Raw genomic sequence first — 115343 nt, forward strand, 5'->3', positions numbered from 1 at the left:
CGGTCCCCTTGTTTGTTCTGGCCGCCCCCGCCGCGGGGCTGCCCGCCGTCCGGGTGTATCATTCGGGTGGGGGGGGGGGGCCGGGGGGCCCCGCCCCCCCCCCGCCCCCACGTGCACGAGCTGCCGGGCCCCGAGTGCGGCAACTGCCCCGGACAGCGCAGGGCCCCGGAACCGGCGCAGGGGTCCCGGGGCCCGGTCAAGGGGGTGGGCCCGCTGGGCCCACCCGACGCGGTGCGCGCTGTCAGACGCGGCGGAGCACGGCCACCACCTTGCCGAGAATGGTCGCATCATCGCCGGGGATCGGCTCGTAGGACGCGTTGTGCGGCAGGAGCCAGACATGGCCGTCCTCGCGCTTGAAGCGCTTGACGGTGGCTTCGCCGTCGAGCATCGCGGCCACGATGTCGCCGTTCTCGGCGACCGGCTGACGGCGCACTGTGACCCAGTCGCCGTCGCAGATCGCGGCCTCGATCATCGAGTCACCGACGACCTTGAGGACGAACAGCTCACCGTCGCCGACAAGCTGGCGGGGGAGAGGGAAGACGTCCTCGACGGACTCCTCGGCGAGGATCGGGCCACCGGCGGCGATCCGGCCGACCAGGGGCACGTACGACGCGGCGGGCTTGCCCGCGGTGTCCGTGGGCTGCACCGAGGCGGCCTGGTCGGAGCCGCGCACCTCGTAGGCGCGCGGGCGGTGCGGGTCGCGGCGCAGGAAGCCCTTGCGCTCCAGCGCCATCAGCTGGTGCGCGACGGAGGAGGTACTGGACAGGCCGACGGCCTGACCGATCTCCCGCATCGACGGCGGGTAACCCCGACGCTGGACGGAGTCCCTGATGACCTCGATCACCCGGCGCTGGCGATCGGTGAGTCCCGAGCTGTCCGCCCGGATGCCGGGAGGTCGGCCCGGCAGGGAGCGCTTGTGCCCCTCAGGGTTCGTGGCTTCGTTCATCGCATGCACCGGCTCCAGTCGGCCCTGGGAGCGGTCCTGGGCAGCGATGGCGGCACTGTCTGCGGTGGTGGTCACGTCGGCCCCTCTCGATGGTCTCCCTGCTGGACAACGGTAGTTGCTTTCGAAAGGTTGCGCCAAACACACGTTCGAGTGAAAAAACGCGAATCACCGGACGCGATCATGTGTCCGGGTGTATTGGCGGCCGCGCCACCTGGCAGGCAAAAGGGCCCATTGCTGTACTCTTCACCGCCGGGGTGATCGCCTCGTGGACTGTGCCCCAGTCTGCCATCCGGCATTCCATCGCCCGGGGGCCATCCCTCATCTGCGCGGGAGTCCCACGCCCCCTCCTCGCGGCGCCCACGGTATCTCCGCATGTGCCGAGGCGATACGGCCGTGCAGGAACGGATGCGGCCGCGGCTCCGGGCCAGCCGCCGGAGGTGGCGCCTCCGGGGTGGAACGGGCTCGTGCGGCAGGGGTCGTCGCATGTCACCTGCGCCTTCGCGCGCGACACGCGAGATGGGGCTGGATGTATGAGCCAATCCCCACATCTAGTGGTTGGATTGCATCAGCAGCCCAGAAGTTGTGGTCCCCCGGGTCTCGAGGCTCATGGTCATCGCCTATGCTTGGGGCTGCTTCGTGGGGCGCAAGATGCCCGGCGAGGCTATTGAGTCTGCTGTGAGGAGGGTTGGGAGTTCATGCACTGCCCCTTCTGCAGGCACCCCGACAGCCGTGTCGTCGACAGTCGTACGACCGACGACGGCACATCGATCCGCAGGCGCCGTCAGTGCCCTGACTGCTCCCGTCGTTTCACGACCGTGGAGACGTGCTCGCTCATGGTGGTGAAGCGGTCCGGAGTCACCGAGCCCTTCAGTCGCACGAAGATCATCAATGGTGTGCGCAAGGCGTGCCAGGGGCGGCCCGTCACCGAGGACGCGCTCGCCCAGCTCGGCCAGCGGGTCGAGGAAGCGGTGCGGGCCACCGGAAGTGCCGAGCTGACCACCCATGACGTGGGGCTGGCCATACTCGGCCCGCTGCAGGAACTCGATCTCGTCGCCTACCTGCGGTTCGCCTCCGTCTACCGGGCGTTCGACTCGCTCGACGACTTCGAGGCGGCCATCGAGGAACTCAGGGCGCAGACGGGACGCACCGGCACGGACGGCCCGGACCGCGAGGAGGCGGCTGCGGGGAGCCAGGAAGACGACCGCGGGCCCGGAGGGACCAAGCAGGTCCCCGAGCCCGCAGGCGCCGCCGACTGACCGGCGGGCCGGATCCGGGAGGCAGCTCCGGGACCCGGCCGGGCGGCGGCGTGAGAAGACCTGTTGCGGGCGTGTGAGTGGGTGCCCGCAACACCAGACAGAACATCGTGCACCGGGAACAACGGGGCACTTCAGGGCGTTTGCGCCCGTACAGGGAGGCGGCATGACAGAGACGGCGAGCGGTCCGGCACGGAGTTCCCGCGCCAAGAGCGCCAAGGCGAGCAAGGGCCTGCGTGTCGAGCGCGTCCACACCACCCCTGGGGTCCACCCCTATGACGAGGTGGCCTGGGAGAGCCGTGACGTCGTCATGACCAACTGGCGCGACGGCTCGGTCAACTTCGAGCAGCGCGGCGTGGAGTTCCCCGACTTCTGGTCGGTGAACGCGGTCAACATCGTCACCAGCAAGTACTTCCGGGGTGCCGTGGGGACCCCGCAGCGCGAGACCAGCCTGAAGCAGCTGATCGACCGCATCGTGCAGACGTACCGGAAGGCCGGAGAGGACCACAAGTACTTCGCCTCGCCCGCCGACGCCGAGATCTTCGAGCATGAGCTGGCGTATGCCCTCCTGCACCAGATCTTCAGCTTCAACAGCCCTGTCTGGTTCAACGTCGGCACCAAGCAGCCCCAGCAGGTGTCCGCCTGCTTCATCCTGTCCGTCGACGACTCCATGGAGTCGATCCTCGACTGGTACAAGGAAGAGGGCATGATCTTCAAGGGCGGCTCCGGCGCCGGCCTGAACCTCTCCCGGATCCGCTCCTCCAAGGAACTGCTCTCCTCCGGCGGCAACGCCTCCGGTCCGGTCTCCTTCATGCGGGGCGCCGACGCCTCCGCAGGAACGATCAAGTCCGGTGGCGCCACCCGCCGCGCCGCCAAGATGGTCGTCCTCGATGTGGACCACCCGGACATCGAGGACTTCATCGAGACCAAGGTCAAGGAAGAAGAGAAGATCCGCGTTCTGCGTGACGCGGGCTACGACATGGACCTGGGCGGCGACGACATCACGTCCGTCCAGTACCAGAACGCCAACAACTCGGTCCGTGTCAACGACGAGTTCATGAAGGCGGTCGACCAGGGCGGCCAGTTCGGGCTGCGCGGCCGGATGAGCGGCGAGGTCATCGAAGAGGTCGACGCCAAGGCACTCTTCCGCAAGATCGCCGAGGCGGCCTGGGCCTGCGCCGACCCCGGCATCCAGTACGACGACACGATCAACGCCTGGCACACCTGCCCCGAGTCCGGCCGGATCACCGCGTCGAACCCGTGCAGCGAGTACATGCACCTGGACAACACGTCCTGCAACCTGGCCTCGCTGAACCTGATGAAGTTCCTGAAGGACGACGGCAAGGGCAACCAGTCCTTCGAGGCCGAGCGCTTCCAGAAGGTCGTCGAGCTGGTCATCACCGCGATGGACATCTCGATCTGCTTCGCGGACTTCCCGACGCAGAAGATCGGGGAGAACACGCGCGCGTTCCGCCAGCTCGGCATCGGGTACGCCAACCTCGGCGCCCTGCTGATGGCCACCGGTCACGCGTACGACTCCGACGGCGGCCGTGCCCTCGCCGGAGCCATCACCTCCCTGATGACGGGTACGGCGTACCGGCGCTCCGCCGAACTCGCCTCGGTCGTCGGCCCGTACGACGGGTACGCCCGTAACGCCGACGCCCACCAGCGCGTCATGAAGCAGCACTCGGACGCCAACGACAAGGCCGTTCGCATGGACGACCTGGACACCCCGGTGTGGGCCGCCGCCAGCGAGGCCTGGGTCGACGTCCTGCGCATCGGTGAGAAGAACGGTTTCCGTAACTCCCAGGCGTCCGTGCTCGCCCCGACCGGCACCATCGGCCTGGCGATGTCCTGCGACACCACCGGTGTCGAGCCCGACCTCGCGCTGGTCAAGTTCAAGAAGCTGGTCGGCGGCGGCTCGATGCAGATCGTCAACGGCACCGTCCCGCAGGCCCTGCGCCGCCTGGGCTACCTGGAAGAGCAGATCGAGGCGATCGTCGCCCACATCGCCGACAACGGCAACGTGATCGACGCCCCCGGTCTCAAGCCCGAGCACTACGAGGTGTTCGACTGCGCCATGGGCGAGCGGGCCATCTCCCCGATGGGCCACGTCCGCATGATGGCCGCGATCCAGCCGTGGATCTCCGGCGCCATCTCCAAGACGGTCAACATGCCGGAGTCGGCGACCGTCGAAGAGGTCGAGGAGATCTACTTCGAGGCCTGGAAGCTCGGCGTCAAGGCGCTCGCGATCTACCGCGACAACTGCAAGGTCGGCCAGCCGCTCTCCGCCAAGACCAAGGAGAAGGAGAAGGCGGAGATCACCGAGAAGGCCGAGGAGACGATCCGCACCGCGGTCGAGAAGGTCGTCGAGTACCGCCCGGTCCGCAAGCGCCTGCCGAAGGGACGTCCCGGCATCACCACGTCCTTCACCGTCGGCGGTGCCGAGGGCTACATGACCGCCAACTCCTACCCGGACGACGGTCTCGGTGAGGTCTTCCTCAAGATGTCCAAGCAGGGCTCGACCCTCGCGGGCATGATGGACGCCTTCTCCATCGCTGTCTCCGTCGGCCTCCAGTACGGCGTGCCGCTGGAGACGTACGTCTCGAAGTTCACCAACATGCGCTTCGAGCCGGCCGGTATGACGGACGACCCGGACGTGCGGATGGCGCAGTCGATCGTCGACTACATCTTCCGCCGCCTGGCGCTGGACTTCCTGCCCTTCGAGACGCGTTCCGCGCTCGGCATCCACTCGGCCGAGGAGCGTCAGCGTCACCTCGAGACCGGTTCGTACGAGCCGAGCGAGGACGAGGTCGACGTCGAGGGTCTGGCCCAGTCGGCGCCGCGCGCCCAGGAGCTGAAGGCCGTTTCCGCGCCCAAGGCAGAGGAGGCGGTCAAGCCCGCCCCGCAGCAGGCCCACACGAGTGCGGAACTGGTGGAGATGCAGCTGGGCATCCAGGCCGATGCCCCGCTGTGCTTCTCCTGCGGTACGAAGATGCAGCGCGCCGGTTCGTGCTACATCTGCGAGGGCTGCGGCTCGACCAGCGGCTGCAGCTGACGCCGAGCGCCTGAGCCGATGACGGAGGGGCACCGCCTGTGGGCGGTGCCCCTCCCGTCGTAGGCGGCTCGTCGGTGGCTTCGTCAGGGACGGTGTGCCGAACCCATCGTCCCGGTGAAGTCCACGGGGTCGCCCTCGAAGCCTCGGAGGCCGGCGCGGAATTCCCACGGCCCCGAGCCGTCCCGGACGAACTCCGCGACTGTCGCGGCGGTCGCACCCAGGACACCGCCGAAGTCATCCTCGGCGAGGACGGTGTAACCCTCACGGATACGCAGTCCGGGACTGCGCACACTGACGAAAGTGCGCTCCGCCGGGCGCTGCTGGATGACGACACCGACGACCACGCGCGCGTACCGGACGTCGAGCCGGTCCAGTTCCAACGTCATGACTTCGTCGTAGCCGAAGCCCTGGCCGTCCTTGCTGTCCCGGTTGAGGGTGATGGTGCCGTCCGGGGAACGACTGTCGAAGTGCACCACGTATGCGGGATCGCCGTGCGGGGCGTCCGCCAGGTAGGTCGCGGCGACCAGGTCCAGGTCGGTGGACGGCTGCCCGGCCGGGCTGGGATCCCACCGCACCGCGATCTCGACCTTGCGAAGCCCCTTGCTGAGCCCGTCCACCAGAGTCCCCTTCCCCGTACCGACCCGTCCGCCGGCCCAACTGCCGGGCGCGCATGACTGTTTGTCCATCCTGCCACGCACGCGGGTACGTGCGGGGAGGAGCGGTCCAGCCGAGAGTGACCGACGCCACGCCCGGTGGCCTTACCATGGCGCGGTGCTGGTCAAGTGGATTCGCTGCACCGTGGTGGACCGCCGCGGTTTCGAGCGGGGGCAGCGGAAGTGGGCGGGGCTTCTGGGGGAGCCGGGGTTTCGCGGGCAGGGGGGTGGCTGGAGCCGGGGGCGGCCGGATGTGGCGCACATCTTCGCGTTCTGGGAGAGCCGCGCGTTCTACGACTCGTTCATGGCACGGTCCCACGACCGGCTCGCATCGTCCCAGGCGGGCACGTTCAAGGACGCCCAGGTCAGACTCTTCGACTACCGCTTCGACGTGAAGACCGGCTTCGAACCGCGCTTCACGGACGCCGACCTGCTCCGGGTCGCGCTCTGCCGTATCCACGAGGCGCGGGCGGAGCACTTCGTGCTGATGCAGGAGAAGGTCTGGAACCCGGCGATGGCCGGCTCGCCCGGCATGGTGCGCGGGCTGTTCGGCGAGGCACCGGGGAACGAGTTCATGGTGCTGTCGATGTGGCGCTCGGCCGCAGAGCACGGCAAGTACCGCACGGAACGCGTGGAGCGGCTCGCCCTGAGGGCCCAGACGGAGGCGGACGTGGCGGCGCTCACCGGGGCCGTCGTGGACATGGAGTCGAGCTGGACGGTGTGACCCCGTGGTCACCACTCCGGTCGTATGACCCCGGGAGTACCACTCCGGTGGTGTGACCCCAGGGGTAAGGCTTCGGTGGTGTGCTCCCGCGGGTACGGCTTCGAGGGGTGCGGCTTCGGGGGTACGACTCCGGTGGTGTGACTTCGAGAGCCGGACACAGCCGTTCCGATCGGACAAGCGTGCGACCGAAGTGATCTGTGGTGCACGAATCGTGTGACCTACGCGGTATGGGTGCGGTGTAGGTGCTCCCCGGGCCCTCACTCGATCTAGGGTCTTGGCATGGCACGACCACGGCGCATCGTCCTTGTCCGGCACGGCGAGTCAACGGGCAATGTTGATGACTCCGTCTACGAGCGTGAACCCGACCACGCCCTGGCACTGACCGGGCGCGGCCGACGGCAGGCGGAGGCGACGGGCGGGCAGCTGCGCGAGCTCTTCGGCGACGAGCGCGTCAGTGTCTACGTCTCCCCGTACCGCCGTACGCACGAGACGTTGCGCGCGTTCCGCCTGGACACCGGTCTCATACGGGTGCGCGAGGAACCCAGGCTGCGCGAGCAGGACTGGGGCAACTGGCAGGACCGCGACGAGGTCCGCCTCCAGAAGGCCTACCGGGACGCGTACGGCCACTTCTTCTACCGCTTCGCCCAGGGCGAGTCCGGCGCCGACGTCTACGACCGGGTCGGGGGCTTCCTGGAGAGCCTCTTCCGCAGCTTCGAGGACCCGGAGCACCCGCCGAACGTCCTCATCGTCACGCACGGCCTGGCCATGCGGCTGTTCTGCATGCGGTGGTTCCACTGGACCGTCGCGGAGTTCGAGTCGCTGTCGAACCCGGGGAACGGCGAGGTGCGGATGCTCGTTCTGGGGGACGACGGCAAGTACACGCTCGACCGGCCCTTCGACCGCTGGCGAGATCCCGAGCCGTACGAGATCACCGGATAGAGTGGCAGGGCGATGACCGCTGATTCCTCCCCCGACGCGCGCCTGGACCGCGCCCTGGCCTGCCTGCGCGGACTGTCCGTCGGGGACGCCCTGGGCTCCCAGTACTTCGTCCCGGTGAACTACCCGCTGCTGAAGCGCCGCGAGGTGCCGTCCGGGACCTGGCAGTGGACGGACGACACGGAGATGGCCGGCTCGGTCGTCGCCGTCCTGGCCGCCCACCACCGCATCGACCAGGACGCCCTGGCCCTCTCCTTCGCCGAGCACCACGACTTCGACCGTGGCTACGGCCCCGCCGTCAATCGCCTCTTGCGCCTCGTCCGGGAGGGTGGCGACTGGCGGGAACTCGCCGCCGCGCTCTTCAACGGGCAGGGGTCGTGGGGCAACGGCGCGGCCATGCGGATCGCCCCGCTGGGCGCCTGGTACGCCGGCGATCCCGAGCAGGCGACGCACCAGGCGGAGATCTCGGCCTACACCACCCATCAGCACCGCGAGGCGGTCGTCGGGGCCATGGCCGTCGCCGCGGCGGCCGCGTTCGCCGCCGCCCCCGACGGACCCCCCGGCGCCGAAGCACTCCTCGACGGGGTCATCGCTCTGGTGCCGAAGAGCGCCGTGGGTGCGGGACTCCGCCGGGCCCGGGACATGCTCGACTACGACGACCCGGGTACGGTCGCGGCGGTGCTGGGGTGCGGGCGGCGTACGACCGCCCACGACACCGTGCCCTTCGCCCTCTGGTCGGCCGCGAGAAGCCTCGGCGACTACGAGCGGGCGTTCTGGACGACTGCCCAGGTGGGCGGGGACGTCGACACCACGTGCGCCATCGTCGGCGGCGTGGTCGCCTCGGGGAAGGCGGGGACGCCGCCCGCCGAGTGGGTCGAGCGGACGGAGCCGCTTCCGGACTGGGTGCCCCTGTCGACCTGAGGGCCGGGACTCTCACCCATCGGAACTCTCCGTACATCCCGGGAACTCTCCGTAACCAGCCGCCCGTTGTCGCGCCTCGTACGGGAGGCATGCGGGGTGATTCACGAGTGCGACACAGCGCAGGCCGAGCGCTTCCATGCCGTGATCTTCGAGGGGGTTGTGGAACCCACCATGAAGATGTTGCGCGAGGCTGTCGACCGAGGTGTCAAGCGAGGTGAGGTACGCCCGGAAGCTGCGAACGGTTACGTCTACGACGCCATACCGGCGATGATGATGTATCGCTCCAAGATGTGCGGAAGTGAATGGCAGGACCGTGAAGTCGAGGAGATGATCGACCAGTTGATGGTTCCGCTGTTGCGGCCGCACGGTTCCTGACGCCCCGCTCGAGGAGCTCTTGCTGTTGCGGGACTGTGCGGCACAGCCGCGTTGAACGGGTGCGCCATGTTCGCGTCGAACAGTGCGCCGCGCTCGTGTGGAACGGCGCCCGACGGGGGCTCGCGACGGTGGCGAGCCCGCTGCGGCGGACCGGGGTGTCGCGGACGCTCGAGGGCGGCGTAATCTAGGTGCGCCATGCCGTACGAACCGCCTACTCACACCGTCGAGCGCTCCCTTCGAGCCACGACCGGAGCGAAGATCGTTGCAGGTGTCGACGAGGTGGGGCGCGGCGCGTGGGCCGGTCCCGTCACCGTCTGCGCGGCGATCACCGGACTGCGCCGTCCACCCGAGGGGCTCACGGACTCAAAGCTGCTCACCATCAAGCGACGCACTGCCCTCGCCGAGGAGCTGCGGACCTGGGTGACGTCGTACGCACTGGGTCATGCCTCTCCGGAGGAGATAGACGCCCTGGGTATGACAGCGGCACTGCGGCTGGCGGCGGGGCGTGCGTTGGACGCACTGCCGGTCCGTCCCGACGCGGTCATCCTCGATGGCAAGCACGACTATCTCGGTACCCCCTGGCGGGTCCGCACGGTGATCAAGGGTGACCAATCCTGTGTGGCGGTCGCGGCGGCCTCGGTGATCGCCAAGGTCCAGCGCGACAAAATGATGGCCGAACTGGGTATCGACCATGCAGACTTCGGTTTTGCGGACAACGCCGGGTATCCCTCACCCGTGCACAAGGCCGCACTGGCGGAGCGGGGCCCCACCCCCTACCACCGCTTGTCGTGGGCGTATCTTGATGCGTTGCCCCAGTGGCGGCACCTCAAGAAGGTCCGCAGTTGGGCGGACGGAAGCGTTCCGGAGATCGAGGGTCAGCTCGGCTTCGATTTCTGACGGTTTCGTTCGCGCACATGCGCCACCCGCCGAAGCGGGCCGTACTAGCGTTTGATAAATATCAACTCATGCCTCTCATTCCCGAGGAGCCTCAGATTCACGAGAGTGCCCAGGGTCCCCGCGCCACTCCGGCCAGCGGCCGAATCGCGCCGACCCCCCGTCCCGTCCCAGGCCCCCGTCCCGCGGCCCCGTCGCGTCCCGGTCGCCCCGGCCCTCTCCGGCCGGCGCCGCCGGTGCAACGTACGCCGCGCGACGTGGCCGCCAAGCCCGCTCCGTCGGGCCCTGCCGCCGGTGCCGCCGGTGCCGCCGCTCCGGTCGCCCCGCAGATCCAGCTGATCCCGGCTTCCGTGGAGGGGGCGCTCGACGCCGCCGAGGAGGCCGTGGACCTGCTCCTGGACTCCGGTCGTACCCCCGGTGACATCCTGCTGATCACGACAGGGGAGCAGCACCCGTGGGCCGCCCACGAGCTGTCCTTCGGTGAAACCTCCTACTGGGCCCAGCACGACGCAGGCGATGACGTCTTCTACACGGACGCCACCATCGCGGAACGCGCCGCGTCGCGTCCGGTGGTCGTGGTCGCCGTCAACGGCGGTTCCGAGGCCGTGGCCGTGAGCGCCCTGTCCTTGGCCCACTCCCGGGCCGGCACCCTGCTGATCGTCTGTGGTGACCCGCAGCGGATCAACTCGGTGCTGGGCGCGGGCGTCTGAGCCGGTCCGGCAGCGCCCCGGTAGGGCGCTGGGGCGACTCCGGGCGCCGCTCCTGCGGCGCCGCACGGCAGGCGGTTCACCCTGCCCGGCGGTTGGGAGACCGTAACTGCGTACCGGCCTCGGCGGGTTCGGGGAGCCCCTCTGCGGCTGCGGCGGACGACTGTGCGTGCGGCTCGGGCAGAGCAGGGTCCACAGTGCTCGTTCCTGCTGACCGGCGTCGCGATCGCGGTGTGCCGGCGGCGAGGTGCCAGTGACACCGTGAGTGAGGCACTTCTCGCCGCTGGTTGCCGGGGCCGTGGCGAGCGGCCGCCGGGACTCAGCGTGCCGCCGCCGCGCGGCGCAGTACCTCGGAGGCGCCACCGGTGCGCGGTATGGGCGGCGGTGCCTCCGATGTGGCGAACGGCTCCGGTGCCGAGGCCGAGTGAGGGCGGCGTCCACCGCGGCCCTCGCCCAGGACCTGCCAGCCGTCACGGGTCAGCGTGATGTACGCCCCGCAGCGCAGCCCGTGCAGGGTGCACGCGTCACGCAGCCCCCACATCCAAGCGCCGTCCTCCTCCGTCCAACGCGCGTCGCCCTCACGGCAGTAGAGCAGCACCGCGGTGCGTACCGGTGTCCGGCGGCGCAGGTCGTGCGGGATGACCCGACGCAGTTGCGCGAGCAGCGCATTGCGGAACATCCAGCCGTCGGCCGGAGCCGAACGGCGCACGAACGAGGCGCTCGCCCGCAGCCGCTCGTCCGCGTCGAGCACGGCGACGACAGCGGTCGCCGGCTGCGGGTGGTGCCGGGCGTGCAGTCCGCTGACGATCTCGCGGGGGTTGCCCAGGAGTGGGATCCCGGCGGCGGCCCACTCCGCGGGTTCGAGCAGGCGGTTGGCGGAAGCGACGGACGTCGACGCCGCTGCCGAGGCCGGAGCGAATCCGAAGGTCACGGTCCTCCCTTCGGCTACGCGCCCACACTGCGGGCGGGGTCGGATTCTGGGAGCGCGCACCGCGGCAAAGCCCTACCGGAGCGGCGGGCGAGCCGTGCGGGGAGCGGACCTCAATTCTTCCTGTCGAACTTGAATGCGGCAACGAGCAATTGAGGCAGCCGACCGTTATCAGATGATGCGCGGCTAATATCCCCGCGGTGTGTGTCGCCGGACCACCCCCGGGGGCGTTCGAGCACGACACGTTCGTACGGCATGAGGATGGACGGCGTCCAGAGGGTGCGCCGGGACAACCGCCCCGAACCCGGGCCCGTCGTCAGCCTTGCACGGCCAGCACCAGCGGCAACACCCCCTGCGCGCCGGAGCGTCGGAGCATGCGGGTCGCGACCGCGAGGGTCCAGCCGGTCTCCGTGAAATCGTCCACCAGGAGTACCGGTCCCTGGGCCCCGGCGAGGGCCGTGGCGAGGGCGGGCGGCACGGCCAGCGCTCCGTCGAGCGCCTTGAGGCGCTGGGCGCTGTTGCTCCGGGAGCCCGGGTAGGCGTCGCCGGTGTACTCGACGGTGCCCAGCAGCGGCAGGCGACCGATCTCCGCGATGTGCGCCGCCAGGGAGCTGATCAGCTGCGGTCGCGTTCGCGAGGCGACGGTGACGACGCCGGCCGGCCGCGGTCGGCCCTCCGGTGCGCCCGGCGCCCAGCCGCCGGGTCCCTTGGCCCAGTCGGCCAGGACGTCCACCACTGCCCTGGCCACGTCGTCGGGCACGGGGAGGTCGGGGGCCTGGGGCGCGAGCATGGGGCGCAGCCGGTTGCCCCAGCCGATGTCGGAGAGGCGTCCCAGCGCGCGTCCCGGCGCGGCCTGTTCGCCGGCGGGGATGCGTCCCTTGAGCTCCACTCCGATCGCCGGCAGCCCGGTGGGCCACATCCGCCGGGGCTCCACTTCTACACCTGCCCGGCCCAGGTCCACACGCGCGGCGTCGAGCGCCTCCTCGGACGTGTCGGCGGTGAAGCGCGGACCGGCGCAGTTGTCGCAGCGACCGCACGGCTTGGCCGCCTCGTCGTCCAGCTGACGCTGCAGGAACTCCATGCGGCAATCCGTTGTCGAGGTGTACGCGCGCATGGCCTGCTGCTCGGCCTCGCGCTGACGCGCCACCCAGGCGTATCGCTCGGTGTCGTAGGCCCAGGGTTGCCCGGTGGCGATCCAGCCGCCCTTGACCCGCTTGACCGCCCCGTCCACGTCGAGGACTTTGAGCATGGTCTCGAGACGGGAGCGGCGCAGCTCCACCAAGGGCTCCAGGGCCGGCAACGACAGGGGCCTCTCCGCCTGCGCGAGGAGGCCGAGCGTACGGCGCACCAAGTCTTCCGGGGGAAAGGCGAGCGACGCGAAATACTTCCAGATCGCCTCGTCCTCCTTGCCCGGGAGCAGGAGCACCTCGGCATGCTCCACGCCGCGTCCCGCGCGGCCCACCTGCTGGTAGTAGGCAATGGGGGAGGACGGGGAGCCCAGGTGCACCACGAAGCCCAAGTCGGGCTTGTCGAAGCCCATACCGAGCGCCGAAGTGGCGACCAGCGCCTTCACCTTGTTGCCGAGGAGATCCTCCTCCGCCTGCTGACGATCGGCGTTCTCCGTCTTGCCCGTGTACGACGAGACCGTGTGTCCGCGCTGCCGGAGAAAGGCGGTGACCTCTTCGGCGGCGGCCACGGTGAGGGTGTAGATGATTCCGGATCCCGGCAGTTCGTCCAGGTGCTCGGCGAGCCAGGCCATCCGGTGCGCGGAGTCCGGCAGGCTCAGCACGTTCAGGCTCAGGCTGTCCCGGTCCAGCGGGCCCCTCAGGACGAGGGCGTCCGAGCTGCCGCCGGTGCCGAGTTGTTCCGCCACGTCGGCGGTCACGCGCGCATTGGCCGTGGCGGTGGTCGCGAGCACCGGCACACCGGGTGGGAGATCGGCCAGCATGGTGCGCAGCCTGCGGTAGTCCGGGCGGAAGTCGTGACCCCAGTCGGAGACGCAGTGGGCCTCGTCCACCACCAGCAGCCCGGTGGCGGCCGCGAGCCGAGGGAGCACCTGGTCACGGAAGTCCGGGTTGTTGAGCCGCTCGGGACTCACCAGCAGGACGTCCACTTGGCCCGCGGCGATCTCGTCCTGAACGGCATCCCATTCCTCGGTATTGGAGGAGTTGATGGTCCGGGCGTGGATGCCGGCCCGAGCCGCCGCCTCGACCTGGTTGCGCATGAGCGCCAGCAGAGGGGACACGATCACGGTGGGGCCGCTGCCCCGCGCCCGCAGCAGCGAGGTCGCCACGAAGTACACCGCGGACTTGCCCCAGCCCGTGCGCTGGACGACGAGGGCACGGCGTCTGTCGGCGACCAGCGCCTCGATCGCCAGCCACTGGTCCTCACGCAGCCGGGCCTGCCCCGAGACGTCCCCGACGAGACGGGTGAGGACGGCGTCGGCGGCCGCCCGCAGTTCCGCGTTGTTCGTGTGCTCCATGCGTTCCATACAACAGGACGGCACTGACATCCGTAGCCCCGCACCGAGACCTGTGGACGCAACGCCTGTGGTGACGCGTCCCTGATCAGACTTATCCACAGGCTCAAGCGGAGGTTCAGATTCCGCGAGATCGTCTTCGCATGACGAACCACAGCGAAGCCACCGGATCCCCTGAGAACGGTGACATCACCGGGCCCGAGGCGCAGGGCGGGCACAAGAACAGCAGGCAGAAGGAGAAGAAGGGGAACGCCCCGTCCGGGCTGCACGCCACCAGCCCGCCGTACTCCGGTCACGGAGGCGAGCACCAGGTCACCCTGCGTACACCGGCCGAGCTGGCCGACGCCCTGCCGTACCTTCTCGGATACCGACCCGAGGACAGCATCGTCCTGGTCGCGCTCCACGACAGCGACGGACGCGGGCGGTTCGGAGGCCGGGCCCGGCTCGGCATCCCCGCGAACGCTGACGACTGGCCGTCAGCGGTCCGGCAGCTGTCCCACGGTCTCGTGACGGGCAGCGAGCGCCGAGGGGCCCGGCCCGAGTCGATGGTCGCCTTCCTGTGCCAGGAACCGGAGAAGGGACAGACCGGCCGCCAGGTGATGGAGCGGCTGCGGCCCCTGGCCCAGAGGTTGCGCGTCGAGTGCGGTTCCCTGGACGTGGTGGTCGTCGAGGCACTGTGCATCTCGGAGGGCCGCTACTGGTCGTACTGCTGTGACAACGAGGCCTGCTGCTCCTCCGAGGGAGCCCCCATGGGACTCCCCGGCACCTCCGTGCTGGCCGCAGCCGCCACCTACGCCGGCATCCAGGTGCGCGGCACCCTGAGGGAACTCCGGGCGCGGCTGCTGCCCTGGGAAAGCGCCGCGGCCCTCGAACAGGAGGCTGCACTGGACATCGCCAGCATGGCGCTGGTCCCGAGGATTCTGGACGACGAGGGTCGCGCCGCCGTGGCCGACGAGACGCTGGAACTGGCCGGCGGGATCCTGGACCGCTTCGCCGAGGCACAGCCGGTTTCCGGCACGCTCCTGGCGGATCTTCGCGACGACGAACTGCTCGGCCACGACGAGGCCGCCCGGCTGATCCTCGGCCTCCAGGACCGAGCGACCCGCGACCGCGCTGCCGCGTGGATGGAGGGCGACGAAGCCGCACGCGCCCTTCGCCTCTGGCGGACCCTGGCCCGCCGCTGTGTCGGGCCCTACGGTGAACACGCCGCGGCGCCGCTCACCCTCGCCGGTTGGGTCGCCTGGTCCACCGGCGACGAACTGGAGGCCCGCGAAGCCCTCGCCATGGCCTTGGGCGCCGACCCCGACTACCTGTTCGCCCGCCTCCTGCACCAGGCCTGCAACGAAGGACTCGACCCGGAGTCGATCCGCAGTTGCCTGCGGGCGGAGCGCGACGACCGGGGACGCGCGGCCGCCGACGCGCAAACGCGGGCGGACACTGCCGGGTCCGCCGGACGCGACACCACGCCGACGACCGAGATGGAGCCCCACGGCAATCGCTCACAAGCAGCGGCGTCCCGGCTCGGAGCATCCGGCAACTTCTCACAGCCAACCGGGTCGCCCGAGTCCGGGCCGCACGAGCAGCCCTCTCGACCGGCGGCGCCGTCCCGCCGTCGCCGCCGCACTCGTCCGTCCGGTACCACCGGCGCAGCATCCGGCGGTACCCGCGCAGACGACCATGAGGGCCGAGCCCGCACCCCCGGCCGACGTACCCCGGCGGGCACCACACACCCCGCCGGCACCACACGTTCTGCGGCCACCACACGCCCCGTTGGCGCCACCGAATCCGGTGCTCGCACGGGCCGTGCGACAAAGGCGGGTACCGCCCGGCCCGGCAGTGGACGAACGGGCGGAGCGGGTGCACTTGCGCCGAAGAAGGCGGCCACGCCCTGCCGGGACGGAGGTGAGGAAGGTGTGCGGGACGGCGACGGCGTGAGCGGTGAGGAGTGACCTTGCGGCGGACGGCCTCAAGGCGCACGGGACTGGCCGGGGGCGTGACCCGGAGGACGCTCGCAGCGTTCACCTGAGTGGCGGAACGGCCGGACGGGCCGTGAGGCCGCACCGTCCCTGCTCCGTGGGAGTCCGCCGGCCCCCGCGCCGCCCCCGATTCTGGCGCACCGAGCGCAGAGGAAGCCGTCCCATGCATCAGCCGACTCCGCCCGCCGCCGACGACCGACGCCCGCAGGGCGGCCCCCCGCTGCCCCTCGGGTCGGGCCTCGGCCCGCCCGGGGCCCGGGTGCCGCGAGCAGGGGAACAGGTCGGTCCTTCCCGACCGGCTGCACATGTCGACGGTTACGGACCGAGGTTCCCCGGCAGCGCGTCCTACTCCTCTGCACCTCCCGGTGGAGACCCGCGTCCGCCCTCGTCGTCGGGCCCGGGCCCGCCCTCCTCACGGTGGGCGGGCCAGAGCCGTCGCCCCGGCACGGGTCCGGGATGTGGCCCAGCCTCATCGTCCTTCGCTCAAGGGCGGACACCATCACCCTTGGGGCACTCGTCCGCACCCCCGCCCCGGGGCGCCACGATCCCCGGACTGCGCTGGTCCGCCGACCTGCCCCCCGCCCACACCGCGATGATCTGTGTCGCCCTTCCCGGCCTGGCCATCTCAACAGAGGAAGGGCAGCTGACCGGCCGGGGACTGGAGGGCTTCTACCGTGCCGGTCGCCGCATGCTCTCCCGGTGCGAGATCCGCGTCGCCGGACGAGAGCCGCTCGCGGTACAGGCCCGCATGGCCTCGGCCGACCGCGCCCGCTTCGTGGGCACGCTCCGGACGTCACCGCAGACGGGCCCGGATCCTGACGTGATCGTGGAACGTAACCGCTTCGCCGACGGCACGGAGCGGGTCACCCTGCACAGCGCCGCTGCGCGCACCCTGCGGCTGCCGCTCGAGATCGTGCTGGGCACCGACCTGGCCGACCTCGGCGCGATCGCCTCCGGCAGCGCGGGTCCCGAACTTCCCGCAAGCGTCCATGGCTCCGGCCTGCGCTGGTCCTGCGCCACCGGCAACGCCACTGTCACGGCCGAACCGCCCCCCTCGGACGCCCTGGCCTCGGCCAGACTGCTGCGGTGGGAGCTCGACCTGCCGCCAGGGGGCAGCAGAACCGTCGAACTGCGGGTGCGGCCGGACGGCGCGGGACCCCTCCGAGCCGTGGGACGAGCGGCGACCAGCCCGCTGTCCGCCGCATGTGCGGAGGGCGACGATCCGAGAGTCCCCACCCTCTTGCGGACGAGTATCGAGGACCTCCAGGCCCTCCTCCTGCGTGACTCCGCACACCCCGCTGACACCCACCTCGCGGCCGGGGCACCCTGGCGCTGCGGTCTGGCTCCCGCCGACGCGCTGGTCGCCGCCCGGATGGTGCTGCCGCTGGGCACCGGCCTTGCCGCGGGGACGCTGCGGATCCTCGCGCGGACCCAACTCACCGCCCCTGGAGCGCAGTCCGGAATGATCCCCGGCCCCAGGCGGGACGCCGGGCCGCACCTTCCGCCGCAGTGCACCGGAACAGAGGCCACGCTGCTCTTCCCCGCCGTGCTGGCAGAAGCGCGCCGCTGGGGCCTCCCCGACCGGGAAACGGAAGCGCTGCTGCCCGCGGCCGAGCGCTGCCTGACCTGGCTGCGAGACACGGTGGGCGACGGCATCTACCTGCGCGACCCCAACCCGGGCGGACCTGTCCGCTGTGAGACACAGGCCCACGCCCATCGTGCCGCGCTGCTCGGAGCCGACCTGCTCGACGCTTGTGGCCGGACGGGGGGCGCGGCGCTCCGGGAATGGGCGCAGACCCTGCGGACCGCCTTCCGGGAACACTTCTGGATCGAGGATCGGGGAGGCGGCCGGCCCGCGGCGGCACGTGCGCCGGACGGCAGTCCGGTGCCCCACCTGGGTGCCGCCGCCGTGCACCTCCTCGATACGGGCCTGCTGGGCGGTGGCCAGTTGGCGCCGGGGCTGCTCGACAAGATCCGGACCGAGCACCTCGCCCGGCTGCTCGGCAGCCCCGTTATGGACTCGGGTTGGGGCCTGCGCGGACTGGGCTCGAAGGAAGCGGGATTCAATCCGTTCGGCCACCGCGCAGGAGCCGTACGGACGCAGGAAACGGCTCTCGCCGCTGCGGGACTCGCCGCCGCGGGCTACGAGAAGGAGGCCGGCTCACTGGTGAGCGGCGTGCTCTCGGCCGCCGAGACCTTCGCCTACCGGCTGCCCGAGATGTACGCGGGGGAGCAGCGCACGGAAGGAAGCGCTCCGCTCCCACACCCGGCAGCCTGCCGACCTGCGGCCACAGCGGCGGCAGCCGGAGTCATGCTGCTGACCACCCTCGCCGGCATCCGTCCCGATGCCCCGGCAGGCACGGTCACCCTGCGCCCCGTGCGCAGCGCACCGCTCGGGGAGATCGGTTTCACGGGACTGCGCGTGGCGGGTGCCCGGTTCTCCGTGCGGGTCGGCCGACTGGGCCTGGCCATGGTCGAGGAGGCGGCCGACGGACTGCAACTGGGGGTGTGACGTGCAGCGACATGCCATTTCATGACCAGGTGCAGTCGGCCGAGTCCATAAGCGGACGGAAGTGGATCACTGGGCGGACGGACCGGCGAAGGAGGTGTTTATCGTCAGGCAGACGACTATGATCGCCGCATGCCCTACGACCCGTCAGCGTTTCCGCCCTTCGCCGTCACCGTGGACCTGGTCGTGCTGACCGTGCGCCGTCATGCTCTGTGTGCGCTGGCGGTGCGCAGGGGCGAGCCGCCGTTCCAGGGGCGCTGGGCGCTGCCCGGCGGCTTCGTGCGGGCCGACGAAGACCTGGCGCAGGCCGCGGCGCGCGAGCTGGCCGAGGAGACGGGACTGCGCGTCCACGACCCCTCCGTCCCGGCTCAGGACAACGGGGCGCATCTGGAGCAGCTGGCCACCTATGGAGACCCCAAGCGGGACCCCAGGATGCGGGTCGTCAGCGTCGCCCACCTCGCCCTCGCCCCCGATCTGCCCCCGCCCAGAGCGGGCGGAGACGCCAGCAACGCGCGCTGGGCCCCGGTCGAGGAACTGTTGCAGCAGGGCGGTTACGGGCGTGAGGCCGAACCGGTCGCGCCGCTCGCCTTCGACCACGCCCAGATCTTGGCGGACGGAGTGGAGCGCGCCCGCTCCAAGATCGAGTACTCGTCACTGGCCACCGCCTTCTGCCCACCCGAGTTCACCGTCGGGGAACTGCGTCGTGTCTACGAGGCGGTGTGGGGCGTGGCGCTCGACCCGCGCAACTTCCACCGCAAGGTCACGGGCACGCCCGGTTTCCTGGTTCCCACCGGTGGGACGACGACCCGCCAGGGGGGACGCCCGGCTCAGCTCTTCCGTGCCGGCGGCGCGACACTGCTCAACCCCCCGATGCTGCGTCCCGAGGTGTGAGCGGCCGGCAGGGTGCGGGCGGCGCCCTGACAGGAACGCGACCCGTCGGCAATCCCGTCACGGTGTGGGGGCTTCCCGAGGCGGATCTCGGTAAGGCGCTGAGGTGCCCGGAAAAACGGACATAGCACGCTATCTTGCTGTGAGTGATCGAGGCCTTCGGACTGACCAGCAACCCCCGCAAAGAGCTTCCGCCCGCAGCCGACGACGTCTCGTTCGAGGCGCGGGCGGGCCGCATCACCGCGCTGCTCGGAGCACCGGGCGCGGGCAAGACGACGGTTCTCAGACTGATGCTCGAACTCCAACAGGGGCGCGGCATCACCCACTTCCGGGGGCGTCCGCTGCACCGCATCGCCCACCCCGCGCGTGAGGTCGGCGTGTTGCTGGGCGACGTTCCCGGGCATCCCGCCCGCACGGTGCGAAGTCATCTGCGCATGCTGTGCGCAGCCGCGGGGGTTCCGGTTCGGCGTGCCGACGAAGTGCTCGAGGCGGTCGGGCTCGTGAGCCTGCGCGAGGAACGCCTCGGTACTCTCTCCCGTGGCCTGGACCGGCGCCTCGGGCTGGCCTGCGTCCTTCTGGCCGACCCGCACACCCTCGTCCTAGACGACCCGGCCGACGGACTCTCCACCCGTGAGAGCGCCTGGCTGCACGGCATGTTGCGCGCCCACGCCGCCCAGGGCGGCACGGTCCTGCTCACCACGGCCGACCCCAAGGGCGCCGCGCGCACCGCCGATCGGGTCGTCACCCTGGAACAGGGCAGGCTCGTGGCCGACCAGGAGGCCGCGGAGTTCGCGCGTACGCGCCTCCGCCCCCGTGTCGCGGTGCGCAGTCCGCACGCGGCCCGTCTGGCGGTTCTCCTGGCCAAAGAAGCCCGCACTTCGCAGCGCTCCGTCGAAGTCGTCCGAGAGGGCGGTAACCGCCTTTCGGTGTACGGCGGTACCTGCGCGGACATCGGCGAGGTCGCGTTTCGTCACGGCATCGTCGTTCACCAACTGGCCGACGAGGTCGGAGACATGGGGCCCGGTGCGGGTGTCGCTCACGCGAGCGGGGTGCGCGACCGGATCCCGGCCGGGTCGGTGCGCGTCACGGACACGCACGGGACGCCCCTTGCGCCCAGGCCCGAAGAGTCGCCATCGTCTGCCGACCCGTCGAGTCCCTTCGCGACGGACGCCCCGGCCCCCGCAACCGAGCCACGCCCCGTGCTCGAGCCGGGCTCCCTCTCCCACGGGAGGGAGCCGGGCACCAGCGAGCCGTCCTTGTCCTTCGGGCAACCGCAACTGCCCGACACCGAGCCGCACGAGCTCCCGGATCTCTCCCCGGCCGGCCGGGCGGACGACGACTCCCTGACAGCGACCGCGCCGTCCCGGCCGGGGGCGCCGCACCCGACCGGAGCCCTGACCGGTCGCACGCTCGACGCGCTGCCTCCGCTGCCGCCCCCCATCTCCGTCCGTCCCGCCCCCAGCCCGCTCCGCCCCCTCCGCTACGAGATCCGCCGCGCCACCGGGATCGGCACCGGGTTCCTCACCGGGGCCGCCGTACTGGCCGTGTCCGCCGTGACCGCCGTAGTGCTCGCACGCATCGGGCACACCCCGCAGCCGCGTCTGCTGGCCGCGTGGCCGCAGGAGCTGCCCCTGCCGCCCGCGGCGCTCGGTGCGGGGCTGCTCGGCGCGCTGGCCTTCGGCGACGAGTTCCGCCACCCCGCCCTGGCCGCGGACCGCGGCACCGTGCCCCGCCGGCTGGGGCTGCTGGCCGCCAAGCTGCTCGTCTCCTCGACCGCCGCGCTGGTCCTGGCCGTCCTCACCGTGGGATGCGACGCCGAAGTGCTCTATCTCGTCTACGGACGGGAGCTCGCACAGGTTCCCGCCGATTGGTTCCCGCTGATGACGAGTTGGTTCGGGCTCGTCGTCGGTTGCGCCTGGGCCGGTGTACTCGCCGCAGGCGTCTTCCGGTCCACCACGGCCGGGCTCGCCGCCGTGGCCGCCGTCCCCCTCCTTGTCGTACCCGTCGTGCACAGGCTCGTGAACGGTCCGTCTGTGCGAACGGCGGCCGGACTCCCCGTGCGGCTGCGAGAGACGCTCCTGCCGCGGTGGCCCTTCGGTGGAGAGCGCTACCTGGAGACCGCGCTCAAGGTGATGTCCCAACCCGTGGGCGGCGCACTGATGTTGTCGCTGACCGCGCTGCTATTCGCCTATCTGCTCACCACCCTGCGTGGCAGGTTCCGGTGACGACTGTCCGTAACCCTTAGTCCGGCCATGCGCACAACTCCCCGCAGAACGCACATTTCTTTCCGATAAGGCGTCAATTGCGACGGGGTGAGCGATCACCCTTTCGTGTGCTTTTCACCAAAGACCTCAAGGGAGTTGGAAGCGGCGCCGACAAATGATGCGTGAGTACCGTTGCGCACACCATGATGACCGCCGCCCGCTCCGCCGACTCCGGCCTCACGAGCCCGGGCGAACTCGACCGCTACCCGTACGCCGAGGCGCCCGCCGTCGACCGCGTCGGGATCCCTGCCTGGGACGGCGGAGACCCCGAGCTGGGCCGTGTGGGCCGCCGCGCCGCCGGCAGCCGCGGACGCGGGCTGCACGGCCAACTCGTTCAACAGCTGGGTCAGATGATCGTCTCCGGCGACCTGGGCGCCGACCGGCCGCTGGTGCCCGAGGAGATCGGCCAGCGATTCGAGGTCTCCCGCACCGTCGTCCGCGAGTCGCTCCGCGTCCTGGAGGCCAAGGGTCTGGTGAGCGCCCGCCCCAACGTCGGCACGCGCGTGCGCCCCGTCAGCGACTGGAACCTCCTCGACCCGGACATCATCGAGTGGCGGGCCTTCGGGCCCCAGCGCGACAACCAGCGTCGCGAGCTGAGCGAGCTGCGGTGGACGATCGAGCCGCTCGCCGCCCGCCTCGCCGCCGGGCACGGTCGGGAGGACGTCCAGCAGCGCCTTGCGGACATGGTCGAGATCATGGGGCACGCGATGGCTCAGGGCGATGCGCTCACGTTCTCCCGCGCCGACTCCGAGTTTCACTCGCTGCTCATCCAGGTCGCGGGCAACCGCATGCTGGAGCACCTGTCCGGCATCGTGTCCGCGGCCCTCCAGGTCTCGGGCGGCCCGGTCACGGGCTGTGACCGCCCGAACGAGGCCTCCCTGGCACACCACGGCCGCATCTGCGACGCCCTCGCCGCCGGTGACGGAGCGGCGGCCGAGGCGGCCATGCGTCAACTGCTCACGGTCCACCCCGAGGTGGAACGGGTGGTGCCCGCCCCGCGCGAGCACTGACCGCGTTCCGCGGGCGGCGCGGCCGGGTGTGCCACCCCCCTCCTGTGGCAGTGCCTGATCGGTGATCCGCCTCCCGTCGGACCCCGTGGGATCCTTGTGATCCTGCGGGGTCCGACGGCGCGAAGGGGCCAGTACCCGGTGGCGTGGTCGGGTCGATTCCGCGTGTGACCCGTTCTGTCTGAGTTCGACCGCTTCTGTTCGCTTACGGGGTGTGACTCGGGCCACGCAGATTCGGCGTAACGCTCGCGGGAAGAACGCGATGACCTAAGAGGTGACAGCCGCGGAGGGAATACGGACGCCGTTCACGGCGCTGTGCATCTTCCCGGCCCCGCCCGCGCCGTCGGCCCATCCCCAAGCCGGCGGTCGGCTCCTGTCCACACCGGACGGGGCCGGAAGCCGTTTTCCAACGTTCCGAGAGGTTGTTCGTGTCGGCCAGCACATCCCGTACGCTCCCGCCGGAGATCGCCGAGTCCGTCTCTGTCATGGCGCTCATTGAGCGGGGAAAGGCTGAGGGGCAGATCGCCGGCGATGACGTGCGTCGGGCCTTCGAAGCTGACCAGATTCCGGCCACTCAGTGGAAGAACGTACTGCGCAGCCTCAACCAGATCCTCGAGGAAGAGGGTGTGACGCTGATGGTCAGTGCCGCAGAGCCCAAGCGCACCCGAAAGAGCGTCGCAGCGAAGAGTCCCGCCAAGCGCACCGCCACCAAGACGGTCGCGGCCAAGGCGGTGACCACCCGGAAGGCCACCGCCACCGCCACGCCGGCGGCTCCCGCCGCCGAACCCGCCGTCGAGGAGGAGGCAGCCGCCAAGAAGGCGGCTGCCAAGAAGACGACCGCCAAGAAGGCGGCCGCGAAGAAGACCGTCGCCAAGAAGACCGCGGCCAAGAAGACCAGCGCCAAGAAGGACGACGCCGAGGTCCTCGAGGAAGAAGTGCTCGAGGAGGCGGCCCCCGGCAAGGCCGGCGAGGAGCCCGAGGCCACCCCCGAGAACGCGGGCTTCGTACTCTCCGACGAGGACGAGGACGACGCGCCCGCCCAGCAGGTCGCCGCCGCCGGTGCCACCGCCGACCCGGTCAAGGACTACCTCAAGCAGATCGGCAAGGTTCCCCTGCTCAACGCCGAGCAGGAGGTCGAGCTCGCCAAGCGCATCGAGGCCGGTCTGTTCGCCGAGGACAAACTGGCGAACGCCGACAAGCTGGCCCCGAAGCTCAAGCGCGAGCTGGAGATCATCGCCGAGGACGGCCGCCGCGCCAAGAACCACCTCCTGGAGGCCAACCTCCGTCTGGTGGTCTCCCTGGCCAAGCGCTACACCGGCCGCGGCATGCTGTTCCTGGACCTCATCCAGGAGGGCAACCTCGGTCTGATCCGCGCGGTCGAGAAATTCGACTACACCAAGGGCTACAAGTTCTCCACGTACGCCACCTGGTGGATTCGTCAGGCGATCACCCGCGCCATGGCCGACCAGGCCCGCACCATCCGTATCCCGGTGCACATGGTCGAGGTCATCAACAAGCTCGCCCGCGTGCAGCGCCAGATGCTCCAGGACCTGGGCCGCGAGCCCACCCCGGAGGAGCTGGCCAAGGAGCTCGACATGACCCCCGAGAAGGTCATCGAGGTCCAGAAGTACGGCCGCGAGCCGATCTCGCTGCACACCCCGCTCGGCGAGGACGGCGACAGCGAGTTCGGTGACCTCATCGAGGACTCCGAGGCAGTCGTCCCGGCCGACGCGGTCAGCTTCACGCTCCTGCAGGAGCAGCTGCACTCCGTCCTGGACACCCTGTCGGAGCGCGAGGCGGGTGTCGTCTCGATGCGCTTCGGCCTCACCGACGGTCAGCCGAAGACCCTCGACGAGATCGGCAAGGTCTACGGCGTCACGCGTGAGCGGATCCGCCAGATCGAGTCGAAGACCATGTCGAAGCTGCGCCACCCGTCCCGTTCTCAGGTGCTGCGCGACTACCTCGACTGAGCGAGGCCGTAGCCACGGAAGGCCCGGTTCCCCGAGGGGGGACCGGGCCTTCGCCGTGCTGCCTCGCCGCGGGTGCGGGGAGGGGCACGGTGAATCACTCTGGGTGTCTCATCGACACCACGGAGTGAGGAGCGCGCATGCGTCGTCTGGCACGAGCTCTGTTCCTGCCGCTGGCCCTGGCGGCCTCGGTACCCGCCCTGTCAATGGGCTCCAGCGCCCCTGTGGCCGCCGACAGCGTGGTCATAGGCGGATTCCCCGTCCAGATATCCCAGAGCCCGTGGACGGTGGCGCTGTCCAGTCGTGACCGGTTCGGGGGTACGCGAGCGGGTCAGTTCTGCGGCGGTGTGGCGGTCGGGCGCACTACCGTCCTCACCGCGGCCCACTGCCTGGACGAGAGCAATTTGGGAGTGCCGCTAGAGCGCGTACGGGACCTCAAAGTCATAGCCGGGCGCACGAACCTGCTTGCGGGCCGCGTCGGCCAAGAGGTCGCTGTGCGCCGCGCATGGGTGAACCCGGCCTACGACGAGGACAGCAACGACGGGGACTTCGCCGTGCTCACTCTCGCCGAACCTCTGCAAGGAGGATCAGCCGTCACCATGGCGGCCGACGGTGACCCTGCGTACACGCCAGGCGGGACAGCGACGGTCTACGGATGGGGTGACACCTCGGGTGCCGGCGACTACTCGGACAGTCTGCGGGCCGCACGTGTGCGTGTGCTTCCCGATGCGCTGTGCGAGGAGGCATATCCGGGCGGCTCCGAAGGCACCTACGACGGCACGAGCATGCTGTGTGCCGGGGAGGCGAAAGGAGGGCGGGACGCCTGCCAGGGCGACAGCGGAGGGCCGCTGGTGGCCAAGGGGCGGTTGATCGGACTTGTGTCCTGGGGGACCGGCTGTGGTGAGGAGGGCAACCCCGGGGTGTACATGCGTGTGTCCGACATCATGCGGACGCTCGGCTGGACGCGGTCGACTTCCGCACAGGTCTGAGGCGCCCGGCGGAGCCTGGGCCGGGTGGGCGGACGAGGACGGGCGGCTGCCTCTGATGGTCAGAGGCAGCCGCCCGTCCACCGGCCTGTGCCGGGCTGGCTCGTCGTCGGACGCGAGGTGTCAGCGCTCTTCTTCGGCGGTGTTCGCGGGAACGGACGTGAGCCGCTCCGTCTCGTCCTGTATCTCAGCGGCGATCTTCTTGAGTTCCGGCTCGAACTTGCGACCGTGGTGGGCGCAGAAGAGCAGTTCTCCGCCGCTCAGCAGGACGACGCGCAGGTACGCCTGGGCGCCGCAGCGGTCGCAGCGATCAGCGGCCGTCAGCGGGCTCGCGGGGGTCAGAACAGTAGTCACGTCGCCTCTTCTCTAGCTCGACGAGCTGTCGTACCAGGGTCAACATCCAACCAGCCCCAAAACGTTCCCGCTCGTGGCTTTTCCTCGAAAGAATCTTTGCGAGGCGGCTGTCTGCTGCCGGTTGGCGGCGAATGTGCCGTATTGCGTGTCTATGTGTCTTACGGGGCTTCGCGTTGTATCGGTGGTCGGTCCTCCCGGCTGGGTTGCCGGTTGTTCATGAGGACGTGCCCGGAGCCTAAATGGTTCATGCCTGGAAGGGAACGTGATGTGTACTTCACTCCATCGAGGGATCGAACACTCATGCGAGTGTGGACTAGTGTGAGTTTTCGACGAGGGTGGCGTTACAACGGCTCTACCAGGCCTCGGTACCCTCTCACCGGTGACTGAAGCCGCGCCCTTACCCACGAGGGCCCCATCCGAAATTCAGCGAGGAGCGAACCGCGTGACCGCCGAGACGTCCGTGCCGTCCACAGCTCTGCTGGCAGGAGCAGACCGGGACGGATCCAACTACACCGCGCGGCACCTGCTCGTCCTCGAGGGGCTCGAGGCCGTGCGCAAGCGCCCGGGCATGTACATCGGGTCGACCGACAGCCGTGGCCTGATGCACTGCGTCTGGGAGATCATCGACAACTCCGTCGACGAGGCCCTCGGCGGGTACTGCGACCACATCGAGGTGATCCTCCAGGACGACGGATCGGTCGAGGTCCGGGACAATGGCCGGGGCATCCCGATCGACGTCGAGCCCAAGACCGGCCTCTCCGGTGTCGAGGTCGTCTTGACCAAGCTGCACGCCGGCGGCAAGTTCGGAGGCGGCTCCTACGCCGCCTCCGGCGGTCTGCACGGCGTCGGCGCCTCCGTCGTGAACGCCCTGTCCGCACGGCTGGACGTCGAGGTGGACCGCGGTGGGCACACCCACGCGATCAGCTTCCGGCGCGGTGTGCCCGGTGCGTTCGCCGGGAGCGGCCCGGACGCCAAGTTCGAGGCCAAGGGAGGCCTGCGCAAGGCCAAGAAGATCCCGAAGACCCGCACCGGTACACGCGTGCGGTACTGGGCCGATCGCCAGATCTTCCTCAAGGACGCCAAGCTCAACCTGGAGACGCTGCACCAGCGCGCCCGCCAGACCGCGTTCCTGGTGCCCGGCCTGACCATCGTCGTGCGTGACGAATACGGGCTCGGCGAGGGCGGCAGCAAGGGCGAGGAGTCCTTCCGCTTCGACGGTGGCATCAGCGAGTTCTGCGAGTACCTGGCCAACGACAAGCCGGTCTGCGACGTGCTCCGTTTCTCCGGGCAGGGCACCTTCAAGGAGACCGTCCCCGTCCTGGACGACCACGGTCAGATGACGCCCACCGAGGTCACCCGGGAGCTGGGCGTCGACATCGCGCTGCGCTGGGGGACGGGCTACGACACGACGCTTCGGTCGTTCGTCAACATCATCGCCACGCCCAAGGGCGGCACCCACGTCGCCGGCTTCGAGCAGGCCGTCGCCAAGACGATGAACGAGGTGCTGCGCGCCAAGAAGCTCCTTCGCGTCGCCGAGGACGACATCGTCAAGGACGACGCCCTGGAGGGCCTGACCGCGGTCGTCACCGTGCGCCTCGCCGAGCCGCAGTTCGAGGGCCAGACCAAGGAGGTCCTCGGGACCTCGGCGGCCCGCCGCATCGTGAACAACGTGGTCACGAAGGAACTCAAGGCGTTCCTGACGTCCACGAAGCGGGACGCCGCACAGCAGGCCCGCGTCGTGATGGAGAAGGCCGTCGCCGCGGCCCGTACGCGCATCGCCGCCCGGCAGCACAAGGACGCGCAGCGTCGCAAGACGGCCCTGGAGTCGTCCTCGCTGCCGGCCAAGCTGGCCGACTGCCGCAGCGACGACGTCGACCGCAGCGAGTTGTTCATCGTCGAGGGCGATTCCGCGCTCGGCACGGCGAAGCTCGCCCGGAACTCCGAGTTCCAGGCGCTGCTGCCGATCCGCGGCAAGATCCTCAACGTCCAGAAGTCGTCTGTGACGGACATGCTGAAGAATGCCGAGTGCGGTGCGATCATCCAGGTCATAGGAGCCGGCTCGGGTCGGACGTTCGACATCGACACCGCGCGCTACGGCAAGATCATCATGATGACCGACGCCGACGTCGACGGCTCGCACATCCGCACCCTGCTGCTGACGCTGTTCCACCGCTACATGCGGCCCATGGTCGAGGCCGGCCGGGTCTTCGCGGCGGTGCCGCCGCTGCACCGCATCGAGATCGTCCAGCCGAAGAAGGGCCAGGACAAGTACGTCTACACGTACTCGGACCGCGAACTGCGCGACAAGCTGATGGAGTTCCAGAGCAAGGGCATCCGCTACAAGGACTCGATCCAGCGCTACAAGGGCCTCGGCGAGATGGACGCCGACCAGCTGGCCGAGACGACGATGGACCCGCGCCACCGCACCCTGCGCCGGATCAACCTTTCGGACCTGGAGGCGGCCGAGCAGGTCTTCGATCTGCTGATGGGCAACGACGTGGCGCCGCGCAAGGAGTTCATCTCCAACTCGGCGGCCACGCTGGACCGGTCACGGATCGACGCGTAGCCGCGGCGTCGGGGAGCGGTCGGAGTACGGGCCGGGTGAGCGAGACGACCAGGTCGGTGCCGGAGTCCGGCCTGCGTGAGGCGACAGGTCACGGCCTGAGTGCCAGGTCACCGTCCTGAGCACGCCGTCACTGTCCTGATCGCCTGGCCACCGTCCTGAACCTCCGCGTGCGTCTGGCCGCCAATGGCGTCTCTCCACCCTCGGGTGGAGAGACGCACGGCCGGGAATCAACCGGATCGTGCTTGTCGCCCTCGTGGTGATAGCCCGACAGTTCCGTGCGCGCCGGATCGACAGCGAGCGCCGGCGCCGAAGTGCTCGTCGGCCTGGCCACGGGCGCCGGCTGGGCCCGGACCACCCGTATATGGGCGGAGCCGGACGGCACGGTCTGGAGCAGGAGCAGCACGGCGAGCGTCGGTGTATGGGCCGTCGGTATCGGGCTGAGGGGCGGACTGTACGCGCTGGGCATGGTGACGGGCGTTCACCAGGACAGCTCTGCTCCGCTGTGGGGCTCGCCGGCACGCTGCTCGTCCGGGCCGGCCGTGAAGACCCACATCGACAACCTCTTCACCAAGACCGGACTCAAGGACCGTGCACAGGCGGTGCGTTACGCCTTCGGGAAGGGACTCGTGCGGCCACCAGCGGGTTTGTCACCTGATGGGGTGAAGAGCGAAGGGAAGAAGAGTCGGGGAACTTCCCGTTCTGTCCATCCTTGGGCATGCAGCAAAGCAAGGGCCGTCCCCGCGGCGGCGGAGCGGGCCAGGAGAGTTGGGCCGAGCCTCTCCACGGTCGTGATCCGGTTCCGCCCGAGGAGGCCGGACAGCTCAGGTACAACGATCCCTGGTACGACGCCCTCGCCTCCGGCTGGGGCGAGTCGGCCGGGGACGGGGCGCAGGCCCATGGGCTGGTTCCGCCTGTACGGGGAGAGGGCGTGGCTGAGGCCGCTGCGGCCGATGTGTACCGGGAAGTCCAGCGCAGTGCCGCCTTTCAGGAGGTGAGGCGGCGGTACCGGAGGTTCGTGGTGCCGGCGTTCGTGGCCTTCTTCGCCTGGTACGTGGCCTATGTCGTGGCCGCCACGACAGTGCCGGAGCTGATGGCGCGGCCCGTCGCGGGAGCGGTGAACGTGGCGATGGTGGCGGGGCTGGGGCAGTTCCTGTCCACGTTTCTGCTCACCTGGGCGTACGCACGGCACGCGCGGCTGCGCAGGGACCGCGCCGCGCTCGAACTGCGCTGGGACACACAGGAACTGACGCGTGGTGTGAACGGTGGTAGGTCGTGACGGAGGAACACCAGACGCTGGCGTTGCTGCTCTTCAGCGCGTTCGTCGCGGTCACACTGGGGATCACCACCTGGGTCAGCCGCAACAGGCGCGGCTCGGCGGAGGAGTTCTACGCCGGCGGGCGGCTCTTCTCGCCCATGGAAAATGGTTTTGCCATCGCGGGCGACTACATGTCGGCCGCCTCTTTCCTGGGGGTCACCGGACTTATCGCGCTGTTCGGTTACGACGGGCTGCTGTATGTCGTCGGGTTCCTGGTGGCGTGGCTTGTCGTGTTGTTCCTGGTCGCCGAACTGGTTCGCAACTGCGGTCGGTTCACGCTCGCCGACGTCGTGGCGTCGCGGATGAGGGAGCGGCCGGTCAGGATCGCGGCGGGCGCCTCCTCGGTGACGGTGTCCGTTCTGTATCTGGTGGCGCAGATGGTCGGCGCGGGCAGCCTGGTGGCGCTGCTGCTCGGCGGCACGAGTGACGCGGCGCGGTCCTGGACCGTCATCGGGGTGGGCGCGCTCATGGTCGTCTACGTGTCGCTGGGAGGGATGCGGGCGACTACTTGGATCCAGATCGTCAAGGCCGTTCTGCTGCTGGGTGGCACCGTCGTGCTGACGGTGCTCGTCCTGGTGCGCTTCCACGGCGACGTGGACCGGCTGCTGATCACGGCGGCCGGGCGCAGCGGACACGGAGCGGCGTTTCTGGCGCCGGGGCTGAAGTACGGCGGGGACTGGACCGCCCGCTTCGACTTCATCAGCCTGGGGCTGGCGTTGGTGCTGGGTACCGCGGGGCTGCCGCACATCCTGTCGCGCTTCTACACCGTGCCCACGGCGCGCGCGGCCCGCCGCTCGGTCGTCTGGGCCGTCGGGCTCATCGGCGGCTTCTATCTCATGACCATCGTGCTCGGGTTCGGCGCGGCCGCCATCCTGGGGCCGGAAGCGGTGCGCGGGTCGAACGCGGCCGGGAACACGGCGGTTCCGTTGCTGGCGCTCGATCTGGGCGGTGGGGCGGGATCCACCGGGGGGACGGTTCTCTTCGCGATCGTCGCCGCGGTCGCCTTCGCGACGATCCTCGCCGTGGTCGCCGGTATCACGCTCGCGTCCTCGGCGTCCGTGGCCCACGACCTGTACGCCTCCCTGCGGCGACGGGGCGGAAAGGCGCGCAGTGAGGTGGCCGTGGCCCGTGTCGCGGCCGTCGGCGTCGGAGCGGTGGCGATCGCACTCGGCCTGCTGGCGCGGGATCTCAACGTGGCGTTCCTCGTGGGCCTGGCGTTCGCCGTCGCCGCCTCGGCGAACCTGCCGGTGCTGCTCTACTCCCTCTTCTGGCCGGGCTTCACCACACGGGGCGCCGTCTGGGCCGTCTATGGCGGTCTGATCCCGGCGGTGGTGCTCGTGGTGCTGTCCCCGGTGGTCTCCGGCAGCCCCGACTCCCTCTTCCCGGGCGTCGACCTGCAGTACTTCCCGCTGCAGAACCCGGGCCTGGTCTCGATCCCCCTCGGTTTCCTCGCGGGCTGGCTGGGCACGGCCACCTCGGCGGAGGTTCCCGACGAGGCCAAACACGCGGAGACCGAGGTGCGGTCGCTGACGGGTGCGGGAGCGGCGTAGGGGCGGTGCCTGCGGTGCCGTGACCAGGACGGCGAGCGTCGTCGAACCTTCGGCAGACCAGGCGGCTGACGGCCTAACCGCGGGTCGCCCACACGTAACGGTGTTCCGGGCGGCCCGCGTCGCCGTACTTGAGGGTGAGCCTGGCCCGTCCCGTGCGCTCCAGGAGCTTCAGATAGCGCTGGGCGGTCTGGCGGCTCACCCCGGTCCGCTCGGCGATCTCCTGGGCGGACAGGGGCCCGTCCGCGTGCATCAGGGACTGGCGGACCAGCTCGGCGGTGGTGGGGGAGTGCCCCTTGGGCAAGTCGGGCTCCGACGGCGCCGACAGGGCCCCGAAGATCCGGTCCACCTCGGCTTGTTCCGCCTCCCCGCCGCCGTCCAGGGTGCGGCGCAGTTCCGCGTAGGCCTCCAGCTTGGCGCGCAGGCCGGCGAAGGCGAACGGCTTGACCAGGTACTGCAGCGCCCCGTGCCGCATCGCCGCCTGCACGGTGGAGACGTCCCGGGCCGCCGTCACCATGATCACGTCCGTCTGGTCGCCGCGCCGCCGCATCTCCTGGACCACGGCGAGCCCCGTGGCGTCCGGCAGGTAGTGGTCCAGGAGCACCAGGTCCAGCCGGGGCGGTGTCTCCAGCTGATGCAGTGCGTCGGCCGCGCTGTGGGCCACACCGGCGACATGGAAGCCCGGCACTTTCTCGACGTAGGCGGCGTTGACCTTCGCGACTCTCATGTCGTCGTCCACGACCAGGACCTCGATCATCACGACTCCCTCTCGGCGGTCTGCGGAGCTGACGGCATGGCCGGCACGGCCGGTTCGGGACCCGGCTCGGCCAGTGCCTCGGGCAGGACGACGGTGAACTCCGCACCCCCGCCGTGTGCCTCGCCGACGGTCGCGCTGCCACCCTGCCGTTCGGCCAGCCGGCGCACCAGGGAAAGTCCTATCCCCCGCTCGCGGTGAGCCGGCGGCTTCTTCGTAGACCATCCCGAGGTGAAGATCAACTCGCGGTGTTCCGGTGGGACGCCCGGGCCCGTGTCACGCACCCGGAGGATCGCCGTACGCCCCTCGGCGCGCAGTTCGACCTCCACGCGCGCGTGCGGCTTGCCGGCGACGGCGTCGAGGGCATTGTCCACCAGGTTTCCCACGACCGTGACGAGACCCTGTGGGTCGACCAGGCGGTCGGGAAGCCGGGTCCGGTCCGACACCCACAGGGCGACGCCCCGCTCGGCCGCGACGGTCGCCTTGCCGACGAGCAGGGCGGCGAGCAGCGGATCCTCGATCCGCTCGGTGACCTGTTCCGCGGTGGCCCGGTGGTCGCCGACCACCTCGCCGACGAACTCGACGGCGTCGTCGTACATCTCCAGTTCGAGCAGCCCGAGAAGCGTGTGCATACGGTTGGCGTGCTCGTGGTCCTGGGCGCGCAGGGCGTCGATCAGACCGCGGGTGGAGTCCAGCTCGCGGCCCAGCTGCTCCAGCTCGGTGCGGTCGCGCAGGGTGGCCACGGCGCCGCCGTCGTCGGTGGGCATGCGGTTGGCGACCAGCACCCGCTGGCCGCGCACGGTGAGCAGGTCCGTGCCGGTGACGCGTCCGGCCAGCACGTCGGCCGTACGGCCGGTGCCGAGCGCCTCGTCCGGGGAGCGGCCCACGACCGTCTCCCCGAGCCCCAGCAGGCGCTGTGCCTCGTCGTTCACGAGGCGAATGCGGCCGGCGCGGTCCAGGGCCACTACGCCCTCCCGGATGCCGTGCAGCATCGCCTCACGTTCGGACAGGAGCGCCGCGATGTCCGAGAAGGCCAGGTCCCTGGTCTGCCGCTGGACTCGCCGTGAGATGACCCACGCGGCCAGCGCGCCCACGGCCAGGGCGCCCCCGGCGTACGCGAGCAGCCCCGGGATCGCGTGGATCAGACGGGCCCGGACGCTGTCGTAGGCGATGCCGACCGATACCGCACCGATGACATGGCCGTCGCTGTCGCGCAGCGGCACCTTGCCGCGGGCGGAGCGGCCCAGGGTGCCGCTGTCGATCTCCATGACCTCCCTGCCGGCCAGGGCCTGGCCGGGGTCGGTGGAGACCGTGCCGCCGATCTGCTCCGGGTCCGTGTGCGACCAGCGCACGCCCCGCCAGTCCATCACGACGACGTACTCGGCCTTGGTGGCCTTCCGGATCCGCTCCGCCTCCCGCTGCACCGGGCCGTTCGGCGTCGGGGGAGTGTCCCGCAGGTCCTTCGCGAGGTCGGGCAGTTGCGCGGTCGTCTGCGCGATCGCGAGCGCACGGCGCATCGCCTGGTCGTCCAGCTGATCGCCGAGGGGAGCGAGGAACAGGCCGGTCGCGAGCACCGCGACTCCCGCGGCTATCGCGACCTGCATCAGCAGCACCTGCGAGAACACCCGCCGGGGCAGGCCGAGGCGCAGGCGGCGTGCGGGGGGAGTGGGGCTCATACCGAAGACCGTACGTGCGGACGGCCACCCGCCCCAGACGGGTGTGGCGTGGATCTCCAGATTGATGTGAGAGCGAGTCGCCCCCGCCTGGTGCGGAGGCCGCCTCATGACCCGAAGCGATGACATCCGTGCTGTCGGGCCGGCGCAGCCCGAAGGTGATCCTGGCGCTCAGCCGGCCAGGGCCGTCGCGACCCGCACCTCGCGCACCGCCACCACGTCCATCCGCGCGGGTGAACCGAGGACGGACGCCCCGCAGCTCTCCGGGCGAGGCGGCAGGCCCGCGGCCTGGGCCACGCCGACCTGCCAGCGGCGTCCGTCGGTGTGGGCGACGGTCACCTCCCAGCGCGGTGCCGCGCCGACCGTCCGGACGACGCTCAGAGCCTCCGCCGTGTGTTCCCCGGTCCTGGTGCGCACGGCGAGCTCGGCAGCCTGACCTGGCCGTTCCCAGGCCGAGCTGCCCCGGCATCCCTCCATGACGATCCGGCCCTCCCGCGCGCTGTGCAGGACCTCCTTGAGGGAGTGGGCCTCGGCCCGGCCGTACGCGTAGCCGTACGGCAGCACGAGCACGGTGGGGGAGAAGCGGTGGCCACCCAGATGGGTGACCTCCCAGACGCCCTCGACCCCGGACGTCGCCAGCTCGGCCGCGAGAGGACGGCCGAGGAGGGCGCAGCAGCGGTCACGCTTGCCGTTGGTGCAGACGAGGGCCAGCGGGTCGCCGTCGTGGGGCCGGCCGCCGAGCAGTACGTCGAACGTGCGGTGGTCACCCCGGCCGAGTGCCGCGAAGTCGAGATCGAGCAGCTGCCCGGGGTCCGGGGTCGAGGCGCTGTGCAGCCACACGTTCCCCGGGACGACGTGCGCCGCGTACACCCGGCGCGTGGCGGGCATGCGGCGGTCCGCGTGGCGGCCGGGGCGGCGGATGAGCGCGATCCGTACGCCGGTGTCCTTCGCGGCCGACTCCAGGGCACGCCCCAGGACGGGGTCCAGGTGGCTCGAAGTGAGCGCCTTGGCACCCCACGGACCGGGCTGTTCCAGCAACAGCCAGGTCCTCGCGGTGGCCGCGGTTCCCGAAACGGGCTCGTCGAAGTCCCGGGAGACGCTAGAGCACGTACTCACAGAGGTGAGCCTAACCTGACTTGCTCCGCGCGGCTTTCGGCCCCCTCCGTTTTACTCCGGCAGGGGCTGAGGAGGTTTCGGGCCCGCGTAGAGACCGCTGGGCCGCATCCGCAGCGGGCGTTCGCCGTACTCCTCCAGAGCGTGGGCGATCCAGCCCGCCGTCCGGGCCACGGCGAAGATCGTCTCGCCCGCGGTCGGGTCCATGCCGCTCGACGCGGTGAGCACGGCCAGGGCCAGGTCCACGTTGGCGTGCAGGGGGGCGTGGCGGGCGGTGGTCTCCACGATGTCGCGGGCGGCGAGGAGAGCGGGCTCGGCACGCGGGACCTGTTCCAGGAGGCCGAACAGGGCACGCGCGCGTGGGTCCTCACCCGGATACAGCCGATGGCCGAGACCCGGGATGCGGCGTCCGGCGCGCAGTTCGCCCGCGATCACGGGGGCCGCGTCGCCCTGTTCGAGCACGTCCCGCAGCAGCCGGTGGGCGAGTCCGCCGGCCGCACCGTGCAGCGGGCCCTCGATCACGCCCAGCCCCGCGGAGACCGCCGCGTAGGCGTGGGCGCGGGCCGACGCGGCGACACGTACGGCGAGGGTGGAGGCGGCCAGGTCGTGATCGACGAGGAGGGCGAGGGCGGCGTCCAGGGCGCGCAGGGATGCCTCGTCGGGGTCCTCGCGCACCGACAGCCTGCTCCACAGGCGGCGGGCCAGGGGGCCCTCGTCGCGGCGGTGGTGACCCGCGGGAGGCAGCGCGTCGACGAGGGTGGGGATGAGGGTGCGCGCGGTGCCGAGCACGGCCTCCTCGGACAGGTCGAACCTCAGCGGGTCGGCGGTCGCGGCGGCGATCGTCGCCACCCGCAAGCGGTCGGCGGGAGCGGCGTGTTCGGGCAGGGCTTCGACGGCCCGGCGGGCGACGGCGACGGAGGCGGCGGGCGCGGTGAAGGTGCGGCCAGGGAGCATCCGGCCCGTCCACAGCCACTCGGCGACCTCCTCGTAGGTGTGCCGTGTGGCCAGGTCGACGGCGTCGACACCGCGGAAGAAGTAGCGGTCGTTCTCGATGAGCGTGATCCGGGTGCGTACGGACAGCTCGCCGCCGGAATTGGAACCGCCCGGGCTCTCCCGCCTGTTGCGGCGGGCGAGGGCCTCGACCTCCCGGGCGTCGAAGGTGCTGCCGCGCCCGCCGCTCACCCGCCGGCTGCTGAGCTGGCCGCGGCTCACATACGCGTACACGGTCTCCGGCTTCACACCGAGCAGCTCGGCGGCCTCCTTGGTGCTCAGCCGTCGTTCCGAGCCGAGGGGGGCGGGTTCTTGATCGCGCATGAGCTTCACCGTATCCGTGTGGCGGACCATTGACTCAAATATTGATTCAATCAATATTGACACGCACTGAATCAATCATGGACAGTCAAATCAACTTCAGGGAGGAAGTCATGTCCGTCACCAGGTCAGCAGCCACTCTTCTCGAAGCGCCCCGGGGGCTCGCCGGGGTCGTCGTCACCGACACCCGGATCGGCGACGTCCGCGGCCGGGAGGGCTTCTACCACTACCGGCAGTACTCGGCCGTCGACCTCGCGCGGACCCGCGGCTTCGAGGACGTCTGGCATCTGCTCGTACACGGAGAACTGCCGGACGCCGGGCAGAGCGCGGTCTTCGCGGCCGAGACCGCCGCGCTGCGGCGGCTGCCCGACGAGGTGCGAGCGGCACTGCCCGCCATCGCGGCGGCCGGCGGCCGCTCCGGGCCGCTCGCCGGGATGCGTACGGCCCTGTCGCTGCTGGGCGCGGCGAAGGGATTCCGCCCCGTGTACGACATCGACGCCGACCGGCGCAGGCAGGACACGATCGAGGCGGCCGCGGCCGTGCCCACGCTGCTCACGGCGCTGCACCGGCTGGGCAACGGGCTGGAACCGGTGGAGCCGCGCGCGGACCTGTCCTACGCGGCGAACTACCTCTACATGCTGACCGGTTCGGTGCCGGCCGAGCCGCACGCGCGGGCGATCGAGCAGTACCTGATCTCAACCATTGATCACGGATTCAATGCGTCGACCTTCACGGCCCGGGTCATCGCCTCGACGGGCGCGGACGTGGCGGCGTGCCTGGCCGGGGCGGTGGCCGCGCTGTCGGGCCCGTTGCACGGAGGTGCGCCCAGCCGGGCGCTGGACACCCTGGACGCGATCGGCACCCCGGACCGGATCGAGCCCTGGGTGCGTCAACGGGTGCTCGCGGGTGAGCGCATCATGGGCTTCGGGCATGCCATCTACCGCACGGAGGACCCACGGTCCCGGATGCTGCGCGAGGTCGCCCAGGGGTTCGGTGGCCCGCGGGTGGACTTCGCCGTCGAAGTCGAGCGCCACATCGAGGCGATCTTGGCGGAGCTGAAGCCCGGCCGGGAACTCCACACCAACGTCGAGTACTACGCGGGCGTGGTCATGGAACTCTGCGGCCTGCCCCGCGAGATGTTCACCCCGACCTTCGCCGCCGCGCGGGCGGTGGGCTGGAGCGCCAACATCCTGGAACAGGCGGAGGACACGAAGATCATCAGGCCGGTGGCCCGGTACGTGGGGCCGCAGGCGCCGGCGCCTGTACCCGCCTGAGCGTTCGTGTCCGGTGAGGGTGCCGCGACCCGGGGGTGGCGAGGTGCGCAGCCGACCCGTTCGCTTCGGCGTGGATCTCGCGGCTCGTATTCTGGGGCGGCATCCCCATCCCCCACGTGTGCCGGGAACGCGAGCCGGTGCACGCGTCGGCGCGAGAGAGGTCGCACGGTGAGCCAGCCGAGCCCGAAACCGCAGCAGATCCCGGTCGTCGTCCTGGCCGGATTCCTCGGCTCGGGGAAGACCACCCTGCTCAATCACCTCCTGCACCGCAGCGGCGGAAGCCGTATCGGCGCCCTCGTCAACGACTTCGGGGCGATCGAGATCGACGCGATGGCGGTCGCCGGAGCGCTCGGCGACTCGACGGTCTCCCTCGGCAACGGATGTCTGTGCTGTGCCGTCGACGCGAGTGAACTGGACCAGTACCTCGAGCGGCTCGCGGAGCCCTCCGTCGGCATCGACGTCATCGTCATCGAGGCCAGCGGTCTCGCCGAGCCGCAGGAGCTCGTGCGGATGCTGCTGGCCAGCGAGCACCCGGGGGTCGTCTACGGCGGGCTCGTCGAGGTCGTCGACGCGGCCGAGTTCGACGACACCCGGGCCAGGCATCCCGAGATCGACCGGCATCTCGCGCTGGCCGACCTCGTCGTGGTCAACAAGCTCGACCGGGCCGCGGACGGTGAACGCGTCCTCGGGCTGGTCCGGTCCCTCGTCGACCGCGCAGCCGTCGTCCCGGCCACCTACGGCCGGATCGACCCCGAGTTCCTCTTCGACTGCCGGCCGAGCGAGGAACGCATCGGGCAGCTGTCCTTCGACGACCTGCACGAAGACGACCCCCACGACCACCAGCACGGCCACGATCCGCACCACGTCGACCCGCACCCGCACAGCCCGGACGCCCACGCCGGCCATCTGCACGCCGCCTACGACAGCCTGTCGTTCGTCTCCGAGACGCCCGTCGATCCCCGCCGGCTGATGACATTCCTCGACAGCCGGCCCGAGGGGCTGTACCGGATCAAGGGCTACGTCGACTTCGGGCCGTACGACATCCGCAACCGCTACGCCGTCCATGCCGTCGGGCGCTTCCTGCGCTTCTACCCGGAACCCTGGCCGGTCGACTCCGAACGCCTCACCCAGCTCGTCCTCATCGGCTCGGGCATCGACGCCGCGGCTCTCGAGAAGGAACTCCAGGCGTGCCGGAGCGAGGCCCCACACGCCGACGAGCACGGCATGTGGGGCGTCCTGCGGTACGTGCGCGACCCCGAGGAGGACGGCGCCGACCCGGCCTGAACCGCCCCGGCCTCCCTTGCCTGGACCGGCCCGGCCATCACCGCCTGGGCCGGCCCCGCCACCACCGCCTAGACCGGCCCCGCCACCACCGCCACCGTCTTCGCCAGGGACACCCCGGAACCGTCCCGGCGCGGGTCGATGTCCGGGAGCTCGGCCGGAGTGCCGTTCTTCTGCGCCGCCAGGGCCGGGACCGGGCCCGCCCAGGCGAGGGACAGACAGTCCTCGCCCTTCAGGAACCGCTGGCAGCGGACTCCGCCGGTGGCGCGGCCCTTGCGGGGGTACTGGTCGAACGGGGTCAGCTTCGCCGTCGTCTGGACGGAGTCGTCCAGCGTGCCCCGTGAGCCCGCGACGGTGAAGACGACGGCGTCCACGGCCGGGTCCACCGCCGTGAACGAGATGACCTTCGCGCCCTCGGCGAGCTTGATGCCCGCCACACCGCCGGCCGGGCGGCCCTGCGGGCGGACCTGGGACGCCTGGAAGCGCAGCAGCTGTGCGTCGTCGGTGACGAAGACCAGATCCTCCTCACCGGTGCGCAGCTCGATCGCGCCGACGATCCGGTCGCCCTCCTTGAGGCCGATCACCTCGAGCTCTTCCTTGTTGGCCGGGTAGTCCGGCACCACGCGCTTGACGACGCCCTGTGCCGTCCCGAGCGCCAGACCCGGCGACGACTCGTCGAGCGTGGTCAGGCAGACCACCGTCTCGTCGTCCTCCAGGGAGACGAACTCCGCCAGCGGGGCACCCCCCGCGAGGTTCGGCGCCGACAGCGACTCCGGAAGCTGCGGCAGGTCGATCACGTTCAGCCGGAGCAGCCGGCCCGACGAGGTGACCACACCCACCTCGCCACGAGCGGTGGCCGGCACCGCCGAGACGATCACGTCGTGCTTCACGCGCTGGGCGGCGGCGTCCTCCGCGAACGGCTCGCCGTTCGCCGTGCGGGCCAGCAGCCCCGTGGAGGACAGCAGCACCCGGCACGGGTCGTCGGCCACCTGCAGCGGCACGGCCGCCACCGGGGCACCACCCGACTCCAGCAGGACCGTACGCCGGTCCGTGCCGAACTTCTTCGCGACCGTGGCCAGTTCCGAGGAGACGAGCTTGCGCAGCTCCGCGTCCGAGTCGAGGATCCGGGTCAGCTCCTCGATCTCCGCGGTGAGCCGGTCCTTCTCCGTCTCCAGCTCGATGCGGTCGTACCTGGTCAGACGGCGCAGCGGCGTGTCCAGGATGTACTGCGTCTGCACCTCGCTCAGCGAGAACTGCTCCATCAGGCGCTGCTTGGCCTGCGCGGAGTTCTCGCTGGAGCGGATCAGGCGGATGACCTCGTCGATGTCCAGCAGGGCCGTCAGCAGGCCCTCCACCAGGTGCAGCCGGTCGCGCTTCTTGCCGCGGCGGAACTCCGAGCGCCGCCGTACGACGTTGAAGCGGTGGTCGAGGTAGACCTCCAGGAGCTCCTTGAGGCCCAGCGTGAGCGGCTGGCCGTCGACCAGGGCCACGTTGTTGATGCCGAAGGACTCCTCCATCGGCGTCAGCTTGTAGAGCTGCTCCAGGACGGCCTCCGGCACGAAGCCGTTCTTGATCTCGATGACCAGGCGCAGGCCGTGCGCACGGTCGGTGAGGTCCTTGACGTCGGCGATGCCCTGGATCTTCTTCGAACCGACCAGGTCCTTGATCTTGGCGATGACCTTCTCGGGGCCGACCGTGAAGGGCAGCTCCGTGACGACGAGGCCCTTGCGGCGGGCCGTCACGGGCTCCACCGACACCGTCGCCCGGATCTTGAAGCTGCCGCGGCCGGACTCGTAGGCGTCCCGGATGCCGGACAGGCCGACGATGCGGCCGCCCGTGGGCAGGTCGGGGCCCGGGACGTGCTTCATCAGGGCGTCGAGATCCGCGTTGGGGTGCCGGATCAGATGGCGGGCGGCGGCGATGACCTCGCGCAGGTTGTGCGGCGCCATGTTCGTGGCCATGCCGACCGCGATGCCCGAGGCGCCGTTGACCAGGAGGTTCGGGAAGGCGGCGGGCAGGGCCACCGGTTCCCGCTCCTGGCCGTCGTAGTTGGGGTTGAAGTCGACGGTGTCCTCGTCGATGGACTCCGTCATCAGGCTCGTGGCCTCGGCCATCCGGCACTCGGTGTACCGCATGGCGGCCGGCGGGTCGTCGTTGCCCAGGGAACCGAAGTTGCCGTGGCCGTCGACCAGGGGGACCCGCATCGAGAAGGGCTGGGCCATGCGCACGAGGGCGTCGTAGATCGACGCGTCGCCGTGCGGGTGCAGCTTGCCCATCACCTCGCCGACGACCCGGGCGCACTTGACGTACCCGCGCTCGGGGCGCAGGCCCATCTCGCTCATCTGGTAGACGATGCGGCGGTGCACCGGCTTGAGGCCGTCGCGTGCGTCCGGCAGGGCGCGGGAGTAGATGACCGAGTACGCGTACTCGAGGAAGGAGCCCTGCATCTCGTCGACGACGTCGATGTCGAGGATCCGCTCCTCGTACGAGTCGTCGGGCGGCGGGGTCTTCGTGCTGCGGCGGGCCATCGCTGCCGGCTCCTCCTGTTACTGGTCGCTCGCCTACAAGGCGTTCGTGCGCTGACGAGACACCGACCGTACTCAGCCCTGCGGGCCTGCGCGCGCTCGCCCTCTCGTCACCGACCGCCCCTGCGGCTCGCTCATGCTGCTGCGATCCGGATCTGACGCCGACCATTGTGGACCGCCGCACTGACAACCGGGACCAGGGCCCGGTCCGGGCCGCATCCCGCGCTCTCGGTCCCAGGTCGCCGCCGGGAACTTCACCAGGGCTCCGCACGCTTGCATACAGTGGCAGGACCGGCAGGAACACGCGGTCTCAACAACCGCTCGCGAGTGAAGGGATGTACATGCCCATGGGTCACACGGCCACAGCCCAGGCAGGCTCCGGGGGCCTGACAGCGACCGAGCACCGCCTGGCCAACGGCCTGCGCGTGGTGCTCTCCGAGGACCACCTGACCCCGGTCGCGGCGGTGTGCCTCTGGTACGACGTCGGCTCACGCCACGAAGTCAAGGGGCGTACCGGCCTGGCTCACCTTTTCGAGCACCTGATGTTCCAGGGTTCCGCGCAGGTCAAGGGCAACGGTCATTTCGAGCTCGTCCAGGGTGCCGGCGGCTCGCTGAACGGCACCACCAGCTTCGAGCGGACCAACTACTTCGAGACCATGCCCGCCCACGAGCTGGAGCTCGCCCTCTGGCTGGAGGCCGACCGCATGGGCTCGCTGCTGGCCGCGCTCGACGACGAGTCGATGGAGAACCAGCGCGACGTCGTCAAGAACGAGCGCCGCCAGCGCTACGACAACGTCCCCTACGGCACCGCCTTCGAGAAGCTGACCGCCCTCGCCTACCCGGAGGGCCACCCCTACCACCACACCCCGATCGGCTCGATGGCCGACCTGGACGCGGCGACCCTGGAGGACGCGCGCGCCTTCTTCCGCACCTACTACGCGCCGAACAACGCCGTGCTCTCCGTGGTCGGCGACATCGACCCGGAGCAGACCCTCGCCTGGGTCGAGAAGTACTTCGGTTCCATCCCCGGCCACGACGGCAAGCCCGCCCCGCGCGACGGCTCGCTGCCGGAGACCATCGGCGACCAGCTGCGCGAGGTCGTCGAGGAGGAGGTCCCGGCCCGTGCCCTGATGGCCGCCTACCGGCTGCCGCACGACGGCACGCGCGCGTGCGACGCGGCCGACCTGGCCCTCACCGTCCTCGGCGGCGGCGAGTCCTCCCGCCTGTACAACCGGCTCGTGCGCCGCGACCGTACGGCCGTGGCGGCCGGCTTCGGCCTGCTGCGGCTCGCCGGGGCACCCTCCCTGGGGTGGCTGGACGTGAAGACGTCCGGTGACGTGGAGGTCCCGGTCATCGAGACCGCCATCGACGAGGAGCTCGCCCGGTTCGCCGAGGAGGGCCCCACGGCCGAGGAGATGGAGCGCGCCCAGGCCCAGTTGGAGCGCGAGTGGCTGGACCGGCTCGGTACGGTCGCGGGCCGCGCCGACGAACTGTGCCGGTACGCCGTGCTGTTCGGTGACCCGCAGCTCGCCCTGACCGCCGTCCAGCGCGTGCTGGAGATCACGCCGGAGGAGGTCCAGGAGGTCGCCAAGGCCCGCCTGCGGCCCGACAACCGCGCGGTGCTCGTCTACGAGCCGACCGCCCCCGAAGCCCCCGCCGACCAGGACGAGAACGAGGAGGCGGCCCGGTGACCGAGCTCGCCACGATGGACTTCCACCCCCGGCCGCAGGCGGGCGACGCCAAGCCGTGGGCCTTCCCGGCCCCCGAGCGCGGCTCGCTCGACAACGGCCTCACGGTGCTGCGCTGCCACCGCCCCGGCCAGCAGGTCGTCGCTGTGGAGGTGCTGCTCGACGCCCCCCTGGACGCCGAGCCCGCCGGCCTCGACGGTGTGGCCACGATCATGGCCCGGGCCTTCTCCGAGGGCACCGACAAGCACTCCGCCGAGGACTTCGCCGCCGAGCTGGAGCGCGCGGGCGCCACCCTCGACGCGCACGCCGACCACCCCGGCGTCCGGCTCAGTCTGGAGGTGCCGGCCTCCCGGCTCACCAAGGGACTGGGACTGGTCGCCGACGCCCTGAGGGCCCCCGCGTTCGCCGACAGCGAGGTCGAGCGGCTGGTCGCCAACCGTCTCGACGAGATCCCGCACGAGCTGGCCAACCCGTCCCGCCGGGGCGCCAAGGAGCTCTCCAAGGAGCTGTTCCCGGCGGACGCGCGCATGTCGCGGCCGCGGCAGGGCACCGAGGAGACCGTCGCCGCCATCGACTCCGCGGCCGTACGCGCCTTCTACGAGAAGCACGTCCGCCCGGCCACGGCCACCGCCGTGGTCGTCGGGGACCTCACCGGCATCGACCTCGACGCCCTGCTCGGGGACACGCTGGGCGCCTGGACGGGCTCCCCGGCCGAGCCGCGGCCCGTGCCGCCGGTGACCGCCGACGACACCGGCCGGGTCGTCATCGTGGACCGCCCGGGCGCGGTCCAGACGCAGCTGCTGATCGGCCGGATCGGCCCGGACCGGCACGACCGCGTGTGGCCCGCGCAGGTGCTCGGCACGTACTGCCTCGGCGGCACGCTCACCTCGCGCCTGGACCGCGTCCTGCGCGAGGAGAAGGGCTACACCTACGGCGTACGGGCGTTCGGCCAGGTCCTCAGGTCCGCCCCCGACGGAACGGGTGCGGCGATGCTCGCCATCAGCGGCTCCGTGGACACGCCCAACACCGGCCCCGCTCTGGAGGACCTCTGGACGGTGCTGCGTACCCTCGCCGCTGAGGGGCTGACCGACGCCGAGCGGGACGTCGCCGTGCAGAACCTGGTCGGCGTCGCGCCGCTGAAGTACGAGACGGCAGCGGCCGTCGCGAGCACGCTGGCCGACCAGGTCGAGCAGCATCTGCCCGACGACTACCAGGCCACGCTGTACCGGCAGCTCGCCGCGACCGGCACGGTGGAGGCCACCGCGGCGGCCGTCAGCGCCTTCCCGGTGGACCGGCTGGTGACCGTCCTCGTCGGTGACGCGGCGCAGATCAAGGCGCCTGTCGAGGCCCTCGGCATCGGCGAAGTCAGCGTCGTCGCCGCCGAGTAGCGGCACGCGCGCTGAGGGGCCCTGGATGTCTTCGAAGGCACCAGGGCCCCTTTATGCCCGAATTGGGATGGGAGTTGCCTGTCTGCCCTGTGGGATGCGCTACAAAAGCTGGGATCCGTTTGGGAATTGAAAGTGGCGCCGCTTAGCGTCGTCCGGGCTGTTCGTCAGGCAGTGCGCCGCACCCGCGGCACCGGACAGTCATCGCCGAGTCCCCGTACGGCGCGAGCCAGGGGAGCCGGGGACCCATCGCAGTCCCTGGGGTGAATCGGACGCCCGCGCGTGCCGCGAGGGAGTCCGTAGGAGACCTTCCTGCTCCGAACCCGTCAGCTAACCCGGTAGGCGAGAGGGAAGGAAAGGACCAGCCACCACATGGCGTTCACTCGCGCCACCGGGAAGCACCGTCGTCCCAGCAGGATCCAGCGCCGTACCGCCCGCGCGGCGGGTGTCGCGGCCCTCGCCACCACCGGCGTGATCGGCACCGTGGCGGCCCCCGCGGCCTTCGCCGCCGAGCCCAGCGCCGAGCAGACCGGCCTCACCCCGGTCGTCACCATGGGTGACACCGTGGCCCAGCAGATCGACGCCCAGGCCGTCGCGCAGCGGCAGGCCGCCGAAGAGGCCGCCGCCAAGCGGAAGGCCGAGGAGGCCGCCCGCAAGCGGGCCGCCGAGGTGGCGGAGAAGGCCAAGGCGGAGGCCGAGAAGGCCCGCGAGGTCAAGGAGCGCGCCGCCCGCGAGGCCGAGCGCAAGCGCCTCAACGCCTACGTGGCCCCGATCTCCGGCTCGTACGTCTCCACCGGCTACAAGGCCAGCAGCGGCCTGTGGTCCTCCGGCAGCCACACCGGCGTGGACTTCCACGCCGCCACCGGCACCTCCGTCCACGCGGTCGGCATGGGCGAGGTCGTCGAGGCCGGCTGGGGCGGCTCCTACGGCAACAACATCGTGATCAAGATGAACGACGGGACGTACACCCAGTACGGCCACCTGTCCTCCATCGGCGTCTCGGTGGGTCAGAAGGTCACCCCCGGTCAGCAGATCGGCCTGTCCGGCGCGACCGGCAACGTCACCGGCCCGCACCTGCACTTCGAGGCGCGTACGAGCCCCGAGTACGGCTCGGACATCGACCCGGTCGCCTACCTCCGCTCGCACGGCGTCGGCGTCTGACCCGGACCCTCCACCGTTTCCGAAGCCCCGGCTCCCCGAGCCGGGGCTTTCGGTGTTTTCCGGACGCCCGCCGGATGACCCGTGAGGTGCCGCCGGATGCCCGCTGTCCAAAAAATATCCCTGGATTCCCGCCTGCCGTCGGAAATTCCGGCTCATTGCAATAGAGTCACAGAATCACGCGCCGCTCGCCGGCGTTTCACGGGGATTAAGCGGAGGTCGGTCATGCGTATTCCCGCGCACTCGGTGTGCACCGCCATCCGGGACGACATCGTCGCGGGTGTCCACGCACGCGGCAGCCGGCTCACCGAGGAACTCCTCGCCCGCCGCTACGGCGTCTCGCGGGTGCCCGTCCGGGAGGCGCTGCGCACGCTGGAGGCCGAGGGCTTCGTGGTGACCCGCCGGCACGCGGGCGCGTGCGTGGCCGAACCCACCGAGCAGGAGGCCGGCGACCTGCTGGAGATGCGGATGCTCCTGGAGCCGCTCGGTGCGGCCCGCGCCGCCCAGCGCCGCACCGAGGCGCATCTGAAGGTCCTGCGCGGACTGGTCCGGCTGGGCCAGGACCGGGCCCGTCGCGGCAACAGCGACGACCTGCGCTCCCTCGGCGCCTGGTTCCACGAGACGCTCGCCCAGGCCTCCGGCAGCCCCGCCCTGACCTCGATGCTCACCCAGCTCCGCCACAAGATCACGTGGATGTACGCCGTGCAGGCGCCGCTCAGCCCGGTGGAGTCCTGGGCGGAGCACGGAGCGATCGTGGACGCGGTGGCGCGCGGGGACGGCGAGCGCGCCCGGGCGGTCACGGCGCTGCACACCGAGCGCGCGACCGGCGCGCACCGTCTGCGCCTCGGCTCCGCGGAGGAACGCGCCGACCGTGTGAGGAACTCGCAACATCCCGTAAACACGGCGAGCCTGCGGCATTAACACGACAGCCGTATACAAAGAGAGATGAATTCTCGGGGGCCTATTTCTGCTGCCCGGACACGGGAATTCCTGCCCGGAATGGCCCGGAAATGGCGAAGGGCCCGCCCGGTGAATTCGGACGAGCCCTTCGCTGTGCGCCGCATCGGGCGCTCGGGACATCAGACGGTCTCGGGCAGTTCCTCGAGACCCTCGGAGACCAGCTTCGCCAGCCGGTCGAGGGCGGCGTCCGCGCCCTCGGCGTCGGAGGCGAGGACGATCTCCTCGCCCCCCTGGGCGCCGAGGCCCAGGACGGCCAGCATGGAGGCCGCGTTGACGGGGTTGCCGTCAGCCTTGGCAATCGTCACCGGGACGCCTGCGGCCGTGGCGGCTCGGACGAAGATGGAGGCGGGGCGGGCGTGGAGACCCTCGGCCCAGCCGACGTTGACGCGGCGCTCAGCCATGTGTTGCTGCCCTTCGGTTTTCAGGGTTGTCTAGACCAGTTTCCCATATCGTGAAGCCCTCCCGGAGCGGTCCTCGCGTTCCACTCCCGGGGTGCCGTCGGATCGCGGCCTCGACCCGACTGACGCCCTCCACAGACTGCCTCGCGCCGCTGTCAGGCGCTAGCCGTACTCTGGGGCCCATGCAGACCTCGCCGGACCGGCACGAGTATCCCGCCCACTGGGAAGCCGACGTGGTGCTGCGCGACGGGGGTACCGCGCGCATCCGGCCCATCACCGTTGATGACGCCGATCGCCTGGTCAGCTTCTATGAGCAGGTCTCCGACGAGTCGAAGTACTACCGCTTCTTCGCGCCGTACCCTCGCCTGTCCGCCAAGGACGTCCACCGCTTCACGCACCACGACTTTGTGGACCGGGTGGGACTCGCGGCCACAGTGGGCGGCGAGTTCATCGCCACCGTACGCTACGACCGGATCGGCGCGGACGGAACGCCCGCGTCCGCACCCGCCGACGAGGCCGAGGTCGCCTTCCTCGTGCAGGACGCCCACCAGGGCCGCGGGGTCGCCTCCGCGCTGCTCGAACACATCGGCGCCGTCGCCCGCGAGCGCGGCATCCGCCGCTTCGCCGCCGAGGTGCTGCCCGCCAACACCAAGATGATCAAGGTGTTCACGGACGCCGGCTACACCCAGAAGCGCAGCTTCGAGGACGGTGTCGTCCGTCTCGAGTTCGACCTCGAACCCACCGACCGCTCCCTGGCCGTGCAGTACGCCCGCGAACACCGCGCCGAGGCACGGTCCGTGCAGCGGCTGCTCGCCCCCGGCTCGGTCGCCGTGATCGGCGCCGGCCGCACACCGGGCGGCGTGGGCCGCAGCGTCCTCGGGAACATCAGGGACGCCGGGTACACCGGCCGCCTCTACGCGGTGAACAAGGCCCTTCCCGAGGAGCAGAAGGAGCTCGACGGGGTGCGCGCCCACCGCTCGGTGCGGGACATCGACGGCCCCGTGGACCTCGCCGTCGTCGCCGTCCCGGCCGAGCACGTCCCCGAGGTCGTCACCGAGTGCGGCGAACACGGCGTGCAGGGCCTGGTCGTGGTCTCCGCCGGGTACGCCGAGAGTGGCCCCGAGGGGCGCGAACGCCAGCGCGCACTCGTGCGGCACGCGCGCACGTACGGCATGCGGATCATCGGCCCGAACGCCTTCGGCATCATCAACACCTCCCCACGGGTACGGCTCAACGCCTCCCTCGCCCCCGAGGTGCCGCGCCCCGGCCGGATCGGCCTGTTCGCCCAGTCCGGCGCCATCGGCATCGCCCTGCTCTCCCGGCTGCACCGGCGCGGCGGCGGCGTCACGGGCGTGACCGGCGTCTCCACCTTCGTCTCCTCCGGCAACCGCGCCGACGTCTCCGGCAACGATGTCCTGCAGTACTGGTACGAGGACCCCGACACCGACGTCGTCCTCATGTACCTGGAGTCCATCGGCAATCCCCGCAAGTTCACCCGCCTCGCCCGCCGGACCGCCGCGGCCAAGCCCCTGGTCGTCGTCCAGGGCGCGCGGCACGGCGCCGCCCCCCAGGGGCACGCCGTACGGGCGACCCGGCTCCCGCACGCGACGGTGTCGGCGCTGCTGAGGCAGGCCGGAGTCATCCGCGTCGACACGATCACCGAGCTGGTGGACGCGGGCCTGCTGCTCGACCGCCAGCCCCTGCCCGCAGGACCCAGAGTGGCGATCCTCGGCAACTCCGAGTCGCTCGGCCTGCTCACCTACGACGCGTGCCTCGCCGAGGGCCTGCGGCCGCACCCTCCGCAGGACCTGACCACGGCGGCGTCCGCGGCCGACTTCCACGCGGCCCTGTCCCGCGCGCTGGCCGACGACCGGTGCGACGCCGTCGTCGTCACCGCCATACCGGCGGTGGGGGAGGGCTCGGTCGGCGACGCGGCTCTCGCGCAGGCCCTGCGCTCGGCATCGGCGGCGGCCCCGGCCAAGCCGGTCCTCGTGGTCCACGTGGAGCTCGGCGGTCTGGCGGAAGCCCTGTCGGCGGCGGCGAGTACGGCACCACAGGCCGGGGTGGACAATCCACCGCAAAGTGCCCCCGGTCCGGCTCGCGCCGCGGCGCAGCCCCCTGCCGCGGCGCAGCCCCCCGCCGCGACCCAGCCCCCCGCCGCCGAGGCTCCCGAGGACACCCACCTCATCCCCGCCTACCCCGCCGCGGAGCGCGCCGTCCGCGCCCTCGGCCAGGCCGTCACCTACGCGCAGTGGCGACGCGACGCCGCCGACCCCGGCAAGGTGCCCGAGTACGAGGACATCAACGAGAGGGGCGCCGCCGCGCTGATCGACGGCCTGCTGGCGCGCGGGCAGGGGCTCACCCTCGGCACGGACGAGACCTGCGACCTCCTCGGCCACTACGGCGTCCAGGTCCACCGTGCCCTGCCCGCCCCGACCCCCGACGCCGCCGCCGAGGCCGCCCGCACCCTCGGCTACCCGGTCGCCCTCAAGGCCACCGCCCCGCACCTGCGGCACCGCGCCGACCTGGGCGGCGTCCGCCTCGACCTCGCGGACGAGGACCAACTGCGCCGGTCCTACGCCGAGTTGACCGAGCTGTTCGGTGCGCCGGAGGAGCTGCGGCCGGTGGTGCAGCGGATGGCACCGCGCGGCGTGGACGTCGTCGTACGGGCCGTCATCGACCCCGCGGCCGGAGCCGTGCTCTCCTTCGGGCTCGCCGGGGCCGCCTCGCAACTGCTCGGGGACACCGCGCACCGGCTGATCCCGGTCACCGACCGGGAGGCGACCTCGCTGGTGCGCTCGATCCGCACCGCCCCGCTGCTGTTCGGCTGGCGCGGCTCCGCACCGGCCGACACCCGCGCCCTGGAGGAGCTGCTCCTGCGGGTGTCCCGGCTGGTCGACGACCACCCCGAGGTCGTCGCGGTCACCCTGGAGCCGGTCGTCGTCGCCTCGCACGGCCTGAGCGTCCTCGGCGCCTCCGTCCGCCTCGCGCCCCCTCCCGCCCGCGACGACCTCGGCCCGCGCACGCTCCCCGCGTACTGACCGGGGGCGAGCGGTCCCTCGCAGTCAGTGGTCCCCCGTAGGATGGGCGTCATGGCCAAGACCAGTACGACGACCCAGGGGCTGCGGGCGGCGATCGAGCGCAGCGGCTACTACCCGGCCCTCGTGGCCGAGGCGGTGGAGGCCGCCGTGGGCGGTGAGCCCATGCGGTCGTACCTGGTCCACCAGGAGACGACGTTCGACCAGAACGAGGTACGGCGGCACGTGACGGTGCTCGTCCTCACGGACACCCGCTTCATCGTCAGCCACACCGACGAGCAGGCCGCCGACAGCACCTCTCCGACGCCGTACGCCACGACGTCGACGGAGTCCGTGAAGATCGGCCGCATCTCGTCGGTCGTGGTCAGTCGCGTGGTCGCCAACCCCGAGTCGTACAAGCCGGGAACGCTGCCCCGCGAAGTGGTCCTCACCATCGGCTGGGGCGCCGTCTCGCGCATCGACCTGGAGCCGGCCGCCTGCGGCGACCCCAACTGCGAGGCGGACCACGGCTACACCGGCAACTCGACGGCGGACGACCTCAGCCTGCGTGTCAGCGAGGCCGGGGACGGACCGGAGACCGTGCGGGAGGCGCTCGCCTTCGCGCAGGCCCTCTCCGAGGCGACCGCGGACACGACCCGCTGATGGCGCAGCTCGACACGGCTTGGGACCAGCACCCCGAACCGCTCACCGTCGCCTCCGCACCGGCCCCCCAGTACGGCAGCGGATCACTCGCCGACCTCCTGCCCACCCTGGCCGCCGGCCTGGGCGTACCGGACATGAGCGCCTCGATCACCGAGCTGACCCCCGCCGACCGGAACTGCGTTTTCCTGATCGACGGCCTCGGCTGGGAGCAGCTCAGGGCGCATCCCGAGGACGCCCCCTTCATGACGTCCCTGCTGGCCACCTCCCGCGGTGGCACGGGGCGTCCGCTCACCGCCGGCTACCCGGCGACCACCGCGACCTCCCTCGCCTCCGTCGGCACCGGACTGCCACCCGGCGCGCACGGCCTGCCCGGCTACACCGTCCGCAACCCTGACACCGGCGAGCTGATGAACCAGCTGCGCTGGCAGCCGTGGTCCCCGCCCGGCGCCTGGCAGCCGTACCCCACGGTCTTCCAGCTGGCGCACGCGGCCGGGGTGCACGCCGCGCAGGTGTCGTCCCCGACCTTTGAGAACACTCCGCTGACCAAGGTCGCGCTCAGTGGAGGAACGTTCCTGGGGCGGCTGTCCGGCGAGGACCGCGTGGACCTGGCGGCCGAGCAACTGGCCGCGGGCGACCGCTCCCTGGTGTACACGTACTACGCCGAGGTCGACGGCGCCGGCCACCGCTACGGCGTCGACTCCGACACCTGGCGCGGCCAGCTCATGTACGCCGACCGCCTGGTCCAGCGCCTGGCCGAGCAACTGCCGCCGCGCAGCGCCCTCTACGTCACCGCCGACCACGGCATGATCGACGTGCCCTTCGACGAGCAGCACCGCATCGACTTCGACGAGGACTGGGAGCTGAGCGCCGGTGTCGCCCTGCTCGGCGGCGAGGGCCGTGCCCGCCACGTCTACGCGGTGCCCGGCGCGGCGAACGACGTCCTGACCTGCTGGCGCGAGGTGCTCGGCGAGCAGTTCTGGATGGCCTCACGCGACGAGGCCATCGCGGCGGGCTGGTTCGGCCCGCGGATCGACGAACGGGTGTACGGCAGGATCGGCGACGTGGTCGCGGCCGCCCGCGACGACGTCCTGCTCATCGCCTCCGAGCGGGAGCCGAAGGAGTCGGCGATGGTCGGCAACCACGGTTCGATGACCCCCGCCGAGCAGCTCGTCCCCCTGCTCGAAGTACGCTCCTGAAACAGCCCCACCCCGAGGGCTCCAGATGCCCCACCCTGTCCTCTCACGCCGAAAGGTGCTCAACTCCACATGCCCGAGCTGGTGTTCTTCTGCGGAACGATGGACTGCGGGAAGTCGACGCTGGCTCTCCAGATCGAGCACAACCGCTCGGCGCGCGGTCTGCAGGGCATGATCTACTCGCGCGACGACCGTGCCGGCGAGGGCAAGCTGTCCTCACGCCTCGGCCTGGTGACGGACGCGGTGGAGGTCGGGGACGGGCAGGACCTCTACAGCCATCTCGTCGACCACCTCTCGCAGGGCGGCCGCGCGGACTACGTGATCGCCGACGAGGCGCAGTTCCTCGCGCCGGAGCAGATCGACCAACTCGCGCGTGTGGTCGACGACCTGAGCCTCGACGTCTACGCCTTCGGCATCACGACCGACTTCCGCTCCAAGCTGTTCCCCGGCTCGCAGCGGCTGGTGGAACTGGCCGACCGGGTCGAGGTGCTCCAGGTCGAGGCCCTGTGCTGGTGCGGAGCCCGCGCCACCCACAACGCCCGCACGATAGGCGGGGTGATGGTCGTCGAGGGCGCCCAGGTGGTCGTCGGCGACGTCACCCACTCCGCCGACGAGGTCGGCTACGAGGTCCTGTGCCGGCGTCATCACCGCCGCCGGATGACAGCGGCGACGTCCCGCGCCGCGGCCCTGTCCCCGGACGTGCTGCCGGTGACGTCCGCCTGACCCGCGGCCGGCGCGCCGGGCCTCAGCTCGGGCGTTGCAACAGCGCGAACCGCGCCCCTTCCGGGTCCGACACATGCGCCACCCGCCCGTGGGCGGTGTCGTGCACCGGCTTGAGGATCTGCCCGCCGAGGTGGACCAGGTGGTCCAGGGCGTCGTCGGCGTCGGCCACCTGGAAGTACGTGACCCAGTGCGGTCCCCGGTCGCGGGGCAGGGCGTGCCCGAGGCCGTGGATGCCGGCGACGGGCCTGCCGCCCAGCTGCAGCGTCACGTAGTCGAAGTCGGCGGAGACCACCGGCTCCTCCTCGTAGCCGAACACCGTGCGGTAGAACTTGGCGACGCCGGCCGACTCGTAGGTCAGCAGTTCGTTCCAGGCGGGTGTGCCGGGGACGCCCGCGACGGTGGTGCCGAGGTGCGCGGCGGCCTGCCAGATGCCGAAGACCGCGCCGGAGGGGTCGGAGCCGATGGCCATGCGGCCGGCATCGGCCGCGTCGAGCGGGCCCACTCCGATCGTGCCGCCGCGGCTGCGCACCGCCTCGGCCGTCAGATCCACGTTCTCCGAGGCGAAGTAGGGCGTCCACGCGATGGGCAGATGACGGTCCGGCGGCAGCCCTCCGACGCCGGCCACCTCGCGCCCGTCGAGCAGCGCGCGCACATAGGGCCCGAGCTGCTGGGGGCCCGGCTGGAACTCCCAGCCGAACAGCGCTCCGTAGAACTCCTCGGTCGCGTCCGGGCTGTGCACCATCAGGCTCACCCAGCAGGGCGCGCCGGGCGCGTGCCGAGCGGGTGTGTCGCTGTTTGGCCCGGCGGACCCCCGTGCGTCGGTCATCGTCACTCTCTTCTCGGCCTCGCGGTGGCCGTGCTCTCCGCAGCCTGGCGGGGCGGCCCTGTGGGGCGTCCCGTGTCCGGGAGAATGCCCGATGTGCGGGCACCTGTGCTCACGGCGCGCTTGTCGGCGGGTTTCGCTCAGCTGTACAGCATGTGCTTGTTCCTGCACGCCGCGTGATCGCCCCGCTCCGGCCGAGCAGAGTAGCCGGACACGGACGGCGCGGCCACCCCCCGTGCGCGAGGATGGGGCCATGAACGCCATCATCTCCGCATCCGACCTCGCCAGGGATCTCACCGGCGCCCGCCCGCCGGTCCTGCTCGACGTCCGCTGGCAGCTCACCGCGGCCAAGGCGGCCGGCGAGCCGCCGTTCGACGGCCGGGCCGCCTACGAGGCGGGGCATCTGCCCGGAGCCGTCTACGTCGACCTGGACCGGGAGTTGGCCTCCGCGCCGGGCGCCGGCGGCCGGCACCCCCTGCCCGACCTCGCGCGCTTCGGTGCCGCGATGCGCCGGGCCGGCGTCTCGGCCGGTGCGCCGGTGGTCGTCTACGACGGCGGCCAGGGCTGGGCGGCGGCCCGGACGTGGTGGCTGCTGCGCTGGACGGGTCACCCGGACGTGCGAGTCCTCGACGGCGGGTTGCCGTCCTGGGAGGGTCCGTTGGAGAAGTCCGTGCCGGCTCCGCAGGAGGGTGACTTCGTGCCCGAGCCGGGTGCGACGGGGCTGCTCGACGCGGATGCCGCCGCGGCGCTGGCACGGTCCGGGGTGCTGCTGGACGCGCGGGCGGGGGAGCGGTACCGCGGTGAGGTGGAGCCGATCGACCCGGTGGCCGGGCACATTCCGGGCGCGGTGTCGGCGCCCACCACGGAGAACGTGGGGGCCGACGGGCGTTTCCTTCCCGCCGCGGAGCTGCGGGACCGGTTCAAGGGGCTCGGTGTGACCGAGCGTTCGAGGGTCGGCGTGTACTGCGGTTCGGGGGTCTCCGCCGCCCACCAGGTCCTGGCCCTGGCGGCCGCCGGTATTCCGGCCGAGCTGTACGTGGGGTCCTGGTCGGAGTGGTCCTCGGACCCGGACCGGCCGGTCGCCGTCGGTCCTGACCCGCAGTGATCCGACATGAAGAAGGGGCCGCGCCCGCACGGCGTGGCCCTTCCTCATCGGAATGACTCGTTCGAGAGCCGGCCCGGCTACTCCTGCTTCTTGCGCCGCGTGCCGAACACGATCTCGTCCCAGCTAGGGACGGCCGCCCTGCGGCCCGGGCGTACGCCGTCCGCTTCGGCCTGGCGGTCGGTGGCGCCGATGAGCCGGTCGCGGTGGCTGCCCACACTGCGCGGCATGAGGACATCCGCGTAGGCGGAACCGGCCGAGGCCGCGGGAGCCGGAGGCTCCTCCTCCTCGACCTCGGCGACGACGACGGGCTCCTCCTCGGTCTCCGCCGGGGGGAGTTCCGGAACCACCAGGTCGCCGCGGAAGCTCGGCACCGCTTCGAGCAGGCTGGTCAGCGAGTCGCGCTCGCCGGTGGTCTCCTCGATCGGCTCGGACGCCTGCGCGGGCAGGCTGGGCCGCTCGCGCTCGGGGCGGTCCAGCGGTCTGTCTCGCGGCAGCCGGGCGATCCGGGGGACGAACGGGAAGCTGGGCTCGGGCGCGGACAGGTCGTCGGACTCGCCGATCAGGGAGCGCGCCTCGTCGTCGACGGCCTGGACGAGCCGCCGGGGCGGGTCGTACGTCCAGCTCGCCGAGTGGGGTTCGCCCGCGACGCGATAGACCAGCAGGACCTCCCACGTGCCGTCGTCGCGACGCCACGAGTCCCACTGGACGGTGTCCTTGTCGGCGCCCCGCAGCAGCAGCCGCTCCTGCACGGCCTCGCCGAGGGGCGGGCCCGAGTTCTCGCCGGGGCGGCGGACCGGGGTCTTGCGGGCCCGCTCGGCCATGAACGCACGCTCGGCGAGCACAGGGCCCTCGAAGCGCCGCACCCGGTCGACGGGGATGCCGGCCATCTGCGCGACCTCTTCCGCGGTCGCGCCGGCACGTATACGCGCCTGGATGTCGCGGGGGCGGAGGTGGCTCTCGACCTCGATCTCGATCTGGCCGAGACGCGGACGGTCGCCGCGCACGGCAGCGCGCAGGCGTTCGTCGATCGGAAGGGTGTACTCCGTAGAGTCGGCAGCCTTCAGCACCAGCCGTGTGCCGTCATTCGAGACGGCCACGACACGCAGTTCGGGCATGGGGACCTCCCGGGTGGTGCCTGCCGACGTCACGTGCGTCGCTGCTTCCGCTAGTCGAGTGTGGCCTGCCCGGGTGCAGCCTGCCACAACCTTGCCGAGTTGCCCGGCGTGTCGGGCGTGTGCCCTGGATCGCCGTTATGGCACGGTTACCTATTCGCAACGCTAAGTGACGAACTCTGTCACCCTGTGCAACTAGCCCCCTCCCGGCGGTCCTTAAGGCCCTGTACACCCTGACGGGAGACCGGACCCAGGGCTCGCAACAGTACTCCATTCGGGCCACGTGCGTGGATTGGCGCGCCGCCCAACTTCTGGCGAGGGGTGGGACTTGGCTTCTCCTGCCCCCAACTCTCGATCTTGAACGTGGGCTACTTCACGTAATCACCTGAATCGGAACCAAGGGCCCGCGCCGGGGGTGCTCGCGGCCGGGCGTGTTCACCGCCGGCACGCTGACCGCGCGCCGGAAGCGGCCGGCGCTCACGGCGGCCGTCGCCCTGGGCGGGGCGATGGCCGGAATCAGTACCCACGACCCGGCGTCGGACCGCGGTCTCAGCGGCGGCGGCACGACGCCGAGTCCGGTCCCGACTTCGAGCGCCACGGGGGAGCGAGGGTGCGGGGAGCGCAACCCCAGTGCGCCCCCTACGCCCCCAGAACCCTCCGCAAGTAGTCGTTCTGGAACAGCCGATCGGGGTCGAGACGATCCCGCAGCGCCGTGAACTCGCCGAAGCGCGGATACACCCGGGAGAAGTACTCGGCGTCCCGGGTGTGGATCTTGCCCCAGTGCGGACGGCCCTCGTGGGCGGTGAAGATGCGCTCGGCGGACGTGAAGTACCGCTGGTACGGCGTGCCCTGGAACATGTGGACGGCGATGTACGCGCTGTCCCGGCCGGAGGCGGTGGACAGTGTGATGTCGTCGGCGGGGGCGGTGCGCACCTCGACGGGGAAGCTGACCCTGAGGCCCGAGCGGTCGACCATCGTCTTCAGCTCGCGCAGCGTCTCGACGACGGCCGCGCGCGGAACGGCGTACTCCATCTCCACGAAGCGCACCCGGCGCGGCGACGTGAAGACCTTGTACGGGATGTCCGTGTAGGTCCGCGCGGACAACGCCTTGCTGGAGATCTGGGCGATCGCGGGGATCGTGGCGGGCACCGCGCGGCCGACCCAGTTGGCCACCTGGAAGACGCCGTTGGAGAGGAACTCGTCCTCGATGAAGCTCTTGAGCTGCGGTACGGGCTTCTCCGGTCCCGCGCTGCGGTTGTTGCGCTTGGTGTTGGTGCTGCCGGTGTGCGGGAACCAGTAGAACTCGAAGTGCTCGTTCTCGGCCCACAGTTCCTCGAAGTCGGAGAGGACCCGGTCGAACGGCATCGGCTCCTCGCGGGCCGTGAGCAGGAAGACCGGCTCGACGGCGAAGGTGATCGCGGTGACGAGGCCCAGGGCGCCGAGGCCGACCCGGGCGGCGGCGAAGACCTCCGGGTTCTCCTTCTCGGAGCAGGTGAGAACCGAGCCGTCGGCGGTGACCAGCTCCATGCCCTTGATCTGGGCGGCGATCGAGCCGGAGTCGCGGCCCGTGCCGTGCGTGCCGGTGCTGGTGGCTCCGGAGACCGTCTGCTCCATGATGTCGCCCATGTTCGTGAGCGACAGGCCCTCACGCGCGAGGGCCACATTGAGCCTCTTGAGCGGGGTGCCGGCCTCCACCGTGACCGTCATGTTCTCGCGATCGATGCCGCGGATACCGGTCAGCAGCTGAGGACGGATCAGCACACCGTCCGTCGCGGCTATGGACGTGAAGGAGTGCCCGGCGCCGACCGCCTTCACCTTCAGACCGTCCTCGGCGGCCCGCCGCACCGCGGCGGCCAGCTCGTCGACGGAGGCAGGGGTGACCTCTCGCGCGGGACGTGCCGAGACGTTGCCGCCCCAGTTACGCCACGTGCCGTTCTTTCCGTTCGCTGTGCTGCTCAACGGAGCCTCCCCGACCCGGTGCCGGTCGCTTGAGCCGGCGGAACCCGAGGAAACCCACCGCGACCGCGACGGCCCCGGCCACCGCCGGAACCCCGTACCCCGCACGCGCCCCGGCCGCGTCGATCACCCAGCCGGCCGCGGAGGAGCCGAGTGCGACCCCCACCGCGAGCCCGGTGCTCACCCAGGTCATGCCTTCGGTGAGCTGCGCGCGTGGTACGTGCTCTTCGATGAGGGACATCGTCGTGATCATCGTCGGAGCGATGGACAGACCCGCAACGAACAGCGCCACGGCCAGAAACGGCAAGTTTCCGACCAGTAGGAGGGGGATCATACTCACGGCCATGGCACACACGCCCAGCAGCCACCGACGTTCCGGCGGCCCGGCGAAGTGCAGCAGCCCGAAGACCATGCCCGCGACACAGGAACCACCCGCGTACAGCGCGAGGACGACGCTCGCCGCGGCCTTGTGGCCCTCCTCTTCGGCGAAGGCCACCGTGACCACGTCGACCGCCCCGAAGATCGCGCCGGTGGCGACGAAGGTGGCCACCAGGACCTGAAGCCCCGGCGCGCGCATCGCGCTGCCGGCGCCCTTCCGCTCCCGCGGGTGCGGCTCGGGCTCGGTGGCGCGCTGCGAGGTCAGCCAGAACACGCCGACGGCCAGGAAGCAGGCGGCGAGCAGGGGGCCGGCCTCCGGGAACCATGCCGTGGACAGGCCGATGGAGACGATCGGCCCGAAGACGAAGCACACCTCGTCCACGACGGACTCGAAGGAGTACGCGGTGTGCAGCTGCGGCGTGCCGCGGTACAGCGCCGCCCAGCGGGCCCGGACCATCGCGCCGACGCTCGGCACGCAGCCGATGCCCACGCAGGCCGCGAACAGCACCCAGTCGGGCCACCCGTAATGCGCGGCGAACAGCAGGACGGCCGCCGCCGTGAGCGAGATCAGCGTGGCCGGACGCAGCACCCGCCGCTGCCCGTACTGGTCCACCAGGCGGGAGACCTGCGGCCCGGCCACCCCGGCGGCCAGCGCGATGGTCGCCGACAGGCCACCGGCCAACCCGTACCGCCCGGTGAGCTGCGAGATCATCGTGACCACGCCGATGCCCATCATCGACAGCGGCATCCGGCCGAGGAAGCCCGCGGCGGAGAAACCCTTGGAGCCTGGGGCTGCGAACAAGGCGCGGTAGGGGCTGGGCAACGGGTTCTCCGAAGGGCTCAGTAAGCTGCGAACGCAGTCGACACAGCTTACGGCCCGGAACGCCCCGACGCACCCGTCCGGCCCAACACCCGCTCGCCCCGCCACTCCCGTCCGGCCCGGCCCGGCCCGCACTGACTCCGGCGCTCGCGCCCGGCCCAACGCGCACTCGCTCCGGCGCTCGCGTCCGTCGGCTGCGCGGCGCCCTCCGGCCCGTCGGCCGCGCCGGTGTCACCCCGCCGTTTCCCGGCTGTCGGTGCAGGGTGGCAGGATCGGACTCATGCCAGACGCGCGCGATGTCAGCCCCTACGACGCCCTGCTCCTGCTCTCGTTCGGCGGCCCGGAAGGCCCGGACGACGTGGTTCCGTTCCTGGAGAACGTGACGCGCGGGCGCGGCATCCCCAAGGAACGCCTCAAGGAAGTCGGGCAGCACTACTTCCTGTTCGGCGGGGTCAGCCCGATCAACGACCAGAACCGCGCCCTGCTGGACGCCCTGCGCAAGGACTTCGCCGACCACGGCCTGGACCTGCCGGTCTACTGGGGGAACCGCAACTGGGCGCCGTACCTGACGGACACCCTGCGCGAGATGGTCCGCGACGGCCGCCGCCGCATCCTGGTCCTCGCCACCAGCGCCTACGCCTCCTACTCGGGCTGCCGCCAGTACCGCGAGAACCTCGCCGACGCGCTCGCGGCGCTGGAGGCGGAGGGTTTGGAGCCGCCGAAGGTCGACAAGCTGCGGCACTACTTCAACCACCCGGGCTTCCTGGAGCCCATGATCGACGGCGTGCTCCAGTCCCTCGCCGAGCTTCCCGAGGACGTCCGGGACGGGGCGCACCTCGCCTTCTCGACGCACTCGATCCCGACGGCCTCCGCCGACACCTCCGGCCCCGTCGGGGAGCACGGCGACGGCGGCGCGTACGTGAAGCAGCACCTGGACGTGGCGCAGCAGATCGCCGACGCCGTTCGGGAGCGCACCGGCGTCGACCATCCCTGGCAGCTCGTCTACCAGTCCCGCTCCGGCGCCCCGCACATCCCGTGGCTGGAGCCCGACATCTGCGACCACCTCGACGAGCGGCACGCGGCCGGTGTCCCGGCCGTCGTCATCGCCCCCATCGGTTTCGTCTCCGACCACATGGAGGTCCTCTACGACCTCGACACGGAGGCCAGGGCCCGGGCCGAGGAGCTCGGGCTGCCGATGCGGCGCTCGGCCACCGTCGGCGCCGATCCGAGGTTCGCCGCCGCGATCCGCGAGCTCGTCACGGAGCGTGCCGCCGTCGAGCGCGGGCAGGACGTCACGCCGTGCGCCCTCGGCGCCCTCGGGGCGAGCCACAACCTCTGCCCGGTCGGCTGCTGCCCGGCCCGAGCCCCCCGGCCCGCCGCCGCGGGCGCCGACAGCCCCTACGCCTGAGGAGCCCCGTGACCGACCCCTTGCACACGGACCTGCTCGACCTCGCCCGGGAAGCCGCCCGCCGCGCCGGCGCGCTGCTGCGGGACGGACGTCCGGCGGACCTCGCGGTCGCCGCGACCAAGTCCAGCCCCATCGACGTCGTCACCGAGATGGACATCGCGGCGGAGAAGCTGATCACCGGCTTGATCGCCGAGCACCGCCCGGACGACGGCATCCTCGGCGAGGAGGGCGCCGCCACGGAGGGCACGAGCGGCGTCCGCTGGGTGATCGACCCGCTCGACGGCACGGTGAACTACCTGTACGGGCTGCCCACCTGGGCCGTCTCGATCGCCGCCGAGCAGGACGGCGAGACCGTCGTCGGAGTCGTCACGGCCCCGATGCGCGGTGAGACCTTCCACGCCGTGCGCGGCCGGGGCGCCTGGGCCACCGGTGCCTGGGACGGTGAGCGCACCCTGGCCTGCCGGCCCGCGCCGCCGCTGGACCACGCGCTGGTCTCGACGGGCTTCAACTACGTCGCCGGCGTCCGCGCCCACCAGGCCGATGTGGCCCAGCGGCTGATCCCGTTGCTGCGGGACATCCGGCGCGGCGGCTCTGCCGCGGTCGACCTGTGCGACGTGGCCGCGGGACGCCTCGACGGCTACTACGAGCGCGGCCTGCACCCCTGGGACCTCGCGGCGGGGGACCTGATCGCCCGGGAGGCGGGCGCGCTGACCGGTGGACGCCCCGGAGAGCGCCCGTCGGGCGATCTGGCGGTGGCGGGTACCCCCGGCGTCTTCGAGCCTCTCCAGCGGCTCCTGGAGGATTTCGGAGCCTGGCACGACTGAGGAGGCCGCGCTGCCCGACAATGGCCGACGGCGCGATGAAGACCGGGTGAACGCGCCCCTGTGACAACGCGGCGGGCCCCGGCGCTGGATTCGCCGGGGCCCGCTCTCACTGCGTGATCAGAAACTCGCCGCACCGACCTGCACACCGTGCTCGGCGGCGAGACGGCGCAGGTCGTCGAGCTCGCCCTGCTCCACGTCGACGAGGAACTCGTCGCCCTCGTCGCGAGCCCGGGACAGATCGGACTCGGTCGCCCTTATGCGCTGCAGAAGTCCTGCGGTGAATGCGTCCATGCTGCGCCCCCTCGTCCTGGGTCGTGGGTCGGTGGCACGGGGGTGTGCCGTTCGGAAGGGACGATCACGCCGCAATGTGGATGCCCAGCGCCGCTCGGCCGGGCGGCGACGGTGCCGGACACCCACGCCCGCCCTGCGGAAAGCGGATTGATGCGCACCGCATGGTGGTGCGGCGCCAGCAGAGCGTGATCGTGGGATGTAAAGCCGTCCTCCCCAAGCTCCCTTCCGTGGAAACCTAACCGGGGGAGAAAATCTCGTATTCCCACCGGGGGCACCGTCCTCTCACCCGCCTTACCTCCGACTTATGGCCGAAAAGGGCAGGATGGAGGGCAACACACCGAGCATTGTCGAAGACCCCTGCCCACGTGTGCCCGGTGACGGGCTGCGCGGGTGGACATGAGGAAGGACCAGCAACGTGCGCGTACTCGTCGTCGAGGACGAGCAGCTGCTCGCCGATGCGGTGGCCACCGGACTGCGCCGGGAGGCCATGGCCGTCGACGTCGTGTACGACGGTGCGGCCGCCCTGGAGCGCATCGGCGTCAACGACTACGACGTGGTCGTCCTCGACCGCGACCTCCCGGTCGTGCACGGCGACGACGTCTGCCGCAAGATCGTCGAACTGGGCATGCCCACGCGCGTGCTGATGCTGACGGCCTCCGGTGACGTCAGCGACCGGGTCGAGGGGCTGGAGATCGGCGCCGACGACTACCTGCCCAAGCCGTTCGCCTTCAGTGAGCTCATCGCGCGGGTGCGCGCCCTCGGCCGGCGGACCAGCGTGCCCCTGCCGCCCGTCCTGGAGCGCGCCGGGATCAAGCTCGACCCCAACCGGCGCGAGGTGTTCCGCGACGGCCAGGAGGTCCAGCTCGCTCCGAAGGAGTTCGCGGTCCTGGAGGTGCTGATGCGCAGCGAGGGCGCCGTCGTCTCCGCGGAGCAGCTCCTGGAGAAGGCCTGGGACGAGAACACCGACCCGTTCACGAACGTCGTGCGCGTGACCGTCATGACCCTGCGCCGCAAGCTGGGTGAGCCCCCCGTCATCGTCACCGTCCCCGGCTCCGGCTACCGGATCTGATACCCCGTGGCAACGACTCCCGCGCCCCCGCAGGCGCCCCCCAAGCCGACCTGGGACCCCCGAAGGCCCGTGCCGCCCTTCCCGTGGCTGCGCCCGACCATCCGCATAAGGCTCACGCTGCTCTACGGCGGCATGTTCCTGATCGCCGGCATCCTGCTGCTGTCGATCATCTACCTGCTGGCCGCCCAGGCGCTGCACGTGGGCAGTGACCTGCCCTTCAAGATCGTCGAGGGCAAGGTCACCAGCGACATCTGCAACCTGCCCGACCAGGCGTCGCCGAGCGAGTTCAACAACGCCATGAACGCGTGCGTCAACGAGCAGCGCCGGCACGCCCTGGACGACCTGCTCAGCCGTTCCCTGCTGGCGCTGCTGGGTCTGGCGGTCATCGCCTTCGCCTTCGGCTACGCGATGGCCGGCCGCGTCCTGTCGCCGCTGGGCCGGATCACCCGCACCGCCCGGGCGGTGGCGGGCTCCGACCTGTCCCGCCGGATCGAGCTGGACGGCCCGGACGACGAGCTGAAGGAGCTGGCGGACACCTTCGACGACATGCTGGAGCGGCTGCAGCGCGCCTTCACGGCACAGCAGCGTTTCGTCGGCAACGCCTCGCACGAGCTGCGGACGCCGCTGGCGATCAACCGCACGCTCCTGGAGGTGCACCTGTCCGACCCGAACGCGCCGATGGAGCTCCAGCAGCTCGGCAAGACCCTGCTCGCCACCAACGAGCGCAGCGAGCAGCTCGTCGAGGGCCTGCTGCTGCTCGCCCGCAGCGACAACCAGGTCGTCGAGCGGGGGCCCGTGGACCTCGCCGAGGTCGCCTCGCAGGCCATCGACCAGGTGAACGGCGAGGCCGAGAGCAAGGGCGTCGTGATCCGGGGCGAGCAGAAGCCCGCCGTCGTGCAGGGCAACGGCGTGCTGCTGGAGCGGATCGCGCTCAACCTCGTGCAGAACGCCGTGCGCTACAACGTGGCGGAGGACGGCTGGGTCGAGGTCACCACCGAGGTCCAGCACGGCCAGGCGGTCCTGGTCGTCTCCAACACGGGTCCGGTGGTGCCGGCGTACGAGATCGACAACCTCTTCGAGCCGTTCCGGCGGCTGCGCACGGAGCGGACGGGCAGCGACAAGGGCGTGGGGCTCGGGTTGTCCATCGTCCGGTCCGTGGCCCGGGCGCACGGCGGGCACATCTATGCCCAGCCGCGTGAGGGAGGTGGACTCGTCATGCGCGTCACGCTGCCCATCTGAGATCATGTCGCCGATCAACTCGGCAGTACGCGGGGATGTTCGCTTTGCGCGGAATTTCTGAGCCTTCACCGCGCGTGCACCGTGTGTGATCGATCACAGGGGCGCCTTTCCAGCCATCCACTCTCCGTGATCATGCACGCTGTCGTAAAGCCGGGAAAATCCCGGTTTTCGGGGGTCTTGATCACGGGAAGTACACGGTGAGACGCCTTTGGCGTGCAGCATTCGGACCGTGTACGGTCCCCATCGCCATCCAAGCCGATCACTCGTCAGGGGTCCGGTTGGGTGTCGATTGAGTAACAGACCTTGATGTGAGGCAAAATCTCCGCCTCAGGTCGGGCACAAGTCCGGCCTCTCACGCGTTACGTGCGCTGGAGACACCGCAGACACCCAGAGGGGGAGAGCGACCATGGCAACCGATTACGACACTCCACGCAAGACCGACGACGACGTCGACTCGGACAGTCTCGAAGAGCTGAAGGCCCGGAGGAACGACAAGTCGGCCTCCGCCGTGGACGTCGACGAGTTCGAGGCCGCCGAAGGCCTCGAGCTGCCCGGAGCCGACCTCTCGAACGAGGAGCTGGCCGTCCGGGTGCTCCCGAAGCAGCAGGACGAGTTCACGTGCATGAGCTGCTTCCTGGTGCACCACCGCAGCCAGCTGGCCCGGGAGAAGAACGGTCAGCCGATCTGCCGCGACTGCGACTGAGGGCGGGTCGGCCGTGACTGGCTCGACCCCTCCCTGGAAGCGCCGCTTCTCCAAGCGAAAAGCGGACGAAGGGCCGATGGACGGCCCGCGGCACGGCGTGCGTGGGGACGAGCGAGGCTCAACCGGTCCGGAGCCGGCCTCGCTCGAACCGGCAGCGGACCGGGGTGACCTCCCGGTATCCGTGGACGTCCCCGCACCCGTCGCGAGACGGCGGGCGGGGACGATCCGCGAGCGGGCCAGAGCGGGCGCCCGCAAGGGCGGCGACCGGGCCCGGGCCGGCATCGCCTACCTCGCCGACCGGATCATCGAACTGGCCCCGCGCGTCCCCGTACGGGACCTGGCGACACTGCGCAGGCAGTTCCCGGGCCTCGGCCCCGAGGAGCTGGCGGACAAGCTCGTGGCGGGCGCGGCGAAGGCGACGGCGTCGGTCGGAGCCGGTGTCGGCGCGGCCGCGATGCTCCCCGTGCCACCGGCGATGCCGACGGAACTGGCCGCGGAGGTCACCGGCGTCGCGGCGATCGAGCTGAAGCTGATCGCCGAACTCCACGAGGTCTACGGCGTACGGCCGCCCGGCAATCTCAAGCAGCGCAGCACCGCGTACCTCGACTCCTGGTCGGGGGAGCGCGGCATCGACGCGTCCAAGCCGTCGACCGTCAGCACGGCGCTGAACAGCCGCATGAAACGCGAACTGCGGCAGCGGATCATGAAGCGCATGGTCCGCAACATGCCGAACCTGATGCCGTTCCTGGTGGGAGCCGCCGTAGGGGCGGTCATGAACCGCGGCGAGACGAGAAAGCTCGCCGGCCGGATCCGGGGGGACCTGCGCAAGATCCAGGTGCCCTGGGAGGCCCTGGAGACACTCCCCGCCCTGGAACGTCCGGCGGACGCCCTGGAGATGGGCGAGATCACGCACGATCCCCTGGGCCGCCACACGGACCACCGGCGCGACGGCGGAAACGACAGCGAGCACGGCGACGGACGCTGAGACCGGCCCGTCAACACGGCGGCCGGGGTGACGCCTCGCCCGGGTGTGCTACTCCGGCTTCGCCGTCCGCAGTGCCTCCGCCAGGCGCTCCGGCTCGCGCGTGGACAGGTACAGGTACGGAGTCGGATCCTGCGGGTCCGTGACGTCCACGCGCAGAGCCGTGGGGATGTACGCGCGCAGCAGGAGGAAGGCGCGCGGGTCGGCCTTGTAGGTGCGCCAGGCGCGGGCCTCCTCGGCGTCCAGCACCTCGGCCTCGCCGAGGGCCGCCAGCGGGATCTTCGCCTCGCCCGCGATCAGGGAGTCGCCGACCACGCGGATGCGCACCGAGCCGTACGAACTCGCGGCGACGGCCGCCACCGCGGTGCCCCCGGCCAGGCCGCCGAGCATCGGCAAGGTGCCGAACGGGAGCAGGATCAGGGCCATCGAGACGCCCACGAGGAACGAGATCAGCCACCAGGTCCGCGGAGCGGTCAGGCGTTCTTCGTACGGAGCGGCGGAGAGCTGCATGAGGCCTAGCTTGACACGGTGTCCGGAAAGGGCCGACGCGCGGGTAAGGTCTCCGGCTGTGAGTGGTACTTCCGCAGCTCTTCCACCCCCGGCCGACGCCGTGCGACCGGTGCGGCACCCGGACGCGCCCGCGCCCGGTGAGGTCCTCGGCGCGCACTACGGCGAGTGTTTCGGCTGTGGTGGCGACCAGCCGCACGGGCTGCACCTGGAGGCGCGGGCCGGCGAGGGCGTGTCGCTCACCGCCGAGTTCACCGTCCAGCCCGCCCATCAGGGCGCCCCGGGTCTCGCGCACGGCGGTGTGCTCGCCTCCGCGCTGGACGAGACCCTCGGCTCGCTGAACTGGCTGCTGCGCACGATCGCGGTGACCGGGCGGCTGGAGACCGACTTCGTGCGGCCCGTGCCCGTCGGCACCACGCTGCACCTGGAAGCGGAGGTGACGGCCGTGGCAGGGCGGAAGATCTACTCCACCGCGACCGGCCGCGTCGGCGGTCCCGACGGGCCCGTCGCCGTGCGCGCCGACGCCCTCTTCATCGAGGTGAAGGTCGACCACTTCGTCGACCACGGCCGCCAGGAGGAGATCCAGGCGGCCATGAACGACCCGGACCAGGTCCGGCGCGCCCGTGCCTTCGAGGTGAACCCGTGAGCACAGGCCGCCCCGTGAGCCGGCAGCCGCTGGAGGTGCTGATCCGGCGCGTCGATCCGGACGTACCACTTCCGTCGTACGCGCAGCCCGGGGACGCCGGGGCCGATCTGCGCACCACCGAGGCGTGCCGGCTGGAGCCGGGCGAGCGGGCCGTGCTGCCCACGGGAGTGTCTGTGGCGCTGCCGGAGGGGTACGCAGCCTTCGTGCACCCGCGATCCGGTCTGGCCGCTCGCTGCGGCGTCGCCCTGGTGAATGCCCCGGGGACGGTTGATGCCGGGTACCGTGGGGAGATCAAGGTGATCGTGGTGAATCTCGACCCGCGCGAGGCCGTGCGGTTCGAGCGCTTCGACCGGATTGCCCAACTGGTGGTCCAGCAGGTCGAGAGGGTCCGCTTCCAGGAGGTGGCGGAACTTCCCGGCTCCGCGCGGGCCGAAGGGGGCTTCGGCTCCACCGGAGGCCATGCCGCGGTGGACGGGACGAGCGGCACAAGCGGTCAGGCCGCCCTGGGCGGTCAGGCGGGTGGGAATCGATACGCTTCGGTCGTATCCGACCGGGAAGGACAGTGACGTGTTCGGACGTCGCAAGAAGAGTGATGCCGCCGAGGGCGCGGCCGGCGAGGCCGAGCAGGTCGTCGACGGTGTCGACACCGAGGCGGACGAAGAGCGCGAGCGCCTGAGGCTGGAGCCCGCGCCGCGCCCCGACGGCCCCTGGGACAGCTCCGAGGTCCGTGACCCGGGCGAAGGCCGGGTCGATCTGGGCGGTCTGTTCGTGCCGGGCGTCGACGGCATGGAACTCAGGGTCGAGGTAGCGGGCGACGCGATCGTCGCGGCCACGGTCGTGCTGCGCGACAGTGCCATCCAGCTGCAGGGCTTCGCCGCGCCCAAGCGCGAGGGCATCTGGGGCGAGGTGCGCGAGGAGATCGGCACCGGCATCACGCAGCAGGGCGGCATCATCGACGAGGTCGAGGGACCGCTGGGCTGGGAGCTGCGCGCGCAGGTGCCCGTACAGCTGCCGGACGGCACCGGCGGCTTCCAGGTCGTGCGGTTCGTCGGTGTGGACGGCCCCCGCTGGTTCCTGCGCGGGGTCATCTCGGGTCAGGGCGCCGTGCAGCCGCAGGCCGCCGGGCTGCTCGAGCAGATCTTCCGGGACACGGTCGTGGTCCGCGGCGAGGGCCCGATGGCGCCCCGCGACCCGATCGTCCTGAAGCTGCCGAACGACGCCCAGATGGTCCCCGAGGGCGTCCAGCAGGAGGAAGGTTCCCGTTTCGCGGGCGGAATGGGCCAGCTCCAGCGCGGACCGGAGATCACCGAGGTTCGCTGACCTCACAGAGACACCAGGGCCGTACCCCGCGGGGGTGCGGCCCTTTCTCATGCGCGGAACCTTGACGGCGCATTGGTCCGTACCTAGCGTCTCCGGCCAACGCGTCTGTTCATAAAGGCGCTTAACGTTCACATACGAGAACGGAAGGCCCCTCACGCATGCGCAGAACCGCTCTTTTCACGGCCTCGGCCGCCCTCGTCGCCGGTGTCCTCGCCTGGCCCGCAGACGCCGCCCCGGCAGCCTTCGCCCACCCCGGAGTCACCGTCTCCAAGAGCCAGTTGGACTTCACCCGCTCCAAGGTCAACGCCGGCGCCCAGCCCTGGAAGGGCGCCTTCGACCAGATGATGGCGAGCAAGTACGCCGGCCTGAACCGCACGCCCAAGCCCCGGGCGGTCGTCGAATGCGGTTCGTACTCCAACCCCGACCTCGGCTGCACCGACGAGCGCGAGGACGCGATCGCCGCGTACACCCATGCCCTCGCCTGGTACCTCACCCGCGACGAACGGCACGCACGCAAGGCGATCGAGCTGATGGACGCCTGGTCCGCCGTGATCAGGGACCACACCGGCAGCAACGCGCCCCTGCAGACCGGCTGGGCCGGATCCTCATGGCCCAGGGCCGCCGAGATCATCAAGTACACGTACACCGGCAGCTGGGCGAACTCCGGCCGCTTCGCCACCATGCTCCGCACCGTCTACCTGCCCGAGGTCATCAACGGCTCCAACTCCAACGGGAACTGGGAGCTGTCGATGACGGAGGCCGCCGTCGGCATCTCCGTCTTCCTGGAGGACAGGGCGTCGTACGACAAGGCCATGGCGAAGTTCCGCACGCGCACGGCCGCTTACGTCTACCTGGAGTCCGACGGCGCGCTGCCGAAGACCGTGCCGAGCCAGAACCTGAACACCCGGGAGAAGATCGTCAAGTACTGGCAGGGCCAGTCGACCTTCGTCAACGGACTCAGCCAGGAGACCTGCCGCGACTTCACCCACACCGGCTACGGTCTCTCGGCCATCTCGCACGTCGCCGAGACCAGCCGCATCCAGGGGCAGGACCTCTACGGCACCGACGTGGGCGAGCGGCTGCGGCACGGGCTCGGCTTCCACGCCAGGTACCAGCTCGGCGCCGGTGCCGAGGGCCGGCTGTGCGGCGGCTCGCTCAAGCTCGGCCTCGGGCCGGTGACCGAGGTCGGTCACAACGCTCTGGCCAACCGTCTCGGGCACGCCATGACCAACACCGCGACGCTGACCCAGCGCGGCCGTCCCGCCGGCAGCAACAACCTCTTCGTCGCCTGGGAGACCCTCACCCACGGCGACAACCCCGCGTGAGCCCCTGACCGACCGGGCGCCGGGCGGGAACCCCGGCGCTCGGTCCGACCGTGGCCGGGCGCGTCAGAGTTCCGTCAAAGTGCGGTCCGGAACCCCGCCCGACCTCCGGATGGCGCGCACTCCGGTCGTAAGGTCGACGCTGCAAAGGGCCGGGTGACGGGATCCGGTTCGCGTCGGCCGACGCGGTCGGCCCGTCGGCGGAGCCCGGACTCGGCAGACCACCGGAAGACAATGGAGCCATGGCACGCGGCAAGCTTCGGATCCACCTCGGCGCGGCACCGGGCGTCGGCAAGACGTACGCGATGCTGTCCGAGGCGCACCGCCGCGTCGGACGGGGCACGGACTGCGTGGTGGCCTTCGTCGAGCACCACGGCAGGCCCCGCACCGAGGTGATGCTGCACGGCCTGGAGCAGGTGCCGCGCAAGGAGCTGGAGTACCGCGGCGCCCTCTTCCCCGAGATGGACCTCGACGCCGTCCTCGCCCGCCGCCCCCAGGTCGCCCTGGTGGACGAACTCGCCCACACGAACGTCCCCGGCTCCCGCAACGCCAAGCGCTGGCAGGACGTGGAGGAACTGCTCGCCGCGGGGATCGACGTGGTCTCGACCGTCGACATCCAGCACCTGGAGTCCCTCGGGGACGTCGTCGAGTCGATCACCGGGGTGCGGCAGCAGGAGACCGTGCCGGACGAGGTGGTGCGCCGGGCCGACCAGGTCGAGCTGGTCGACATGACGCCTCAGGCGCTGCGGCGGCGGATGGCGCACGGCAACGTCTACCAGCCCGACAAGGTCGACGCCGCCCTGTCGAACTACTTCCGTCCCGGCAACCTGACCGCCCTGCGCGAACTGGCGCTGCTGTGGGTGGCCGACCGGGTCGACGCCCACCTCACCCAGTACCGCAGCGAGCACCGGGTGTCGCGGATCTGGGGCTCGCGAGAGCGGATCGTGGTCGGTCTGACCGGCGGGCCCGAGGGCCGCACGCTCATCCGCCGGGGCGCACGGCTGGCCGAGAAGGGCGCGGGCGGTGAGGTGCTGGCCGTCTACATAGCCCGCAGCGACGGGCTGACCGCCGCCTCGCCCAAGGAACTGGCGCTGCAGCGCACCCTGGTCGAAGACCTTGGCGGAACGTTCCACCATGTCGTCGGCGACGACATACCGGCCGCGCTGCTGGCCTTCGCGCGGGGCGTGAACGCCACCCAGATCGTGCTGGGTTCCTCGCGCCGCAAGACCTGGCAGTACGTCTTCGGACCCGGCGTCGGCGCGACGGTCGCCCGGGAGTCGGGCCCCGACCTCGACGTGCACATCGTCACCCACGGCGAGGTCGCCAAGGGCCGCGGGCTGCCGGTGGCCCGGAGCGCGCGTCTCGGGCGCTCCCGCCGGGTGTGGGGCTGGATCACCGGTGTCGCCGGCCCGCCCCTCCTCACGGCACTGCTCAGCGCCGTCGACCTCGGCCTCGCCAACGACATGCTGCTGTTCCTGGCGCTGACGGTGGCGGCGGCCCTGCTCGGCGGGCTGCTGCCCGCCCTGGCGTCGGCGGCCTTGGGCTCCCTGCTGCTGAACTACTTCTACACGCCGCCCCTGCACCGGTGGACCATCGCCGACCCGAAGAACATCGTCGCCATCGTGATCTTCGTGGCGGTCGGCGTGGCGGTGGCCTCCGTGGTCGATCTCGCCGCCCGCCGTACCCACCAGGCGGCCCGGCTGCGGGCCGAGTCCGAGATCCTGTCCTTCCTCGCCGGCAACGTGCTGCGCGGCGAGACGGGCCTGGAGGACCTGCTGGAGCGCGTCCGGGAGACCTTCGCCATGGAGTCGGCGGCCCTGCTGGAACGGGCGAGCGACGTCGAGCCGTGGACCTGCGCCGGACGCGTCGGGCGGGGACGCCCCGTCGAGCGGCCCGACCAGGCGGACGTGGACATGCCCGTCGGGGACCACATGGCGCTGGCGCTGACCGGCCGCGTGCTGCCCGCGGAGGACCGCAGGGTGCTGGCCGCCTTCGCCGCCCAGGCCGCCGTCGTCCTGGACCGCCGCCGGCTCCGGGAGGAGGCCGACCGGGCCCGCGCGCTCGCCGAGGGCAACCGCATCCGCACGGCCCTGCTGGCAGCCGTCAGCCACGACCTCCGTACCCCCCTCGCCGGGATCAAGGCGGCCGTGACCTCCCTGCGCTCCGAGGACGTCCAGTGGTCCGAGGAGGACCGGGCCGAGCTGCTGGAGGGCATCGAGAAGGGCGCCGACCGCCTCGACCACCTCGTCGGCAATCTGCTCGACATGTCCCGCCTCCAGACCGGCACCGTCACCCCGCTGATCCGTGAGATCGACCTCGACGAGGTGGTGCCGATGGCGCTCGGCGGCGTCCCCGACGGCAGCGCCTGCCTGGACGTGCCCGAGACCCTGCCCATGGCCGCCGTGGACCCCGGGCTGCTGGAGCGGGCGGTGGCCAACCTCGTCGAGAACGCCGTCAAGTACAGTCCGCCCGGCGCGCCCGTGCTGGTCGCCGCCAGCGCGCTGGCCGACCGGGTGGAGGTGCGGGTGGTCGACCGGGGGCCCGGCGTCCCCGACGAGGCCAAGGACCGCATCTTCGAGCCTTTCCAGCGCCACGGCGACGCCCCGCGCGGTGCGGGGGTGGGTCTGGGCCTCGCTGTGGCACGCGGCTTCGCCGAGGCCATGGGCGGCACCCTGAACGCCGAGGACACCCCTGGCGGCGGGCTCACCATGGTCCTCTCCCTCCGCGCGGCGGGAACCCGCCCGGAGCCTCACCCCACCGGAGAACCGGAAAGGCAGGCCTCATGACCCGCGTCCTGGTGGTCGACGACGAGCCGCAGATCGTGCGGGCCCTCGTGATCAACCTCAAGGCACGTGGCTACGAGGTCGACGCGGCCCACGACGGCGCCACCGCCCTCCGGCTCGCCGCCCGTCATCCCGACGTGGTCGTCCTGGACCTGGGCCTGCCCGACATGGACGGCGTCGAGGTGATCAGGGAGCTGCGCGGCTGGACCCGGGTGCCGGTCCTGGTGCTGTCCGCCCGGCACTCCTCCGACGAGAAGGTCGAGGCGCTGGACGCGGGGGCCGACGACTACGTCACCAAGCCCTTCGGCATGGACGAGCTGCTGGCCCGGTTGCGGGCCGCCGTGCGCCGGGCCGAGCCGGCCGGCGGCGAGGGCGACCTGATCGTCGACACCGGCGAGTTCACCGTCGACCTGGCCGCGAAGAAGGTCGACCGCGCCGGCAAGGACGTACGGCTGACGCCCACGGAGTGGCACCTGCTGGAGGTCCTCGTGCGCAACAGCGGCCGCCTGGTCGGGCAGAAACAGCTGCTCCGGGAGGTGTGGGGGCCGGCGTACGGGACGGAGACGAACTATCTGCGCGTGTACATGGCGCAGTTGCGGCGGAAGCTGGAGGCGGATCCCTCGCACCCGAAGCACTTCATCACGGAGCCGGGGATGGGGTACCGGTTCGAGAAGTGAGGGTGCGGCCGGCGGCCGGGGACGCCCCCAGGGGGCCGTCAATGGGCTCCTCGCCCTTCGTCAGCAGGCCCCGGTACGCTTCAGACATGAGTGCTGTTCCTCGTTCCGAAAAGCCGGTGGGCCGCTTCCGGCGCATGCTCGACCGGCTCTCCTCGTCGCAGGAGGACCTGGAGTCCGAGGAACTGCGGGAGGACACCGAGACGGCCGGCTGCATCCGGATCGGGGACTGTCAGGACCGCCAGATAGTGACGGTAACTGGTACCTTGCGCACGGTCACCCTTCGGCCGCGCGCCGGAGTCCCCGCGCTGGAGGCCGAGCTGTTCGACGGCTCCGCCGCGCTGGACGTGGTGTGGCTCGGCAGGCGCTCCATCGTGGGGATAGAGCCCGGGCGCAAGCTGATCGCGTCGGGCCGGATCTCGATGAGCCGGGGCCGCCGGGTGCTGTTCAATCCCAAGTACGAACTGAGACCCCTCGGACGGGAGTAGCCGGTGACGTCGCTCGACAAGCCGACCGAAGAGACATCTGCGGACGACGCCCGGGCGGTGACCGAGGCCGCCCTGTTCGAGGCGTTCGGCGGCGTGCGGGGCATGGTGGAGACGGTGGTTCCCGGCCTCCTCTTCGTCACCATCTTCACGATCAACAAGGACCTCCACATGTCGGCGATCGCGGCGCTGGCCGTGTCGCTGGTGCTGGTCGTGGTCCGGCTGGTGATGAAGGACACCGTCAAGCACGCGTTCAGCGGAGTCTTCGGCGTGGCCTTCGGCGTGGTCTTCGCGATGATGACCGGCAACGCCAAGGACTTCTACCTGCCCGGCATGCTCTACACGCTGGGACTGGGCCTCGCCTACATCGTCACCACCCTGTGCGGGGTGCCGCTGATCGGGTTGATCCTCGGCCCGGTCTTCAAGGAGAACCTCTCCTGGCGCACCCGGAACCCGGGCCGCAAGAAGGCCTACGCGAAGGCCAGCTACGCGTGGGGCACGATCCTGCTCGCCAAGTGCGCGATCCTCTTCCCGCTGTACTGGTGGGCCGACACCACGCAGCTGGGCTGGATCCTGATCGCCCTGAAGATCCCGCCCTTCCTGCTCGCGGTGTACCTGACGTGGGTGTTCCTCGCGAAGGCACCCGCGCCGATCGACGTGTTCGCGGAGATGGAGGCGGAGGAGAAGGCGGCCGAGGAGCGGGAGCGGCAGGCCGCCGCCCGGTCCGCCGAGCAGTGATCCTCCCGCGCGCAGTGGTCCCCCCGCGCTGACGGAACGGAAGGGGCGTCCCGAGTACCCGGGACGCCCCTTCCGCCGACTCGGACACGGGCTCAGCTCGCCGCGTTCCGCCGCACCGACAACAGGTCCTCCAGCTGCTCCTCGCGGGCCTGCGCGGCCACGAAGAGGAGCTCGTCGCCCGCCTCCAGGGAGTCCTCCCGGGAGGGGGTCAGCACGCGGTTGCCGCGGATGATCGTCACCAGGGACGTGTCCTGCGGCCAGTCGACGTCGCCGACCTGCGTGCCGGCCAGGGCCGACTCCTCCGGCAGGGTCAGCTCGACCAGGTTGGCGTCGCCGTGGCTGAAGCGGAGCAGACGGACCAGGTCGCCCACGCTCACCGCCTCCTCGACCAGGGCCGACATCAGACGCGGGGTGGAGACGGCCACGTCCACGCCCCAGGACTCGTTGAACAGCCACTCGTTCTTGGGGTTGTTCACGCGGGCGACGACGCGCGGGACGCCGTACTCCGTCTTGGCCAGGAGCGAGACCACCAGGTTCACCTTGTCGTCGCCGGTCGCGGCGATGACGACGTTGCAGCGCTGGAGCGCCGCCTCGTCCAGGGACGTGATCTCGCAGGCGTCGGCGAGCAGCCACTCGGCCTGCGGGACGCGTTCGACCGAGATGGCGGTCGGCGCCTTGTCGATCAGCAGGACCTCGTGGCCGTTCTCCAGCAGTTCGCCCGCGATCGAGCGGCCGACGGCGCCGGCTCCGGCAATGGCGACCCTCATCAGTGACCGCCCTCCTCTTCGGGACCCTTGGCGAACGCCGCCTCGACCTTGTCGACCTCGTCGGTGCGCATCATCACGTGCACCAGGTCGCCCTCCTGCAGCACCGTCTGCGAGGTGGGCAGGACCGCCTCTCCGAGCCGGGTCAGGAACGCGACGCGCACGCCGGTCTCCTCCTGGATCCGGCTGATCTTGTGGCCGACCCAGGCGGTGGAGGTGTGCACCTCGGCGAGCTGGACGCCGCCGGTGGGGTCGCGCCACAGCGGCTCGGCGCCGGAGGGGAGCAGACGGCGCAGCATCTGGTCGGCCGTCCAGCGGACGGTCGCGACGGTGGGGATGCCCAGGCGCTGGTAGACCTCCGCGCGGCGGGGGTCGTAGATGCGGGCGGCGACGTTCTCTATGCCGAACATTTCGCGGGCCACGCGGGCGGCGATGATGTTGGAGTTGTCACCGCTGGAGACGGCGGCGAAGGCGCCGGCCTCCTCGATGCCCGCCTCGCGCAGGGTGTCCTGGTCGAAGCCGACACCGGTGACCCGGCGGCCGCCGAACGAGGAGCCCAGCCGGCGGAAGGCCGTGGGGTCCTGGTCGACCACGGCGACCGTGTGCCCCTGTTGCTCCAGGTTCTGGGCCAGTGCGGAACCCACCCTTCCGCAACCCATGATCACAATATGCATCGCGTCACACCGCGCTTCCTGCAGGCCCTCTGGGCTTCATGAATGTCGTGCTCATGTCTCTCTTTCGGCTCGCCAGGCATCACGTCGCGGCCTGCGTGCGGGCCGCCGGGCAACATCATGCCGGTGGAATCACGCCATGATGCCCTCCGGGGGCACTGCCGCGTTCGGCTGCCCGACTCCAACGTATCCGCAAAGCCGAGGGCGTTGCCGGGGCCCCGCAAGGCCCCCAGGGGCTCGAGGAACCCGCCATGAGCCACGAGACCGAGAGGCGAGGGGGCGGGGGCGGAGGTCCGGGGGCCCCGGAGGTCGGAGGCCGCGGATCCGGAGCGATCCGAGCGGCCGGGGCCCCGAACGCCTAGCGCGCCCCCGGGGACACGTCCTTGCGGCGGCTGATGCTGCGCACGCTCGCCAGCGTCAGGATTCCGAGGGCGACAAGAGTGGCCGCGGCGCCGATCAACTGGGCGGGCGTGTGCATGGGACCTCCAGGGGCGGCAACGGCCGGGAAGCGGACGGGGCTTAGTCATATAGGCATGAGAAGCGGGTGACCTGCGGAATCCTCAGCCGCATGCGCCTCTGAATTCACTCGTAGAGCAGAGGGAACGCCGATGGGGGGTGGCGGGTGGCCCCCCCCGCAATCGAACGCCTACGATCCTCTGTTGTGTCCAAACTGACCGACGTGCCCAAACGGATCCTGATCGGGCGCGCACTGCGCAGTGACCGGCTGGGCGAAACGCTCCTGCCGAAGCGCATCGCACTCCCCGTCTTCGCATCCGACCCGCTCTCCTCCGTGGCGTACGCGCCCGGCGAGGTGCTGCTGGTCCTGTCGATCGCGGGAGTGACGGCGTACCACTTCAGCCCGTGGATCGCCGTCGCGGTCGTCGTGCTGATGTTCACCGTGGTCGCCTCCTACCGGCAGAACGTGCACGCCTACCCCAGCGGCGGCGGCGACTACGAGGTGGCGAACACCAACCTCGGGCCCAAGGCCGGCCTGACGGTCGCGAGCGCGCTGCTCGTGGACTACGTCCTCACCGTCGCGGTGTCGATCTCCTCCGGCATCGAGAACCTCGGCTCCGCCGTCCCGTTCGTGGTCGAGCACAAGGTGCTCTGCGCGATCGGGGTGATCGTGCTGCTGACCCTGATGAACCTGCGCGGGGTGAAGGAGTCGGGCTCGCTGTTCGCGATCCCGACCTACGTGTTCGTCGCGGGCGTCTTCACCATGATCGCCTGGGGGGCCTTCCGCGGACTGGTCCTGGGCGACAGCATGCGGGCACCGACGGCGGACTACGTCATCAAGCCCGAGCACCAGGGCCTGGCCGGCTTCGCCCTGGTCTTCCTGCTGCTGCGCGCCTTCTCCTCCGGCTGCGCCGCCCTCACCGGCGTCGAGGCGATCTCCAACGGCGTCCCGGCCTTCCGCAAGCCCAAGTCGAAGAACGCCGCGACCACCCTCGCCATGATGGGCCTGCTGGCCGTGACCATGTTCTGCGGCATCATCGCGCTGGCCGCCGCGACCGACGTCCGCATGGCCGAGAACCCGGCCAAGGACCTGTTCCACAACGGTGTCCCGCTCGGCGGGGACTACGTCCAGAACCCGGTGATCTCCCAGGTCGCCGAGGCCGTCTTCGGCAAGGGCAGCTTCCTCTTCGTCATCCTCGCCGCGGCCACCGCGCTGGTGCTGTTCCTCGCCGCCAACACCGCCTACAACGGCTTCCCGCTGCTCGGCTCGATCCTCGCCCAGGACCGCTATCTGCCGCGCCAGCTGCACACCCGAGGCGACCGGCTGGCCTTCTCCAACGGCATCGTGCTCCTCGCCGGCGCCGCCGGGCTGCTGGTGGGGATCTACGGCGCCGACTCCACCCGCCTGATCCAGCTCTACATCGTCGGCGTGTTCGTGTCCTTCACGCTCAGCCAGACCGGCATGGTCCGGCACTGGAACCGCCACCTGGCCACCGAGAAGGACCAGGCCAAGCGCCGCCACATGATCCGCTCCCGGGCCATCAACGCCTTCGGTGCCTTCTTCACCGGCCTCGTGCTGGTCGTCGTCCTCCTCACCAAGTTCACCCACGGAGCCTGGGTCGCTCTGCTCGGCATGGTGATCTTCTACGCGACGATGACGGCCATCCGGAAGCACTACGACCGAGTCGCCGCCGAGATCGCCGCCCCCGAGGGCCCGAGCGACGACCTCGTACGGCCCTCCCGCGTCCACTCGGTCGTGCTGATCTCCAAGATCCACCGCCCGACGCTGCGCGCCCTGGCCTACGCCAAGCTGATGCGCTCGGACTCGCTGGAGGCCCTGAGCGTCAATGTCGACCCGACGGAGACCAAGGCGCTGCGCGAGGAGTGGGAGCGGCGCGGCATCGACGTCCCGCTGAAGGTCCTGGACTCGCCCTACCGGGAGATCACGCGGCCGATCATCGAGTACGTCAAGAGCCTGCGCAAGGAGTCGCCGCGCGACGCGGTGTCGGTGATCATCCCCGAGTACGTCGTCGGCCACTGGTACGAGCACCTGCTGCACAACCAGAGTGCCCTGCGCCTGAAGGGCCGGCTGCTGTTCACGCCCGGGATCATGGTGACCTCGGTGCCGTACCAGCTGCAGTCCTCCGAGGCGGCCAAGCGACGGGCCCGCCGGCAGCAGGACTGGAACGCGCCGGGCTCGGTCCGGCGCGGCCCCGCGCAGGTGCGGTCGAAGGAGTCTTCCGAGCACAAGTCGTGATGATTCTCTGAGGCGACGGCTCGTGTGAAACGGCCGGGCGACAGCCACGTAGACTGGTGGGCTGTCGTCCGGCCGTTCCCGTTTCGGCCCTTCCCCCTCACGTGTTTTGGAGTCACCCCGCCATGCAGGCAGAACCGAGGAAGTCGCTGGTGGGGGAGGAGTACGAGGTCGAGGTCGGCCCCGTCGCCCACGGCGGCCACTGCATCGCCCGTACGTCCGAGGGCCAGGTGCTGTTCGTACGGCACGCGCTGCCCGGCGAGCGGGTCGTGGCGCGGGTGACGGAGGGCGAGGAGGGCGCGCGGTTCCTGCGCGCCGACGCCGTGACGGTGCTGGACGCCTCCAAGGACCGCATCGACGAGCCCTGCCCGTTCGCCGGCCCCGGCCGCTGCGGCGGCTGCGACTGGCAGCACGCCAAGCCCGGCGCGCAGCGGCGCCTGAAGGCCGACGTCATCGCCGAACAGCTCCAGCACCTCGCTGGGCTCACCCCCGAGGAAGCCGGCTGGGACGGCACGGTGCTGCCCGCCGAGGGCGACAAGGTGCCCGCGGGCCAGGTCCCCGCGTGGCGCACCCGCGTCCAGTACGCCGTCACCGCCGACGGCCGGGCGGGCCTGCGCCGGCACCGCTCGCACGAGGTGGAGCCGATCGACCACTGCATGATCGCGGCGGAGGGCGTCAGCGAGCTGGGCATCGAGAAGCGGGTCTGGACGGGCATGGACTCCGTCGAGGCGATCGCGGCGACGGGCTCCCAGGACCGCCAGGTGATCCTCACCCCCAAGCCCGGCGCGCGCCTGCCGCTGGTCGAACTGGACCGGCCGGTCTCCGTCCTGCGCGTGGACGAGCGCTCCGGCGGTGTCCACCGCGTCCACGGCCGCCCCTTCGTCCGCGAACGCGCCGACGGCCGCACGCACCGGGTCGGGGGAGGCGGCTTCTGGCAGGTCCATCCGAAGGCCGCGGACACCCTGGTGACCGCGGTCATGCAGGGCCTGCTGCCCCGCAAGGGCGACATGGCGCTCGACCTCTACTGCGGCGTCGGCCTCTTCGCCGGTGCCCTCGCCGACCGCGTCGGCGACCAGGGCGCGGTCCTCGGCATCGAGTCGGGCAAGCGGGCGGTGGAGGACGCGCGGCACAACCTCGCGGACTTCGAGCGGGTGCGGATCGAGCAGGGCAAGGTCGAGAGCGTGCTGCCGCGCACGGGGATCTCGGAGGTCGACCTCATCGTGCTGGACCCGCCGCGGGCGGGGGCGGGCCGCAAGACGGTGGAACACCTGGCCTCGCTGGGCGCGCGGCGGATCGCGTATGTGGCCTGTGATCCGGCCGCGTTGGCGCGGGACCTGGGGTACTTCCGGGACGGCGGCTATCGGGTGCGGACGCTTCGGGCGTTCGATCTGTTTCCGATGACCCACCACGTGGAGTGCGTCGCGATCCTTGAGCCTGCCGAAAAGGGCCGTTGACCTGCGGCTTTACTCGGTGTGCGGGATGTGCGCTATGGGCGTTACGGGCGAAATCTTGACGCTCAAATGACGCTCTCCGAGGTGTCTTGACGCTCATTTGACGCTCGTTCTGATGGTGCGTCAGGTGTATTTCGGGATGCTGTGACCTGGGCTGCAGCGTGGGCTGAGGAACGTGCGTGGGCGGCCACGGTCCTGCCCGAGGGGTAGCGCGCCTCGGATCGTCGGGTGGGTTCGCTTGTCGGCGCGTACGGTGTGTGCCACGTCTGACCGGGTACCTGCGCCGTTCGAGGAAGGTGGCGATGCCGCCGTGCCGAGCGATTCACCGTCGCCTTACAGCGAGCGTCCCGTCGCTCAAGCGCGGAGAGCGAAGGCACGGGAGTTGGTCGAGCGGCTGTCGGCCGAAGGGCGGGTTCGGTTCACGGACCCGAGCGACGGCGAGGTCGCGGAGTGGCGGCGCGTCGTCAACTACGCGAAGCGGCACGGCATGGAGCCGGAAGGGCGCCGTATCGAGAAGGTTCCGTACGGAGGGCGCGGCCTGGAGTTCTTCCTTGCTGAGGGCCCGCACCCCAACGCGCGCAGCCAGCGTCCGGCGGCGAGCGGTCCGGTTCCCGTGCCCGCGCGGCTGGCGCATCTTCATCCGGTTGTGGGGGCGCTGAAAGGCGACGGCCAGCGCTTGGTGATGCCGTCTCCCTTGCGCCGCAGGTCACTCCTGTTGCTTCAGGGGCTCGCGGCTGAGGCGGTGCGGCGAGGCTATGGAGTGAGAGCAGTCCACTCACGGTTCTACAGGCGCGAGGGCGGAGTGGACATCGTCGTTGACGGCTTCGCCTACACCATCACCGCCAGGCAGGAGTTCCCCGAGTCCACAATTCCGGAGCGTTCCGCGCGCCTCGTAGTCGAGGTCGCGCACGGACTGACCAGGCGGTCGGGACGCTGGCGTGACCGGAAGAACAGGTCGCTTGAGCAGGCTCTGGGCGTGATCCTCGCAGAGATCGAAGAGCGTGCGGTGGAAGACGCGGAGCGCAGAGCGAACGATGAACGTAGGCGGCGGGAGCGCGAGACGCGCTGGCGGGCAGCCGTGGAGGAGGCGAAGGAATCGGCGCGCCATGAGCAACTCGCTGCGGTGCTGCGTGATGAGGCCGGACGATGGCGTGAGGCTGTCCTCATCGGGGAGTACTGCGATGCCCTGGAGCGGCGTCTTGAAGTCCTGGAGACGGACGGTGACCAACAGCCCACGGGATCGCAGCTTCGTTGGCTGGAGTGGGCGCGTCGGTATGCACGGGACATCGACCCGCTGCGGCAGCCTCCGGGCATGCCGACGCCGCGTGAACCGTCGCCGGATGACCTGCGGCCGTACCTGAAGGGCTGGAGTGCGTACGAGCCCAAACGCCAGGCTGGACCGTAGAACGCGGAGTTCGAGCGCGGCGGCGCGCAGGTGGGGGAGCGCCGTGTCGCTCAGCGGCGACGAGGATCATTGCGGCCGCAGCGTGGCTGGCGCCTCACGCGCGAGTGCTCGCCAGGTTCCTCGCACTCTGTATCGGAGATAGTACGTAAAGATACTCTTGCGCTGTGCCGGGTGAAGAAGAGCACGTAAAGGGCGCCGAGGCGGTGCAACGAGTCAAGCGCTGGCTCGAAGGCACCATGCGTGTGTCCCAGTCCTACACCAACCTCGAGGGTGTATGGGCGCGGAAGCTCACCCTGCGGTGGCCGAACGGGAACGAGAATTCCTTCTCGTACGACCTCGGCGGGGTCATGCGGGGCGGCGACTGGGACGGCCAGATGTTCTGCGCCGAGGTGAAGTGGCGGCGGAACGCGAGCGACCAAGGCCCGGCGTACAAAAGCTTCCTGGCCAAGTGCTACGTGGCGCTGAGCCAGGGCTACATGCTCGGGGACCACTATATGTGGATCAGTTGGGCACCCTTCCGCGCCAACGACTGGGACCAGCTCACCAGCCCACAGGCGATCCGAGAGGCCGTTCTCGCAGAGTCGCAGCGCATCTTCGGTATCGAAGATCCCGAAACGGCTGCAGAGTCGATCAAGGATGAGCTCTTGGTGGACTTGTCAGAGCGACTCTGGCTGGTCGTGATGTCAGAGAAGCAAGAGAAGCTGGTTCCATTGGACGACTGGCGCGGAGTCGTGGCCAACTTCTACAACAGTCAGGGGAGGTCGGCATGGTGACGCCGGTGGCGCCAGAGATCAACAGTGCGCTCGACCACCCCGATCCCCGGCAGGCGGTCGAGCGCGTCAAGGATGTGGTGCAACGACGTCTCCTGGACGTCTATCCCACAGCCCGGATCGTTCGGACGGACTTCTTCAACCACACCTACGTGCCGGATCTGTTGCTCACATGGAGCTCCGGCGCTCACCGCTCCGAACGGAGGGTCTACCTTCGCGCCTCCGGCGATCCGGGGCTTCTGGCTTCGGATGTCCAGCTTCTCGAGCGCGAGCAGCAACCGCTGGTTGTGCCCCTTGTCCACCTGGGGACAGGGCCTGCGCGACAGCAACTGGAAGCCGTTGCCGAGGAACGTCACACCCTTGTCCTCGATCCCTCCGGGCTCGGGGCACTGCCGGCTCGCACCCCCACGAGGACACCAACCGCTCTGGCATCCGATGCGATCGTCGAGGGCGGCCGCGGCATCATGGAAGCGGGTCAAGTCGACCGCTTCCTGTACGCGGTCGGCACGGGTGTGGAGGCAGCGCGCGAAGGCCGAACGGAACCTACTCGCCTGGCCCTCTCGCAGGTCTCCAGGCACACGGTGCCCGACGTCTCGCGCCGTATGTCCACATTGATGGCGGCTATGTGGCAGGGGAGCGGCCGCTCCTTGTCGGAGTTCCCGGCAAGTGTGCCCCACCTGGCGTCTCTTGACGAGACCTCGCTGAACCTGCTGCTGGCCTCTCCGGAGATCAGGGATGCCGGATTCTGGCGACGTATCCGACCGCTCGTGGACGCCAAGACTCTCCTGCGGACAGACATCACGGACACCCCCAACCTCCAGCAGTTGATGCGCAGCGCGGTGCAAACGTGGAAGGCGCACGTCTGCATGGTGGTGGAACCGGACTCACCGAGCAACGGTGACGCGTGGCGCTGGGTCATCAAGGATGGGCATCTTGGCCTTCACGGCCCCGGATTCATCGCCTACGTGGCTTCCAGTCGGAAGGATCTCCACGCTCCCGAAGAATTTGACGCACCCCTACTGGCGGAGGTCCGGGAACGCGCCGCCGCGTTTGCTATCCCGTTGACATCCATCCGCATGCTGATGACAAACCGAAGTATCGGCTATGACGCGCCGGGTGAAGACGTCACTCATGACCCGCAACTGGACGGCATCAGCGCCGCGTTGGGGCGGGAAGAGGGTGTAATTGAAGCGCAGGCTCTGACGTCCACCCGAGTTCCCCTGCGGTGTAATTTCATCAGCAGGATCGCCAGCCCGCCGGGAGCAAGAGCGCTTGTTCCCTTCGTTGAATTGCTGGGAACCACGCTTCGGTTGTTCCTAGGGTTGTCCGCCGAGGAAGCGGCGCAGCTTGGGAATCTGCTCGACTCGGGCGAGCCGACGTCAGCCCGTTGGGAGCAAGCCGATCTATTCGACGGCTGATTCCTGAGTTCCGCTTCCACACTTCCATGCGTTCTCGGACAGCCCGCCGAAGCCGAAGGGTCACTGCAGGGTGCGCCTCGTGATAGAGCAGGCGCTTAGAAGGCGCCTGCTCTCTTCCCCTGCGGCGACAGTAAGGCGAGTGCGCTGGCAGCGCGCTCCTTCGTGATGCTGGCGCGTGTTGATTCGCCGACGGCAGACACATTGAGGGCGCAACGGACTGGAATGACGCGGCGAAGCAAGCAAACCTAGAGCGGTCCGGAGAAGTGCGGCTACGCCCTGCTGTTCCGCATACCCCTGGATGTCGTGAGCGCCGTGTGGGGCGAAACATAGCCGACGATCGCCGGTTAGCCAAACCGGCGATTCTGCAGACCATTGAACCTGTCGCGCTGATCCCCGCGTGACGCATTCAGTCATTTTCCCTGAGGAGGTCAGAGCTGTGTCTGTCGAGGTCATGGACGAAGAATGGTTGTATACCGAGGAGCAGGTTCGATCGCTGCTCGAGTGGATGCGTGGGCAGGCGGGTGCCAATTTCTCTGTGCCCCCCTTCATGCGCCTCGTGGCCGAGCAGGCTCTGCGCCCAAGCGAGGCTCGCGCCCTGCGAGTGAGCGACGTGGTGCTCCCGGTGGGCGACGTGGGTAAGTTGACGGCCCGCCATAAAGGGATGGCGAGGGAGATTCCCCTCCAGCCGCAGTTCGTCGAGTTCCTGCGTGAGTGGATCAGCGAGGATGGCCTGCAGGGGGACGATCTGCTGTTTCCCGGTACGCGAGGTGGGCCGCTCTCGGCTTCCGTATACAAGCGGATGTGGCAGCAGGCTCAAGAGGCCGTCCTGCCAAGGGACGAGCGATACTCGTGGCGCCTGGGGGAGCCCATCTCCATCCTCCGTGAGTCCTGCGTGGTGAAGTGGCTCAGGATGGGCATCTCAGCAGTCACGGTTGCCGAGTGGGCCGGCGTGACCCCGAGTTGGCTGGCGCTGCGTTACCCGCACTGCTTCCGCACGGAGAAGGCCGAAATCGACTGGGACCATCTGGCCTTGGCCATGGCCCTTCCGGACTCGCTCAGGTCGTGATTCCCGCCCCGCGCTCTAAGGCTGACACCTAGAGCGCGGGCGCTACCAGCTCATCCGCACCGGTGGTCCTCACCCCCAACGAAGCCGTCAGGTGATCAGCCTCCCTTTGGTCGAGGCGCTCCGTGAAGCGGTCCCACTGCCCTGACAGTACTTGTTGACCGCCTTGGACCGGACGATGCTCCGGCTGCCGACTCGCCGGGCGCCCAGCCCACCCCACCTCAAGGTCCCCTTTATGCCCGCACGCTTGCTGTCCATCCCCGCCGTCGCCGCCGCCTTGGACGTAGACCGCCGCACCGTCTACCGCTTCATCGCTGCCGGCGACCTGCCTGTCGTCGACCTCCGTACCGGACCAGGTCGGTCCCGCGTCCGGGTCCCCGCAGCCAGCCTCGACGAGTTCATCAGCCGCCGCGCCGTCGTACCGCCGGCCGCCCGCCGCTGACCCTGGCCCATCCCAGGCCCGTCACCTCGAACAAGGAGTAGAGCCTCGTACCTCCGCAAGTTGAAGTCCGGCAAGTGGCAGGCGACCGTACGCAACCGGACAGGAGACCGGTTCAGCGAGTCGTTCCCCCTCAAGGCGCAGGCGCGCGCCTGGGGCAGCGAGATGGAGACCCAGTTCGCCCGCGGAGGCATGCGCGACCCGCGGGCCAGGGAAACGTCGTTCCGCGAGTGGCACGACCGGTGGTGGAACGCCCGCGTTGTTGAGCCCCACACGCTGCGAGGCGACGCCTCCAACATCAAGAACCACGTCATGCCCTACTGGGCGGAGTGGGAGCTGCGGGCCATCACCCGCATGGACGTCCAGAGCTGGATCCGGACCCTAATCGAGAAGGGCGCGGGGGCCGCTGCGATCAAGCGGGCCTACAACCTGACGTCCTCCATGATGCGCGCGGCCGTCGACGACGATGTCCTGGCGGTGACCCCGTGCCGCAACATCGACTTGCCCCAGATCGCGGTTAAGCCGCCGCAGTGGTTCACGCTCGACCAGGCGCAGAGCATCCTCGACGAACTCCCCGCCCCCTGGCGGACAATGTGCCTACTCGGCTTCTACACCGGACTGCGCTGGGGAGAACTCTCCGGCCTGCATCGCCACCGCATCGACCAGCGCCGCTCGCGCCTGTTCGTGGTGGAGGTCAACAGCAAGAGCGGCATCAAGGAGTACCCCAAGAGCTCCAAGAGCCGTAGAGAAGTCCCGCTCCCGCCCCACGTCCTGGAGGCCCTCGAACGCCACATCCACCGGCTCGACCGGGACGCCGTGGTGTTCACCACCATCACCAAGGGCCGTGCCGGACGGCTCCTCGCCGACAGCAACTGGCGCCGGCAGACCTGGTGGCCCACCGTCGAGGCCGCCCACTACTTCGACACCGACGGCGAGCAGCAACTCGTACCGCACTACCCGCCACACTCCATGCGCCACACCTGTGCCTCGTGGCTGGTCCAGAAGGGAGTCTCGCTCTACGAGGTCCAGCACCTCCTCGGCCACGAGAGCTTCCAGACCACCCAGCGCTACGCTCACCTTCAACCGGACGCGCACAAGGCCGTTCTTGGTGCCTGGGAGCGCTTGGACGTTCCGCTCACCGTCGCCGTATAAACGATCCTGCTGTCCCCTCACCGACAGGCGGAGGCGCTTGCCTGATCAGAGGGGCCGTGCGACAGCGACACCCTCTTCCAGGTGGCACCCAGCGCTTCGTGCTGTCGAACGGCCAAGGATGGCTGCAGAGATCGTCCCGAAGCGGTTCGTCCAGAGCCTAATGACCGTTGACACAACTGAGCTCTGGGCGCGACGCAAGCACACTCGAACGCGCCTTGGCACGTGATGTCCTGGCCGTATCAGACCAACTGCATAACCGTATGCCACGTGGACCAGCGACCTGCAGGGGTCCTGATCTTGGTCCGGTGCCGCGATGGCGTCGGTGAAGGACAACATCTACTCCAGAACGCGTAAGGGGGGCAGGGCGGACCTTCGGCCCACGGAGTAGCTGAAAGCGTCGATCAGATCGTTGTCGTCTCGTCAGATCATCGCCTGTGCATCCGTTCGGGGCCACAGCGTGGGCGTTTCGTGCCAGACGAGGCCGTCACTCCACCTGAGATGAGTGCGGCCAGCGTTGCTGCCCTTTGGCGTGGCGGCCTCATCTTCGAGGCCACCACGCCGAACGGCTCGGAGCCGTCCCTATACCTACAGGTCGGTGCCGCTGGCTTCCCTCAGGATTTCGATGCTCTCAAAGTCCTTCGGCTCGGAGCGTCGGTACTGGGGGTGGCCAAGGTCCATCTGAAGCGCGGCGTGGAGCGGGGCTGGGTATCGCGTCCGGTCTGACCAGGAGAGCGCCTGGTGACAAAGCCGTGCCGCGGCAACCGCGAGAATCTCTCGGTCGTAGCCGTCCCGCGTGTGCATGGGGGTGATCTCCCTGGTGGTCATGCTGTACCACGGTGCGCTCAGTTCGTTCTCCTTGCGCTCGTCGGCATTCTTCGATGCCTTCCCCGGGTCGGCGCGCCAGCGGGTCTTCCACTGCCCGTGGCGCTTCTTGCCGTAGTTGCGGGGTTCGGTGAACAGGAACCAGGGGTGGCCTTCGGGCCGGGCTTCCGGGTAGTAGAGGTCGCTGGAGGTCTTGAGCGGGACGGTCTTGCCGTTCTTCTGCTTCTCGGTGACGGCGACCAGACGGGGCATTTCCGCCTGCGCGCAGTTCATGCGGATGATGCTGACCGGATTCCAGGACGGGGGCAGTCCGCTTGCGGGGAGCCAGAGGCGCGGGTCCCCGGGATCTTTTCCGAGGCCCTGCTTGTTGTTGTGGAGGCCGGGCCATACACGGCGGCTGGCGTGACCGTCGATCATCAAGGCGTAGGGCAGGCCGTCGAGTTCGTCGTGGAGCTCTTGGAGGGCGGTGCGGACGTCTTCACCGGCCTGTGCCCAGCGCTGGATTTCGCCGTCGCCGTTTTCAGTGTGAAGAGGGTAGTTGGCGGCGTGGAAGTTGCTCTGTGCGAGGGCGTAGTGCTCCCACTGCGGGTGGATGTTGCTCCAGCCGATCATGCGCCACGGGCCGCCGGGTTCAGGGGAGGGGATGATCACGCTGGCGGTGATGATCCTTTTGGGCTGGCCCTTGTACTTGCGGTCCGTGGCCTGCTTGCGGATGTGGATGCCGCAGAAGGCCATGCGGGGCAGCGGGTAGGGGTCGTCGCCGGGGTAGAGGGCACGCTCGAAGCGGTCGTCCACGACCCCGCACGAACGGTAGAGGTCCAGCAGACCCATGTAGACGCGGTGATCATCGAAGGCTTTCGCGGGCCTCTTGATGATGGTGAAGGTCTTGGTGAACGGGTCGTACTCGCGGCCGACGAGGAATTGGGACGGCACTGCGGCCTTGGCGAGCTCCCGGACGACTTGGTGCTTGGCGTCGTTCTCCACCAGGGCGGTCTTCACTTCGGCGGGCTTCATGCCCTCGTGTTCCTCGCCGCGCACCGGAATCTCTGTTTCACACCAGGCGGCGAGGAGGACGCCGGGTTCTGCGAAGGCGCCGGCGATCCTTTGGGCGTCAGTGGCGCGCTGAGTGCCGGGGCCGTGCTCCAGCAGGGCTTCGGCGTTGCAGAAGACAGCTTCGATGCCGTCCGCGAGCGGGAAGGACTTCTTTCCGCCAGGATCCGGGTCGATGCCCTCCGGGTCCAGCCCGTAGGGGTGGGCGAGACCGTGGATCATCCGCGTGAGGGTCGCGTCGCGGTACCACAGGCACAGGATGCGGAGTTTCTTGTATCCGGCCGCTTCGATGGAACGGCGAATACCCTCCGGGGAGGGCTTGCCGATGAGATCGACGTATTCGCCATCCTGCTTCTTCTGTTTCTTCTCTTTCTCCTGGGCGGCGGTGGCGGGCTCGTGGGAACGCTTACCGAAGACATTCCCCTTCGACTTCAGGTCGAGCAGGGAGACGGCGTCACCGAAGACTCGCTGGATGTGTTCCCGCAGCAGGGAGAGATGGTAGATGCCGGCGCCGGTACCGACAGCGAAGGAATCCGTCTTCGGCATGGTCGGCCTGATCGCGCCAGGAGGAGGAGTCAGGATGTCGATCCTCTTGCCATTTTCGTCCCTGGCGTTCAGGCGGCTGCGCTCACCGGCGACGCGTTCCTCGATGGCGTTGAGCGAAGACCGGTCGGCGTCCATCTTCGCCAGGATTTCCAGCGCATGCTTGTTCGTCTGCCGCAGACCGCGCCCATCCAGGGACACAGACATGATCGGCCGGTCTCTTCCCTGGTCCACGAGAACGGTGCTGGCGTGGATCACCGTGTTGTTGATGCGCCGGATGTGAGCGTCAAGATTCAGGACGGGGTTCGGCTCGGCCGTGTAGGTGGCCATCTTCACCGACAGGCGGGACAGCGCATACTGGACTTGACTGCGGGTGGGGTTCTCGGGACGGGCCTTGAGCGCTTCGGCGAGGTCGACCGGGTGGGCGAGGGTGGCGAAGACCGGGCCGATGGGCTGTTCCCAGGCGATCAGGTCACCGTTGCTGATGGGCCGGTACTGCACGGCCGCGACGTTGTCGGAGGGCTGCCAGCCGACGGTCCTGTGTTTCACCTGGCCGTTCGCCGCCTCGTACGCCTCACGGACCGGCTCGACTTCCCGGTCGAGGAAGGGCTTTGCCGCCAGCTTCTTGGCGATGTGCCACTTCACCGCCTCGTAGGCCCAGCTGTCCGGACTGGCGGGCTTGCCGTCTTCCTCCCGGAGGATGTTTTTAGCCAGGCTTCGGCGCTCAGGATCGACGTCCGCGACCAGTCGGGCCAAGGTTGGTGGATCCATGAAGGGGATCTCATCCAGAGGAATCCGGCGGACGATGCCTTCCAGGTAAGTGAAGACCGTCCTGAGGGCGTCGGGCTCCACGGGGTTGAGCGTCACCATGAAGGCCAGGTACTTGTCCAGGTAGACGTAGCCATCGGTGATCTGCTGGAGCACGGTGACAGCGATGGAATAGGGGACCAGGAAGGGGTCGGATTCCTGGACACCCTTGATCCATTTCGCGTTCTTTGAGGCCGTGCTCCCCAAATCCCTCCAGGCCGTGCGGATGGGCGAGTGGTAGTCGCCGAAGTCCCAGACCAGGGCGGTCATGCCGTCCAGGAGCTCGGGGGTGCACCGGATCGATGTGGTGTGCGCGGTGAGATCCCGCTGCGTGTTGCTTCGCCCCATGAGCGGGGGTACCTCGTCTCTCGGTCTCTCCGTTGGGGAGAGGATGCGGGTCCGTCTCCGCCGCGGCAAGGCGGCGACGGGCGTGATCAGTTCAGAGCGTCTCGCGGTCGAGCCCTGCATAGGTCAGGAATGCCTGAAGCGCTTGACCGTAGAGCTCATTCATGATGTCGCGCTGTTTCGGAGTCCAGTCGCGGTAGATCTGTTCGATGATCGTGGCCAGGTCGGAGCTGAACTTCTTGTCGTGGATGGAGTGGTCCACGATGTGGAGGGTCATGTCGGTCTCGCCCCGCCGGGCACGGCCGGCGAGCTGGATGAGCAGGACGAGCATTCCTGCGACGAGTTCCTTGCGCAGGTCGTGGTCCATGTTGGAGAACCGGGCCGGGGAGCGAAGGATCTTGGTGAGTTGCTTCCAGGAGGCTTCGCCTGCTGCGCGCAGGACGGCCAAGGGCTCGTCGCTGCCGCCGGCCGGAAGGGTGTTGTAACCGGCGGCGTTGACGCTTGCGTGCAGCCAGTCGGTGTCCTCGATGCTCAGGACAGGCCGGACGCACAGATAGATGTCGCGGACTGCCGAGCGCGTTCCGACGACGATGTTCAGGCCCCGGCCGATGACGGCGAGGGGGGCGATAAGGATCTCTCCGCGGTCGGGGAACTCCTTGAGCTCTTCGCGGACCATCCGGTCCACGTGGGCAGGCAGGTGCTCCTCGTAGTTCTGTTTCTCCGGCTTCTTCACCAGCAGGCAGATCCGGTGGTTCAGCCCGTCGGCCTGTGCCACCCCGGAGGCGAGGTAGGCGGCCTGCTCATAGGAGTTGACGGCGAGGATGACGCGGGCCCGTTCCGGTTCGTGCTTCTCCAGGCGGGCCAGGCGCTTGGCGAGCTGCTGCTCGTACAGGCCCCGGCCGAGATCGCGCAGTGCGTTGGGCTTCAGCTCTGGCGGGAGACCCCCGATCCTCATGGCATCCCCGCTGCTGCCCCGTACAGGCGTGGCGAGGGTGACGATGGACTCCGGACGGGTGTCGGGGAGCCACCAGCGGACCGGGGCATGGATGTGTTCCTGTACGGCCTGTGGTAGGTAGGCGGTGGCTGACAGGCCCATGACGGGACGCTGCACGCCGGCCGCCAGCAGGGCGGTGAGGCCGCCGAGTTCGCTGACGAAGGTGTGCGGATCGCCGCCGAAAGAACGTGACAGGAGTTCCGCTTCCTGCTCCTTTTTGTCCATGCCCTTGACCTGGTAGCCGTGGATGGAGCGGCCCAGCATGGCCAGGGGGTAGAGGGTGGCGACCGTGCTGCTGCGCATGCTTTCAAGGATCTTGCGGACCGATCCCAGGTCGAGATAGCGCAAGGTCTGGGCCTGCATGCGCAGCTCGTCCAGCGCGCTGTCGAGTTCCCGTAGCACGGTGCGGGTGATCAACAGGTTCACCACGGCGGCCTGCTGATGCGCATCGGACACGAGCTCACGCAGGAGCGTGCGCATCGCGTCGCGAGTGTCGGTGAGGTGGTCCTGGCCGCGCTGCGCGGTGAGGATCGTCAGGGCTGTTTGGATGGCGTCCCAGTCGGCTCCGTCGGGAAGCTTGGCCTCCTCATCCGGTCCGGCCGCGTACCAGCGGGCGGGCATGATCTCGTCGAGGAAGGCGAACAGCTCGGGCGGAACGTCGTCGGCCGCGGTCTGGTGGGGGAACAGGAGCTGAAGGATTTCACGGTCCCTCGAGCGGGCCAGGCGCCAGCCGGTGTTGTCGCGGCTGGCCCCGTCAGGGCTGTCCGCCTCGTTGCCCGGGTTCAACCTGAGCCCGCTGCCTGAGCAGAGCCACAGCAGCAGCATCTCGGCCATGAGCCGCGCGTGGCTGACCGGCGCTGCAAGGGCCATCTCATGGACGACGGGCAGGTTCCTGGCGTCCGAGTCGATCTCCCGCAACGCGGTCGTCCGTTTCCGGGAAGCCAAAGTGAGCTCCGAGGTACAGCGGCTGATGGCGGCCGTCTGGAAGGCATCGATCTCATCGATCACCACCGCATCGCAGGCGCGCAGCGTCATCTCCAGCACGCTCATGCCCCTGGTGCCACGTGCCTTGCCGCGGAACTCCTGCCCGTCCAGGACGACACCGATGCGTGTGCGGCCTTCCAGGAGGTTGGCGTGGTTGGTGACGATCACGGCCGCGTCGGTGGCCCGGTAGAACTGCTGGAACTTGCCGCACACCGGGGCGAAGGAGCAGGTGAGCCGGGTGGAGCCGGTGGCCGGAGAGGTCAGCGAGGTGCAGTTCTCCTCCCCGTACGGATACAGGGTGGGCGGGTCCATCAACGCCCGCTGCGCGCAGCCGGCCGACAGCAGCGCGATGTCGGTCCTGGCGCGCCGGTCCCATTCGTCGATCTGGGTGGAGGTACCCAGGGCGGCGTAGTCCATGGCCCGCCGGTGCATGCTCGACGGGGACATCAGCGGAGTGCAGTGAGCGGGCTCGGCTAGGTGCTTGTTCTTGTGCAGATAGGCCAGGTCGTTGTTGATGTCCCAGGCCATGTCCAGGGTGGCGCGGACATCGGTGACGGCGAGGGCGATCCGCCGGTCGTTGAGCGCTGCCCAGGACGCCATGACCCGTACGAGTACCGTTTTGCCGCTTCCCGTGGGGGCGTTGAGGATCTGCAGGTCTCCGGACGTCAGGTCCAGTTCGGTCAGCTCGCCGTCGGTCGTCTTCATTGCCTTGAAGAAGCGCTTGAGCACCTTGTGCAGGTAGGCGACGCTCTTGTCCTGGCCGCTAAGGATCTTGGCGACATCCAAGAGTTGGTTCACTGTCGGCGCGACCCGGTCGCGCTGCGGGCGGGTGTGCACCTGTGGGAGCACCTCGTGGCCGGGCGCTGCAAGGAAGCCGGGAGTCGCCTGGATATGGATCTCTCTGCTGGTCGTGCCGTGCTCTTGGCCCAGGTAGGCCGTCCTCGTCTTGAGGGTTCCTGGGCCCGCGAACGCCTGTGCCTTGGGACGCTTGCCGAAGGTGAAGAACGGCCCGGTGACGCGTTGTGCGTATCCGAGGAAATCCCCTCCCACCCTGGGGATCACCGCCTCGGCCAGCTGTGGGTCTCCGGCCGGCAGCCGCAGCGAACCTCCCGACCTGTCCGCGAGGTCGGGATCGGGGGCCAGGGTGCCTAGGAGCGCGAGGACGGCGGCCCTGAGTTTCTTCGCATCCGTCCATTCGGGAGCCATCAAGGCCATCATCTGACGGATCAGGTTCCGCTCGGCCACTGGCAAGCTCGCCCAATCCGACCATGCCTGCGGCTTGCGGTGGGCGAAGAACGTGGCTTCTTCGAAGCCGGCCAGGATGCGCCCCTCGTCGTCCTTGCGGGGAAAGTAGTGCGCGGCCAGAGCGAGTGCTCCAGCCAGGCCGGCTTCCTTACCCGTCATCTCCCCGCTCACGCCTTGCCCTCCTTGATCTGCGTGATGACCATCTCGAGGTAGTCCGTCGCGGTCATCGCCGCCTTCATCCTGTATGTGCGGCACACCGCGTGGAGCTGGGCCACCTGGTCCTGGCGATGGTCGGGCACTACCAGGTACTCGGCGCCGCCCTTATCGCCGCCGTCCATATGAAGTTTGCTGACCAGGTGATTCGGCCAGGTGTAGTCCTTGAAGTCAGCAGGAAAGTGCGGCTGTTCGCTTCCTTCGCGGGTGATCCACAGGTCACACTGGTCCCCGTTGGGCCACAGATGTGATGTCCAGGCGGTTCCCTCCAGGGCCGCCGCGGCGGCTCGGTGCAGGGCCAGTTCGGGTAGACCAGGGATGACGGTGTAGCGCCACACCGGCCGTACCAGCGCCATGTACTCTGCGGCCGGCTTGGCCTGCGGCACGTGCGGTACGGCCCCGGTCCATAGGCGTGCGAACCGGCCGGACGGGACCCGGCATTCGAACGTCGGACTCAGTTCGGGGGCCGACTTCTTCCGGGCGGTCACGACGAACTCGTACGACGCGCCCGTCTCCTCGTGCCAGGGGTACAGACACCGCACCCTGCCCCTTGTGCGCGCGCCGGTCCGGGCAGCTGTCACCTTCATCGGCCACTTGCAGGCGGGGCAGGGCCACCACCAGCCGTTGAACTGCGCGTACTGGGCGATCGGCTTGTAGAAGTCGTTCGCCCGGGAGGGCAGCTTGAGCTCCATGAGACTGCCCGTCGGCACCGTCGGGTTCTCAACCAGAGTGGTGCGGTGCCTCTGGTAGAAGGAGCCCTTGATCGCGCTGAAGACGGCTTCCTGGCTGTACTCGTCATCCAGCTTCGGTTTCGTTACCTGCCCGGTGAACTTCCCGACCTTCTGCGCGGCCCGCAGGACGCGCTGGGCTTCGTGCCGGAAGTCGAACCCGTCCTCCGTGGCAACGCCCTCGCTGTCCATGAGCCGCACGCCAGCGAGAGCCTCGCTGTCGATCCAGTCGGGCAGCAGCCCTTCCAGGGAGCCAGCCCGGTCGCCAGTGAGCCTGCCCATCAGTTCGTCGAACAGGATCAGGTGCCCCGGGCCGCATGCCGCCATCAGGATGCCGTGGGCCTCCATGAGGCGGTCCAGGCGTCTCGGCCCGTCCAGTCCCTCGCCGACCATCGCGTGCTCGCACACGGCGAACGCCTTGACGATTTCCAGCAGTGCGTGAGTCTGCTGAATGTCCGTTGTGTCGTCAGCTTGCATCAGGTGCCGGACCATACGGCAGGCCACTGACAATGGGCCCTGGGAATCCCGAGGGGAGTTCAGCCAGAGCTCTCGTCGAGGCCCTCGGTGTCGATGCTGGGATACAGGCCGCAGTAGGCGTCGAGGTGGTCGGCGATGTGGCTTCGCCCGGAGTCGGTAAGGAACCACCGGTACGGTCCGTGAGTCACTCCGTCGGGGTGCCGCAACACGATGAAGCCCCGGCTCGGGGTCCGTCCATCAGGGCTTTGCCCCACCGCCAGGTAATGCGGCCCACGCCCGGCGAGGCTGCCGTCCACCCCCTGCGCTCCGGCGCGCGCGACCCGGACCATGATCTTCCAGAGCCACAACGACAGCAGCGGCGCAGGTGGTCCTGCTTCCCGGGGAGCCCCGAGGGCCGCACGGGCCACCGCTCGCCCGTGCCGGGTCATCTCCACCCGGGTACGGGGGATATCCCCCAGACCGTCGACATACAGCCGGTCCCGGTACACGACGATCAGGCCACGCCGCTCCAAAGCGGCCACCGACGATCCAGCTCCTGGGTCATGTACCCCCGCTGCGCGCAGCCCCTCCTGAATGCGGGTGTACCCGACTACATCAGACGAGGCGGAGACCGCCAACGTCATGCGCCGCCATTCGGCTGCCGGTCGCTGTTCCGCTCCCACCAAGCGGGCCTGCCGCTGTTCTTCCTCTACCTCCTGGTCGTGACGGAAGATGCACGTCAGATAGGTACGTTGCCGCTCGTTGAGGGCCCTCCATACAGCCATCGACTCCTCGGAAGGCTGACGGGGACGTCGGACGGGAAGCACTGGGAGAGGGTCCTCCGGGCGGCTGCGGCGCCAGGCATCCATCACCACCCGGTCGGGGACTCTATAGACCTGGGCGATCATGTGCGCCACTCTCCCCAGGGTCTCGGGAGATCCCCACATCCAGCCGTGCACACGTCTGCCGCGTTCAAGATCGCGGATCTTCTCGGCGCTGATATGCAGACCGTGTGCACCACGCTTGCGTCGTAGAGCTGAGGCGGCCTCTTCCGTGCTCAAGCCAGCATCACGACGCAAGTCGGCCAGGCTCTCGGTACCCGGTTCGCGCCCTGTCAGATCCTGCGCACCACACCGCAGAACCTCTAGCAATCGGCCGAAAGCTCGGTCACCAACAGTCCGTGTTCCCGCTTCCCAGTGGCGTACAGCACGTGGCGTAACCCCTACAGCCTCGGCGAGCTGTTCCACCCTCATGTCTCTGAACAATCGTTGGCGTTGCAGGGCCTGGGGACGGAGGGACTGTGCCATACCGGAAGCAAAACGTAGTGAACAGTTCACTGCAACTGTTCACGGCGCGGATCTCGATCCCGGCCGAGGTGGTTGCGGGCATCTACTGTCCAGGGCTTGGGGCCATCGCTGGTCGCCCCTCAGGAGGCACGCGGTCCGTGCCTCTCGGTGGCAGGGTGCGAAGGAGCCGAGCATCGGTTTGGCCCCAAGCCGCGTAGGAGTGTCAGAGTGCCCTGAGCGCTCCAGCGCGGGGTGCCGCTCCGTGCTGGAGTCGCTCCAGGCTCCAACAGCCGTCTGGATCGGCCGCATACCCGCTTTGAACTGCGATTATGACGGCTCCCGCTTCATGCGATATCTGTCTGGCGCTCGGTCCCTGACCGCGACCGCCGAGTGGATCGCGGACGCACCCCGGACTGACCCGCTCAGCAAGACGGTCTCAGTGCCCCACCCGACCACGGTGATGCGGCTGCTCAGCCGTCTCGAACGGCGACGCCCTCGATGCCGCGGTCTGCGCGTTCCTCTGGTCTAGGGACGACTCCCGCCGGGCCGGGACACGGTCGAGGGTCGTGGCGGTGGACGGGAAGGTCCTGCACGGATCCCGCGTTCCCGGCCGCAAGTCCGTGTGGCTCCTGGCCGCCATGAGCCACGCGGGCACCGTCCTTGGGCACCGGCAGATCGCGGACAAGAGCGACGAGACCCCCTTCCTTCATTTCGCCCCGGTCCAGCCACTCGACTCCGGAACTTGATCAGGCGCTGTGGCCTCGGCTCATTTGGGCCGGGGTTGAAAGTCAAGATCAGAGCACGTACGAGAAGCGCAGTGCCCCGCCCTCCTCGCGGTAGCGTCCCCGACCGCGCTTCCCGTAGGGGTTGGGGAGCATCTGGACGGCCACCTTGTGAGGAGTGAGGGCGTGGGTGACCACCAGAAGGCGCCAACGGTCGTTGCCCGCGTGCTGGCGGGCCGCGCGGACCTCGCTCTCTCCCAACTCGAAGCGGCCTCCTTCGCCCACAGTGGCCTTCACCTCGTAGAGGTAGGGCCGGCTGCCGGAGCCTACCCGGAAGTCGAAACCGAGACTGTCGTCACCAGACGGACCGGGGAAGGCTTTACGGCGGTTACCCGAGACCCAGCTGGTCTCGTCCACGTGGTCCGGGTAGTGCACGCACAGCCATTGGTACGCGTACCACTCGCCCACGTACCCGATGGCACCCCGCTGGACCGTGGTCAGCCCGCTGTCCGTGCCCCCTCCGTACCGCCACCCGCGTGTGCGACTGCCGGCCTGGGTGTGTCCGGGCCGAGGGCGAGGGTCCGTGAAGCGGAGCGGTCCCACGGCGGCGATCCCCGGCGCCGAGCCGCTCTGTAGGACTCGGGCGAGTTCGCGGGTGAGGGCGGTGAAGTCACCGGAGTGGACGTCGAAGTCGCGGCCGCCGACGGAGATCGACCGCCGCTTGCGCTCACGTTCCCGGCGTTCGTGTTCCGCCGCATTGCGCACCCGGTCCAGGGCGGCCCCGGACAATCCGTGCTGTGCGGGATCTGTCGCCACGGCCATTCCGTCGGGCCACTGGCCGATGGTCACCAGCCAGCTGGCGACGTCGGTGGGGGAGAGGGGGCGGAAGTCCAGCGCTCCCACAGAGTCCAGCCGCGCGGTGACCTCCTCGGCGGGCTCGGCTGCGGTGAAGGCGGCGGGCAAGGAGTGACCGGCTGCTCTGATCAAAATCGCGAGGTCGGCAGCCAGGCCGGTGATTGTGCGGAGGTTCGCGCTGCGCACCTGGTCGAGGGCGGGCAGACGTTCGCCCGACCGGGGCAACGGTACCGGGCGGCCCAGGCGCAGTGACAGCCGCTCCTCCACGTATGCCTCCAGGATCCCTGCGTCGGCCGTATCCACGGTATGCGCCCATGCCTCCGGCGCGGTGATCCAGTCCAGGGTCCGGGTTGAAGGCCAGTCCGGGATCGGACGGTGCGCGTCGAAGTCCTCCAGCACCGCCCAGCGCAGCCGGTTGACGAACTCCTTCTTACGCAGGTCCAGGTAGGTACGGAGTGCCTCCTCGTGCTCAGCGGCGTGGCTGATCGGACCCAGGGGCGGGCTCATCGTGCGCAGGGTGTCGTTCAGCTCGGCGAATCCGATGCCCAGGTCGCGCCGCAGTTCGTCCGTACCGCGGGTCGCGCGTGCCCTGACGATGAACTCGGATACGAGGCACGGGAGTTCGTCGGCGTATTCTTCAAGGCGAGCCTGGAACTCCCGGGTGTCGCCTGGCGGCGGCAGGAACAACGACTCCGCCGCCTCCGAACCAAGCAGGTGGACGAGAAAGGGCCGGCATCGTTCGAGGACCACGCCGATGGCCCCGTCGATTCGGCGACGCGTCTCCTCGACCTGGTGGACCGTGACTTCCAGGGCATCGGCGAGCTCCTCCTGGCTCGGGTCGCGTAGATCGGCGTGAAGGGAGGCGAGCTGGTGGGCCGCGAGGCGCAGCCGGTCGCCGAACTCCCGTCGTCCCAGCAGCTCGGCGAGTGCCACCACGACGCGGGTGATCTCGGGCCAGCCCGCTTCGCCCGCCGGGGCGAGGACGAGCGGATGCTTCGGATCGGGCAGCGGCAGCACTCCGCCGAGGCGGCCCGGCAACGTCACGGGGCGGCCGTCGAGTTCGATGTCCCAGGAGTGGTAACGGTGCAGTCGTACGCTCCTGACCAGGGACACCAACTCGCTCAGCTCGGCCTCGCTCGCCCGGGGGCCGCGCGCCAAGTGGTCGGAGAGGACGCCCACGGCCAGCGTGAGCCAGGGCAACTGCTGGACCAGTGGCTCTCCCATGGCCGCAGGGTCCACCCGTGCTCCGTCCACGGTTACCGTGAACATCAGGTCGTCTGTATGCCGGACGCTGGCGGGGTGTTCGGTCGCCAGCAGCTCGACGGCCTTCGCCGAGACACCGGGAAGGGTGAGCAGGGGCCGCCCCATCTCCCGCACCAGAAGGGCTGTCAGGCCGTCGCGTTCGCCGCTGGCGTAGAGCACAGTCCCGGCATCACCAGTGCCATCGCTTTCCCCGCCGTCCAGGGCGGACAGCGGTACGCTGATCAGTCGGTCCTCGGACTCGGCGAGCATACTGGCACCCTTGGGTAGTGCAGGAAGGGGCCGCCGTACGAGGTCCCTCCAGGCACGTTCGTTGGCGCGCTGCGCGGCGGGCCGGTCCTCGGCCCCCAACGCGCCCTCCGCGGCAAGCTGCCCCAACGCGGCGATGAGGCGGGCGCTGTCTCGCGGGTCGTCCCAGGTCGGCAGCCGCATCTCCCTTAGGCGGTCGCCCGCCTTCCCGCGTTCAAGAAGGTGGCGCAGCCGATGATCGACAGTCGGCGCGTACGATGGCTCTTCCTCCAGCCCGGGCGGGCAGCGCCAGGCGTCGGCCGGCCGGACGAACCGGACGGCCCGGTCGCGGCCCCGGACCGGGAGCCACGGCTGCTCCCGGACGAAGGCGCCGAGCGGGGTCGGGACCCGTTCCGTATCCGGGGAACTCTGGCTGCCGGCACTGGTCCAGACGCTGGTGAACCTAGCGTCGTCCCAGCTGGCCAGGCCGTGCAAAACGAGCCGTGCGTACGCCAGCCGGGCCTCCTGGCCGAGGCGTCCGACGACGTCCTGGCCGGGGAGCCGCCAGGCCGGGGTTCCCCGGTACGGCGTCCGAGGGTAGTAGGCACTGGACCAGTTGCGGACGTACGGCTCCCACTGCTCCTGCACCTCGGCAGACACCTTCGCCATGCGGATCAGTTGCCGAGCGGTGAGCTCCCGGCCTTGATCTACCCGGCTCAAGGCGTCGCGAGACCTGACCGGGAGCAGACCGTCGGCCACCCCCGCCTCCAACAGAAACGCCCACCACTCCGCAGGGGTAGTCTCGCCCCGCTTGGCGAACTCCTCGGGCACGGCCAGGAGGCGTCCGGCGATCGCCTTGAGGCTCTTCGACACGTCCTGCCCGGCGGCGACCACCGCCGCCAGGTCCTCACCGACGGACGCGCGGCCCCAGCCCCGGCCGAAGACGGCGTCGCTCGCTCTGATCAGCCGGCCGTCCGCCGACGGTACGTACAGTCCGAGCGAGGAGATCTCCGTCCCGCCCAGCGAACGCCTGGGCTGCCACAGCCGGAAGACGAACCGCAGGGTTTGGAGCCGCAGTCTGCGATCGGTGCTCGCGTTGAGAGCCTGCCGTACGTGGTCCAGCAGCCCCCTCGTGTCGTACGGCCGGACGAGCCCCTCCTGCTCGAGGAAGGCGCGGGCGGCCCGCCCGCGCGTACGCTCGCCGCGGTCCTTCCAGACCAGCCCCGGGTGCAGGGAGAACAACCGCTTGCTGAGCAGGGCGGGGACGGACGGGGCGCCAGTCTCGTTCGCCTCCGTACGCACCGGCTGGAAGAACGCCTCGCGGCGGGCACCCTGACCGCTCGGCTTGCCCTGTACACGTGTACTAATGCCCGCACCCGCCCTTTCGAGGGGGCGGTTGGTGGGCCGCAGGGTGCAGTCCTCCGCGAGCAGCAACTGCTTGCCGTGCAGAACGTGCCCATCGTCCTCAAAGAGGGCAGCCAAGTCCTCGTACAGCGCGCTCCACTGCTCGAGGGACTCACCGGACCGGGGGAGGGGAAGGCCCCCGACGATCCCTTCCACGTACTCGGCAAGGATCTCCGGGCCCGGCTCCCACGGGCACGCGAGGGCCTTGCACAGGGTGGCCAGCCGCTTCAGCCGGTCGCCGCCGATCTCGGGGTCCGCCACCACGACCCCGGACTCGTGCGCGCGGTGCGCCGTGAGGACGGTCAGGTTGAGGTCCGGCCACAAGACCGCGTCCTGGGGTGGGGCCCAGCCCGCCTCCGGCGGGGCGCCGTCCGCGGCGAGGACGGGCACGAGCGGCACGTCGGTGAGTTCGCTCCCGTACACGCGCAGAGCCGCCGCGCGGAGGCGCTCCGCCGAACCCCTCTCACTCTCCCAGCTCACCAGGTCCACGGCCAGCTGCCGCATGGACGGCTCGGGCACGGTACGCAGTACCGCAGCGGCCGCCAGACAAGTCTCGGCGACCGCGTCAAGCAGCAACACATTGAGGGGGTTGTCGGCGGGAAACCCGGTGCGGTCGAACGTGGTGAAGAACGGGGCGTTCACGTGCCCCGGGAACGGCGCGGCCTGGTCCTCAGCCATCGGCAGGAAGGTGTAGATCTGCCCGCGTCGCGGGCGGCGGGCGGCGGGCAGCGGGAGCGCGACCTCTACGACGGCCGACCGCTTCCACTCCTGCCACGTGTCGTCGAGGAGCCCGCAACCCACGGCCTCGGCTAGCGCGCTGTTCAGCCGTTCCTTCTCCACGGTGCCCCGGAATACGAGAAAGGTGCCGGCCGACCCCAGGTCCACAGTCGCACAGGAGACGGGGGGTTCGGGCCCGATGCCGTTCTGCGCCACCGCGAAGCCGTCCTCGGAGCGGGTCAGCTCATACCGCTCGTGTGCCTCTCGGCGGTCGTCCAACTCGCCCGCCTCGCCACCAGCAGCCCGTCGTTCCAGCGTCAGGCCAGCGAGCCGGTCGAGGAACAGCATGACGGGTACTTTCGACCCCGCGAGCTCGCGCATCCGCAGCCGTACCTCGGCCCGGGCGGCCTCGCTCAGCAAGGGCAGCCGGACGACGGTTACGTACCCCTGGGCGGCCAGATGCCGACAGGTCGCGGGTACATCGTCAAGCGGCAGGGGCGCCTGGAGTGGCGGATACTTGGAGGCCGCCTCGTGAGCATTCTCCTCACCGGCGAGGAATTCCTCCACGTCGACCTTCTGCGCGAAGCGGAAACAGTATCCGTCCAATTCCGGGCCGAGCCGGTTGTCCGGGTCTGCGCTGTAGATCTCGGGCGCGTCGCTGATCAGCAGGATGCTGCGGAATCCGACCCCCTTGTTCCCGATGCCCTCGCCCACCTCCTTCGAGCTCTGCGCGAGCTCGCAGACCCGCTCGACGTCCCGCCAGGTGAAAGGCATGCCGCCGTTGGCGACGTACAAGGTCCCCCACTCGCCCTCCATCTCATCCAGTAGGACGTGGACCCGTCCGCCGCGGCGGTCCCTCGGATGCGCGTCGTAGCCGTTCTGCAGCAACTCGAAGAGCGAGCGGCCGGCGTACTCCCGCGCGCTCGTGTACGACGCTGCGTTGACTTGCCGTGCCATGCGCAGCACTTGCTCCGACCGGGCCCCCTCCAGCACCGACAGGCCGTACTCCCGCAACTGCTTGGCCCGGGCGTTCCTCGCCATGGTTCTCCCCTCACCTCAGCGTGGCGAGGACGGTATCCCACCTCACTGACATCGGACGGGCGCGGAGAGCTACCGAGTGGAGCATGGCGCGTGCGCCGCTTTGAGAGGGCCATGACTCCGGTACAGGAGTCTCCGGCGACGGGTGCCCGGTAGGTGGAGACGAGGTGCCGATCGGTGCGGTGTTGGTGTCGCCTTCCGCGGTGGGTAAGTCGGAGTTCTAGTCGTTGGTGGTCATGGTCTGGAACATCGGAGTTCCTTGATGACGACAACTTCGACGCCCTGTTCCCGGAGTAGCGTCGCCGTGGAACGACGGAGATCGTGAAACCGGATCGGCCGGAGGTGGGCGTCGCCGAATCCCGGTCCCGATCCCGGCGCAGTCGCGCCAGGTCGCTGAGCCTCGCCCCCGCCGTTACTCGGGCGGGCCGTACGTCATCTCCAGCGAATGCTCCTCCAGGCTGCGGAGCGTCAGCTGGTCGTCCCGGACCTCATTGAGCAGGAAGAGCTCCCGGGTCCGACACTCCTCGCACAGGCTGACGACAGCGAACGGCCAGAGATCGACCGGAGCCCCGTACGGGGCACTGTCCACGTAGATGCGGTCGGGCCGAAGCGGCTGGGTGCTCGACCGCTCGAACGGCTCCCAGCTCGGATGGCTGCCCCTCAGCCGGAGCCCGACTATCCGGTACGAGCCCTCGTCGAGGTACTCGCACCGCTCCACCCAGTCCCAGTGCGTCCCAGAGAGCCAGCTGACCGCGCTGATCGCCCGCACGATGTGCGGTTCCAGCCGCTCGACGTCCTCCGCCAGCTGATGGCTGGCGCGGACGCCGTGCGCGTGGTGCGAGGTGTTCCTGAAATCCTTGATGTGGCCCAGTAGCGCGCGTGCGTTTCCCCGGTCGCGCACGGTGGCGAGCTGTTGGATGCGGGGCTCGATTCCCTCGGCCTCCAGCCGATCGAGGATCCAGAGCCAGGTGCCGAAGGTGGCGCCGGTCCGGAACTGCTTGCGCAGGTTCCGGGAGAAGCCGTTCGATGCGGCGAGCTCGGTGAGCGCCAGCACACCTAGCACCCGGGCCAGGCCCTCGCCCAGCTTGAGCAGTCCGTCCTTCCGCTCCGCCGGGTGCGTGCTGACCCGGTACCGACGGGACAGCGCGGCGGCGTGGTACGGAAAGCTCCACTCGGCGCGCGAGATTGGGTCGTCCAGCGGGCGCACGAGTTCGCCGATCAGGCCGGCCTCGTGGGCGGCGGCCCTGATCTCGTTCCGAACCCCCTGGACGTCCCGTTCGCCGCTGCCGAAGACGTTGGGCAAGATTCCCGACATCGTGGTCCGCAGTGCGCGCCGCCCCTCCTGCACGGTCTCCAGGAGGCTCTCCACCTCGCTGTCGGTCACCAGGTCGACGGGGACGTGCGTGTCCAGCAGATCGCGAGCGCTGGGGTACTGACCGTTGTCCTTGCGGGAGTTCAACCACTCGCAGAGCGCCTGCCCGCTGCCTCGGAGCGGCTGCAGCACGAAGAGCGAGGTCGCCGCCTCGCCGAAGCCCTGCGGCAGCAGGCGCCAGTTCCCCGGCCGTCCGACGAGCATGCCGCCCGAGCACAGGGTCAGCGCCACCCCATCCTCCGGCGCGTCCGGGAGCTCAACGGCCGAGTCCGCCTCGTGGAGGTCCTGGGCGCGCAGGTGCTTGGGCCGGTCGGCGCCGTCCTCCTGCTCCTCGCCGCGCTGCGGCGGGTGGACCCGCGTGGTCTCCAACCTGGCCAGGTTACGCAGCAGTTCGAACTCGCCGTCCAGTTCCGGCCGGTAGAAGAGCGCGGATGGGATCTCGCAACCCACCCGCGTCCTGCTGTCGTCGATCCAGGCATCCGGAGCGGTCGGGTGCACTTCGCGTCGGAGGTGGTCCATCGGATCCACCTGCAGCGGCAGGTGGACGAACTCGCGCAGCTCGGGATCCGGCTCGTACGCCTCGCCGATCCGCTGCGGCTCTCCGTCGCCATCGCGTACGCCGACGGCCTTGCGGACCGCCGCCTCGAAGACCTTCCCGCGCGGCCAGCTCACGCCGGCCGAGGCGACCGCCCGGCGTAGCGCTGTGACGGCCTCCTGGCCCCTCGTCCACGTCGAGCCGACCAGCGGACGCAGGGCGGCCACCAGGGCAGCGGGATCAGGGGTCTTCTGGATCACGCGCGATTCGGCGAGCCGAGTCAGGACCTCCTCGGACAGCTCGTACCTGAGCCGCAGCGGTTGATCGATCGTGACGCGCTGGTACATCAGTTCGTGGGTGGAGACGACGCGGACCCGGTCGTCCGGCTGCTGGGCGGGGTCGGCGGATATGGTTTCCAGGTAGAGCCCGGTGATCTCGGCGATCTGATCCGACGTGATGTATTTGCGCTTAGAGCCGATGGAGCGGCGCATCCGCTGCCACTGGTCCTGAGCGTTCAGCAGCAGCACCTGGCCCCTGCGCTGTGCCGGCTTGCGGTTGCTGAGGACCCACAGGTAGGTGCTGATGCCGGTGTTGTAGAAGAGGTGGTCGGGCAGCGCGACCACGGCCTCGAGCCAGTCGTTCTCCACGATCCACCGCCGGATGTCCGATTCGCCGGACCCCGCACCTCCGACGTACATCGGGGAGCCGTTGAAGATGACCGCGATTCGGCTGCCGCCCTCGCCCGAGGCGCTCACCGGCTTCATCTTCGCCAGCATGTGCTGGAGGAAGAGCAGTGAGCCGTCGTTGATCCGGGGAAGACCGGCTCCGAAGCGGCCCGCGAAACCGAGCTGCTCGTGCTCCGACCGGACCGCGTACTCGCTCTTCTTCCAGTCGACGCCGAACGGCGGATTGGCGACGAGGTAGTCGAAGGCGGTTCCCTGGTGCCCGTCCTCGGCGAAGACGTTCCCGAAGGCGATCGTCGAGGCCCGGCGACCACTGGTCATCATGGTGGCACGGGAGATCGCCCATGACTCCCGGTTGATCTCCTGGCCGTACAGCGTGACGTCCGCCTGGGGGTTCATTAACGCGATGTGAGAGGCAGCCTCGGTCAGCAGGCCGGCCGTCCCGCAGGCCGGATCCAGGATGGTGCGGACGGCATGCGGCGATGTCAGGAGGTCCGAGTCGGCGGAGACGAGGAAGCCGGCCATCAGGTGGGCGACGTCTCGGGGGGTGTAGTGCTCCCCGCTCGCCTCGTTGCCGCTCTCCGCGAACCGCCTGACGAGCTCCTCGAAGAGGCTCTCCATGTGGTCGTCGGTGATCATCTGCCCCAGGTCGATCGAGACGAACTGCGCGACGACGCGGTAGAGGAGTCGGGCCTGGTGCAGGCGGTTGACGGTCCGCTCGAACTCGAAGCCGTCCAGCAGTTCCCTGACGTTCCGGGAGTACCCGTTGACATGGGCCAGGAGTAACCGGTCGGCGTGATCCGGCTCGCTGAGCACGCTCTCCATGGAGAATCGGCTGGAGTTGTAGAAGGGCCAACCCGAGGCGGCCGTCAGGCGCTGCTCACGCTCCTGCTCACCGTCGGTGCGCTCGGCCTCGTCGAGCACCGCCTGCCGGCTCGGGGCCAGCAGGCAGTCCAGCCGGCGCAGCACCGTGAACGGCAGGATCACCCGCCCGTACTCGGAAGACTTGAAGTCGCCGCGCAGCAGGTCGGCCACCGACCAGACGAGCTTGGACAGATGCCCGGTGCCGTCACTCATGCTGTCCTCCGCAGGCCGGTGCCCTCCATGGGACTGATCATCCCATGGCGGTGGCCGGGTCGGCCCACGAACGACGACGCCGAGGACGAGCAGGAGGGCGAACACGCCGACCATGCCGTACTGGACGAAGCTGCCGAGGATCGTGCCGACATCGGGTCCGCCGCTCGCCTCTTCGGCTGCGGCCAGGAGCGCGATCAGGTCAGGGATCTAGGGGAGCTCCTTGCGTGGGTGTGCGCAGGAAGATCCGACGTGGGTCTGGGCATGCGAAAGGCCCCGGCCTGGGGACCGGGGCTTCGGGGGAGAAGATCAATCCAGATCGACAGTTTCGGTGCCCAGGAACTGCTCAATCTTCATGCGGAAGGTCTTCTCTGAGGGCACTGCACCATCGAAAAACGTTGAGACCTGGAACGCGGCTAGATCATCAGCATGCTTGACGTCGACCCCAGAGGCTTCAAGCTCATCCCGAGTGGCCAGCTTCAAATAGCACATGGGGCAACGCAGGGCAATGACCGTGAAGTGGGGGGTTTCCTCCGTGCCCTGGTTCACTGAGAGAACGTGGGCTGCGCTCCTACAAGCTGGACACGGCTCGCGGATCGCGATCTCAACGCCGTTCTCCGCGAAGCGCACCCCGAAGCCGCCCAGCTCCAACTGCTCGACTGCAAGACGGTCCTGAAGATGTTCAGGCAGGTCCGAGAACCGATCGTCATACCGGTGTTTCGCCTGCCTGATTCTGACCTGCACGTTCCGATAGATCTCGCCGCGCTTGTTGTCCACGGCCATGCGGGCAGCGGTCGTCCACCGGCCCCAGAAGGCGTCCAGCGGGCCTCCGAGGTCCCCGAGCAGCGTTTCGACGGTCTTGGCGAGGATCGGCAGGAAGTCCTTGGCGTCCTCTTCGCTCCCCGTGTGGGCAACGCCATTCCGCACATCGATCAGCATGTCCAGCTCCTTGTCCAGAGCGAGGACCTCCAGCGTTCGTAGACGAGATATCGCCTCTGACGCCCCAATCGTGCGGACCTTCTTCGCCTTTCGGTGACCGCCCATGTGGAACAGCATGTCCACGCTGGCGTTGCCCCTGATCTCCACGATGTAGACCGGATTCTTCGAAACCAAGACGGCCTTGGCGAGGCGCTCCACGGCTACACCGGCGTGCAGCGCGAACTCGTCGTACTCCTCGCGCCCGTGGTCCTCCATGGCCCGGTGCGCGGCCTTCTTGGCACCCTCGCAGAAGCTCTCGAACGAGAGCGAATCGTCCATGAAGGGACGATATCCGCCCCTGTAGTACAGGGCGATGGAATTTAAGAAGACGCGGCCCCGACTCTGGGAGCCGGGGCCTTCGACGTGACGATCAGCCTGTCCTGGTCTCGCCGATCAGGAGGCGTGCCTGTTCCTCCGGGGTGAGGGTGGGACCGTGGGATACGGACACCGTGGTGGTCAGTCCGGGGGTGTTGACCTTCCGCAGGGCGGCCATCTCGTCCGGACCGTGCACCTCGAAGTTGCACAGGTAGCAGCCGAAACCGTTCGCGGTGAACGTCGTCTCCGTGGCCGTATGGCCAATCGGCTCGAAGGTGAGGAGGCCCTGACCGCCACAGGCCGGGCAGTTGCCGCCCGAGGTCTTCAGGACGAGCAGGTCTCCGTCCCTGACCTCCATCGGCTTGGCGAACCACTCCGGGCCAGGTCCATGTCGGTAGCTGTGCCTGCCCGTCCTGGGTCTTCATCCTTCCAGGAGGTCGCTGACATAGTCGCGGAGTTGAGGAGGAAGGTCGGCGAGAACGATCTCCCGCAGAGGTGCGATGTGCTCAAGGCCGACATGGCCGGTGGACGTCAGTTCGATGAGAGCGTGCAGTTCGGCTTCCAGGGCGGAGTTTTCCTTTTCGCAGACAGCGGTTGCCGCCAGCCGTGTCGCCAGAGCCGACGCCTGGGCGTCCACGTGGGACGAGGCGGGGCGGCTGGCCGGCCAACATCTGACCACGCACGGCCGCACCCTCAACAGCCGGGCGTACTCCTACCGCGCCCGAGTCCCGTCGGGCGTGACGACGGAGGTCACGCGGCCCTATGTGGTCGGTCACTTCGTCGGCCGCGCGTTCTCGTGCCTGTGCATCTGCTTCCGAAAGGCGGCCGGCCTCGTCGTAGGCGTACGCGGTGACGTGGCCAGTGGGGGTCATGCGTTGTGACCGGCGGCCGAGCGCGTCGTACGTGTACGTGGTGGCGCGGCCGTCGACGAGTTCGGTTTTGAGCCGGCCGCAGCGGTCGTAGCGCCGTATCAGTTCAGTGTCCGGAGCGGATGCGTGAACGAGCCGACCCGCCATGTCGTAGGCGTACTCGGTGACCTGGCCTCCGGCGTCCTTGCGGACCAATCGGCCAAGGGGTCGTAGGTGAGGGAGATGACGTCGCCGAGAGTGTCCACACGTGCCGTCAACCGTCCCGTCGGGTCGCGACGGTAGAGGAGGGTGCGGCCGTCGAAGTCGGTCTCGGCGGGCAGGCGTCCCGCTGCGTCGTAGGTGTAGCTCCAGTGGAGTCCGTGGGGGGCAGTGACCTTGGTGAGACGCAGGGCGGCGGCGTGCTCGAACTCATAGCGGGCGCCGTCCGGGTAGCTTGGCCTTGTCCTCGGTCTGCCCGAGGTCCAGCTCGTCGACCTCGGCGCCCATGCGGTTGGCGACTGAACGGGACTGCTCGCGCACCCAGTCGGCACCCGAATCCCAGCCGACGTCCTGCAGCCGGTCGGCGGTCCAGTTGCCGGCGTCCTCGACCCGGTTGCCGGCCCATTCGACACCGTCCTCGACCGCGTTCTCGACCGAGTCGGGCGTGATGTCACTGAGGAAGTCGCCTATACCCACAGTTAGTCCCCCCAGACTCACCCTGCTGCGCCTGCTGGGCACGTTCCTCCGGCGAGGGGCCGAAGGTGTTGTCCAGCGCCTGGTTCCACTGATCGTCGGATACACCCGAGGCGTCGATGATGGCCTGCGTCCGGCGGCCGCCCTCGCCCTCGGTGAGAACCGTGCGGCCGGTGTCCTTCCACGTCTGCTCTATGTCCTCACCCGCCTTGTCGAACGACTCCGCGCTCCAGTCCGGGTTCAGACAGTCCGGCGTGACGATGTCACCCCAGCCCTGCCGGGCGATCTCCTCCTCGGTGGCGTGCGGATTGCCGCCCATCACGGAACTGACACCCACCTTCGGCGTGCCCTCGACGTACTGGTCGTGCTCCCACTGGGTGCCCGCCGCCAGTCCGAGGCGGTTCGCGATCGCGCTGGCGTCGCCCACCAGGGCCCGCACACCCCACTCCCAGCGCTCGCAGAAGTCCTCGAAGTCGACCGAGAGGCCGTGGTGCCCGGCCTCCATCCCGGTCATCGCCAGCTCCGAAAAGCCCTTGCCCAGCACCGAACCGGTGGCGCCGCCCAGTTCACCGAGCCCGTCGATGGTCGCGCCCACGCCCTGCGTGAACTTCGCGACGGACGCCTTGTCGAATTGCAGATCGGCCCCGTCAGCGCCCATGGCCGCGTCCCTCCTGCGCCTCGTCGGAGTCGACGGCGACGCCGTCCGCAACGATGCCGACGACCGGCGGAAAGAACACCGACCCATGTCTTGACGCTCGTTCGACGCTGATTCTGGCGGACCTGTATCGGGTGGCACTGTGCGCGGCTGGCCAACCTCCCCGGGGGTGCCCACCTCGCGTTGGCTGAATCGGGCGCTCCCCGGGGCGAAGGGCTCCGGCCTTACAGGCCCGCCTACCGTCGTTCTGGACCGCAGCAGGGCCACAGCGTTCGAAACGGCGGAGCTGGGACAGGGAGCCATGTCTCCGACCGCACGACGACGGTCAGCTCGGCGGTACCAGGAGGTGGGCCGGCGTGACGTGGTGAAGGTGCAAGAGGAGGTCGTGGGATGCCGTGAGGGCGATGTTGTGGGGGCGCTCCGGGTAGGACGTGCCGATGCTGCGGGTGGGGCGGGGGGTGTTCAGCCACGTGCGGGCCGTGGGCGGGGACGTGCGCAGGTCCAGGAGGTAGTCGCCGGGGCGTACCCGGTCGAGGAAGCGTTCGGTACTGTTCCGCGGCGGGGTTGTGACGGTGTGGACGCGGGTCGTGCCGTCGGGGCCGGTCGCGTTGAAGGAGCCGGTGCCGAACGTCACGGCGACGCTCACGTAACCCTCGCCCAGCCGTTCCCGCAGGAACGCGCCCTGCATCCGCGGGTAACGCGGGTCTGAGGTGCGGTAGGAGACATGGCTGTTGTGTGCCGACAGCAGGACCTTGTGGCCCGTTCGCGCCTGCCACCAGGCGACGTTGTCCGCCATCAGCCGGTCGCGGTAGCCCATCGACGCCCGCAGTTGCTCCGGGTCGTCGAAGTCGAAGGCGTAACCGCGCGCGGTCTGCGCCAGGGCCCGGGCGTGCTGCACGGCCCAGGCGTGGGCGTCCTCCGTCGCACCGGCGGGGATCGGCTGCCGGGCGAGCAGGAACAGTGCCGCCTCCGCGCGGACGGCCATCGCGCGGCGCTCGGCCAGGGGTCGGGTCAGGTGCGCCTTCATGTAGGCGCCCGCCGGGCTTGCCGGTCGCAGCCCCCGGTAGAGCGCGGTGAGGCGAGGCAGCAGGTCCGGTCGGTAGCGGGCCGCGTACCGAAGCACCCTGTCGTACTGCTCCGGGCCGGCGTACGCGAAGTCGTCGCCCATGAACCGCACCGGGTCGCCCGGATGCCGGACGTTGTACGCGCGCATCCACTCGACGAGGTCGAGGTACTCCTCGGTGTTCCACCACGCGTACGTGTCCTGGAACTCCTCCCGCATGATGCGCCGCGGGTCACCCTTGCCCGTCCGCACGTACGCGTCCAGTCGCAGGCCGCTGCTCCAGCTCGTCTCCAGCGCGAAGGTGCGGAAGCCTTCGTGTTCCACCAGGTAGCGCAGGACGCGGTGCTTCAGCGTGAAGAACTCGCGCGAGCTGTGCGTCGCCTCGCCGAGCCCCACCACCTTCGCGGCGTCCACCATGCGACCCAGCGGCCGCAGGTCGGCCAGGTCGCCGTACGCCCCGGTGGTGCGCAGAGGATGGGCGACGCGCTCGGCCGCCCGCAGGGCACGTGTCTCCTGCGGTGGCACGGTGCCCGAGCTCAGGGCCCCCACGCAGAGCGACATCAGAAGCAGGAGGAGTACCGACCGGTTTCGCTTCATACGACGAGGATCCGGTTCTGGGCGATCTCAGGACATCCGACACACCCCCGACTTCCTCGCGGTCTGCCCCCACCCCGGGCATGCCGCTAAACCGGAAGGGGCTGTGCCGGTTCCATGGCGATACGGGTCACCCGCTCGGCAGCAGGCACCAGGTAGAAGTGATCGCCCTCCAGCACCGTGAGAGTGAAGGCGCCCGACGTCACCGCGCCCCACCCCGCTGCCTGCTCCGGGGTGACCTGCGGGTCCCGGTCCCCCGTCAGGGCATGGACGTCGGTGTGCAGCAGGGGTGCGTCGTTCCGGCGGCGGTAGCCGTCGATCAGCTGGTAGTCATTGCGGATCGCCGGCAGGAGCAGCTGCCGCAGGTCCGGGTCGTCGAAGACGGCCGCGTGGGTGCCGCCCAGGGACGTGACCGCCTCCACCACCTCCTCGTCCGTGCGCACGGCCGGGCCGGCGGCACCGTCGGGGGAGCGGCCGGAGACGCAGAGGCGGGTGATGTGGGCGGCGGCGCCCGCTTGTTCGAGGCGCAGGAGCGTCTCGTACGCCACGGCCGCGCCCATGCTGTGGCCGAAGAAGACCGTGGGCAGCGGCGGCAGGTCCCGCAGCTCGTCGGCGACGGCCGACACCAGCGGGTCCATCGTCGAGATCAAGGCTTCCCGGAACCGGTTCTCGCGGCCCGGGTACTGGACGGCCAGCAACTCCACCGAGGGGCCCGTGTACCGGGACCACGGACGGAAGAAGCTCGCCGCGCCTCCCGCGTGCGGAAAGCAGACCAGGCGGCGCACCGGGCGCTCGGGCCGGGCGTGGCGGGTCAGGTACGCCGAGGGGGAAGGAAGGGGCATGTGAGGTCCGATCGTCAGCCCAGGATGGCCTCGCCCGGCGGGCCGAGGCCATGGAGAGCCAGGTGCCGCGGTGCTCCGCGGTCACGAATCCGGCGCGGCGCAGGACGGGGCTCCTGTATGCGGAGGGGCTCGCTGTCGAGTGAAGGGTCAGCGCCAATCCATGGAGACCTCGAGGCTGCTGTAGCCCTGCACGAGGTTGGAGCGCATCCAGCGCACCTCTCCGGCCGGTTCCACCCTCCGCGCCTCGGCGGCCAGCTGCTGGAGCAGTTCGCGTAGTTCGAGCCGTGCCAGAGCGGCGCCGAGGCAATGGTGAGGACCGTTGCCGAACCCCAGATGGCGGTTGGGCGTGCGGTCCGGGACGAAGCGGTGCGGGTCGGGGAAGAGCCGCTCGTCGCGGTTGGCGGCGGACAGCCACGCCACCACCGGCTGCCCCTTGAGGATCTCCTGGCCGTCGATCTCGCAGTCCTCGGTCGCCACCCGCAGCACGTGCGCCGCCGGAGACGTCCAGCGGACCACCTCCTCCACGGCGGGGCCGGCGAGCTCCGGGGTGGCGTGCAGCGCGTCCAGGGTGCCGGGGAACGCCTGGAAGGCGTGGAAGGCGCCGGTGATCGAGTGGCGGGTGGTCTCATTGCCACCGATCAGCACGTTGTCGCAGTTGACGAGCACGTCCTCGGCGCTGAGCCGCCCGTCCTCCAGCAGTGCGCTCACCAGGTCGGCACCGGGCTGCCGACGGCGTCGTTCGATCAGTTCGTGGAAGTAGAAGAGGATCTCCGTGTGCGCCTCGGCCGGCGTCATCTTGTCGAAGCTGCTCTCCTCGCCACCGAAGGCGTGGTTGGTCAGCTCGATCAGCTGCTCCCGCTCACTGAGCGGCACGCCGATGACCTCGCACACGATCGCGGCGGGGAGCCGCGGGCCGATGCCCTGGGCTATGTCGGTGGAGTCCTGCGAACGCAGCCGGTCGACGATGTCCCGGACCTCCCGGTGCAGCACCGACTGGAGCTCGGGGGCACGCAGGCGCGAGAGGAACGGGCCGATGAGCCGCTTCAGCGTGGAGTGCCAGCCGCCCTCACTCACCACCAGCATCCTGCCGCCCGAGTTGTCGGGGTGCTCGGCGTCGAAGCCGATCATCATGCCGTACTCGGAGGTGAAGGGCGCCTTGGGGGAGAGGACGGCGGCGACGTCGCGGTGGGAGAAGACCGACCAGAAGCCGGACGGCGAGAGGCCCGGATTGCTCCAGACCTTCGCGTCCGCCCGGGTGTAGTCGTCCCACATGGTGAAGCGGGTATCGGTGTTGTAGTGATCGGGGTTGGCCAGATCGATGGTGGCCGGGTCAATGGTCATGGTGGGCTATCTCTGTCTGTCAGCGGACGGGGGGCTGGGTCGCCACGGCCGGTTGTGGAGCAGCGGTCGGTTCGGGGCGGGCCGCGGTGCCGGCGGCGGAGTCGGCGCCGGCATGAGAGTGGTCGGTGTCGGTGTCGGTGTCGGCGTCGGGCGGTGCGGTCTCGGCCGCGCCGGGTTCCGGTACGTCGCGCAGCGCCGGGCTCAGCGACATCAGCAGGGCGATGACCGCCATCACCGCCGTGCAGCCGAGCAGGCTGGCGAACCGGCCCGCCAGGTCCAGCACGATGCCGCCGGCCAGTGGGGCGATCGCCCCGCCGCCACCGCTCGCGATGGCCGCCACGCTCACCACCCGCCCACGGTGACTGTCCGGGGCGAGGATCAGCTGCCAGGTGGTGAAGTACGCGTTGGCCGTCGGTGCCGCGAAGGCGATGGCACCCAGCAACACCCCCGGCGTCCAGGCGCCCGGCAGCACCGCGATCCCCGCCGTCAGCACGACGAACGTCCACAGCACGACGTGGATGGGCCGGGCACCGGTCAAGACCCGCTGGAGCAGCGGTGCTGCGAGGGCGCCCAGCAGGCCGCCGACGCCCAGCAGCGCCGCCATGACACCGATGAGCCCGGTGGCCATGCCGCCGGTCTGCGCCGAGGCGATGACGACGAAGTAGATGACACCGAAGAAGAAGTTCGTCGCCGTCGCGCACATGAGTCCCACGCGCAGGAACGGATGGGAGGCGATGAAGCGGACCCCCTCCAGCAGTCCCTGCACGCTGAGCACCGGCCGGCCGGCCGCTGCGCCGGCGGCCGGCGGTTGCCGCTTCAAGAACAGCAGCAGGACCAGCCCCGCCAGATGCGCCAGGCAGCCGACGACGAACGGGAACGCGTTCTTCAGCGCCAGCAGGAACCCACCGGCGGAGGTGCCGGCCAGCTGGCCCGCGTACGTGCGCGCCGCGTTCATCGCCACCGCGTCGGACAGCTTCTCCTCCGCCACCAGGCTCGGGATCATCGCCTCGCCTGCCGCCATGGTCAGAGCGGTCGCCGCACCGTTGACCAGGGCGAGCGTCACCAGAGCGGGCAGCGACACAGCGTCCGCCCACAGCAACAGGGCCAGCGTGCCGAATACCACCACCAGCATGGCCTGGCACCACAGCATCACGGACCGGCGGTCGTACCGGTCGGCGACGGCTCCGGCGGGCAGCCCCGCCAGGAGCATCGCCGCCGCGTCGACGAACCCGACGACCCCCGCCTGCGAGGGCGATCCGGTCAGCGCCAGCACGATCAGCGGCAGCACGATCAGCGACGTGCTGTACGCGAACTCACCGAGCGCCGACCCCGCCCACAGCAGCGTGAAGCCGCCACCGCGCCGTGTCTTGACCGGCGGCATCAGCCGAGGAGCCGCGAGCGCGTCTTCGTCCGCACATACGTGCGTCGCAGATCGCGGACCAGGCTGGTGCGCTTGAGCCAGCGATCCGTCCCGTCGTAACGGGGCGTGAACGTGTCGCGCCCGTGGACGGCCCGGTGGTTGTCGAGGAACACAGCGTCCCCGGGGCTCAGGACAACCCGCTGCGCTGCGGCGGCCAGCAGGCCGGCTGCCTCCCTCATGGCGGCCTCCGCCTCGGTGTCGCCGGGCACCGCGTCGGTGAAGTCCGCGTCGATCCGCAGGTACGGCGCCTCCTCGGGACCGAAGAGCACGGATGCCACCTCGTGCGGACGGTCCTCCAGGGCCGACGGGTTCTCAGCACTGTGCTGCGGCACCACGTGGTGGGAGTCGTCCGGGAAGAACCGGAAGCGGTCCTGGTGAAGCACCCGCCGCACCGGCTCGGGGAAGTCCACGGACTCCACCAACGCCACCGTCGTACCCACGGCGTCAGGGTTGCGCAGGCACATCAGAGCCACGTAATCACCCCGGCAGGAGTGGAACACGTCCTCCGTGTGCAGCGTGAGCTGCTGCCGGCTGCTCGCGCTGGTCAGGGAGTTCTCCTGCCCCTTGGACGGGCAGACGTCGTGCACGAGGCGGCCGTTCTGCTGGTTGACCCAGCCGAACGGCTCCCCGAGCACGGACCCGACGAGCAGCAGCACCAGCTCCTCGCGGATAGCCGTCGCCTCCTTCTCCGCGACCTCCCAGCTCGGCGGGGTCGGTACGAGGTCGTCGTCGACGGGCAGGTTCCCCAGCACGATGACGGCGTCCTCGGCGGCACGTGACGACACCAGGAACCGGCGCACTCCCGCGGGGAGCCGCTCCGCCTCGGCGCGGATCACGTCCGCGTACTCCAGCGGTGCCCAGACCGGATGGGTGGTGAGGAACGCGTCCGCCACGGCGGCCAGTTCGTCCCTCTCGATGGCACTCAGCACATAGCGAGCCACTGCAAAGCCTTCCGATGATGGTCAGTTGCCGGCCGCGGCGGCGATCTGCCGCAGGGCCATGTGGAAGTCGTCCGCGAGCCGTCGGACGGTGGTGGGGGTGTGGGTGGACGGCGCGTACAGCCAGTCGACGCGCAGCTCGCCGTCGCTGACGGCGGCGACGACATCGATCAGGTGCGGACGGGCCTCGCCGGGCGCCTGGTCGGCGCCGAGGCCGTCCAGCCAGTCCCGGATCAGTCCGCCGTCGGAGCCGGCCGCGCCGTCCCACTGGCCCAGGTAGTTGAAGCTGATCCGCGGATGCGGGGCGGCGGCGAGGGCGGTGTGCGCGGCGCTGCCCGGCTCGGACAGGTAACGCAGGGCCCCGTAGCCCAGCCCGCGCCCGGGCAGCTTGCGCAAGGTCTTCTTGACGGCCTTCAGCGCCGCCTCCCAGGGGCCCTCGGGAACGTCGAGGACGACGGGATGGATCGTCGTGAACCAGCCGACCGTACGGGACAGGTCGACGTCGTCGAACAGCTCCTCGCGGCCGTGGCCCTCGAGGGCGATCGTGACAGGCGTGCCCGCCCAGTCCCGCAGGACCCGGCCCAGCGCGGCCAGCAGCACGTCGTTGATCCGGGTGCGGAACGCGCCGGGCGCACGCTGGAGCAGCGCCTCCGTCGCGGACCGGTCCAGCACCGAGGACTCGACGGCGACCTCGCCGTACGTGCTCGCCGCCGACCCGTCGCACGGGATGTCCATGGTGCCCGACACGGCCTTGCGCCAGTACGCGGTCTCGTGGTCCAGGCCGCCGGAGCGGACGTGTGCGGTGAGGTGCCACGCCCACTGCTGGTAGCTGCTGGTTTTGCGGCCGAGGTCCACGGCCCGGCCCTCGGCGAGCTGCGCGTAGGCGGTGGATAGGTCC

General features: G+C 70.1%; 86 protein-coding genes, 4 pseudogenes and 1 riboswitch (1 of these 91 running past the window's edge). Of the genes and pseudogenes, 53 read left to right on the forward strand and 37 right to left on the reverse strand.

Going from position 1 to position 115343, the window contains the following annotated elements; translation table 11 throughout:
* Window positions 1-241: 241 nt before the first annotated feature.
* A complete protein-coding gene (gene lexA / locus ABTX60_RS31425) occupies window positions 242-1021 on the reverse strand; it encodes a transcriptional repressor LexA (protein WP_053671024.1) in 780 nt (259 codons plus the stop codon).
* Between the two features lie 620 nt (window positions 1022-1641).
* Between lexA and nrdR the strand changes: the two genes are divergently transcribed.
* Both nrdR and ABTX60_RS31435 read left to right on the forward strand, forming a co-directional pair.
* Window positions 1642-2202: a transcriptional regulator NrdR gene (gene nrdR / locus ABTX60_RS31430; RefSeq protein WP_352100403.1), complete on the forward strand. Its 561-nt coding sequence runs from the start codon at window positions 1642-1644 to the stop codon at window positions 2200-2202.
* A 163-nt stretch (window positions 2203-2365) separates the two neighbouring features.
* Window positions 2366-5257, forward strand: coding sequence for a vitamin B12-dependent ribonucleotide reductase (locus ABTX60_RS31435; protein WP_352100404.1), 2892 nt, complete (start codon window positions 2366-2368; stop codon window positions 5255-5257).
* Between the two features lie 83 nt (window positions 5258-5340).
* Here ABTX60_RS31435 and ABTX60_RS31440 read toward each other — a convergent pair whose 3' ends face one another.
* Window positions 5341-5874 (reverse strand): TerD family protein, encoded by a 534-nt coding sequence (locus ABTX60_RS31440; RefSeq protein WP_352100405.1) that lies wholly within the window; start codon window positions 5872-5874, stop codon window positions 5341-5343.
* Window positions 5875-6028: 154 nt separating this feature from the next.
* Here ABTX60_RS31440 and ABTX60_RS31445 point away from each other — a divergent pair, with 154 nt between their 5' ends.
* From ABTX60_RS31445 to ABTX60_RS31470, 6 genes and pseudogenes are all read left to right on the forward strand, one after another.
* On the forward strand, window positions 6029-6634 hold the full coding sequence (locus ABTX60_RS31445) for a YdbC family protein (protein ID WP_352100406.1): 606 nt from the start codon (window positions 6029-6031) through the stop codon (window positions 6632-6634).
* 279 nt (window positions 6635-6913) lie between these two features.
* Window positions 6914-7573 (forward strand): histidine phosphatase family protein, encoded by a 660-nt coding sequence (locus tag ABTX60_RS31450; protein ID WP_352100407.1) that lies wholly within the window; start codon window positions 6914-6916, stop codon window positions 7571-7573.
* 12 nt (window positions 7574-7585) lie between these two features.
* A complete protein-coding gene (locus tag ABTX60_RS31455; RefSeq protein WP_352100408.1) occupies window positions 7586-8491 on the forward strand; it encodes an ADP-ribosylglycohydrolase family protein in 906 nt (301 codons plus the stop codon).
* Between the two features lie 96 nt (window positions 8492-8587).
* Window positions 8588-8866, forward strand: a pseudogene (locus ABTX60_RS31460) (TetR-like C-terminal domain-containing protein); the annotation flags it as partial.
* 195 nt (window positions 8867-9061) lie between these two features.
* On the forward strand, window positions 9062-9763 hold the full coding sequence (gene rnhB, locus ABTX60_RS31465; protein ID WP_352100409.1) for a ribonuclease HII: 702 nt from the start codon (window positions 9062-9064) through the stop codon (window positions 9761-9763).
* A 68-nt stretch (window positions 9764-9831) separates the two neighbouring features.
* The gene (locus ABTX60_RS31470) at window positions 9832-10470 is read left to right on the forward strand and encodes a hypothetical protein (protein WP_352100410.1); all 639 of its coding nucleotides are present in this window, start codon (window positions 9832-9834) and stop codon (window positions 10468-10470) included.
* Between the two features lie 316 nt (window positions 10471-10786).
* On the opposite strand, the gene ABTX60_RS31475 is transcribed toward ABTX60_RS31470, so the two are convergent.
* Both ABTX60_RS31475 and ABTX60_RS31480 read right to left on the reverse strand, forming a co-directional pair.
* A complete protein-coding gene (locus ABTX60_RS31475; protein ID WP_352100411.1) occupies window positions 10787-11398 on the reverse strand; it encodes a hypothetical protein in 612 nt (203 codons plus the stop codon).
* 313 nt (window positions 11399-11711) lie between these two features.
* Window positions 11712-13877, reverse strand: a complete 2166-nt coding sequence (locus tag ABTX60_RS31480; protein WP_352100412.1) for a RecQ family ATP-dependent DNA helicase — start codon at window positions 13875-13877, stop codon at window positions 11712-11714.
* 140 nt (window positions 13878-14017) lie between these two features.
* Here ABTX60_RS31480 and ABTX60_RS31485 point away from each other — a divergent pair, with 140 nt between their 5' ends.
* From ABTX60_RS31485 to ABTX60_RS31515, 7 genes are all read left to right on the forward strand, one after another.
* Window positions 14018-15823, forward strand: a complete 1806-nt coding sequence (locus tag ABTX60_RS31485) for a DUF4192 domain-containing protein (RefSeq protein WP_352100413.1) — start codon at window positions 14018-14020, stop codon at window positions 15821-15823.
* Between the two features lie 619 nt (window positions 15824-16442).
* On the forward strand, window positions 16443-18362 hold the full coding sequence (locus ABTX60_RS31490; RefSeq protein WP_352100469.1) for a glycogen debranching N-terminal domain-containing protein: 1920 nt from the start codon (window positions 16443-16445) through the stop codon (window positions 18360-18362).
* Between the two features lie 129 nt (window positions 18363-18491).
* Window positions 18492-19250, forward strand: coding sequence for an NUDIX hydrolase (locus ABTX60_RS31495; RefSeq protein WP_053671009.1), 759 nt, complete (start codon window positions 18492-18494; stop codon window positions 19248-19250).
* 143 nt (window positions 19251-19393) lie between these two features.
* Window positions 19394-21472, forward strand: a complete 2079-nt coding sequence (locus ABTX60_RS31500) for an ABC transporter ATP-binding protein (RefSeq protein WP_352100414.1) — start codon at window positions 19394-19396, stop codon at window positions 21470-21472.
* A 161-nt stretch (window positions 21473-21633) separates the two neighbouring features.
* Window positions 21634-22521, forward strand: a complete 888-nt coding sequence (locus tag ABTX60_RS31505; RefSeq protein ID WP_352100415.1) for a FadR/GntR family transcriptional regulator — start codon at window positions 21634-21636, stop codon at window positions 22519-22521.
* A 425-nt stretch (window positions 22522-22946) separates the two neighbouring features.
* Complete coding sequence (locus ABTX60_RS31510) at window positions 22947-24488, forward strand: RNA polymerase sigma factor (protein ID WP_352100416.1); 1542 nt, start codon at window positions 22947-22949, stop codon at window positions 24486-24488.
* Between the two features lie 137 nt (window positions 24489-24625).
* Window positions 24626-25474 carry a S1 family serine peptidase gene (locus ABTX60_RS31515; RefSeq protein ID WP_352100417.1) on the forward strand — a complete coding sequence of 283 codons (849 nt, stop codon included), beginning with the start codon at window positions 24626-24628 and terminating at the stop codon, window positions 25472-25474.
* Window positions 25475-25594: 120 nt separating this feature from the next.
* On the opposite strand, the gene ABTX60_RS31520 is transcribed toward ABTX60_RS31515, so the two are convergent.
* A complete protein-coding gene (locus tag ABTX60_RS31520) occupies window positions 25595-25825 on the reverse strand; it encodes a DUF7455 domain-containing protein (RefSeq protein WP_104781245.1) in 231 nt (76 codons plus the stop codon).
* A gap of 442 nt (window positions 25826-26267) precedes the next feature.
* Between ABTX60_RS31520 and ABTX60_RS31525 the strand changes: the two genes are divergently transcribed.
* From ABTX60_RS31525 to ABTX60_RS31545, 4 genes and pseudogenes are all read left to right on the forward strand, one after another.
* A complete protein-coding gene (locus ABTX60_RS31525) occupies window positions 26268-28391 on the forward strand; it encodes a DNA gyrase/topoisomerase IV subunit B (RefSeq protein WP_352100418.1) in 2124 nt (707 codons plus the stop codon).
* Window positions 28392-28918: 527 nt separating this feature from the next.
* Window positions 28919-29035, forward strand: a pseudogene (locus ABTX60_RS31535) (DNA-binding response regulator); the annotation flags it as partial.
* A 71-nt stretch (window positions 29036-29106) separates the two neighbouring features.
* Window positions 29107-29667, forward strand: a complete 561-nt coding sequence (locus ABTX60_RS31540; RefSeq protein WP_352100419.1) for a DUF485 domain-containing protein — start codon at window positions 29107-29109, stop codon at window positions 29665-29667.
* Window positions 29664-31256 carry a monocarboxylic acid transporter gene (locus ABTX60_RS31545; RefSeq protein WP_352100420.1) on the forward strand — a complete coding sequence of 531 codons (1593 nt, stop codon included), beginning with the start codon at window positions 29664-29666 and terminating at the stop codon, window positions 31254-31256. Before ABTX60_RS31540 ends, ABTX60_RS31545 begins: the two co-directional genes overlap by 4 nt.
* 73 nt (window positions 31257-31329) lie before the next feature.
* Here ABTX60_RS31545 and ABTX60_RS31550 read toward each other — a convergent pair whose 3' ends face one another.
* The 4 genes from ABTX60_RS31550 to ABTX60_RS31565 form a co-directional block, all read right to left on the reverse strand.
* The gene (locus ABTX60_RS31550) at window positions 31330-32010 is read right to left on the reverse strand and encodes a response regulator (RefSeq protein ID WP_352100421.1); all 681 of its coding nucleotides are present in this window, start codon (window positions 32008-32010) and stop codon (window positions 31330-31332) included.
* Window positions 32010-33683: an ATP-binding protein gene (locus ABTX60_RS31555; RefSeq protein ID WP_352100422.1), complete on the reverse strand. Its 1674-nt coding sequence runs from the start codon at window positions 33681-33683 to the stop codon at window positions 32010-32012. Before ABTX60_RS31555 ends, ABTX60_RS31550 begins: the two co-directional genes overlap by 1 nt.
* 168 nt (window positions 33684-33851) lie before the next feature.
* Window positions 33852-34796 (reverse strand): ferredoxin family protein, encoded by a 945-nt coding sequence (locus tag ABTX60_RS31560; RefSeq protein WP_352100423.1) that lies wholly within the window; start codon window positions 34794-34796, stop codon window positions 33852-33854.
* 51 nt (window positions 34797-34847) lie between these two features.
* Window positions 34848-36107, reverse strand: coding sequence for a citrate synthase (locus ABTX60_RS31565; RefSeq protein WP_352100424.1), 1260 nt, complete (start codon window positions 36105-36107; stop codon window positions 34848-34850).
* A 110-nt stretch (window positions 36108-36217) separates the two neighbouring features.
* Between ABTX60_RS31565 and ABTX60_RS31570 the strand changes: the two genes are divergently transcribed.
* Together ABTX60_RS31570 and ABTX60_RS31575 are read left to right on the forward strand one after the other, a co-directional pair.
* Entirely contained in the window at window positions 36218-37378 is a 1161-nt protein-coding gene (locus ABTX60_RS31570) for a citrate synthase/methylcitrate synthase (RefSeq protein WP_352100425.1), read from the forward strand.
* A gap of 168 nt (window positions 37379-37546) precedes the next feature.
* On the forward strand, window positions 37547-38662 hold the full coding sequence (locus tag ABTX60_RS31575) for a CobW family GTP-binding protein (protein ID WP_352100426.1): 1116 nt from the start codon (window positions 37547-37549) through the stop codon (window positions 38660-38662).
* A 68-nt stretch (window positions 38663-38730) separates the two neighbouring features.
* Here ABTX60_RS31575 and ABTX60_RS31580 read toward each other — a convergent pair whose 3' ends face one another.
* Complete coding sequence (locus ABTX60_RS31580; protein WP_352100427.1) at window positions 38731-41187, reverse strand: DNA gyrase/topoisomerase IV subunit A; 2457 nt, start codon at window positions 41185-41187, stop codon at window positions 38731-38733.
* A gap of 344 nt (window positions 41188-41531) precedes the next feature.
* On the opposite strand from ABTX60_RS31580, the gene ABTX60_RS31585 reads away from it, so the two are divergent.
* The 4 genes from ABTX60_RS31585 to ABTX60_RS31600 all read left to right on the forward strand — a co-directional run bounded on the left by ABTX60_RS31585 (window position 41532) and on the right by ABTX60_RS31600 (window position 46336).
* Window positions 41532-42875 (forward strand): M16 family metallopeptidase, encoded by a 1344-nt coding sequence (locus ABTX60_RS31585; protein ID WP_352100470.1) that lies wholly within the window; start codon window positions 41532-41534, stop codon window positions 42873-42875.
* Complete coding sequence (locus ABTX60_RS31590) at window positions 42872-44260, forward strand: M16 family metallopeptidase (protein ID WP_352100428.1); 1389 nt, start codon at window positions 42872-42874, stop codon at window positions 44258-44260. The genes ABTX60_RS31585 and ABTX60_RS31590 overlap by 4 nt, the downstream gene beginning before the upstream one ends.
* A 192-nt stretch (window positions 44261-44452) precedes the next feature.
* A riboswitch (cyclic di-AMP (ydaO/yuaA leader) is annotated at window positions 44453-44617 on the forward strand.
* Window positions 44618-44629: 12 nt separating this feature from the next.
* Window positions 44630-45418, forward strand: a complete 789-nt coding sequence (locus ABTX60_RS31595; protein WP_352100429.1) for a M23 family metallopeptidase — start codon at window positions 44630-44632, stop codon at window positions 45416-45418.
* 222 nt (window positions 45419-45640) lie between these two features.
* A complete protein-coding gene (locus ABTX60_RS31600; RefSeq protein ID WP_352100430.1) occupies window positions 45641-46336 on the forward strand; it encodes a GntR family transcriptional regulator in 696 nt (231 codons plus the stop codon).
* Between the two features lie 158 nt (window positions 46337-46494).
* Here the strand turns inward: ABTX60_RS31600 and ABTX60_RS31605 are convergent, their stop codons facing one another.
* Window positions 46495-46776 (reverse strand): HPr family phosphocarrier protein, encoded by a 282-nt coding sequence (locus ABTX60_RS31605; protein ID WP_003993478.1) that lies wholly within the window; start codon window positions 46774-46776, stop codon window positions 46495-46497.
* A 179-nt stretch (window positions 46777-46955) separates the two neighbouring features.
* On the opposite strand from ABTX60_RS31605, the gene ABTX60_RS31610 reads away from it, so the two are divergent.
* From ABTX60_RS31610 to ABTX60_RS31625, 4 genes are all read left to right on the forward strand, one after another.
* Window positions 46956-49814, forward strand: a complete 2859-nt coding sequence (locus tag ABTX60_RS31610; RefSeq protein WP_352100431.1) for a bifunctional acetate--CoA ligase family protein/GNAT family N-acetyltransferase — start codon at window positions 46956-46958, stop codon at window positions 49812-49814.
* A gap of 51 nt (window positions 49815-49865) precedes the next feature.
* The gene (locus tag ABTX60_RS31615; protein WP_170320912.1) at window positions 49866-50453 is read left to right on the forward strand and encodes a DUF5998 family protein; all 588 of its coding nucleotides are present in this window, start codon (window positions 49866-49868) and stop codon (window positions 50451-50453) included.
* Window positions 50453-51649 (forward strand): alkaline phosphatase family protein, encoded by a 1197-nt coding sequence (locus ABTX60_RS31620; protein WP_352100432.1) that lies wholly within the window; start codon window positions 50453-50455, stop codon window positions 51647-51649. Before ABTX60_RS31615 ends, ABTX60_RS31620 begins: the two co-directional genes overlap by 1 nt.
* Before the next feature lie 69 nt (window positions 51650-51718).
* Entirely contained in the window at window positions 51719-52369 is a 651-nt protein-coding gene (locus ABTX60_RS31625; protein ID WP_053670985.1) for a thymidine kinase, read from the forward strand.
* A gap of 22 nt (window positions 52370-52391) precedes the next feature.
* Here ABTX60_RS31625 and ABTX60_RS31630 read toward each other — a convergent pair whose 3' ends face one another.
* The gene (locus ABTX60_RS31630; protein WP_352100433.1) at window positions 52392-53195 is read right to left on the reverse strand and encodes a VOC family protein; all 804 of its coding nucleotides are present in this window, start codon (window positions 53193-53195) and stop codon (window positions 52392-52394) included.
* Window positions 53196-53445: 250 nt separating this feature from the next.
* Between ABTX60_RS31630 and ABTX60_RS31635 the strand changes: the two genes are divergently transcribed.
* Window positions 53446-54297, forward strand: coding sequence for a sulfurtransferase (locus ABTX60_RS31635; protein WP_352100434.1), 852 nt, complete (start codon window positions 53446-53448; stop codon window positions 54295-54297).
* Window positions 54298-54374: 77 nt separating this feature from the next.
* Here the strand turns inward: ABTX60_RS31635 and sepH are convergent, their stop codons facing one another.
* The 3 genes from sepH to ABTX60_RS31650 all read right to left on the reverse strand — a co-directional run bounded on the left by sepH (window position 54375) and on the right by ABTX60_RS31650 (window position 58566).
* Window positions 54375-55412 (reverse strand): septation protein SepH, encoded by a 1038-nt coding sequence (gene sepH / locus ABTX60_RS31640; RefSeq protein ID WP_104781224.1) that lies wholly within the window; start codon window positions 55410-55412, stop codon window positions 54375-54377.
* A gap of 636 nt (window positions 55413-56048) precedes the next feature.
* Complete coding sequence (locus ABTX60_RS31645; RefSeq protein WP_352100435.1) at window positions 56049-57368, reverse strand: D-arabinono-1,4-lactone oxidase; 1320 nt, start codon at window positions 57366-57368, stop codon at window positions 56049-56051.
* Window positions 57328-58566: an MFS transporter gene (locus ABTX60_RS31650; protein WP_352100436.1), complete on the reverse strand. Its 1239-nt coding sequence runs from the start codon at window positions 58564-58566 to the stop codon at window positions 57328-57330. Before ABTX60_RS31650 ends, ABTX60_RS31645 begins: the two co-directional genes overlap by 41 nt.
* Window positions 58567-58843: 277 nt before the next feature.
* Here ABTX60_RS31650 and ABTX60_RS31655 point away from each other — a divergent pair, with 277 nt between their 5' ends.
* Both ABTX60_RS31655 and ABTX60_RS31660 read left to right on the forward strand, forming a co-directional pair.
* Window positions 58844-59971 (forward strand): ferrochelatase, encoded by a 1128-nt coding sequence (locus tag ABTX60_RS31655; RefSeq protein ID WP_352100437.1) that lies wholly within the window; start codon window positions 58844-58846, stop codon window positions 59969-59971.
* A gap of 8 nt (window positions 59972-59979) precedes the next feature.
* Entirely contained in the window at window positions 59980-60795 is an 816-nt protein-coding gene (locus tag ABTX60_RS31660) for an inositol monophosphatase family protein (RefSeq protein ID WP_352100438.1), read from the forward strand.
* 117 nt (window positions 60796-60912) lie between these two features.
* On the opposite strand, the gene ABTX60_RS31665 is transcribed toward ABTX60_RS31660, so the two are convergent.
* A complete protein-coding gene (locus ABTX60_RS31665) occupies window positions 60913-61086 on the reverse strand; it encodes a hypothetical protein (protein WP_352100439.1) in 174 nt (57 codons plus the stop codon).
* Between the two features lie 415 nt (window positions 61087-61501).
* Between ABTX60_RS31665 and ABTX60_RS31670 the strand changes: the two genes are divergently transcribed.
* The 4 genes from ABTX60_RS31670 to ABTX60_RS31685 all read left to right on the forward strand — a co-directional run bounded on the left by ABTX60_RS31670 (window position 61502) and on the right by ABTX60_RS31685 (window position 65082).
* Entirely contained in the window at window positions 61502-62155 is a 654-nt protein-coding gene (locus ABTX60_RS31670; RefSeq protein WP_053670977.1) for a response regulator transcription factor, read from the forward strand.
* Between the two features lie 6 nt (window positions 62156-62161).
* Complete coding sequence (locus ABTX60_RS31675) at window positions 62162-63394, forward strand: sensor histidine kinase (protein ID WP_344462850.1); 1233 nt, start codon at window positions 62162-62164, stop codon at window positions 63392-63394.
* Between the two features lie 406 nt (window positions 63395-63800).
* Window positions 63801-64097 carry a DUF4193 domain-containing protein gene (locus ABTX60_RS31680; RefSeq protein WP_003993510.1) on the forward strand — a complete coding sequence of 99 codons (297 nt, stop codon included), beginning with the start codon at window positions 63801-63803 and terminating at the stop codon, window positions 64095-64097.
* 13 nt (window positions 64098-64110) lie between these two features.
* Window positions 64111-65082: a hypothetical protein gene (locus ABTX60_RS31685; RefSeq protein ID WP_352100440.1), complete on the forward strand. Its 972-nt coding sequence runs from the start codon at window positions 64111-64113 to the stop codon at window positions 65080-65082.
* A 48-nt stretch (window positions 65083-65130) separates the two neighbouring features.
* On the opposite strand, the gene ABTX60_RS31690 is transcribed toward ABTX60_RS31685, so the two are convergent.
* The gene (locus tag ABTX60_RS31690) at window positions 65131-65589 is read right to left on the reverse strand and encodes a DUF3093 domain-containing protein (RefSeq protein WP_352100441.1); all 459 of its coding nucleotides are present in this window, start codon (window positions 65587-65589) and stop codon (window positions 65131-65133) included.
* Between the two features lie 58 nt (window positions 65590-65647).
* Between ABTX60_RS31690 and ABTX60_RS31695 the strand changes: the two genes are divergently transcribed.
* The 8 genes from ABTX60_RS31695 (at window position 65648) to ABTX60_RS31730 (ending at window position 73554) form a co-directional block, all read left to right on the forward strand.
* Window positions 65648-66232 (forward strand): PaaI family thioesterase, encoded by a 585-nt coding sequence (locus ABTX60_RS31695; protein WP_352100442.1) that lies wholly within the window; start codon window positions 65648-65650, stop codon window positions 66230-66232.
* Window positions 66229-66798 carry a dUTP diphosphatase gene (gene dut, locus ABTX60_RS31700; protein WP_502992437.1) on the forward strand — a complete coding sequence of 190 codons (570 nt, stop codon included), beginning with the start codon at window positions 66229-66231 and terminating at the stop codon, window positions 66796-66798. The genes ABTX60_RS31695 and dut overlap by 4 nt, the downstream gene beginning before the upstream one ends.
* A gap of 1 nt (window position 66799) precedes the next feature.
* Window positions 66800-67552 (forward strand): DUF3710 domain-containing protein, encoded by a 753-nt coding sequence (locus ABTX60_RS31705; protein WP_352100443.1) that lies wholly within the window; start codon window positions 66800-66802, stop codon window positions 67550-67552.
* A gap of 158 nt (window positions 67553-67710) precedes the next feature.
* Window positions 67711-68877: an alginate lyase family protein gene (locus ABTX60_RS31710; protein ID WP_352100444.1), complete on the forward strand. Its 1167-nt coding sequence runs from the start codon at window positions 67711-67713 to the stop codon at window positions 68875-68877.
* 239 nt (window positions 68878-69116) lie between these two features.
* Window positions 69117-71660 carry a sensor histidine kinase gene (locus ABTX60_RS31715; RefSeq protein ID WP_352100445.1) on the forward strand — a complete coding sequence of 848 codons (2544 nt, stop codon included), beginning with the start codon at window positions 69117-69119 and terminating at the stop codon, window positions 71658-71660.
* On the forward strand, window positions 71657-72334 hold the full coding sequence (locus ABTX60_RS31720; RefSeq protein WP_352100446.1) for a response regulator: 678 nt from the start codon (window positions 71657-71659) through the stop codon (window positions 72332-72334). Before ABTX60_RS31715 ends, ABTX60_RS31720 begins: the two co-directional genes overlap by 4 nt.
* 86 nt (window positions 72335-72420) lie before the next feature.
* Window positions 72421-72819 (forward strand): OB-fold nucleic acid binding domain-containing protein, encoded by a 399-nt coding sequence (locus tag ABTX60_RS31725; RefSeq protein WP_104781211.1) that lies wholly within the window; start codon window positions 72421-72423, stop codon window positions 72817-72819.
* A 3-nt stretch (window positions 72820-72822) separates the two neighbouring features.
* The gene (locus ABTX60_RS31730; RefSeq protein ID WP_352100447.1) at window positions 72823-73554 is read left to right on the forward strand and encodes a DUF3159 domain-containing protein; all 732 of its coding nucleotides are present in this window, start codon (window positions 72823-72825) and stop codon (window positions 73552-73554) included.
* 92 nt (window positions 73555-73646) lie between these two features.
* Here the strand turns inward: ABTX60_RS31730 and ABTX60_RS31735 are convergent, their stop codons facing one another.
* Both ABTX60_RS31735 and ABTX60_RS31740 read right to left on the reverse strand, forming a co-directional pair.
* Window positions 73647-74321 (reverse strand): potassium channel family protein, encoded by a 675-nt coding sequence (locus tag ABTX60_RS31735; RefSeq protein ID WP_344462869.1) that lies wholly within the window; start codon window positions 74319-74321, stop codon window positions 73647-73649.
* Window positions 74321-74992: a potassium channel family protein gene (locus ABTX60_RS31740; RefSeq protein WP_094053911.1), complete on the reverse strand. Its 672-nt coding sequence runs from the start codon at window positions 74990-74992 to the stop codon at window positions 74321-74323. The genes ABTX60_RS31735 and ABTX60_RS31740 overlap by 1 nt, the downstream gene beginning before the upstream one ends.
* Window positions 74993-75650: 658 nt before the next feature.
* Between ABTX60_RS31740 and ABTX60_RS31745 the strand changes: the two genes are divergently transcribed.
* The 8 genes from ABTX60_RS31745 (at window position 75651) to ABTX60_RS31780 (ending at window position 85397) form a co-directional block, all read left to right on the forward strand.
* Window positions 75651-77702, forward strand: coding sequence for an APC family permease (locus ABTX60_RS31745; RefSeq protein WP_352100448.1), 2052 nt, complete (start codon window positions 75651-75653; stop codon window positions 77700-77702).
* Window positions 77703-77824: 122 nt separating this feature from the next.
* Window positions 77825-79153: a class I SAM-dependent RNA methyltransferase gene (locus ABTX60_RS31750; protein ID WP_352100449.1), complete on the forward strand. Its 1329-nt coding sequence runs from the start codon at window positions 77825-77827 to the stop codon at window positions 79151-79153.
* 379 nt (window positions 79154-79532) lie between these two features.
* Complete coding sequence (locus ABTX60_RS31755; protein WP_352100450.1) at window positions 79533-80555, forward strand: hypothetical protein; 1023 nt, start codon at window positions 79533-79535, stop codon at window positions 80553-80555.
* 164 nt (window positions 80556-80719) lie between these two features.
* Complete coding sequence (locus ABTX60_RS31760; protein WP_352100451.1) at window positions 80720-81328, forward strand: hypothetical protein; 609 nt, start codon at window positions 80720-80722, stop codon at window positions 81326-81328.
* Complete coding sequence (locus ABTX60_RS31765) at window positions 81322-82743, forward strand: hypothetical protein (protein WP_352100452.1); 1422 nt, start codon at window positions 81322-81324, stop codon at window positions 82741-82743. Before ABTX60_RS31760 ends, ABTX60_RS31765 begins: the two co-directional genes overlap by 7 nt.
* A 436-nt stretch (window positions 82744-83179) precedes the next feature.
* Window positions 83180-83809, forward strand: coding sequence for a tyrosine-type recombinase/integrase (locus tag ABTX60_RS31770; RefSeq protein WP_352100453.1), 630 nt, complete (start codon window positions 83180-83182; stop codon window positions 83807-83809).
* Window positions 83810-84041: 232 nt separating this feature from the next.
* The gene (locus tag ABTX60_RS31775) at window positions 84042-84248 is read left to right on the forward strand and encodes a helix-turn-helix domain-containing protein (protein ID WP_189595995.1); all 207 of its coding nucleotides are present in this window, start codon (window positions 84042-84044) and stop codon (window positions 84246-84248) included.
* Window positions 84249-84308: 60 nt separating this feature from the next.
* Window positions 84309-85397 carry a tyrosine-type recombinase/integrase gene (locus ABTX60_RS31780; protein WP_352100454.1) on the forward strand — a complete coding sequence of 363 codons (1089 nt, stop codon included), beginning with the start codon at window positions 84309-84311 and terminating at the stop codon, window positions 85395-85397.
* 585 nt (window positions 85398-85982) lie between these two features.
* Here ABTX60_RS31780 and ABTX60_RS31785 read toward each other — a convergent pair.
* The 5 genes and pseudogenes from ABTX60_RS31785 to ABTX60_RS31805 all read right to left on the reverse strand — a co-directional run.
* On the reverse strand, window positions 85983-88967 hold the full coding sequence (locus ABTX60_RS31785; RefSeq protein WP_352100455.1) for an RNaseH domain-containing protein: 2985 nt from the start codon (window positions 88965-88967) through the stop codon (window positions 85983-85985).
* Window positions 88968-89058: 91 nt separating this feature from the next.
* On the reverse strand, window positions 89059-92358 hold the full coding sequence (locus ABTX60_RS31790; protein ID WP_352100456.1) for a hypothetical protein: 3300 nt from the start codon (window positions 92356-92358) through the stop codon (window positions 89059-89061).
* Window positions 92355-93605, reverse strand: coding sequence for a restriction endonuclease-related protein (locus ABTX60_RS31795; protein ID WP_352100457.1), 1251 nt, complete (start codon window positions 93603-93605; stop codon window positions 92355-92357). Before ABTX60_RS31795 ends, ABTX60_RS31790 begins: the two co-directional genes overlap by 4 nt.
* Before the next feature lie 59 nt (window positions 93606-93664).
* Complete coding sequence (locus ABTX60_RS31800) at window positions 93665-94126, reverse strand: hypothetical protein (protein ID WP_352100474.1); 462 nt, start codon at window positions 94124-94126, stop codon at window positions 93665-93667.
* 588 nt (window positions 94127-94714) lie between these two features.
* Window positions 94715-94891 (reverse strand): annotated as a pseudogene (locus tag ABTX60_RS31805) (helix-turn-helix domain-containing protein); the annotation flags it as partial.
* Window positions 94892-95436: 545 nt separating this feature from the next.
* Here ABTX60_RS31805 and ABTX60_RS31810 point away from each other — a divergent pair.
* The gene (locus ABTX60_RS31810; protein WP_352100458.1) at window positions 95437-95616 is read left to right on the forward strand and encodes a hypothetical protein; all 180 of its coding nucleotides are present in this window, start codon (window positions 95437-95439) and stop codon (window positions 95614-95616) included.
* Between the two features lie 48 nt (window positions 95617-95664).
* On the opposite strand, the gene ABTX60_RS31815 is transcribed toward ABTX60_RS31810, so the two are convergent.
* From ABTX60_RS31815 to ABTX60_RS31885, 13 genes and pseudogenes are all read right to left on the reverse strand, one after another.
* Window positions 95665-101097, reverse strand: a complete 5433-nt coding sequence (locus ABTX60_RS31815) for a sacsin N-terminal ATP-binding-like domain-containing protein (RefSeq protein ID WP_352100459.1) — start codon at window positions 101095-101097, stop codon at window positions 95665-95667.
* Window positions 101098-101506: 409 nt separating this feature from the next.
* Window positions 101507-104761 (reverse strand): type I restriction-modification system subunit M, encoded by a 3255-nt coding sequence (locus ABTX60_RS31820; RefSeq protein WP_352100460.1) that lies wholly within the window; start codon window positions 104759-104761, stop codon window positions 101507-101509.
* 306 nt (window positions 104762-105067) lie between these two features.
* On the reverse strand, window positions 105068-106015 hold the full coding sequence (locus ABTX60_RS31825) for a hypothetical protein (RefSeq protein WP_345576790.1): 948 nt from the start codon (window positions 106013-106015) through the stop codon (window positions 105068-105070).
* 91 nt (window positions 106016-106106) lie between these two features.
* Window positions 106107-106409 (reverse strand): hypothetical protein, encoded by a 303-nt coding sequence (locus tag ABTX60_RS31830; protein ID WP_352100461.1) that lies wholly within the window; start codon window positions 106407-106409, stop codon window positions 106107-106109.
* Between the two features lie 63 nt (window positions 106410-106472).
* Window positions 106473-106688, reverse strand: coding sequence for a hypothetical protein (locus tag ABTX60_RS31835; protein WP_352100475.1), 216 nt, complete (start codon window positions 106686-106688; stop codon window positions 106473-106475).
* Window positions 106689-107349: 661 nt separating this feature from the next.
* Window positions 107350-107595: pseudogene (locus tag ABTX60_RS31850) on the reverse strand (putative T7SS-secreted protein); the annotation flags it as partial.
* Complete coding sequence (locus tag ABTX60_RS31855) at window positions 107570-108250, reverse strand: hypothetical protein (protein WP_352100463.1); 681 nt, start codon at window positions 108248-108250, stop codon at window positions 107570-107572. The pseudogene ABTX60_RS31850 and the gene ABTX60_RS31855, both read right to left, overlap by 26 nt.
* A gap of 322 nt (window positions 108251-108572) precedes the next feature.
* Window positions 108573-109907 carry an erythromycin esterase family protein gene (locus ABTX60_RS31860; protein ID WP_352100464.1) on the reverse strand — a complete coding sequence of 445 codons (1335 nt, stop codon included), beginning with the start codon at window positions 109905-109907 and terminating at the stop codon, window positions 108573-108575.
* A gap of 86 nt (window positions 109908-109993) precedes the next feature.
* Window positions 109994-110746 (reverse strand): thioesterase II family protein, encoded by a 753-nt coding sequence (locus ABTX60_RS31865; RefSeq protein WP_352100465.1) that lies wholly within the window; start codon window positions 110744-110746, stop codon window positions 109994-109996.
* A 147-nt stretch (window positions 110747-110893) separates the two neighbouring features.
* Window positions 110894-112087: a cytochrome P450 gene (locus ABTX60_RS31870; protein WP_352100466.1), complete on the reverse strand. Its 1194-nt coding sequence runs from the start codon at window positions 112085-112087 to the stop codon at window positions 110894-110896.
* A 19-nt stretch (window positions 112088-112106) separates the two neighbouring features.
* On the reverse strand, window positions 112107-113468 hold the full coding sequence (locus tag ABTX60_RS31875) for an MFS transporter (RefSeq protein WP_352100467.1): 1362 nt from the start codon (window positions 113466-113468) through the stop codon (window positions 112107-112109).
* On the reverse strand, window positions 113468-114448 hold the full coding sequence (locus ABTX60_RS31880; protein ID WP_352100468.1) for a TauD/TfdA family dioxygenase: 981 nt from the start codon (window positions 114446-114448) through the stop codon (window positions 113468-113470). The genes ABTX60_RS31875 and ABTX60_RS31880 overlap by 1 nt, the downstream gene beginning before the upstream one ends.
* A 21-nt stretch (window positions 114449-114469) precedes the next feature.
* Window positions 114470-115343, reverse strand: partial view of a non-ribosomal peptide synthetase gene (locus ABTX60_RS31885; protein WP_352100473.1) — the final stretch only. 8150 nt of this gene lie beyond the right edge of the window; only the last 874 of its 9024 coding nucleotides appear in the window; its start codon lies off the right edge, out of view; the stop codon is at window positions 114470-114472.

This window comes from Streptomyces sp. NPDC126510 (genome assembly GCF_040302345.1).
Lineage (GTDB): Bacteria > Actinomycetota > Actinomycetes > Streptomycetales > Streptomycetaceae > Streptomyces.

Excerpts from the sequence above, each read along its gene's own strand:
- nrdR (WP_352100403.1), top strand. The coding sequence starts at position 1,642 with ATGCACTGCCCCTTCTGCAGGCACCCCGACAGCCGTGTCGTCGACAGT.
- ABTX60_RS31435 (WP_352100404.1), top strand. The coding sequence starts at position 2,366 with ATGACAGAGACGGCGAGCGGTCCGGCACGGAGTTCCCGCGCCAAGAGC.
- ABTX60_RS31450 (WP_352100407.1), top strand. The coding sequence starts at position 6,914 with ATGGCACGACCACGGCGCATCGTCCTTGTCCGGCACGGCGAGTCAACG.
- ABTX60_RS31455 (WP_352100408.1), top strand. The coding sequence starts at position 7,586 with ATGACCGCTGATTCCTCCCCCGACGCGCGCCTGGACCGCGCCCTGGCC.
- rnhB (WP_352100409.1), top strand. The coding sequence starts at position 9,062 with ATGCCGTACGAACCGCCTACTCACACCGTCGAGCGCTCCCTTCGAGCC.
- ABTX60_RS31470 (WP_352100410.1), top strand. The coding sequence starts at position 9,832 with ATGCCTCTCATTCCCGAGGAGCCTCAGATTCACGAGAGTGCCCAGGGT.
- ABTX60_RS31480 (WP_352100412.1), bottom strand. The coding sequence starts at position 13,877 with ATGGAGCACACGAACAACGCGGAACTGCGGGCGGCCGCCGACGCCGTC.
- ABTX60_RS31485 (WP_352100413.1), top strand. The coding sequence starts at position 14,018 with ATGACGAACCACAGCGAAGCCACCGGATCCCCTGAGAACGGTGACATC.
- ABTX60_RS31490 (WP_352100469.1), top strand. The coding sequence starts at position 16,443 with ATGATCTGTGTCGCCCTTCCCGGCCTGGCCATCTCAACAGAGGAAGGG.
- ABTX60_RS31495 (WP_053671009.1), top strand. The coding sequence starts at position 18,492 with ATGCCCTACGACCCGTCAGCGTTTCCGCCCTTCGCCGTCACCGTGGAC.
- ABTX60_RS31515 (WP_352100417.1), top strand. The coding sequence starts at position 24,626 with ATGCGTCGTCTGGCACGAGCTCTGTTCCTGCCGCTGGCCCTGGCGGCC.
- ABTX60_RS31540 (WP_352100419.1), top strand. The coding sequence starts at position 29,107 with ATGCAGCAAAGCAAGGGCCGTCCCCGCGGCGGCGGAGCGGGCCAGGAG.
- ABTX60_RS31550 (WP_352100421.1), bottom strand. The coding sequence starts at position 32,010 with ATGATCGAGGTCCTGGTCGTGGACGACGACATGAGAGTCGCGAAGGTC.
- ABTX60_RS31555 (WP_352100422.1), bottom strand. The coding sequence starts at position 33,683 with ATGAGCCCCACTCCCCCCGCACGCCGCCTGCGCCTCGGCCTGCCCCGG.
- ABTX60_RS31565 (WP_352100424.1), bottom strand. The coding sequence starts at position 36,107 with ATGCGCGATCAAGAACCCGCCCCCCTCGGCTCGGAACGACGGCTGAGC.
- ABTX60_RS31570 (WP_352100425.1), top strand. The coding sequence starts at position 36,218 with ATGTCCGTCACCAGGTCAGCAGCCACTCTTCTCGAAGCGCCCCGGGGG.
- ABTX60_RS31580 (WP_352100427.1), bottom strand. The coding sequence starts at position 41,187 with ATGGCCCGCCGCAGCACGAAGACCCCGCCGCCCGACGACTCGTACGAG.
- ABTX60_RS31585 (WP_352100470.1), top strand. The coding sequence starts at position 41,532 with ATGGGTCACACGGCCACAGCCCAGGCAGGCTCCGGGGGCCTGACAGCG.
- ABTX60_RS31595 (WP_352100429.1), top strand. The coding sequence starts at position 44,630 with ATGGCGTTCACTCGCGCCACCGGGAAGCACCGTCGTCCCAGCAGGATC.
- ABTX60_RS31600 (WP_352100430.1), top strand. The coding sequence starts at position 45,641 with ATGCGTATTCCCGCGCACTCGGTGTGCACCGCCATCCGGGACGACATC.
- ABTX60_RS31605 (WP_003993478.1), bottom strand. The coding sequence starts at position 46,776 with ATGGCTGAGCGCCGCGTCAACGTCGGCTGGGCCGAGGGTCTCCACGCC.
- ABTX60_RS31610 (WP_352100431.1), top strand. The coding sequence starts at position 46,956 with ATGCAGACCTCGCCGGACCGGCACGAGTATCCCGCCCACTGGGAAGCC.
- ABTX60_RS31615 (WP_170320912.1), top strand. The coding sequence starts at position 49,866 with ATGGCCAAGACCAGTACGACGACCCAGGGGCTGCGGGCGGCGATCGAG.
- ABTX60_RS31620 (WP_352100432.1), top strand. The coding sequence starts at position 50,453 with ATGGCGCAGCTCGACACGGCTTGGGACCAGCACCCCGAACCGCTCACC.
- ABTX60_RS31625 (WP_053670985.1), top strand. The coding sequence starts at position 51,719 with ATGCCCGAGCTGGTGTTCTTCTGCGGAACGATGGACTGCGGGAAGTCG.
- ABTX60_RS31630 (WP_352100433.1), bottom strand. The coding sequence starts at position 53,195 with ATGACCGACGCACGGGGGTCCGCCGGGCCAAACAGCGACACACCCGCT.
- ABTX60_RS31635 (WP_352100434.1), top strand. The coding sequence starts at position 53,446 with ATGAACGCCATCATCTCCGCATCCGACCTCGCCAGGGATCTCACCGGC.
- sepH (WP_104781224.1), bottom strand. The coding sequence starts at position 55,412 with ATGCCCGAACTGCGTGTCGTGGCCGTCTCGAATGACGGCACACGGCTG.
- ABTX60_RS31655 (WP_352100437.1), top strand. The coding sequence starts at position 58,844 with ATGCCAGACGCGCGCGATGTCAGCCCCTACGACGCCCTGCTCCTGCTC.
- ABTX60_RS31665 (WP_352100439.1), bottom strand. The coding sequence starts at position 61,086 with ATGGACGCATTCACCGCAGGACTTCTGCAGCGCATAAGGGCGACCGAG.
- ABTX60_RS31680 (WP_003993510.1), top strand. The coding sequence starts at position 63,801 with ATGGCAACCGATTACGACACTCCACGCAAGACCGACGACGACGTCGAC.
- ABTX60_RS31690 (WP_352100441.1), bottom strand. The coding sequence starts at position 65,589 with ATGCAGCTCTCCGCCGCTCCGTACGAAGAACGCCTGACCGCTCCGCGG.
- ABTX60_RS31710 (WP_352100444.1), top strand. The coding sequence starts at position 67,711 with ATGCGCAGAACCGCTCTTTTCACGGCCTCGGCCGCCCTCGTCGCCGGT.
- ABTX60_RS31715 (WP_352100445.1), top strand. The coding sequence starts at position 69,117 with ATGGCACGCGGCAAGCTTCGGATCCACCTCGGCGCGGCACCGGGCGTC.
- ABTX60_RS31720 (WP_352100446.1), top strand. The coding sequence starts at position 71,657 with ATGACCCGCGTCCTGGTGGTCGACGACGAGCCGCAGATCGTGCGGGCC.
- ABTX60_RS31725 (WP_104781211.1), top strand. The coding sequence starts at position 72,421 with ATGAGTGCTGTTCCTCGTTCCGAAAAGCCGGTGGGCCGCTTCCGGCGC.
- ABTX60_RS31735 (WP_344462869.1), bottom strand. The coding sequence starts at position 74,321 with ATGAGGGTCGCCATTGCCGGAGCCGGCGCCGTCGGCCGCTCGATCGCG.
- ABTX60_RS31740 (WP_094053911.1), bottom strand. The coding sequence starts at position 74,992 with ATGCATATTGTGATCATGGGTTGCGGAAGGGTGGGTTCCGCACTGGCC.
- ABTX60_RS31750 (WP_352100449.1), top strand. The coding sequence starts at position 77,825 with ATGCAGGCAGAACCGAGGAAGTCGCTGGTGGGGGAGGAGTACGAGGTC.
- ABTX60_RS31765 (WP_352100452.1), top strand. The coding sequence starts at position 81,322 with ATGGTGACGCCGGTGGCGCCAGAGATCAACAGTGCGCTCGACCACCCC.
- ABTX60_RS31775 (WP_189595995.1), top strand. The coding sequence starts at position 84,042 with ATGCCCGCACGCTTGCTGTCCATCCCCGCCGTCGCCGCCGCCTTGGAC.
- ABTX60_RS31785 (WP_352100455.1), bottom strand. The coding sequence starts at position 88,967 with ATGGGGCGAAGCAACACGCAGCGGGATCTCACCGCGCACACCACATCG.
- ABTX60_RS31795 (WP_352100457.1), bottom strand. The coding sequence starts at position 93,605 with ATGCAAGCTGACGACACAACGGACATTCAGCAGACTCACGCACTGCTG.
- ABTX60_RS31815 (WP_352100459.1), bottom strand. The coding sequence starts at position 101,097 with ATGGCGAGGAACGCCCGGGCCAAGCAGTTGCGGGAGTACGGCCTGTCG.
- ABTX60_RS31820 (WP_352100460.1), bottom strand. The coding sequence starts at position 104,761 with ATGAGTGACGGCACCGGGCATCTGTCCAAGCTCGTCTGGTCGGTGGCC.
- ABTX60_RS31825 (WP_345576790.1), bottom strand. The coding sequence starts at position 106,015 with ATGGACGATTCGCTCTCGTTCGAGAGCTTCTGCGAGGGTGCCAAGAAG.
- ABTX60_RS31830 (WP_352100461.1), bottom strand. The coding sequence starts at position 106,409 with ATGGAGGTCAGGGACGGAGACCTGCTCGTCCTGAAGACCTCGGGCGGC.
- ABTX60_RS31855 (WP_352100463.1), bottom strand. The coding sequence starts at position 108,250 with ATGGGCGCTGACGGGGCCGATCTGCAATTCGACAAGGCGTCCGTCGCG.
- ABTX60_RS31860 (WP_352100464.1), bottom strand. The coding sequence starts at position 109,907 with ATGAAGCGAAACCGGTCGGTACTCCTCCTGCTTCTGATGTCGCTCTGC.
- ABTX60_RS31865 (WP_352100465.1), bottom strand. The coding sequence starts at position 110,746 with ATGCCCCTTCCTTCCCCCTCGGCGTACCTGACCCGCCACGCCCGGCCC.
- ABTX60_RS31870 (WP_352100466.1), bottom strand. The coding sequence starts at position 112,087 with ATGACCATTGACCCGGCCACCATCGATCTGGCCAACCCCGATCACTAC.
- ABTX60_RS31875 (WP_352100467.1), bottom strand. The coding sequence starts at position 113,468 with ATGCCGCCGGTCAAGACACGGCGCGGTGGCGGCTTCACGCTGCTGTGG.